This window comes from Sorangium sp. So ce1335, from assembly GCF_051521615.1.
In the GTDB taxonomy this organism is placed as follows: domain Bacteria; phylum Myxococcota_A; class Polyangia; order Polyangiales; family Polyangiaceae; genus Sorangium.
In genome coordinates this window covers 2706272-2821614 of sequence record NZ_CP150363.1, presented here as the reverse complement: position 1 = coordinate 2821614, position 115343 = coordinate 2706272, and the positions used below count along the sequence as shown (strand labels likewise).

Genomic DNA, 115343 nt, shown 5'->3' with positions numbered 1-115343 from the left:
GGCAGGTCGAGCTCCCGCAGCCGCGCCACGAGCTCGGCGACGAGCTGCAGCGCGGGCTCGCTCGCGAGGTGCACGCGCGCCTCTCGCCTCAGCGTCTCGTCGTCTTTGCTGTCAGGATCCCGGTGCTGCAGCGATCGCTCCGCCATCGTTCCTCCGTGTCCCCTTGGCCGCTCTGCTGAATACCAGAACCGGATCCGCGACGGACATCCCGCGCGGCCGTGCAGCGCGCTCCCACGCAGCGCGACGTGGGCGCTTCGACGCGACACAGCGAACCGTCAGCGTGTCGTTGTGCAACCACGCGCGAACGCCTCCCCGCGCCTTCCGCGGAGCGCGCCCCGCGACCGAGGGCGCCGATCCGCAAGGGCGCCCCCTTCGCGTGGCCGAGGCCAGCGTCAGGGCTCACCCGGCCGCTGCGCACGCTCCCTTCGCGCTCGGCGCCAGGCCGATCCGGGCTAGGATCTCGCGGCCATGAAGGACGCGGGAGAGGGGGCGCGAGGGCGCGCCGCGCTCGAGCTCGATCGGCGGGACCGCCCCGGGCGAGGGCTCGCGCCGTGGACGCGCCGCGTCGCGCAGGCCGCGGCCGAGGCGATGCTGTGCGACGAGGACGAGCGCGGGGAGCTCGTCCCACCCGGCGCCGGCGTCTGCGAGCGCGCGGTCGCGGCGCTGGATCTCTCGCTCGGGCAGGCGAGCCCCGAGACGCGGCGCGGGTTCGCGCTGCTGGCCGTCTGCCTCGAGGTCCTGCCGCTCTTCGTGATCGGCGCCTTCAGCAGGATGAGCCGGCTCCCGCTCGCGAGGCGGCTCGCCTACCTCGAGGCGCTGGAGTCGAGCCGCTCGGGGCTGCTCGCGATGCTGCTCCTCGCCTTCAAGGTGCCGCTGTGCATCCCGGCCTTCGAGGAGGGCGCGGAGCTCGCGCTCACCGGCCTCGATCGCGAGAGCACCGCCGCGCGGCGCAGGCTGCCCGCGCTCCGCCCGGCCGCGGGCGCGCCTCCCTCGGCCCCCGTCGAGGCACGCGACGGCGCGCCCGCGCCGCCCGCCGCCGCGCCCCGCGCGCCGGGCGCGGAGGGGGCGGCGTGAGCGGCGGCATCGCGTCGGGCGAGCCGATCGTCAGCGGGCGCGACCTGCCGGCGGGGTTCGACGAGGCGTGCGACGTCGTCGTGGTCGGCTCCGGCGCCGGCGGCGCGGTCGTCGCGGCGCTGCTCGCCGAGGCCGGGCGCCGCGTGATCGTGCTGGAGGAGGGCCCCCACTACCGCCCCGACGACTACCAGCGCTGGAAGCCCAGCGAGTCGCTGCGGCGGCTGTTCCGCGACGGCGGCATGCTCACCGCGCTCGGCGTGGGGCAGACGCCGATCATCTCCCTCACCCTGGGGCGCGCCGTCGGCGGATCGTCGGTGGTGACCGGCGGCGTCTGCTTCCGCATCCCGGGCAGCGTCCACGCGCGGTGGGTGCGCGAGCTCGGCCTCGACGAGCTGTCGGAGCGCGCGCTCGAGGCGGCGTACGAGAGCGTCGAGGAGCGGCTGCACGTGCGCGAGGTCCCCGAGGCGCTGCGCTCGGCGTCGACGGCGCGGTTCGTCGAGGGGGCGGCGCGGCTCGGCATCCCGATGCGCCCGCTCCGCCGCAACACAGGCGACGCGTGCGAGGGCAACGGCCGGTGCAACTTCACCTGCCCCGCGGGGGCGAAGCGATCGGTCGACGTCGCTTACCTGCCGTCGGCCACCGCGCGCGGCGCGCGCGTCGTCGCCGACGCGCTGGTCGAGCGGATCACCGTGACGCGCGGGCGCGCCGCCGGCGTCGAGGGGCGGCTACTCGGCGGCGATCCGGGCGCGCCGCCGCGCCGGTTCCGGGTGCGCGCGAAGGTCGTCGTCGCCGCGTGCGGCACGCTGCACACGCCGCTGCTGCTCGGCGCGACGGGCGCGTTCCGGTCGAGCGGCGCGCTCGGCGACGGCGTGACGCTGCACCCCGCGGTGCGCGTCGTCGCGCGGTTCGACGACGCGCTGAACGGCTGGGACGGCGCGCTCCAGAGCGTGTACTCCGACCACTTCGACGCCGAGGGGATCAAGCTCGTCGGCGTGTACTCGGCGGTGAACGTGCTCGCGGCGGGCCTGCCCGGCGTCGGGCCCGCGCTGCGGCGGCGCGTCCGCGCGCTCCCGCGCTGCGCCGTCTTCGGCGCGATGATCCACGACGAGGGCGGCGGCCGCGTCCGCCGCGGCCTCGGCCGGGAGCCGATCGTCACGTACGCGATGGCGCCGCGGGACCTCGCGCGGCTCCGCCGCGCCATCACCATCCTCAGCGAGATGGCGATCGCCGCCGGCGCGCGCGAGGTCTACACGGCGCAGCTCGGCGACCCGCCGGTCACGTCCATGGACGCCGCGCGCGCGGCCGAGCGCGCCCCCGTGGACGCGCGCCGCATCGAGTGCATGGCGTTCCACCCGCTCGGGAGCGCGCGCGTGGCGAACGACCCGCGGCGCGGGATCGTCGACCAGAGCGGCGAGTGCTTCGCGCTGCCGGGGCTGTTCGTGGCGGACGGCTCCATCCTGCCGACGAGCATCGGCGTGAACTCGCAGGTGCCGATCATGGCGATGGCGACGCGCATCGCGTGGCGGATGGCCGAGCGCTTCCCGGCGCTCGCGGCGGCGAGCCCCGCGTAGGGGCGCGGGGCGCGGTGCTAACGTGTCGGCCAGGCCGACAGCCGAGGATCCAGCATGCAAGCGATGATCGATCTCCGCTCCGACACCGTGACCCGGCCGACCGCGGCCATGCGCGCCGCCATGGCGGCGGCCGAGGTCGGCGACGACGTCTACCGGGAGGACCCGACCGTGCGCCGGCTCGAGGAGCGCGCCGCGGAGCTCACGGGCAAGGAGGCCGCGCTGTTCGTGCCGAGCGGCACGATGGGCAACCAGATCGCGCTCCTCTGCCACACGCAGCGCGGCGACGAGGTCATCGCGGGCGAGGGCGCGCACTGCGCCTTTTATGAGAGCGGCGCCGCGGCCGCTTGGAGCGGCGTGCAGTTCATGTTCGCCGGGCGCGGCGGCCTGTTCACGGCGGCGGACGTGGAGGACGCGATCAAGCCGCCGCATTATTACCTCCCGCGCACGCGCGTCGTCGCGATCGAGAACACGCACAACCGCGCCGGCGGCCGGGTCTTCCCGCAGGGCGACGTGCTCGCGATCGCGTCGGTCGCGCGCGCGCACGGGCTCGCGCTCCACCTCGACGGGGCGCGCATCTGGAACGCGGCGGTCGCCTCGGGTCGCTCCGTCGCCGAGCTCGCGGCGCCGTTCGACACGGTGAGCGTCTGCTTCTCGAAGGGGCTCGGCGCCCCGGTCGGCTCCGCGCTGTGCGGCAGCGCCGACGCGGTGCGCGCCGCGCTCCGCTTCCGGAAGATGCTCGGCGGCGGGATGCGGCAGGCCGGCGTGCTCGCGGCCGCCGCGCTGTACGCGCTCGCGCACCACCAGGGCCGCATCGCCGAGGACCACGAGGCCGCGCGCGTCATCGCGCGGGCCCTGCGCGCGGTCGCGCACGGCGGGCAGGCGGGGCCCACGGCCGCGCCGGGCGCGATCGTCGAGGAGCCCGAGACGAACATCCTCTACATCGACACGCCCGGCGTCCCGGCCGAGCGGCTCGTCGAGGCCGCGCGGCGCCGCGGCGTGCTCGTCGGCGCGGCGGGCCGGAGCGCCGTGCGCGCCGTGACCCACCTCGACGTCGCGCCCGAGCAGGTCGCGCCCGCGGCGAGCGCGCTCGCCGCGGCGCTCGCCGAGGTCCTCTCGCAGCCGCGCGACGGCGCGGGCGTGCGCGCGTGAGCCGCCGCGCCGCCCGCGCCTCCGCCGCGGCGCTCGCCCTCGCGATCGCCGCGCTGCTCGGCCCCGCGTGCGCGCCGGCGCGCGGCGACGCCTACCTCGCCGCGATGGCCGCGGGCCAGCGCGCCTACCACGCGGGGCGCTACCGCGAGGCGGCCCGCTCGTTCGACGGCGCCGCGGCGCGCGCCCTGCTCGTCAAGGACCGCGACGAGGCGCGGCTCCTGCAAGCGCGCGCCTTCGAGCGGGCCGAGGCCTGGCCCGAGGCGCGCGCGGCGTACGAGCGGCTGCTCGCCGACTCGCCGGACGGGCCGCGCTCGGCGCGAGCGGAGTTCGAGCTCGCCGATCTCGAGATCGCGCACGGGGACGCGGACACGGGCCACGCGAAGCTGCTCGCCGCGACGCGGCGCCACCCATCGCACGGGCTCGCGCGCAACGCGCTGAAGCGGCTCATCCGCCGCGAGGAGGAGCGCGCCGGCGCGGGCGGCGCGCTCGCGTGGCTGCGGCGGTACGGCCCCGCGTTCCGCGGGACGGCGCTCGATCAGGACGTCGCGTACCACACCGCGCTCCTCCTCGAGCGGAGCGGCGATCGCGAGGGCGCGCTGCGCGCGCTCGTCGCCGCCGCGCGCGCGCACCCGTACCCCGCCGGCAACCTGACGGACGACGCGCTCTTCCGCGCGGCGGAGCTCGCGGCCGCGCTCGGGCGCCCCACGGAGGCCATCGGCTACCTGCGGGAGATGCTCGCCGCGCGCGAGTCCGCCGTGACCGGCAGCTACGACCGCGGGAGGTTCGACGACGCGCAGCTCATGATCGCGCGCCTCTACCGCGACGCGCTGGGCGATCGCGCGGCCGCGCGCCGCGAGCTGCGCAAGCTCTACACGGACCACCCCGCGTCCATCCTGCGCGACGACGCGCTCTGGGCCGAGGCGAAGCTGTGGCGCGAGGACGGGCGGACCGAGGAGGCGTGCGCCACCGCGGCCCTGATCACCCGGGAGCTCCCGGACTCGCGCTACGCGCGCTGCGCGCGCGCCATCTGCCCGTCGCTCCCGGAGCCGCCGTCAGCCGAGAAGCCCGGGGAGGAGCAGCGCCCGTGCGCAGACTACATCCTCCGCGAGCTCGACGGCGGGAAGGACCCTTGACACGGGCGCGCCACGCTGCGCGGCGCGTCGCCGGGGCGGCGCGTCGCGGCGGCGCGCCGCCCGCTCAGTCGTCCTCGTCGTCCGCGGGCTCCAGATCCGCGTCGTCGTCGTCGTCGCCCTCGTCGTCGTCGTCGCCGAGGTCGTCGTCATCGGCCTCGTCGAGGTCGTCGTCGTCCTCGCGCGGCTCGTACTTGAGGTCGATGCCGATGTCGCCGAGCTGCGTCTCGAGGAGCTCGAAGAGCTCGTCCACGTCGTCGCCCCCCCACTCGTCGAGCACATCGGTCAAGAACTCAAAAAAATCACCGCTGTCCAGACGACGCTCGATCTCTTCGACCTGCTCTTCCGAGAACGCCTCGAGGACGTCCTCGCGCAGCGCTTCGGTGTCGCCTTCCTCAACGGCATCCGCCGCAGAGAGGCGGATCTGCTTTACGGCACGCTTGTCGAGGTGAATCTCCATGAAGGTGGCTTCGTTTAGGCGACCCTCGCATCTGACGTCAAGCGGCGTATGGGGTCGAGCTTCAAGAGATCGCTCGGCCCCCCTCCCCGTCCCCCCTCCCTGCCCCACCTTTTCCGGGGGCCTCCCCGATGGCGCCGAGAGCCCCGGACGGCCGCCCCCGTCCCGCGCCGCGGAGGAGCGTTGCCCGCGGCAGATCTCTCGCGTATCTCAAGCAACTCGTGCGTTTACGACCTCCGCCCGGCGCGCTCCCGGCCGCGGTCCTCGCGGCCGGCGCCCTGCTGTCCTCGGCAGCGGCGGCCGCGCCGCCCGACGGCGACGCCAGGATCGAGCGCGCCCTCCGCTCCTCCGCGCCGGAGGCGCCCGCCGGCGCGGCGACGGAAGGCGCCGCAGACGGGCCGGCCGATGGCGACCCCGCCTCGCCCGCTGCAGACGTCGCGCCGGATGCGCAAGGCGATGAGGCCGCCTCCGCCGAGCCGCTGCCCCCGGTCAAGCCGCGCGTCCGGTTCGCCACGCGGCCGCCTCCGCTGCACGTCGAGTACGCGCAGTACGGCGTCGCGCTCGCGGCGGAGATCAGCCTCGACGCCGGCGCCGCCTGCCCGCGATCGGGGCCGCTGTACGCGTGCATCCTGGGCAGCGGCGGCGGGCTCGCGATCCGCAGCGGCTACCGATCGCCGGGGCCCTGGTACTTCGGCGGGGCGTACCAGTTCACGAAGATGGACTCGAGCAACCTCTACCGGCTTGGAATCTTCCAGCAGCTCCGCGCCGAGATGAGGTACCTGCCGGACATCGGCTACCGAGCGGCCCCGTACTTTTCCGCCGGGATCGGCGGCGTCATCTACGGCAACGAGTGGGGCGCCGAGACGGGGGGCGCGCTCATCTTCGGCGGCGTCGGCGTCGAGCTCGAGGTGTCGCGCCGCGCGGTGCTCGGCGTGAGCTGCGTGTACAGGCCGGTGCTGCTCGCGGGCTGGAAGGACACGGCCGGCTACCAGCGCGCCACCGCCATCGCGCAGTTCGTCGGGTTCGAGCTCTTGCTCGAGGTGCGGACCGAGCTCGGTCGGCGCTGAGCGGCTCCCCGGTCGGCGCTGAGCGGCTCCCCGATCGGCGCTGAGCGGCTCCCCGATCGGCGCTGCGCTCCCCGGTCGGCGCTGCGCGGCTCCCCCCGCCTGCTCGAGAGAACGCACCGGCTACTTGACTCGACCGTCGCTCCGCGGTCCCCTCGGCAGCGTGATCTGCGATGTGTGCGGTCGCGACAACGCTGGCGATCTGACGTTCTGTCAGGATTGCGGCCGGAGGCTCAAGGCTCGGGAGGCGCGCGTCGCCCCGCCGACGCCGCCGAGCGGCTTGCCTCAGGTGTCGCTCCCGGCCGTGTCGTCGCCAACGCAGACCGACGAGCCGCCGGCGAACGACGCCCGCGCGGCCGGCAGGGCGCCGGGGGCGCGCCCCGGGCCGGGGCGGCTCCGCCCGGAGGCGCCGGTGTTCTCGTTCAGCCCCATCAGCTCGGCCAGGACGGAGCCCGCGTTGCCGGCGGTGCACGGCCGCGCGGAGGGGACGTCCCGTTCGGCGCGCGAGGGCGCGGCCGTGGGCGCCCTGGGCAGCGCCATCCAGATGGCGCCGGCGCTGCAAGATCCGCGGAGCGCCACCGACCGAGGCAGCGCGCGCGTGCCGCCCGCGACGCCAGCGATCACCGACGCGCTGCTGGGGAGCCCCTGCGCGGCCTGCGACGCGGCGAACCCGCCGGGCTACCGCTTCTGCGTGACATGCGGCGCGCCGCTCCACCACAAGAAGGACGGCGCCGCTCCGACGGGCACCCCGCCGTCGACGGACCCGGCGCCCAGGAAGGCGAGGGGCAGCGAGCCGGACGCCGCGCTCTCCCCCGGTGCGCCGTACGTGGCGCACCCGCCCTTCGAGCAGCCCGGGACGACCGCGCGAGGGCTCCAGGAGACCGCGCCCAGGCAAGCGCCCCTGCAGGACACCGCGCCCAGGCAAGCGCCCCTGCAGGACACCGCGCCCGGGCAAGCGTCCCTGCAGGACACCGCGCCCAGGCAAGCGCCCCTGCAGGACACCGCGCCCAGGCAAGCGCCCCTGCAGGACACCGCGCCGCGCGACGATCGTCCGGGTGGAGCGGACGCGCTGCCGCAGGGCACCGTCAGCGCGCCGGCGGGCAAACCGGCCCCTCCGCCGCTGCCGCCCGTCGCGCTGCCGCCTCCGCGGCTCCCCCCGTTCCCGACCGGCGGGGGCACCCCCGACAAGATCATCGGCTCGCCGGTTGTCGACATCGCATCGACGCGCCAGGTGCCCGCGCCGCCCGTCGAGTGCGCGCGCTGCCACGGCCAGTGCCTGGCGGGCACGCGCTTCTGCAAGTACTGCGGGGCGCCGCTCGACGCCGAGCGGGCCGCCTCCGAGCGCCCCGGCAAGGCCCTCGCCGACCGCCCGCCCGCGCCGTCGAGCACCCCGGAGGTCGGGCGCGAGCCGCCGCGGCCGCCCCAGGGCGACGCCAGGCCGGGCTCGACCGAGACGGGCAGCACGCCGCCGCCCTCGCCGGTACCGCTCGCTCCGCTGCGGGCGTCCTACTCGGTTCGACCGCCCGCGTGGGTCCCGGCCGAAACCCGGCCGACCCGGGCGCCCGACGGCAAGCTCATCGTCATCGTCGAAGATGGGACCGAGGGGAAGAGCTTCCCGCTCACGGGCCCGCAGATCGACATCGGCCGGAGCGAGGGGGACATCCTCCTCGAGGACGACCTGTACGTCTCGCCACGGCACGCGCGGATCATTCCGCAGAGCGGTTCCTGGGTTCTCCGTGACCTGGGCAGCGTCAACCGCATCTACCTCCGCATCCGGAAGACGCACGCCCTCCGAGATGGCGACTTGCTTCTCCTGGGGCTCGAGGTGTTACAGTTTCAGACCGTGAGCGACGGGGAGCGAGGCCTCGGCCATGCGATCCAGCATGGAACGTTGCTGTTTGGCTCGCCCGCCATCCACCGGCGGGCGCGGCTCTGCCAGAGGACGGTGGAGGGCGTGACGCGGGACGTGTACCACCTCTACCGGGACGAAACTGTGATCGGACGGGAGACGGGCGACATCGTGTTCACGGCCGATCCGTTCCTCTCGCGACGCCACGCAGCCATCCGAAGGAACCCGGCCACGGGCGAGTTCACGCTCACCGACCTGGAGTCGTCGAACGGGACCTACGTCGCGATCCGCGAGGAGGTCAGCCTCGCGGATCGCGACTTCGTGCGCATCGGGCAGCACCTGTTCCGCGTGGATCTCCCCCGATGAGCGACCACACCGTCCGCGAGACGCGCGAAACGCCGACCGAGGCGCTGGAAGTCGATGGGCTCCCGAGCGCGGCGTCGGTGGGGGCCGACTCGAGCGGCAACGCGGGCAAGGCCCTTGGTGACTCCCCGCTCAGCGCCGCGTCGCTCGAGTCCGGCAAGGCGGGGTCCGTGGAAGCAGGCAAGCCCGTGAACTGGAAGCCGCCCCCGCCGCCCAAAACGCGTCCGGCCACGAGCGCCGCGCGCGAGCAGAAGGCTGGCATCGCCGTGAAGCCCATGAAGGGGCCCAGCGCCCCGAGCCCCGACAAGGTCGGGAGGAAGCTCCCCCCACCGCCGCGGGTGCGGCTCACCGCGGGTGGACCGCGCGACGAGGACGCGGACGGGATCGCGACGCGGTCGGACGACCTCGCGGACGCGGTGACCCCCGACGCCCCGGCGGCCTTCGCGCCGGCGCGGGGCGCCCGCGCGCCGTCGTCGAGCGCGGCATCGCGCGACGACGGCGCGCTCGACGCGACGCCGGCCGCGGAGGCCGTCCGCAGCGGCGGCCCGGCAGGGGCCGCGCTCGCGGGCGACGCGCCGGCGGAGGGCGCGCCGGCGGAGGGCGCACAGCGCCCCGAAGACATGGACAGCGAGGCAGCAGCGCAGGACGAGCCGCGTCGCCCCGAGGTCGTGCTGCGGCTGTTCGGCCGGACCGACGTGGGCCAGGTCCGCGAGCACAACGAGGACAACTTCATCGTCGCGGACCTCACGAACGCGAGCCGCGGCCTGATGGAGATGGACCGCTACCAGGTCGTCGGCGAGCGGGGGGCGCTGCTCGGCGTGTGCGATGGCATGGGCGGCGCCGCGGCCGGCGAGGTCGCGAGCCAGCTCGCGGTCGACATCATCTACCAGCGCATGAGCGCCGGCGGCCCCCCGCAGGACCACGACGAGCTCGCGGCGCGGCTGGTGCAGGCGATCGAGGCCGCCGGGCTCCGCATCTTCAGCGAGGCGAAGCTCGATCGGACGCGGCGGGGCATGGGGACCACGTCGACGATCGCCGCGCTCATGGACGACCACCTCTTCCTCGGTCAGGTCGGCGACAGCCGCGCGTACATCCTGCGCGGCGATCGGCTCGTGCAGGTGACGCGCGACCAGTCGCTCGTGAACCAGCTCATCGAGGCCGGCCAGCTCACGGAGGAGGAGGCCGAGACGTTCGAGCACAACAACATCATCCTCCAGGCGCTCGGCACGGCGGACTCGGTGCAGGTCGACCTCACCTACGTCCAGCTCAGGCGCGGCGACACGCTGATGCTCTGCTCCGACGGGCTCTCGGGCATGGTGCGGAACGACGAGATCCGCGAGGTGCTGCGGACCGTCGACGATCCGATCGAGGCCTGCAAGGTGCTGACGGATCGGGCCAACCAGGCCGGCGGCCACGACAACATCACGGTGGTCGTCGCGAAGTTCGACGGCGACGGGCTCGCTGCGCCGGAGCTCGAGGACATCGAGGAGCTCCGCTACCAGAAGTACACGCTCCCCGAGCACCTCCTGGCCCAGAACGCCGCCGCGTCCGAGCCGGCGCGCAAGGTGAAGGAGCTCGACGAGAAGAAGATCTCGCAGCGCCCGCCGTCGCCGAAGACGTGGATGAGCAACGCGGACAGCGACATGGGCGAGGAGGGCGACGAGTACGACCGCGCCTTCTCGACCATGGCGACGGACGACGGCCTGGACGAGCGGAGCGCCCGCGCGCCCGTCCAGGGCGACGAGCCGATCATGATCCCGACCGACGGCGCGCCGCAGTGGCTCGTGATCTTGATGATCGTGAGCGCCGTCGCGTGCGTTACCATCGCCGGCTACTACCTGCTCCGCTAGGGGCGCGCCGGCGCACGCGCGCGCCTTTTCTCGCCATGCTGCGCAGCAACGACAAGCGTGCCCGGCAGACCCCGGCCGTCGAGCCGCAAGGGCCGCCGCGCCGCCCCGACGCGGACGGCCGCGTCGATGTCGAGACCGCGCAGCGCATCGTCCGGGACGCGGTGCTGCAGGCGGTGCAGCGCGAGGACAAGGCGGTCGCGCTCGTGCGCGCCAAGGCGGACGAGGCGCGCCGCAGGGTGGCGCGCCACAACCTGCTCCTCGGGCTCGGCGTCGCCGCGGCGCTCGTCGCCGTCGCGGTGGCGGGCGTCGTCGCGTACCGGTCGCGCCGCGCGGCGGACGCGCTGGCGGCCGAGGTCGGCCTCGGGCGCGCCCCCGCGGCGCGCCCGACCGGCGCGATCCCGGAGCGGGTGCTCTCGGGCCGCGAGATCTTCGAGCAGAACCGGCTCGCGCTCTACGTGATGGGCTACATGGTCGACAACCGCATCGGCGGCTGCTGCTCGGCGTTCGCCGTCGCGGCCGACCTGCTCGCCACGAACGCCCACTGCGTCCGCGACTGCCGCGCGCGCGGCGGCACCCCGATCGCCACGCAGAACGACTCGATGGGGAAGACGCGCTTCCGCATCGTCGCGATGTCGGCCCACCCGGCGTACAGGTCCGGCCAGGGCGGCGCCGGCTCGCCGGACGTCGCCCTGCTGCGCATCGACGGCAAGGCGCCGCGCACGGTGACGCTCGCGAACGACGCTGAGCTGCGCGCCATCGGGCCGGGCGACGACGCCTACGTCCTCGGCTTCCCCGGCCGCCTGATGGATCCGCTGAGCCCCTCGGCGACGTTCCTGGAGGGCCGCATCGGGCGGGTGACGGGCCTCGACGGGGAGGCGACGACGCCGGACCGCGCGGTGCTCATCCAGCACGACGCGGTGACGCGCGGGGGCAACAGCGGCAGCCCCATCTTCAACCAGTACGGGCACGTGATCGGCATCCACGCGGCGCACATCGACGACGAGAACGACGTGACGATCGACGGGCGCAAGACGAAGGTGACGCAGAGCTCGCCGTTCCGGATCGGCATGCGCGTCGATCTGCTGCAGGGGGTGCCCGCGCCGTGATGCTGCGCGTCGTGCACACGTTCGGGCGCAACGCCGGGTCCGTCGAGCTCCATGACAGGCGCGTCGTGCGCTTCGGTCGCGCTCCGGACAACGACGTCGTGTTCGATCCGAACCACGATCGCGACGCGAGCAGCCACCACGCCGAGGCGCGCCTCGAGGCGGCGGGCTGGGTGCTCTACGACCTCGACAGCCGCAACGGGACCTACGCCGGCGGGCAGCGGATCAAGCGGCACCCGATCGCCTCGGGCGACGAGATCACGTTCGGCGCGAAGGGGCCGCGGGTGCGGATCGAGCTGGCCCCGCGACGCGCGCCGGGCCCAGCCCAGGCGCAGGCTGCGCCGGCGCCCCCCGCGCCCGCCCCGGCCTATCCTGCGCCGCCCGCGGCATACCCGACGCCGGCAGGCTACCCCGCTCCCGCGGCATACCCGGCGCCTGCGGGCTACCCCGCGCCAGCGGGCCCCCCCACGCCCGCGGCGTACCCGGCGCCTGCGGGCCACCCCGCGCACGCGGCGTACCCGGCGCCCACGGGCCACCCCGCGCACGCCGCGCACAGCGCCGTCCACCCCGGGCACGTGCCGGCCGCGCCGCCGGCCGGCGCGCGGCGGGTCGGCGAGCGGACGATCGCCATGATGATCTCCTCGGCCGTCTCGGCGGCCACGGGGCGCTCGAAGCCCCGCGGCACGGTCGAGATCAACGCCATGCTCCACAAGGAGGTGCACGCCGCGACGGCGGGCCAGCGCCGCACGACGTACATCCTCGCCCTGCTCCTCGTCGTCGCGCTCGCGAGCCTCGCGGGGCTCATCGTCTACAACCGCTCCTCCCACGACGAGATCGCCCAGCTCCGCGCCGAGCTCGCGCGCCTCGCGCCGGAGGACCCGCGGCGCAAGGAGATCGAGCGGCGCCTCGGGACGCTCCACCCCTCGAACGCCAACTTCGGGCGCAACCTCCACGACCGTTCCCGCAAGGGCATCTTCATGCTCGCCGCCGGGCGCGAGGGGTTCTGCACGGCGTTCGCGGTGCGGCCCTCGGTCCTCGCGACGAACGCGCACTGCATCGCAGCGGCGAAGCGCCGCGGCGGCTCGATCGTGGCGCTCGAGAACGAGGGCCGGGGCCAGGTAAGCTTCGCCGTGACCAGCATGCGGACGCACCCTCAGTACCGCGACAGCGCGGACCAGCTCACCCCGGACATCGGCGTCGTGTCGATCTCCGGGCGCGCCGCCGCCGTGCTGGAGCTCGCGACGCGCGAGGAGCTCGCCGCCGCCGGCGCGGGCGACGACGTCTACCTGATCGGCTTCCCCGAGCGCCTCACCGACGCCGCGAACCCCGTCGCCACCTTCCTGGCCGCCAACATCGGCCGGATCACCGGCGCCAACGGCCGGCCCGCGCCCTTCGCCGACGCCTGGCTGATCCAGCACGACGCCCGCAGCACGAGCGGCATGAACGGCAGCCCCATCTTCAACGGCCAGGGCAAGGTCATCGGCATCAACGCCGGCGGGTACCTCGAGGGCAACGACGAGACGATCTCCGGCCAGAAGACGGAGGTGGTGAAGGCCTCCCCCTACAAGTTCGGGATGCGCATCGACCTGCTCGACGCCATCCTGCGCTGACCCCGCGCGAGTCTAGAGATGCTCCGCCACGCGCTCCGCCGGCTCCTCTGGACGCTGCCCACCCTCGTCGGCGTCTCGCTGCTCACCTTCTTCGTCCTCTCGTTCGTGCCCGATCCCACGGACGACCCGCTCCTCGCGAGCTCGCTCTCCAGCGCGGAGCTCGCGCGGCTCCGCCGCGAGCGCTTCCTCGACCTGCCGCGCTTCATCAACCTGGCGCCGCGCGACGTGCGCCTGCGCGCCCTCGAGGCCACGCAGGTCATCGCGGCGGGCGGCGAGGGCGCCGCCGCCGCGGCCGACGAGCTGCGGCGCCTCGGCGGCGCCGCGCTGCCGCACATCCTGCCGCTCGACGCGCTCGCGCCCGAGCCGCGCACGCGCGTCGCGCTCGCGCTCGCGCCCGTCGCCGCGCGGATGGGCCTGCCGCGGGCCGAGGAGGCCGCGGACCCGGCGCACGCGGTCGCCTTCTGGACGCGCTTCTGGGACGACCGCGGCGTCGAGTTCCGGCCCGCGTCGGTCCGGAGCGCGGTGCGGCGCCTCGTCCGCTACGGCTCCGCGTCGCGCGCCGCCGAGCTGCTCGAGCTCGACACGTTCGCCCTGCAGCCGGTCATCGCCGCGCTCCAGCCGCCGCGCGACGCGGCGACGCTCGAGCAGGCGCGCGCCCTCGTCGACGTCGCCGCCCACATCACCGAGATCGACGACCGCATCGCCCCGGGCGAGGACCTCGCGGAGGCCCGCGCGTGCGTCACGCGGTGGAAGTCGTTCTGGAACGTGTACCGAAGCGACTTCGAGGTGTTCTCCGGCCCGACGCGGCTCGCCGCGACGGTGCTCGAGACCCGCTACGGCAAGTGGGCGCTCGGCGCGGTCACCCACCGCCTCGGCGTCGCGGCGACGGGCGAGCCGGTGCTCGACGAGCTCGCGCGGCGCGCGCCTGTCACGCTCGCGCTCGTGTTCGGCGCGATCGCGCTCGCCTACGCGGTGGCCGTCCCGCTCGGCGCGCTGAGCGCCGCCTCGCGCGGCCGGCGAAGCGACTCGGCGATCGCGGCCGCCGTGCTCACGCTCGCCGTCCTGCCGACCGCCGTCGTCGCCGTGGCCGCCGCGCTCCTCTCGGGCGGCGCGCGGTCGCTGCTCCTGCCGACGTGCCTCATCGCGCTGTCGCTCATCGCCGCGCCGACGCGCCAGCAGCGCGCCGCGCTCGTCGCGGTCCTCACGCAGGACTTCATCCGGGCCGCGCGGGCGCGCGGCGCCGGCACCGCGCGCGCCATCGCCGTCCACGGGCTGCGCAACGCCGTGCTCCCGGTCGTGACGCTCGCCGTCCTGGAGCCGCCGATGGCGCTCGGCGGCGCGTTCGTCGTGGAGCGCGTCTTCGAGCTGCACGGGCTCGGCGAGCTCACCCTGCTCGCCGTGCAGGCGCGCGACGTGAGCTGGCTCATGGCGATCTCGATCGGCGCCGCCGGCATCGCCGCGCTCGGCGTGATCGCGACCGATCTCGCCTACGTGCTCATCGACCCGCGGCTCGGCCCGGCGGTGCTGTCCCGGAGGGGCGAGGCGTGACGCACGCCGCGGCGTTCCTCCGCCGGATGGTCGGCAGCAAGCGCGTCGCGGCCGGCACCGTCCTGCTCGGCGTGCTCGCGCTGCTCGCGATCTTCGCCGAGCTGATCGCCGCCCCCGCGCCGATCGCCCGCTTCGGGCCGGACGGCGTCGAGATCCTCCCGGCGATCACCGAGGCCGGGACGCTCGATTCGCTCACCGAGGCCGAGCTGCGGGCGCGCTTCGACGGCGGCTTCGCGATCTGGCCGCCCATCCGCTACGGCCCGGAGCAGCGCACCGACGCCGGCCCGAACGCGTCGCCCACGGCGGAGCACCCGCTCGGCACGGACTTCGAGAGCCGCGACCTCGCCGCGCGGCTGATCTACGGCGCGCGCACCGCGCTCGGCCTGTCGCTGAGCGCGGTGCTCGTCGGCATGTTCCTCGGCGTCGTGCTCGGCGGGCTCGCGGGCACGCTGCGCGGCTTCTGGAACGACGGCCTCGTCCGCCTCGTCGAGACGGTCGACACCTTCCCGGCGATCCTCGTCGTGGCGATCGTGCGCGCGATCGAGCGCGAGCCGTCGGCGCTGTCGCTCGTGCTCGCGGTCGCCTTCGTCCGCTGGGCGGAGATCGCGCGCCTCGTGCGCGCCGAGGTGCTGCGCGCGTCCAGCGAGGAGTACGTGATGGCCGCGCGCGCGCTCGGCAGCACCCGGCTGCGCGTCTTCTACCGCCACATCCTCCCGAACGCGCTCGGCCCGGCGACCGTGAGCTCTGTCCTCGGCGTGGCGTCCGTGGTCCTGCTCGAGGCGGCGATCTCGTTCCTCGGGATGGGCGCGCCCACGCGCGTGGCGTCGTGGGGCGAGACGCTGGGGCAGGCGGCGCGGCACCCGAGCGAGATCCGGCTGCTCGTGTTCCCCGGGCTCCTGCTCCTGGCGACGGTCGGCGGCTCGTACCTCATCGCCGACGCGCTTCGCGACGCCGTCGACGCGCGCACGGTGCGCGCACGGACGCCGCGCTGACGCCGCGCTGACGCCGCGCGGGACGAGGCGCCCTGGCCGGCCGCGGGACGCGCCGCCGGCGCCGGCGGGCCGGGTGGCGCGGGTGCCGGGTGGCGCGGGTGGCGCGGGTGGCGCGGGTGGCGCGGGTGGCGCGGTCTGCTTTGGACCCATCCCCCCGGAATTGCCCCAGATTGCCCGGAAAGGTGCCGGAATCGCGCCGGAACCGGCCTTGTCGCGGCGATCTGGACGGCGGGGGCCTCGCGCCACTCGATCTCGATGGGAAGGCCCGCTATGAATTCGGCCGCCATGGCCGTTCCCGAGATCAGCGAGCAGGAGTTCGAGCGCGAGGTGCTCCGCAGCGAGTTGCCCGTGCTCATCGATTTCACCGCCGCCTGGTGCGGGCCGTGCAAAACGGTCGCGCCCGAGGTCGAAGCCATCGCGCGCGAGCTCGAAGGCAAGGCCAAGGTGGTCAAGGTCGACATCGACCGGTCGAAGCGCATCGCCACCACCCTGCGCATCCAGGCGGTCCCGACGTTCATGGTCTTTCACCGGGGCCGCCCGGTGGCCGCCGAGCAGGGCGTCCTCAACCGCAAGCAGTTCCGCGAGATGCTCGAGCCGTTCCTCCCCCGCGCCGAGGGTGCGATCCGGGCGGTCGAGCTGGCGCAGCTCATCCAGCAGGGCCAGGTGGTCCCCGTCGACACGCGCGAAGCCAACGCATACGGCCGCGCCCACATCCCCAGCGCCGTGCACATCCCGCTGGAGGAGATCGAGGGTCGGCTCGCCGAGCTCCACATGCTCCCGGGCGCGCCGGTCGTCTACTGCCGCTCCGGCGACAGGTCGAAGGAGATGGCCACGAAGCTCGCGGAGGAGGGCGTCCCGGTCGCGTTCCTCGAGGGCGGCTTCCTCTCGTGGGAGGCCGAGGCGCTGCCGATCGAGCGCCCGGACTGAGCGTCGCGCGCGTCCGGCGCAGCGCGCGCCGGGCGCGGCGCCGAGCCTCCGGCGCGCTCAGCGCCGCGCGGTTGCGCGGGCGGCGCGTGCGATCGGGCGTCAGCCCTTCGCGGCCGCGAGCGCCGCCGAGACGACCTCGCGCACCGGCACGCCGTGCGTCCTCGCCGCCGCGGCGCAGTCGTCGAACTCCGGCTTGATCTGCGGCGGCCCGAACGGCCCCTCGCTGATCTTCACGCGGATGGCGCCGTACGCGGTCTTCACCGTCGCCATGCGCCGCGGGCGCTCGGTGCGCGCCACCGGGATCTTCCGGAGCCCGATGCTCGTCGTCTCGCGGAGCAGCGCCGTCGCCACCGCGTCGGCCTGCGGGGCCGCGGCGAGCGCCGCGATCGTCAGCGCGGGGCGGCCTTTCTTCATCGTGATCGGCACCGCCCACGCGTCGAGCGCGCCCGCCGCGAGCAGCGCCTCGATCGCGTGCCCTGCGACCTCGCCCGTGAGATCGTCGACGTTCGCCTCCACGAGGATGTGCGACGCGCTGCCGAGGCTCTCCTCCCCGCCCGAGCGCGTCCCGAGCACGACCCGCAGCAGGTTGGGGCGGTCGGGCAGCTCTCGCGTGCCGGCGCCGAAGCCGATCCGGTCGGGCGCGAACGTCGGCCAGCGCTCGAACCGGCTCGCCAGGGTCGCGATGATCGCCGCGCCCGTGGGCGTGACCAGCTCGGCGTCGATGTCGACGCCGTACGTCGGGACGCCGCGGAGGCACGCGACCGCGGCCGGCGGCGGCAGCGGGAGGATCCCGTGCCGCGCCTTCACGAACCCGCGCCCCATCGGCAGCGGCGACCCGACGACCTCCGCCCCGATGTGCACGATCGCCGCGGCGGTGCCCACGATGTCGACGATCGCGTCGACGGCGCCGACCTCGTGGAAGTGCACGTCTTCCAGGCGGATCCGGTGCACGGCGGCCTCCGCCTCGCCGAGGCGGCGGAAGATCCGGCGCGCCAGCGCGGCGACGGGCGGATCGAGCGGCGCCGCGGCGAGCATGGCGTCGATGGATCCGTAGGTGCGCTCCGGCTGGGGCGCCTCGACGTGCACGTCGAACGACGTCGCCACGATGCCGCTCCGGTGGGCGTGCCCGCGGTGAAGGTGGAAGCCGTCGAGGGGCAACGCGGCGACGGCGCGCTCGATGACGAGGAGGGGCACCCCGAGATCGAGCAGCGCGGCGATCGTCATGTCGCCCGCGATGCCGCTGAACGCATCGAAGAACAGGACCATGCCGGCGCCCGCGCCTTCCTCGAGGAGCTGCGCCCGCGGATGCTCGTGCGCGTGCTCGTGGTGGTGCCCGTGCTCGTGCTCGTGCGCGTGCTCGTGGTGGTGCCCGTGCGCGTGCTCGTGCGCGTGCTCGTGGTGGTGCCCGTGCGCGTGCTCGTGCGCGTCCCCGTGCCCGTGATCGTGCCCGTGTCCCATGTCTCGCCTGCTCCGTTCCACGGGCATCGCCCCGTCGCGGCGCCGCCGCTCGTCCTGCGCTCACTCCTTCGGCAGCATGCGATGGACCACCATCGCCGCGCCGAAGCCGCTGTCGATGTTGACCACGGCGACGCCGGAGGCGCACGACGTGAGCATCGAGAAGAGCGCGGTGAAGCCGCCCAGCGCCGCGCCGTAGCCGACCGCGGTCGGCACCGCGACGACCGGCGCCGCCACGAGCCCGCCGACGACGCTCGGCAGCGCGCCCTCCATACCGGCGACGACGATCACCGCCGACGCCTTGCGCAGCTCCTCGACGCGATGGAGAAAGCGGTGCAGCCCCGCGACCCCGACGTCGTACAGCCGCGTCGACTCGAGCCCCACGGCCCGCAGCGTCTCGATCGCCTCCTCGGCGACCGGGAGATCGCTCGTGCCCGCCGTCACGATCGCGACCGGCGCCGCGGCGCGCTTCCTCGTCGGCGCGACCTCGACGCTCCCGGTCCGCGCGAGGGGAACGTAGCGAAACGCGGGCACGAGCGACGCGACCGCCGCGCCCTTCGCCGCGTCGACGCGGGTCACGAGCACGTTCTGCCCGGCCCCCGAGATCTCCTGGGCGATCAGGGCGATCTGCTCGGGCGTCTTCCCTTCGCCGAAGATCACCTCGGGCACGCCCTGCCGGAGCGCGCGGTGATGGTCGACGGTCGCGACGCCCAGGTCCCGGAAAGGCAGCCCGCGGAGCGCATCGAGCGCCTCCTCGATCGCTGTCTCTCCGTTGCGAACGCGCTCCAGCAGCTCTCGGACGAGGCGCGGCTCCATGTGCGCAGCCGCTTAGCGCGGCAGCGCCGCCACCGCAAACCTTCCGCCTCGCCGCCTGCGCCAGCGCCGAGGCCGTCAGGAACCGGCCCAGGCTCTTTGCGCAGGAGGGGGCAGCGGGGCTACTTTCCGCGCCGCGTGCCCGCCTTCGTCGCTCCCCTCGTCGGCTTTGCTCTCGGCGCGCTGCTCGCCTGGTTCAGCGCCGCAGCCCCTCACCGCCCCGGCGCGCCGCGCGCGGCGGAGCCCCGGCTCGCGCCGGGCTCGCGCGATCGGCCGCTCGCCCTCGTCTCCCTGTTCGCCGTCCTCGTCTTCGCGCCGGTCTGCGCCTACTTCCTGGTGTTCGCGCCCGACTGGAGCTTCGCGTACCTCGTCGACACGCGCCGGATCCCCTCCGCCGTCGACCTCGTCCTGCTCCTCCTCGACGCCGCCTCCGTGCCCGCCGGGTTCGCCGCCGCGCACCGGTTCGCCTCGCGCGCCGGCGGCCGGCCCACGGCGCAGGGCGCCGTCCGCGCGCTGGCCGTCTTCGGCGGCGGGCCGATCGCTGTCGCGCTCGTCGCCGTCCTCGCCCTCTCGCGGCGCCTCGCGCTGGACGGCACCTACCGGCAGGTCGAGGGCGACTTCGGCGTCCACCCGGTCGCCGGCGGCCCGCTCGGCTACGCGCTCCTCTGGATGTACACGATGCTCGCCGCCGGCTTCGCGGTGACCGTGAGCGCGCTCCTCCGGCGCGAGCGCTCGGATCGCGGCGGGGAGAAGGCCGAGGCCCCCCGCGCCCCGCGGGCCCGCGCCGTCCCGAGCGAGCCGGCGCGGGCGGCCGATCCGCCCCGGCCCGCCTCGGCGCGCCCCGAGCGCCGGCTCGGCCTCGGCAAGGGCGGCCGGTCCAACCGGCCGGGCTGAGACGCGCCCGGCCGGGGAGCCGCGGGTCGCCCGCCGCGTTGCGGGTCGCCCGCCGCGTTGCGGGTCGCCCGCCGCGTTGACGGAGCCACGGCGCTCCACCACCCTGTCGCCCCATGTCCGAACGAGCCCGCGTGGATCAGCAGATCGAAGAACTGATGGAGCTGGCCGACCAGGTCGTCACGCGCGCCCGGAAGGGCGGCGCCGACGTCGCCGAGGCGATCGCCCGCTCCGGGTCCGAGCTCTCCACGAAGGTGCGCCTCGGCGAGCCAGAGCTCGTCGAGGAGGCCGTCCACAAGAGCCTCGGCATGCGGATCATCAAGAAGCAGCGCGTCGCGCTGACCTCGACCTCCGACCTCACGCCGCGCGGCATCGATCGGTTCGTGGCGGACGCGCTCGAGCTCGCCGACATCTCCCAGGAGGACGAGTTCGCCGGCCCCGCCGATCCCGAGCTCATCGGGAAGGGCCCCTTCCCCTCGCTCGAGCTCTACGATCCCTCCGGCGGGGAGATCACGGCCGCGCAGGCCATCGACATCGCGCGCCGCGGCGAGCAGGCCGCGCGCGACGCCGACCCCCGCATCACGAACAGCGACGGCGCGACGTTCTCGCGGACCGCGAGCGCCTTCGCCCTTGTCCTGTCCGGCGGCTTCCGCGGCGGCTACGCCGGCTCATACGCGTCGCTCGTCGTCTCCCCGGTCGCCGACGACACAGGCGACAAGAAGCGCCGCGGCTTTCACTTCAGCGCCCGGCGCCACCTCGCCGACCTCGACGCCCCGGACGCTGTCGGCCGCGAGGCAGCCCGCCGGACGCTCCGCAAGCTCGGCGCGCGCAAGGTGGCGACCTGCGAGGCGCCCGTCGTCTTCGACCCGGACGCCGCGCGCTCGATGCTGGGCCTGCTCGGCTCCTGCATCATGGGCAGCGCGATCTGGCGCAAGTCGAGCTACCTCGTCGGCCGCGAGGGGACGCGCATCGCCAGCGATCTCATCACGGTGGTCGACGATCCGCTGATCCCGCGCGCGCCCGGCTCGCGCCCGTTCGACGGCGAGGGCCTCCCGGCGCGGCGCAACGTCGTCGTCGAGCAGGGCATCCTGAAGACCTACCTCTGCGACAGCTACAGCGGCCGCAAGCTCAAGCGCCCGCCGACCGGCAGCGCGGCGCGCGGCGGGGGCGGCGGTGTGGGCCCGTCGACATCGAACTTCATCCTGCAGCCCACCTCGACGCCGGCGGAGGAGATCGTCCGCTCCACGCCGCGCGGCCTGTACGTCACCGAGATGATGGGCTTCGGCTTCAACGCCGTGACCGGCGACTTCTCCCGGGGCGCATCCGGCTTCTGGATCGAGAACGGCGAGCTCACGCACCCCGTGAGCGAGGTCACGATCTCCCTGAACCTCGACGAGCTCTTGCAGCGGATCGACGCCGTCGGCGCCGACCTGGATCTCCGGACGGCGACGGCGTCTCCGACCTTCCGGGTCTCTGCCATGACCATCGCCGGGAGCTGAGTCGCTTCCGTCCGGGGAGCCCCACGCTCCTCGATGTCGCCGGGAGCTGGCTCGCTTCCGTCCGAGGAGCCCCACGCTCCTCGAGCTCGCATCGTTCAGAAATCGAGGGACGTGCTCAGCAGCGAGGCTGCGAGCGACCTGCCAACCGGCCCCTGGTTGCGCTGCGGGAGGGGGGGTCTCCGTCCGCAGCGGGTCGCTCGCAGTGCTGCGGCGCGTGGCGGAGCGCCTGTCGGCTGCCCGCGGCCGCCCTCGCCGGGCCTGTCTGCCGGGCGTGGACGGCCGCGGACCTCGCTCAGCGCGAGGACCCGCCAGCGGCCAGGCTGCGCGGGGGCTCTTCGGAGCCCGCGCCGGCTGCCGCCTGGAGGGGCGCCCCTGCCTGCGCGGCAGCCTCAGGCATCAGGGACGCCTTGAGCTGCTGCGCATCGTTGCGCCCGATCCTGCCCACGAACGTGGGCAGGCTGATGGGCTCGTCCGACAGCGCCACGAACGTCCCCTGCGAGTTCGCCCGGTGGAGCGCCTCGAAGAGGGAGGTGACGTCCACGTCGCCGGACACCGCCCGCGCGTCGACGATGTACACGTCCGCGGGGTCGGCCCCCGCGTAGATCAGCGCGTCATACGGGTGGCTGGCGTGCCGGATGGGCACGCCTTCCCCGAGGGAACGCGCCACGTGGGTCATCGTGTCCTTGGTGCCGATGACCATCATCGACTTGGAGGTCGCCTTCGCGAGCTCCCGGGGCACCGAATAGCCCCATGCACGGAGGAACTCGGCCACGTCCGCCGCCTTGAAGCGCAAGTGTCTCCCCGGCGTACGGAAATGGGCAATCCTCCCCCGATCTACCCAGTTGTGGATTGTCTTCAAGTCGACCTCGCACAGGGCTGCGAGGTCCGACGCCGTCAACAGCTTCTCACGAACACCAGCCATCGCCGAACTCCACGCGAAAGGCACCTGCCGCACAGCTCGCGTTCACAGCGCGGCAGCGTCTCCTCAGGTGGCGGCCCCCCCCACCCGTCTGTCTACTCGATTGAAACCTAGCTCTCACGGACGGGTCCGTCACCCGCTTTGCTCGAATTTTCTCGGCCCCTTAGAGAGAACGCCCCGCGCGGAGGCAGACTCCCCATTCTTCAGGGGATCTCCTGGTTCATTATGTTCACGCGACCGGGTGTCGGCCAGCCGGTCACGAAAGAGCCTGCCGCACCGTCCGGTGCGCGCGGCCGCATGCGAGCCAGGCTCATCCCCGCTTTCGGCTCAGGCAAAGCGGGCGACCTGGACACCACTGCACCTCCTCCATCCTTCAATTTGAGCGGTTCTCCCGAGTTCGACAGCCCATGGTTGCCAAGTTTTGGCACGCGGAGCAGCAGCGCCTCGGGAGGAGCCGGAGGGTCGAGCTCATCTTCAGCGATGTAGTCCTCGTTGACGACCAGCGCGTAAGTGCCGGGGTTCAAGGAAATGGAGGGCAATTCAGTCTCTCCGCCCACATCGGCGAGCACATACCCCGTGAGGTCGGCCGGGACGTCTCCATCGTTGTAGAGCTCGACCCACTCCTGGGACGGCTCGGCGCCCCTGGGATTCGCCAGCACCTCATTGATGACCACATGGGGCATGGGCGCGCGCGTCATGGCTGAGAACGTCCGTCTCTCCACCACACCGGCGTTGTCGATGGTGGCCAAGTCGAGCTCGATCGCCGTGAGGGGCGGCAGCGGCGCGAGGACGAACGGCTCGCCCGGCGCCGCCGCGAGCACCTCGTCGAGCCCCTCGCCCGCGACCGCCCAGAGCAGCGGTGCGTCCGCCGAACGGACGAGGATCCTGTCGTCGGCGACCTGAGCGCAGCCCGGGCCCATGGGCACTTCGTCCGGCGCGCACACGATCGGCACGGCGGGGAAGGGTTCCGATTCCATCGTAAACGGACGCGGGTCGAGGCCCACGACAGCCGGATCGCCCGCGAAGGCGCTCGGCGGGCCGACGAGGAGCACCCCGTCCGCCTGGCCCGTCGCCGCGGGCGCCGGCTCCCCTTCGAAGCGCACGCAGCGCGCGCCAATGCCGTCGACGGCGCCTCGGCGCAGCTCGCCCGCCGGTCCGCCGGGCGCGAGCGCTGCCGCGGCGGCCGTATCGGGGAGCGGCGCATCGCCGCACCACACGCCGAGCGTGAGGCTCGCTCCGGCGTCGGGCGGCGGCCACAGCCGCGGGAGCACGGGGGACGAGCCCTCCGTGGCGACCTGGATGTGGTGCGAGAAGGCGGGGCTGCCGCTGGCCACGGCGTACGTCTCGCCGGGCGCGAGCGGGGCGAGCGGCGCCACGGTGAGCCAGAGGTCTCCCGAGGGCGCCTCGTTCAGCCAGGCGATCGAGGGGACCACGCGCTCCGCGAGCGCGTTCGACAGCTCGCCTTGCTCTATCTGGCGCAGGTGCGCCGCGCCGACCTTCCCGCGAAGGACCAGCGCGCGGCCGGGATCGACGTGCCCGGCAGCGGTGCCCGGGAGGCGCACCCGCAGCCGCAGCACCGGGGGCGCCGCGTCCAGCGGCGCAGCGGGATCGATCTGGAGCTCGGGGACCGCGTCCGCGTCGCCGGCGGTCGCGGTGACCGCGTCGTCGTCGAGGCGAGGGGGAACCGCGAGCTCCGGCGCGCAGGACAGGGGGGAGGCCACGAGCGGCGCGAGCGCGAGCGGCAGGACGTGGGCGGCGCGCGGCGCGCGCAACGGGCGAGTCGGGGGACGATGGTTCATGACGCGGAGTTCGGCGGGAGCTCGCCGCCGGTTGCCTCGACGTCGCTTTTTTTTCGGAGGCCGCTACCCTCGCCTCGCATGGCCCCCGAGGACATCAAGAAGCTCCGGCAGGAGCTTGGCTGCACGGCCCGCGAGCTCGCCGGAGCGCTGGGCATCGAGCAAGAGACGGTGCTCGCGTGGGAGCACGGCGACCTCTTTCCGACGAAGCGCTTCGTCGGGATGATGGAGGAGCTGCGGCGCAAGGGTCCGGAGGCGATCCCTCGCAAGAAGAAGAAACAGGCGAACGCCTCGCCGATCCAGCTGCTCGCCGATCCCGAGCTCTGGCGGCTGCTCCGCAAGCTCCTCTCCCACCCGGAGCTCAGGAGCGCGGCGCTGAAGCTGGCGGATGCTTATCCGGATCCGACGGACGCCCCACCTGCGTGAACGGCGGGCCGACGCGCTTGAAGGGCCGAGGGCGGTGACGGCTCAGTCGTCGTCTTCGTCTTCGTCGTCCTCGTCGTCTTCGTCGTCCTCGTCTTCGTCGTCCTCGTCTTCGTCGTCCTCGTCTTCGTCGTCCTCGTCTTCGTCGTCCTCGTCGCCCTCTTCGTCCTCGTCCTCGTCGCCGCCCTCTTCGTCCTCGTCCTCGTCCTCGTCGCCCTCTTCGTCCTCGTCCTCGTCGCCGCCCTCTTCGTCCTCGTCCTCGTCGCCGCCCTCTTCGTCCTCGTCGCTGTCTTCGTCGTCCTCGTCTTCGTCGTCCTCTTCGTCCTCGTCGTCGGCGCGCCGCACGTCGTTCGCCTCGAGCTCATTCGAGGGTCCGACGACCTCCTGCGTGCCGTGCTCGGCATCCACTTCAGGGACCGGGATCTCCACACGCACCTCGTCTTCCATCGCTTCCATCGCAACCTCTCCCTCCCGCGGCGCTGCAGGCGACACGCCGACGTCTTCCGGTGGCTTCTCCCCTGCGCTGGCGACGCTCGTCCGGATCGTTCCCTCCGCCCCGGCGAAGCTCTGCTGCTCCGATGTTGCCACCGCCGTGTCCGGCGGCTCTTCGCCGAGCTCGCGCTCGTAGGCGCGGCGTGATTCCTCGGTCAGCTCGGTGAACTCGCGCAAGGTGGGCAGCTCGCCGAGCGCCTTCAGACCGAAGAACTCGAGGAACTGCGCCGTCGTGCCGTACAGCATCGGCCGACCGGGCTCGTCCTTCTTGCCCAGGATCCGCACGAGATCGCGCTCCAGCAGCGACTTGAGCGCGGCGCCGGAGTCGACGCCGCGGATCTCGTCGATCTCGGGCCGCGTGATCGGCTGCCGGTAGGCCACGATCGCGAGCGTCTCCGTCTGGGCGCGGGACATCTTGACCGGCTTCTGCTCGGTCACCTCGCGCACGAACGGCGCGAACGCGGGGCTCGTCCGGAAGACGTACCCGCCCGCGACCTCGTCCAGGCGGAACCCACGCCCGTCGTACTCCGCGACCAGCTCTGCGAGCAGCTCTCGCACGATGCGGTGCTCCGCGTTCGCCGAGCGCGCGAGCTCGCGGGCCGGCACCGGTCGCTCCGCCACGAAGATGAGCGCCTCCAGGACGCCCTTCAGGTGCTTGCGCGCGACCGCGGAGAGCCCCGGGACCTGCGCGGGCGCGGCGGACGCGCCCCGGGAAGGCGTCGCGGCGCGCCGCGCCGGGTCGCCGAGCTGGGCCCACGCGACGGCGCGGAAGCGGACGACCGGATCTTGCCGCGCGCCCCGCGGCGCGCGCGGCTCCCTCTTCGCCGCCTGCGGCCGCTTCGCCCCGCCCAGTCGCGCGTGCGCCGCCGCCCTCAGCCGCGCCGGCGTGCCGCGTCCGCTCGCCCTCGACGGAGCGCCCTGCCCTGTTGTCTTCGGGGCGCGCGGCTCCTTCTTCGCCGCCTGCGGCCGCTTCGCCCCGCCCAGCCACGCGTGCGCCGCCGCCCTCAGCCGCGCCGGCGTGCCGCGTCCGCTCGCCCTCGACGGCGCGCCCTGCCCTGGTGTCTTCGGGGCGCGCGGCTCCTTCTTCGCCGCCTGCGGCCGCTTCGCCCCGCCCAGCCACGCGTGCGCCGCCGCCCTCAGCCGCGCCGATGCGCTCTGCCCTGTCGTCTTCGAAACGCGCCGCCGCTTCGCCGCGGCATCAGCCACCGTCACGGCCACTCCCTGCGTCTACCTCGTCCACCGCTGCCGACGGCGCCGCGACGTCCTCCGGGATCGACAGGTCGCTCCTCACCGCGACCGCATCGCGGCTCGGCTCCTCCAGCGCGGCGCCTGCATCCGCTTCCCTCGCGGGCTCGCGGTCCGCGAGGTCGTGCGCGCTGCCCGTCTCCTCCGCCGCCTCGACGAGCTCCGGGCGCGACGGTTCGCCGCTCGGCTCCTCGGCTGGCCCGGCCAGCTCGGGCACCGCCGGCTCGCTGCTCTCTGCTGCGGCTTCTGCGTCCCTGGTCGCGGCCGCTTCGGGCTCCGCCGGCTCGCCGTGCGCTCCTTCCGCGGTTCCCTCAGCTTCCCAGGGCTCAAGCTCGGCTGGCTCGCTGCTCGCTGCTTCTGCAGTCTGGGTAACCTCTGGAGCTGCCAGCTCGTCGCTCTCCGCTACCGCGGCTTCCGCAGCCCCCGTAGCCTCGGCCTCCGCCGCCTCGCCGCTCTCCTCTGCCGCGCCTTCCGCAGCCTCGGCCTCCGCAGCCTCGGGCTCCGCCGCCTCGCCGCTCTCCTCTGCCGCGCCTTCCGCAGCCTCGGCCTCCGCAGCCTCGGGCTCCGCCGCCTCGCCGCTCTCCTCTGCCGCGCCTTCCGCAGCCTCGGCCTCCGCAGCCTCGGGCTCCGCCGCCTCGCCGCTCTCCTCTGCCGCGCCTTCCGCAGCCTCGGCCTCCGCAGCCTCGGGCTCCGCCGCCTCGCCGCTCTCCTCTGCCGCGCCTTCCGCAGCCTCGGCCTCCGCAGCCTCGGGCTCCGCCGCCTCGCCGCTCTCCTCTGCCGCGCCTTCCGCAGCCTCGGCCTCCGCAGCCTCTTCGCGCCCCTCGTCGCCGGCCTCCGCGGCCCCCGCCACCTCAGGCCGCGCCGGTTCGCCCGCAGGCGGCGCTCCCGCCTCGTCGCTCCCGGCCGGCTCGCTCCGCTCCGCCGCCGGCGCGCCGTCGTCCGGCTCGAAATCCGGCACAGGCGCGCCGTCGGCCACCGCGAGCTGGATGTGGATCGGCGCCAGCGGGTCCGTCTGGTGGACCCGGATGAGCCTCAGCTTGCACATCTCGAGCACGGCCAGGAACGTGATCACGACCTCGAAACGGGGGATCACGCCCCCCTTCGAGACGCTGTCGAGCAGCAGATCCTCGAAGCGCATCGCGCGCCGCGCCGAGAGCTTCTCCGTGAGCTCCACGATGCGATCCGTGATGCTGATGCGATCGAAGACGACCTCGTGATCGATCTGGACGTTCGTCCGCTTCAGCACCCGCTCGAAGGCGTCCAGCAGGCCGAAGATCGACGTCGACGCGAACGGCGCCGGGCCCTTCGGCACCTCGCTCTCGCTCATGCCGCGCGTGAACACGTCGCGGCCCAGCGTTCCGCGCTCGGCCAGATCGGCCGCGGCGACCTTGTACTTCTGGTACTCCAGCAGCCGCCGGACGAGCTCCGCGCGCGGATCCTCCTCCTCGCCGGGCATCCCGTCGTCGTCCTGCCCCGCGGGCACGCTCGGCAGCAGCATCTTCGACTTGATGTGCGCCAGCGTCGCCGCCATCACGAGGTACTCGCTCGCGAGGTCGATCGACAGCGAGCGCATGATCTTCAGGTACTCGAGGTACTTCTCCGTGACGAAGCTCACGGGGATGTCGAGGATGTCGAGCTCGTGCTGCTGGATGAGGTGCAGCAGCAGATCGAGCGGCCCCTCGAACGTGGGGAGCGAGACGACGTACTCGCCCTCGCGCGGCCCCGCGTCCGCCGCCTGCGCGGCCGCGTCCCGGGCCGTCGCGGCCGCGTCCCGGGCCGTCGCGGCCGCCGCGGCCGCCTCGCGGGCCGTCGCGGCCGCCTCGCGGGACCGGGAGGCCGCCCCGCGGGCGGCGGGCGCAGGAGCGGCGCCCGCGCTGCCTCGCCCTTTGCCGCCGCGCGCCCTTGCCGCGCCCGCCTTGGAACCGCTCACGCGGCGACCGTAATCGCAAGGCGCCGGTCGGTCCATTCCGGAGCGTGCCCCGGCGCCGCGACGCGCCGAAACGCCGCTCCGTCCGACAATTTATGGCGGGAGCGGTGCTAGCATCAGCGCTGTCGATGAAGCCGTCCCCCGCGAAGAGCTGCCCCTCGTGCGGTGAGCGCTACGACGCGGGCGTGCTCTATTGCCCCCGCGACGGCACCCCGCTCGCGAGCTCGCGCAAGAGCCCCGCCTTCGGCGCCGCCGAGGGCGACCCCTACGTTGGCATCACGCTCGGCGGGCAGATCCAGGTCCGCCACCTCATCGGCATCGGCTCGATGGGCCGCGTCTACCGCGCCTTCCAGGCGGGGATCGAGCGCGACGTGGCCGTCAAGATCCTCCACCGCGAGCTGAGCACCAACGCCGAGCTCGTGAGCCGCTTCCACCGCGAGGCCAAGATCGCGAGCCGCCTCGTCCACCCGAACGTCGTCCAGGTGCTCATGACCGGGAGCGTCCCGGCCACCGCCGACCCCCGGATCGGCGGCGAGCTCTACCTCGTCATGGAGCACCTCGACGGCATCTCGCTCCTCTCCGCGCTCGCCGCCGCGGGCGCGGGGGGCGAGAGCGAGGCGCTGCCGCTCCCGAGGGCGCTCCACATCATCCTCCAGGTCTGCGACGCCGTCGGCGAGGCGCACGCGCAGGGCATCGTCCACCGGGATCTCAAGCCCGAGAACATCATGCTCGTCCGCCGCGGCGAGGACCCGGACTACGTGAAGGTGCTCGACTTCGGCATCGCTCGCCTCGACTGGGCCGACAAGGCGATGACCACGCAGGCCGGGCTCATCTTCGGCACGGCCAAGTACATCTCGCCCGAGGGCGCCGAGGGGCAGCGCGTCGGCCCGCCGGCGGACGTCTACTCCATCGCGACGATGCTCTACCAGTGCCTCGCGGGGCGCGCGCCGTTCGAGGGCGACTCGCCCGTCGCGCTGCTCGTCCAGCACACGCACGCCCCGCCGACGGACCTGCGCAGCATCGCGCGCTCGAGCTACGTGCCCGCGCCCATCGCGCAGGTCGTCATGCAGAACCTCGCCAAGAAGCCGTCGGAGCGGGCCCCCGACGCGCGCGCCCTCGGCCGCGACCTCGCGCTCGCCGTGCGCGCGAGCGGCCTCGACCCCGACGAGATCGCCGCCCAGCCCGGGCTGCTGCGCGCCAGCGCGGTGATGAAGCTCGCCTCGAAGTCGCGCACAAAGTCGCTCGACCTCTCCCCGGCGCTCGCCGCCCAGATCGGCGGCATGCCAGCGCCCACGCTGGAGAGCGCGCACATCGGCGATCTCGGGCCGCTCCCCCCGCACGCCGAGGTCGATCGCTACGGAAACCTGACGGCGCGCCGGCCCGAGGAGGAGCGCGCCTCCTCCGGCGGCGCGGAGCGCGCCTGGTCGCCGAGATCCAGCGGCGCGGAGCGCTCGTCGAGCCCCAGCGACCCGCACCACGCCGCCTTCGGCAGCGGAGAGCGCGCCGCCTTCGGCAGCGGGGAGCACGCCGCCTTCGGCAGCGGAGAGCACGCCGCCTTCGGCAGCGGAGAGCGCGTCTCCGGCGGCGGCGCGGAGCGCTCCTCCTCGCCGAGATCCAGCAGCGTGGAGCGCTCCGCGCTGGGCGGCGTGGAGCGCTCCTCGTTCGGCGGCGCCGCGCCCGGCAGCGCCGCCGCCCCCTTCAGCGGCGCCGGGCCCGGCGGCGCGGCCCCTTCCTGGACCACCCCCTTCCCGGGCGATCCCGCGCGGACGGCGATCGGCCTCGGCATCGAGCCCGCGCGCGACTCGGCGCCCGCGCCGTCGACCATGCAGGGCGTCGCGTCCGCCGCGCGGCCGCTCCCGCGCCGCGCCGTGATCGCCCGCGCCGCCGCCCTCCTCGCGTGCGCCGGCGCGGTGGGGATCGTCGTGTTCCTCGGCGGGCGGCACCTCGGCGCCTTCGGCGGACCGGGCGCGCGCGACTCGCTGGAGGCGCACATCGAGCGCGCGCGTGACTGCATGGGCAGGCACGCGTGGGACGCTCCCCCCGGCGAGAACGTGAAGGACATCATCGCGCAGGCGCTCGCGCGGTGGCCGAGGGACCCGCGGCTCGCCGATCTCCGGCGCGAGTCGTCCGAGCGCATCGTCACCGACGCCCTCGGGCGCAAGTACGCCGGCGACAGGGCCGGCGCGATCCGGCTGGCGAAGCTCGCCGTCGAGCTGCACCCGGAGCTCACCACCGCCCAGCACCTCGTCCTCGAGCTCTCGAGCGGCCCCCCCGGCGCCGCCCCGGAGCCGCCCCCGCAGGTCTCCCCCGAGAGCTCGGCGCCCCCGGACGCAGCCCCCGACCGCGCCTCGCCGCGCGGGCCCGCGCCGCCCGAGGTCCGCGGCGCGACCGCCGGCCCCCCGCCGACCGCCGGCCAGCCGCCGGCGCCGACCCCCAGGGGCGCGACGCCTGCTCCCCGAGGCGCGCCGGCGACGCCTGCTCCCCGGGGCGCGGCGGCGCCACCGACGCCTGCTCCCACGCGCGCGGGGGCGCCTCCCGCGGGCGCTGCCCCGCCCGGGAACGACGCTGCGCCGCCGGCCAGCGCCGCCGCGCCCGCGCCGGCCTTGCCCCCGTCGCCGCCCCCGCTGCCCGCGGAGCCGCTGTCGCCGCTCCCCTCGTCGACCGGTCCGTGGCTATAATCCATCGAAGGTGAACCCAGGCGGCCGGTACCCGACGTCGCGAGCGCCCACCAACGTCCGCGCTGGGGAGGGCGACCGAGCGTCAGCGCCGCGCCGGCAGAGAGCCCGACCGGCGCGCGGCGCCGCGTGCGGCGCGGCGGTCGCCGCGCTCCTGCTCGCGGCCCCCGGCCGCGCCGACGAGAGCAGGGCCGCCCGCCGGGCCGCCGCCGCGCGCGAGCAAGGCCTCCCCTACACCATGGTCGAGGTGAGCGGCGGCGTGATGACGCTCCCCGGCGCCGACGTCTGCCCCGTGTCGCTGTCCCCGGACACCTGCGAGCAGGGCGAGACGAGCGTCTCCTTCGGCATCCACAACCTCTACCGCTGGGGCGACATCGGCTTCGGCGCGGGCATCTTCTGGGCCGCGACGCTGAGCACCGAGGCCGCGCGCGGCGCGCCCGAGCTCGAGCGCGATCACTCGCGCCGCTACTTCATGCTCGACGGGGCGTTTCGCTACTACGGCATCCGCACGAAGACCTGGGAGTGGTGGGCGGGCGCGACGCTCGGCGGCGTCGTCGTCAACGACTCCTGGTCGGTCAACGCCGACCGCGAGCCCTACTCGGACACGGCCTACGTCGGGCCCAGGTCCGTGACGATCGGCACCGAGGGCGTCGCCGCGGGGCTCGCGATCGGCGGCGAGTGGACCTTCGCCGACAACTGGAGCCTCGGGAGCCACCTCCGCTACTCGAGCTGGTTCCTCCCGGAGCAACGCAAGGTCTCGCCGACCGGCGACCGCGCCTCCCTCTCCGAGCGCGTCGACATGTTCAACATCGGCATCCTGATCGCCTACCGCGTCGCGCTCTGACGCCGCGCGCGCCGCAACCGACGCGGACCACGCAGGCGGCGCGGACCACGGGACGGCGCGGCGCACGCGGACCACGCCGACGGCGACCGGCCGCCGCGCGCGCTCGGCGCAGCAGTTGACGCGACATCGCCAGGTCGGTACGCCTCGTCGGCCGTTCCCACCCAGCGAGGAGCTCCCGATGCCGCTGAATCTCTCGAAGGTCGGCCACACGACCCAGCCCAGCGCCTTCACCTTCACCTGGAAGACCCTGGCCACCTACGCGCTCGGCATCGGCGCCCGGCGCGACGAGCTCGAGTACCTCTACGAGGGCGTGCCCGGGGGCATGAAGGTCTACCCGACCTTCGGCGTCATCCCGACCCAGAACACGGTGTTCGAGGCGCTGGAGCTGGCCGGGGCCGAGCTGCCGCTCATCGTGCACGGCGGGCAGACGCTGCGCGTGCACCGCCCGCTCCCGACGAGCGGGACGCTGCTCACGACCGCCACCCTGTCGGGCATCTACGATCTCAAGAAGTTCGCGCAGGTGATCGTCGAGACGAAGACGACGCTCGAGGGCGAGCCGCTCTTCGACACGGTGTGGTCGATCATCGTGCGCGGCGTCGGCGGCTTCGGCGGGCCGCGCCCGCCGCAGAGCGAGTCGGAGGCCCCGGTGCCGAAGAACCGCGAGCCCGACTGGGTCGTCGAGCAGGCGACCTCGCCCGAGCAGGCGCTGCTGTACCGGCTCTCGGGCGACGAGAACCCGCTCCACGCCGACCCGGAGGTCGCGGCGAAGGCGGGCTTCGCCCAGGGGCCCATCCTGCACGGGCTCTGCACGTACGGCTTCGCCGCGCGCGCGGTCATCCAGAAGGCGGCCGGCGGCGACGCGAGCAGGCTGCGGGCCTTCGGCGCGCAGTTCCGCAAGCCGGTGTGGCCCGGCGACACGCTCATCACGCGCGGCTACGCGCTGGACGGCGGAAAGATCGCGATCGTCACGTCGGTCAAGGAGCGGCCCGACCCGGTGCTCACGAGCGCCTGGGCGGAGATCGGCTGACGGCCGGCGCGGCCGCGTGCTAAGGCCCGAGACCCGGATCAGGGAAGCGTTATGAGCAAGAAGACCGAGAAGGACAGGGCCAGGGACGACGAGGACCTCGACGACGAGGACCTCGACGGCGAGGACAACGACGACGGGGAGGAGGACGAGGCGAAGGCCACCGCGGTCCACGGCCGCGACGACGACGACGAGGACGACGGCACCGAGCCGGAAGATCCGTACTGGTGGGCGCCGCACGCGGTGCTCAGCGCGCTCGTGCTGATCGGGCTCCTCGGCTTCTTCGGCATGTTCAACAAGACGCCGCTCGCCCGGATCGCGGCGCCTGTCGCGCCGGAGCCCGACGACCACGCGCACGCCGTCGCCGCGTCCCCCGCGCCCGCGCCCACCCCGACGCCCCGCCCGGCGCAGTCAGCTCGAGCGCCCCGGGAGATGTTCGGCGCGAAGCACCTGCTCGTCATGCACAAGGGGAGCCGGCGGGCGCCCCCGACCATCGAGCGCACGAAGGAAGAGGCCCAGGCCCGCGCGACCGAGGCCATGAAGAAGGCCAAGGCCGACCCGAGCAAGTTCACGGAGATCGTGAAGGAGTACTCGGACGAGCCGGGAGCGGACAGGCGGGGCGGCGATCTCGGCAAGTTCCCGAAGGGCGCGATGGTCCCGGAGTTCCAGGCGGGCCTCGAGAAGATCAAGGTCGGCGAGGTGAGCGACCTCGTCGAGACGCCGTTCGGCTACCACGTCATCCTCCGCACGCAGTGATCGAAGGGCGCCTCGCGGCGCCCTCGCGACCCAAGGGCGCCTCGCGGCGCCTTCGCGACCGGAGGGCGCCTCGCGGCGCCTTCGCGACCGGAGGGCGCCTCGCGGCGCCTTCGCGACCGGAGGGCGCCTCGCGACGTCGCCAGCCCGCGGCGCCGAGGGCGCCCGCGCGGCGGCAGGCGTCTTCGGCCGCGCCGCCCTCGCTTCCTTGTTCCGCGACCGCGGCGCTCAGGGCGACGGCGGGGAGACGAGCTTCTTCAGCCGCGACGCCTTGTCTTCCTTCGTCAGCGTCACCTTGGCGTGCTCGTCGGCCGTCATGCCGCTGCGGAGCACGCGGGCCTCGTCGCCGACGCCGTACACCGTCTTGTCGGCGCGGGCGAACATCCACTCGGTGGCGGGGCTGTCGCCCTCCTTGTGCATCAGGCGCACCGCGCCGTCGCCGATGCCCTTCTCCCGGGACGCGCCCGGGAGCTTCGCCAGCGTCGACAGCACGTCCTTCGCCTGGTCGACGTCGCCGCGCGCGATCGAGAGCACCCGGTAACGCTTGTCGCCCTCCTTGTAGTAGCCGAACGCGCCGGGCCCAGCGCCGTCGATGCCGAGCACGTCCTTCGTCTCGTAGCGGATGCCGAGCTGGATCATGTTGTCCTTCGGCAGCGCCGCCGCGGCCGGGGGGAGCGCCGGCTCGCCGGGCAGCTTCGAGCCCATCTCCTTCACGAGGGCGGGCAGCACCTGCTCGCTCGCCGACTTGAGCGCCGCCTCGGCCAGCGCCTCGTCGTTGTACGTGATCTCGGCGAGGTACTGCCCGCGCCAGAGGTACGCGTTGCCGACCCCCATCGCGGCCGCGCCGCCGCCCTCGATCTGGCGCGGCGTCGCCTCGTCGGCGGGGTCGCCCTCCCCCACGGTGCGCTTCGTGAACATCCCGTACGCGCCCTCGGTGGACCCGAACTTCGAGAGGTACACGTTGACGGTCGCGGTGCCGCCGGCGCCGTTCACGTACCGCGCCTCGACCACCCGGCGCACGCCGAATCCCTTGTAGATCTCGCACTCCCCGTCGAACATGTCGCAGATGCTGTCGAGCGGCAGAGGCGCCGATTCGCCGAACGTCTTCTCGGGGCCGTTCGGATCGAGGCAGAACCCGCCGATGGTGCGCGGGAAGAACGGCGCGCTGGCCGCGTCGCCGATCGTCCCGCCTCCGCCCGCGCAGGCCGCCGGCTTTGCGGCGGGCGTCGGCGGCGGCGGCGCGCCCATGCGCTCCTCCTCCTTCTTGCTGCAGCCCACGGCCAGCGCAGCCGCGAGCGCCCCGGCGAGGAGCACGCCGCGCGCGCTGCGCGCGGCAGGCGCGCTGTGGGCAAACAGGACTCTCGATGAACACCTTTCCGGCGGGAATCGCATGGCCCGTTCGCCTTGCACCTTTTTTCATAGCGCCGCAATCGTTAGCGCCCGACGCGCGGTTCTTTGAAAGATTCCCCATGAAATTCCACAACTTGGCGCGAATCAGGCAGGGCATGCGACTTGCCTTTGCCCGGCATTCGGTGCGTTCTTCCTCCTGTTCGCGACCTGCTCTTCGTGGTCCCGACGGCCCGGGGCCCTCGTCTCTGACGTGGCGCGCGGCGCCGCGGAGAGGGCGGCGCCGCGCGCGCGGCTTCACCCTCCCGGAGCTGCTCGCGGTGGTCGTCCTCATCGGCATCCTCGCGGCCGCGGCGTCGCCGAGCTTCGTCAACGGCATGCGCGATCGCCGCGTGAACCGCACCGCCATGGAGATCAGCGGCATCTACCGCCTCGCGCGGCACCAGGCGATGGGCCGCGGGACGGCGGTCCTCGTGCGGTGGTCGGCGTCGGCGCGCGAGTTCGAGGTGAGGCAGGCGCGCATCGAGGGCATCGCGGCGGGCTCGATGCTCTCGAAGAGCTGCCTCAGCGTGGCCGACTGGATGAACCCGGCCGAGACCGAGCTCGTCACGCGGTTCAACGTCACGGACCTCGAGCTCGCCTCGGTGGAGCTCCGCGATCCCACCCCGCCCGACGGGGTCGTGAGCGACGACGCCGACGTCTGCTTCACGGCGCGCGGGCGGACCTTCGTCCGCTACAACTTCGCCGCCGGCTTCACCCCGCTGCTCGGCGCGATCCGCGTCAACGTGACGAACACCCGGACCGGCCTCCTGCGCTCGGTCTTCGTCCCGCCGAACGGCGTCGCGAGGCTCGGCCTGTGAGCGCGGCGCGCGCGAGGCGGCCGGCGAGCCGCGGCTACACGCTCATCGAGGTCATGGCGGCGCTCGGCGTGCTCGCGATCGGCGCGACCGGGGTGCTCGCGCTGCAGAAGGCGACGCTCATCAGCAACACGAACGCGCGCAACATCGCGATCGCCAACAACATCGCCATGACCTGGGCGGAGCGGCTGCGCGTCGACGCGCTGCAGTGGAACGACCCCGGCGGCGTCCCGGACCGCGACAGCGACACCGACTGGCTCCACCTCATGACGACCGCCCCGTACCCGGCGAAGGTGACGCCCACGTTGATCGACAGGCTCGGGGCGCCGAGCGCCGACGTGTTCGGGACCGACATCTACGCGGGCGACTCGGGGCCCAACCCGCCGCAACCCGCGTTCTGCACGCACGTCCGCTTCAGCCAGTTCACCGACGCCGCGACGGGCGTGCGGCGCTGGCCAACCCTCATCCGGGCGGAGATCCGCGTCGTCTGGGAGCGGAGCGGCAACCCGATCGACTGCTCGGTCGCCCCCGTCGACGTCGACACGCAGCCGGAGCGCTTCGGCGCGGTCTACGTCACGACCGCCGTCCGCCGGAACACGAGCGAGGAGTGACCGCGATGCGAGACCGACGCATCTCCCCCCCTGCGCGCGCGCGCGCCTCTGGACAGCGAGGCTTCACGCTCGTGGAGCTGCTCATCGCCATGGCCGCCGGCCTCGTCGTGTCGATGGCGGCCTTCCTGCTCTCGAAGAACGCGACCCGCTTCTTCCAGAACGAGGCGCGGGCCTCCGCCTCGCACCTCGCCGCGACGATCGGGCTGAACCGGCTCGCCACGGATCTGCAGCGCGCCGCCTACCTCTCGACCGGCAACATCCAGGTGCCGGACGACCCCCAACGCTGCGGCGCCCCTCCGGTCGCGCCGACCGGCCTCCGGCTCCTCGCGGGCGTCGCGATCCAGCGTCAGGGGTCGGTGTTCCTTCACCCCTCGGAGCTCGGCCAGAGCATCGTCAACGGCATGTGGCCGGACTCGATCGTCATCGGCGGCAGCTTGAACACGACCGAGGTGTTCGAGTCGCGCGTCGTCAACGACGCCGGCACCTGGTACGTCCAGCTCCTCGACAGCGCCGCCCTGCGGCGCACGAACGAGCGCGCGCTGGGCGGCGGAGAGGGCCTCGGCGAGCTCTTCCAGCCCGGTCGCTTCCTGCGGATCAGCCGCCCGAACCAGCGGCACATCTACGCCGTCATCGACAGCATGGCGCCCGGGAACATCGTTTTCCTCAAGTCCCCTCCGGGGGTGACGACGCGGGCGGTCGAGCCCGATTGCGGCCTGCCCCTCAGCGGCGCGCACGCGTGGGTGAGCGTCATCTCCCGCGTCCGCTACGACATCCGGAGCCTCGTCGGAAAGTCCACGTCCTACCGCTCGCTCGTGGAGCCCATCACGCCGGCGCTCACCGGCGACAACGGGCGCACCGAGCTCGTGCGGGTCGAGCTCGACGACGAGGACCAGGAGAGGCCCGGCACGCTCGAGCTCATCGCGGAGTACGCCGTCGACCTCAAGTTCGGGATCTCCGCCCTGCAGGAGGAGAAGGCCCAGCAGAGGACGAGCCCGCAGATCACGCGGTATCCGATCGCCGCGACCGACAACGCGGAGGTGTACAAGATCGCCGCCCCGAACGATCTGCCCGAAGCCAGACCGGAGGACGTGAGATCGGTCCAGATCCGGCTCTCGACCCGCACCCGGGCGCCGGACCGCGACGTCGGCTTCCCCGTGGGGCCCGACGGCCGAAGGCTCAGGTTCCTCATCCCCGGCATCGTCACCGGCGTCAACACGCCGGCGGACATCGTGCCGGCTGGCGCGCCCCCGGTGTTCGCCCGGATGCGCACGCTCTACGCCGACGTCTCGCTCCCGAACCTGGCAGAACCGAGATGAAGAACGCAAGCATCGCCCGGTCCCGCCGGCGCTCCCGCGAGCGGGGCGCCGCCGTATTCATCGTCGTGCTGGTCATCACGATGCTCACCGCCATCGGCCTGTTCGCGGCCCACGCCGCCACGCTGTCGACGATCGCCAGCGGCCATGGACGTCGCATGACGCAGACGCACTACCTCGCGGAGTACGCGATGCAGCTCGCGCTCGCCGAGGTGGAGCAGCGGGGCGGCCTGAACGGCGGGCTCGCCTTGGGGGAGAACTGCCTGGGCACCCCCGCCAACTGCTGGACGATCAACTCGCGCGAGCTCCAGCAGAGCGCGGCGGAAGATCTGCTGGATCTCGACGCGCCCGGCGTGCCGGGGAGCCTCGGCCGCAAGGACGTCCGGTGGACCTTCGAGGTGGAGGTCAGCGACAGGATCCAGCCGGCGCTCGGGAACCACGAAGGCGCCTCCAGGACGGACCAGAGCCAGGTGGATATCGACTATTGCACGGTCGCGATGAACGGGCGGCTCATCGCCTGGCCCGATCCGGGCAACCCGGTCGGTGAAGACGAAGTCGTCGCCACGGCGGGCAGCCAGGAATCCCTGTCCCTCGTGGCCCATGTCCTCTGCAGGTAGAAGCGACGAACCGGAGCGCACGATGCGAAACCTGACGAAGGTGCTTGTCACGATGGGCTCCGCGGCGACGGTCGGCCTCCTCGCCCCGCGCGCGCGCGGGCAGGCCATGGACGTCGAGCCGCCGCTCCCCAACGTCCTCCTGCTCGTCGACACGTCGGGCTCGATGGAGAGGACGGTGGCGGGCGGCGAGCCGGACTGCAACCCGCTCCACGCCCCGGCCAGCGAGGCCCTGAAGAGCCGCTGGGCGAAGCTCGTCGAGTCGCTCACCGGCCCGATCACGGACTTCTCGTGCTACGCGCAGCCCCGAACGAGCTCGGAGTTCGTCGACGAGTTCAGCCTCGGGACCGAGCCGCCCTACGACCGGAACTACTACATCCCGTTCCACCGCCTGCTCTCCCGCGGCTGCACGAAGGGCCCCGGGGCGGACTACAACTCGCTGCGAGAGCACCCGTTCGACGACGCGACCCAGCCCTGCCCGGCTGGGCTGGGCTGGGATCAGGCCGCGTCCGGCCTGCTCGACGTCTACGGCGATCGCATCCGGTTCTCGCTCATGACGTTCGACACGCTCCCCGACGCGCGCACCGGGCTGAGCGGCGGCATGCCCGATCCGGTGGGCGGCATGGCGGGGATGTGGAGCTACTTCCTCGAGTTCCAGAGCGGCGCAGGGTACCCGGCGCGGGGCAACCCGCCCGACTGCGCCGTCGAGGACGTGGAGGTGGGCGCCAGGAACCCGGCCGCGCCGCTCTGGGAAGGGCCGCTCGTCCCCTTCCCGTCCTTCACGGCGGACATCACCGAGGTGCGCGCGGTGAACCAGCGCATCCAGGACGCGCTGATCGCGACGCGCCCCTACGGCGCGACGCCGCTCGCCGGGATGCTGACCGACGCGCGCGACTACATCCTCAACGACGGCTCGGACTGGGGAGGCCGGCCGCTCGGGCCGCGCGACGATCCGTACATCGCCGGCGGCTGCCGCAAGACATCGATCGTGCTCATCTCCGACGGCGAGCCGAACCTCGATCTGCGCCCGACCTGCGCGCAGGGCCCCGGCCCCGGCCCGGAAGGGACGGGCTGCCCGTACGAGGAGCCGCACGTCATCGCCCACGCGCTGAACACCCACGTGAACCCGAACCGCCGCGTGCAGACCTATACCGTCGGGTTCGGCCTCACCACGCAGGCGCGGCAGGAGCTCAACGATCCGACCTTCAACTGCGCGACGATCTCCAGCACCGATTTCCTGCCGGGCGGGCGCTGCGACAACGCCGCGAACGCGCTCAAGGCGTGCTGCACGCTGTCGCGCATCGCGATCGAGGGCGGGACCGACCGCGGCTACTTCCCGGACGACGCCAACGAGCTCTCCGCGGTGATGTCGCAGATCTTCGCGCGCATCGCCGCGAACTCGACGAGCCGCACCCTCCCCGTCTTCGCCAACGCGGCCACGACCGTGGACACCGGCAGCGAGGCCGCTGGCGTCGCCTACCAGTTCGGCTCGTCGTTCAGCCCGCCGCCGGACGGCTCGATGTGGAGCGGCAACCTCGAGCGCAAGCGCTTCGTCTGCGAGTCGGTGAACGGCGTGATGACGACGCAGCTCGAGGACGTCGACCCCGGCCGGGGCGACGACTTCGCGGCCAACGTCAACTCGAACGACCTCTCGCGGCCGCGGCGGTTCTTCACCGCGATCGCCCAGGCCGACGCCGCGCAGAACATCCCGTCGCAGCAGAGCATCCGCCCCGCGGCCGCGAACGCGGACGGCCTCGGCAGCACCACGGGCGCGGTGACCGGCGGCGGCGCGCCGGCGACGGCGTCCCTGTTCGCGAACGAGCTCGCGCAGTCGCCGCGCGCGCTCGACCTCAATCCCGACGCGGGCACCGTCCCCCCGCAGTGCTCGGGCGGGCTGCGGGCGAACACCGCCGCGCAGTGCGCCGAGCGCCTCGTCGCGTGGGAGATCGGCGAGCCGATGCCCGCGGGCGTCCCGTCGCGCGACGGCAACGAGTTCGGCAGCATCTACCACTCCACCCCGGTCGTCGTGGGGCCGCCGCGCGACACCATCCCGGACGAGTCCTACCGGCTCTTCGCGGAGGACCCGGAGCAGGCGAACCGGCCGCTCATGCTCTACACCGCCACGACCGACGGGCAGCTCCACGCCCTCCAGGTGACGGCGGCGACCGCGGCCGACCCGCTCAAGGTCGATCGCGTCCAGAACAACGAGCTCTGGTCGTTCCTGCCGCCGCACGTGCTCCCGCGGCTCCTCCAGACGTTCAACCAGCAATCCATCCTGCTCGACGGCGCGCCCGTCGTGAAGAACGTCGTCTTCGAGCGCACGGGCGCGCAGGCGGCCGCCGGCAGCTCGACCTGGAACACGGTGCTCGTCGCCGGCGGCGGCGCAGGCGGCGGCTTCTACTACGCGCTCGACGTCACCGACCCGCGGGAGCCGCGGTTCCTCTGGCAGCTCTCCACGGACGACAGCGGCAACGACCTGTTCGGCGAGGCGACGCCGACGCCGGCGATCGCGACCGTGACGATCGAGAGCGGCGGCCACTTCCGCGAGATCGCGGTCGCCATCCTGCCCGGCGGCTCGGCGACGATCGACCCGAACGGGAGCGTGTGCCCCCGGAAGAGCACGACGCACCCGTACTTCGATCCGGACGGCAACCTGTCGGTCCGCAGCTCGGTCCGGTGCTGGGGCACCGCGAGCGCGAACGGCCGGGTCGGCCCCGCGCGCTCGCTGACGATCGTCCGGCTCGACACCGGCGAGGTGATCCGCACGTTCCGCGGCCTCGCCGCCGAGGGGCCGGCCGGGCTCGCGTCGCGCACCACGGAGGTCGACTTCGACTCGCCGATCACCGGCGTGCCCGTGCCGTTCCCGTCGGGGGTCGGCGAGGTCGCCGAGCGCATCTACGTCGGCGACGCCGATGGGACGCTCTGGCACGTCCGCCTGGCGAGCCCCAACCCGTCCGAGTGGACGGTGAACCTCGCCTGGGACGCGTACTCGCTCGAGGGCGACTCCGCGGCGAGCAGCCAGCCGATCCAGACGACGCCGGTCGTGAGCACCGATCCGCTCGGCAACACGGTCGTCCTGTTCTCCACCGGCGACCAGGAGGCGTTCACGGCGGGCACCGTCGAGACGCGGGCCTGGTCGATCACCGAGCGGCCGGTCACGAACGGCGTCCGCTTCACCGAGAACTGGGTCGTCCCCTTCACGGACGGCAAGCGCGTGACCGGGCCGATCTCCCTCTTCGACGGCTGCGCGTACTTCGCGACGTTCACGCCCGCCGCGCCCGGGACCTACGCGTGCGCGGACGGGTTCGGCTCGATCTGGGGCGTCGACTACCTGCGCGGCGCGGCGGCGACCCCGGCCGCGTACCCGAACGCCTGCCTCGTGCTCGATCCGCTGTCGCCCCCGCAGCACCACGAGGATCAGGCGCCGGGCACGGTCGTCTTCGGCGTGGCCGTGACCCAGAAGCCGACGTGCACCGAGACGGAGACCTTCTCCGATCCGTACTTCGGCTCGCAGACCATCGTTCGTCAGTCGAGCCCGCCCGAGTACCAGCTCGTGTTCCACACCGGCGCCGCGGGCCAGCCGGACGCCCAGGGGGCCCAGACGCGCACGAGCACGAGGTCGCTGCAGGCGCCGCGCAGGATCGTTAAGATCGACTCGTGGGCGACGATCATCGAATGAGGCGCGGCGCGGCAGCGCGCGGCGCGGCGGCGCGCGGCGCGGCGGCGCGCGGCGCGGCGCTCGCCGCGTGCGCGTGCGCCGCGCTCGCCTGCCGCGGCGACGCGGGCGCGCCGGCGCCGGCGCCGCCGCCGAGCGAGGCCTCGGCCCCGAGGCCGCCGGTCGACCAGGCGCTGCCGGGCGAGCTCGCCGAGGGCGTCGAGCAGGCGTTCGGCCTGCCCATCCCGCGGCGCATGAAGGTGCGCGCGCGCTTCCCCGACGCGGTCTTCGCTGTCGGGGAAATCCCGGCCGAGCGGGTGGCGAACTACGTGCGCACGCGCGTGCTCGCGGGCAGCGTCGAGACGGGGCCGGCGAAGACGATCTTCTCGCGCGCGACCGTGAAGAGCGCGCCGCAGCGGATGATCCGGATCGAGGTGGTCTCTCGCGCACACGTCTCGGAGCTCGTCATTCGCGACGAGACGCGGCCGCCCCCGGAGCGGGGTCTGTCCGTCGAGGAGCGCTGGCGGCGCAATGGACTCACGCCGGACGGTAAGGTGCTCGATCCCACCCGCCTCGAGTGAGCGCGGCCCCGACGGCGCGGACACGGGCGGCGGCCTCGACATCGCGCGTCTCGAGACGGCGCCGCGCCAGTCGACATCCCCGACCTTTCGAAGTAGATCGCGCCCGTGTCGACAAAGCCGCTCCCCACCGCTCCGCTCCGCAGGACCCCGCTCTACGACGAGCACATCAAGCTCGGCGGCCGCATGGTCCCGTTCGCCGGCTGGGAAATGCCGGTGCAGTACAAAGGGGTGACCGAGGAGCACCGCGCCGTGCGCACCGCCGCCGGGCTCTTCGACGTCTCGCACATGGGCGAGATGATCCTGAGCGGCGAGCACGCCGGGCAGGTCGTCGACTACCTCGTCACGAACGACGTCAAGAAGCTGGAGGACGGCCACGCGCTCTACACGTGCGCGTGCAACGACGCCGGCACGATCCTCGACGATCTCATCGTGTACCGGATCGACGCGCGCCAGTGGCTCATCGTCTGCAACGCGTCGAACCGCGACAAGATCTCTGCCCACTTCCGCAGCGCGGCGCAGGGCCATTGCAGCTTCGAGGACGCCTCGGACCGCACCGCGATGATGGCGCTCCAGGGGCCGAAGGCGCTCGACATCGCCGCGCTCGCGGGCGGTGACGGCGCGGCGCTGCGCGAGCTGCCGTCGTTCCACTTCCGCGACGCGACGCTCGCGGGCGTCCGCTGCACCGTGGCGCGCACGGGCTACACCGGCGAGGACGGCATCGAGATCTTCTGCTCTCCGTCCGACGCGCAGCGGCTCTGGCGCGCGCTCGTCGATCTCGGCAGCCCGCTCGGCCTCGAGGCGACGGGCCTCGGCGCGCGCGACACGCTCCGCCTGGAGGCGCGCCTGTCGCTCTACGGCAACGACATCGACGAGACGACGAACCCGATCGAGGCGGGCCTCGGCTGGGTGGTGAAGCTCGACAAGGGCGATTTCGTCGGGCGCGCCGCGCTCCAGCGCGTCAAGGACGAGGGGCCGTCGCGCAAGCTGATCGGCTTCGAGATGGTGGGGCGCGGCATCGCGCGCCACGGCTACCCGCTGCTCGACGCCGGCGGCGCGAAGGTCGGCGTCTGCACGAGCGGCAGCCCGGGGCCGACCGTCGGCAAGAGCATCGGGCTCGGCTATCTGCCGGTGTCGATGGCCGCCGTCGGGACCACGTTCCAGGTCGACTGCCGCGGGCGCTCGGTCGAGGCGGTCGTGGTCAAGACCCCATTCTACAAGCGAGCCTGATCCGCAGAGAGGCTCGGCGGGCGCGCGCTCGGGCGGCGCCGGCGGCCGAACAACGCGACCGACACCCACGTCGGCAAAGGGAGAAGAAGTCACATGGCGAGCGATGATGTCCGAACGGACCGGCGGTACACGAAGGACCACGAGTGGGCCAAGCAGGAGAACGACCAGGTCGTGATCGGGATCACGGCCTTCGCGGTCGATCAGCTCGGCGACATCACGCTGGTCAACCTCGACGTGAAGCCTGGCGACACGATCACCGCGGGCAAGGCCTTCGGCACGATCGAGAGCGTCAAGACGCTGAGCGACCTGTTCGCGCCGGTGAGCGGCAAGGTCGCGCGCGTGAACGCGGACCTCGAGAGCCGCCCGGAGCTCGTGAACGAGGACTGCTACGGCAAGGCCTGGATGATCGAGGTCACGGTCTCGGACCAGGGCGAGCTCGGCGCGCTCCTGGAGCCCGCCGCGTACGCTGAGCTCCTGAAGACCGCGGCGCACTGAGCGCCGCGCGCCTCCGCGTCACTCTTCGACGTCACTCTTCCGCATCACCCTTCCCGCTGCACAAGACCATGCGTTACCTGCCCCACACGCCCGAGGAAATCAGCGAGATGCTGCAGGCCGTCGGCCTGTCGTCGCTCGAGGAGCTCTACAGCGCGATCCCGAAGGAGGCGCGCCTCGCGCGCCCGCTCTCGATGGATCCGCCCCTCGACGAGGCCTCGCTGATGCGGCACCTCGAGGAGCTCGCGCAGAAGAACCGCGCCGGGCGGATGCTCTCGTTCCTGGGAGCCGGCGCCTACGAGCACCACTTCCCGCCGGCGGCCGATCAGCTCCTGCTCCGCAGCGAGTTCTACACCGCCTACACGCCGTACCAGCCCGAGGTCTCCCAGGGCACGCTCCAGGTGATCTTCGAGTTCCAGACGATCGTGAGCGAGATCCTGGGGCTGCCGGTCGCCAACGCGTCGATGTACGACGGCGCGAGCGCGCTCGCGGAGGCGGTGCTGATGGCGCGCCGGCTCACGGGGCGCGAGCGCACGGTGCTGTCCGGGGGCGTGCACCCGGACTACGTCGGCACGGTCGAGACGTACGTGCACGGCATCGGGACGGGCAAGGCGTCGCTGGTCCGCGCCGACGTCGGGCGCGACGGGACGGCGGACGTCGACGCGCTGACGCAGGCGATCGACGAGACGACGGCGTGCGTGGTGGTCGGCTACCCGAATTTCTTCGGGGTCGTCGGCGACATCCGGAAGGTGGCCGAGGTGTGCCACCAGAAGGGCGCGCTGCTGATCACGGTCACGCTGGATCCGTACGCGCTCGCGCTCCTCGAGTCGCCCGGGGCGCTCGGCGCGGACATCGCGGTGGCGGAGGGGCAGCCGCTCGGGCTGCCGCCGCAGTACGGCGGGCCGAACGTCGGGCTGTTCGCGTGCAGGAACGACCGCAAGTACCTGCAGCAGGTGCCCGGCAGGCTCGTGGGCGAGACGGTCGACAAGCACGGGACGCGCGGGTACGTGCTGACCTTGGCGACGCGCGAGCAGCACATCCGCCGCGAGCGCGCGACGAGCAACATCTGCACGAACAGCGGGCTGTGCGCGACGGCGGTCACGATGCGCATGTGCATGCTGGGCAAGCGCGGGTTCGTCGAGGCGGCGAGGCAGTGCCTGGCGAAGGCGGAGCACCTGAAGAAGGAGATCGCGCGGCTCGACGGGTACTCGCTGCCGATGGCGGCGCCGACGTTCCACGAGTTCGTCGTCAAGGTCCGCGGCGGGGATGCCGGGAAGCTCACGCGGGCGCTGGCCGAGCAGGGGATCATCCCGGGGCTCGATCTCGGGCGGATCGACCGGCGGCGGAGCGACGAGCTCCTCGTGGCCGTGACCGAGCGGCACAGCCGCGCGGACCTCGATCAGCTCGTGAAGGCGCTCGCGGGGTTCTCGGGCTGAAGCGGAGGGGTCCCGAGGCGAGCGCGGGCGGCGGCGGGGCCCGGTAAGCCGGGAGCGTGTGCCGAGCTGCCCGGCCCCCGGGGAGTGTGTTCGTCGCGCGGCGCGGGGCCCCGTCGGTCGAGCGGCGTCTTCACGGACACGACGGCGGCAGGGCCCACCTGCGCGGTGAGGTCGCCGAACACGAATTTCTCCTGAGCCGGTCGGCGCCGCTGGAGCGCCGCGCGGATGAGCCGCAAGCGCGGCTCGTCCCACGGGTCCAGCTCGGCGATCGCCTTCCCGACCTCGGCGTCCTCGACGCGCGTCGGGCTCGCCGATGCCGACCCTGGAGGCGCGGTGGAGAAGGTCCCTCCCTCCCTGTGATCCTCGCCGGTGTAGCCGCGCTCCCGGAGGAGCGCGCGGCTCTGCTGGTTCTTGCCTGCCGCCGACAGGAGCTTGAGCGCGCGGCCCGGCTCCTCCGCCAGGACCTGCCGACTCGAGGCTTCGCCGTCGATCTCGATCTCTGAGATTGACTCGACCTCACGGACGGGAGGCGAGCACGGAGCGCGCACAGGCCTGGTATTGCTCGCAGCAGAAGAACTTGGCGCAGGCGACGCGCCTATCGTCCGCCGCCGCCAGAGCGCACGACGTGACCCCCTGGGGTCTTTACTTGGGCGGCTTGGAGTTCAGCGGAGCCATCGAGTCGCCGCCATTCGCGCACGTCGTATCGACGATATTCTGGTCTTGAGGTGTCAGCCTCAGGTTCGCATCTTTGTTCGGCCGCTGTCTCATGAGAGGTCGAGAGAAACGCGAGAGCGATCGCCTGCCTGGAGCGCGCCGTCGCCAGGGTTCTGGCGAGGAACCCCGATGCCCGGAGCCCGGCCCTGGGGGAGATCCGTGGCTCGATCAAACAGATCGAGGATTGATCTCCGACATGCCCACAAGCACGTCGAGCCTCGTGAGCACGATTCCGTCGAGGCGGTCCACACGCGCCGCGTAGCGCAGCGCCAGCAGGTCCAGCCGCCCGTGGATACGGCATCGAGACAACTGGATTCGCTTCGCATGACGAATCGCGGAGCTCACTTTTTTGTTGAATGCAGAACACCCCGAGCGTTATGTAAGGTGCCCTTCCTAACACGGTCGGCCTGCTACGGGCGTCCGCGAAAAACTCAGTGACGAGGCACAGGGGGGACGACGCCTCGTTGGGGCGTTGCGGTGGAATGCGTCCATTTTCCTCCGCGACGCTCTGCCGCGCTCTCTTTCATAAGGAGTTCTTGGGTGAGACATCAGGATCCATCATTCCTTCGCGAGCTTGGACTCTCCAGGCTCTCACGCGCGCCTTGGCGGAAATACTACCTGCTGATGGGAGGCGTCCTCTTCAGCGCTATCGCGACCGGCGCCTCCTGCAGCTCGAACGCTCCGGACGAGGAGCTGAACGGCCAGGCGAAGCTCGCCCTGGAGGCCGACCCGACCTGCGTCACCATCCAGCGCGGGACAGCCGGCGCGGTCGAGGACGTGACGATCTGGGAGAATTTACCGACCTGGAATGACAACACGGTGTCCCTCCGGACGGGCACCCTGGGCGCGTTCGGCCTGCGGCACGCCGTCCTCAAGTTCGATCTCTCGCCGGTGCCCGCTGGAGCAACGGTCGTCTCTGCGACCCTGCGCATGCGCCAGATCTACCGGGATGACGTCAGCACCAGCACCATCAACATTCACCGGGTCACCGCGGCGTGGTCCGAGTCGACGGCCACCTGGTCGAGCCTGGGGAACGGCAGCGTCTTCGACCCGGCCATCGCGTCGTCCTTCCAGTCGCTCCCCGGCGCGGGGATGCGATCGGCGGACTTGACCTCGCTCACCGCGGCATGGCTCGCGGAGTCTGTCCCGAACCACGGCATCCTGCTGGAGGAAGCGCCGGTCCTCACGACCGAGTTCCGCAGCAGCGAGGAGCCGCAGATTGCCGAGCGACCGAGCCTGGAGGTCTGTTACACGGAGTCGTCGAGCTGCACCGGCACGCTCGACGATGGCGACGCGTGCACGACCGATACCTGCGATCCGGTGCTGGGTATTCTGCATACGCCCGTCTCGACCGATGACGGCGAGCCGAGCACGATCGACACCTGCGACCCGGCGACCGGCACGGTGACGCACGTGGCCTGTCCGGCGCTGGACCCGACCGTGGCCACGCGGGTCATCGACGCCGTGGGCTGCATCTATCAGGGGCCGAACGCGCCGCAGACGGGCGTGACCGCGACGTTCGCCCCTGCCTCGGTCGCGGTCGTCAAGGGCAAGGTCGCGACACGGGCGGGCGCTCCGATCTCGGGCGTGAAGGTGAGCGTGCTGCACCACGACGCCGGCGACGCGGAGAGCTACGGGCAGGTCCTGACGCGCGCGGACGGAGCGTTCGAGCTGGTCGTGCGGGGAGGCCAGCCGCTCACGATGAAATACGAGAAGGCCGGCTATCTGCCGGTGCAGCGGCAGGTGGGCACCCAGTGGCAGCGCTGGTCCACGGCGCCCGATGTGGTGCTGATCGAGAGCGATCCGGTGGTGACGCCCGTCGCGCTCGGCAGCACCGCCGTGGCGCAGGTCGCGCGCGGGAGCGTCCAGACAGATGACAGCGGCACGCGCCAGGCGACGTTGCTCTTCCCTTCGGGCACGACGGGGACGATGACCGTGCCGGATCCGAACGGCCCGCCAGGAGCGACGACGACCGTGGCGCTGCCGGCGGAGGTGCACGTGCGCGCGACCGAATACACGGTCGGTCCAAACGGCCCCGAGGCGATGCCGGGAACGCTGCCGCCGACCACCGGGTACACCTACGCGGTGGAGCTCGGGCTGGACGAGGCGGTCGCCGCGGGGGCGACGAAGGTCGAGTTCAACCAGCCCATTCCGTTCTATGTCGAGAACTTCCTCGATTTCCCGGTCGGGATGAACGTGCCGCTCGGCTATTACGACGCCGAGAAAGGGGCGTGGGTGCCGGCGGACGACGGGCGCGTCATCGAGATCCTCGCCGTGAGCGGCGGGGTAGCGTCGGTAGACATCGACGGTGACGGCGTGGCTGACGACACGAGCGAGCTCGACGCGCTCGGGATCAGCGCTGAGGAGCTCGGACAGCTCGGCGCGCACTACGCTGCGGGGACGAGTCTCTGGCGGTCTCTTGTGACGCACTTCACCCCGTGGGACTGCAACTGGCCGTTCGGCCCCGGCCCTGGCGCCGGACCGCCCCCGATCGGCCCTGGCGGCGGCTCCGGCAGCGGCAGCGGCAGCGGCAGCGGCTCCGGCAGCGGCAGCGGCTCCGGCAGCGGCTCCGGCAGCGGCAGCGGCTCCGGCAGCGGCGGCTCCGGCGGCAGCGGCGGCTCCGGCGGCAGCGGCGGCTCCGGCGGCAGCGGCGGCTCCGGCGGCAGCGGCGGCTCCGGCGGCAGCGGCGGCTCCGGCGGCTCGGAGCCGGACGACCCGAGCGTCGAGTGTGGCTCCATCATCGAATGCGAGACGCAGACGCTCGGAGAGCGGTTGCCCATCACCGGGACGCCGTTCAGCCTTCATTACAAGAGCGATCGGAGCGCGGGACTCAACCAGCAGCTCTATCGCCTCGCGATCCCGCTGACGACATCGTCCGTGCCTCCCAGCCTCGAGCGCATCGAACTGAAGGTCACCGTGGCGGGGAGGACGTTCGATCTGAGCGTCGATTGTCCCTGCTCGCCGGACCAGGAGTACACGTTCGCGTGGGACGGCAAAGATGCGCTCGGGCGCGAGGTCCCCGGAGCGCAACCGGTCACGGTGGACATCAAGTACGTTTACCCTGCCTTCTACTATGTGCCCGTCTCGCAGGGCACCAACTCGACCGGATCAGGCGGCGGTGGCTCGGGCGGCGGCAGCCGTCCCCGGTCCTTCGCGGTTCCTTCCAACGTGATGATCACGGGGAGCCTCGCGCGGGAGGAGGTCTCCCTGGGCCGACGCTGGGAGAGCACGCTCGGAGCCTGGCTCAACGGCACGCCTGCGCTCGGTGGCTTCAGTCTGAGCTCTCACCACGTCTTCGATCCGAACACGTCCACGGTCTACCTCGGCGACGGCTCGCGCCGAACCGGCCGGAACATGGCCACCATGCTCCGGCGCGTCGCCGGCGCTCCGGTTCCTCCAGCAAGCAGCTCCAGCGCAGAGGGAGTCCGCGCCGAATCGGTGCCTATTAGCTCCCCTCCAGGACTTGTGGTCGGGCCGGACGGAAGCATCTATTATTCCGAGACGAGTCCCAGCCGCATCCGGAAGATCACGCCTGACGGGCTCGTGTTCACGATCGCAGGCGTCAACGGCCAATTCGGATACAACGGCGATAACCAGCCCGCCACACAGGCGCGCTTGTTCTTCCCTGAAGAGCTCGCGATCGGGCCCGACGGCAGCATCTACCTGATGGACTGGGGCAACCTCCGCATCCGGAAGATCAGTCCCGACGGAATGATCACCACCGTTGCGGGCAATGGTGCCACGGGTAGCACGAGCACGCTGGTGCCCGACGGCGCGCTCGCCACCTCCGGTCCGCTCGATAGCGCCGTCGGCATCTCTGGCATGGCCGTATCCAACGACGGCAGCCTGTACGTGGCTTTCTATACGAAAATCCGCAAGGTGGCACCTGACGGGATCATCACGACGGTCGCAGGTACATGGGACAGCTCGCCTGTCAGCAATAACGGCGACGGTGGGCCCGCCCTCCAGGCTAGATTCGCTGGGATCCAAAGCATCGCCCTCGGGCCGGATGGGTCCATCTACATCTCGGATGGATCTGGAGCATCGGTGCCGGGCAGGCGGATCCGGCGGATCGATCGCAGCGGAATCATCAGCACGATCGCGGGCAACGGCGGGACGAACATATCGAACGACGGCGTGAACGCGATCTCCGCCCCGATCGGTGATCCCGGCGCCTTGGCGGTTGGACCGGACGGCAGTGTGTATTTCGCCCCGTCCGTTAGCTCGTCAGCCCCGCCCAAGCTCATCCGCCAGATCACGCCTGCCGGGATCCTCACCACCGTCGTTGGCAACCGAGCTCCTCTTCCTGCAGGATGCTTCGCCTCGCCTTGCGGTCTCGATGGGCCATCGACCGCGGCCTGGCTCCGGACTCCAATAGGCTTGGCCGTTGCACCGGATGGCAGCCTGGTGTTCGCCGACAGCGGCGGCGCTAATGACTTCATCGGCCGCATCGACATGGCGCTTCCGGGCATCAAGGCGGCCTACTTCGCCATCGCGAGCGACGATGGGACCGAGGTGTACGTTTTCGACCAGCAGGGAAGGCATCTCGCTACCCGTGACGCGCTCCTCGGCACCGTACGCTATGAATTCGGCTATGACGCCGCGGGGCGGTTGAGCACGATCACCGATGTCGACCAGCAGGTCACGACGATCCAGCGCGACGGATACGGCTACCCGACGGCCATCCTCGCGCCGACTGAGCAGAGCACCTCGCTCACCCTCGACGCCGAGGACTACCTCTGGAAGGTCACGAATCCGGCGAACGAGACGACGACGCTCTTGTATTACCCGAACAGCGGTCTGCTCCAGTCCCTCGAGGACCCACTCGGCCGGCTGCACGAGTTCGAGTTCAACGCACAAGGACGCCTCATCAAGGACGAGGATCCAGCGGGCGGCTACAAGCAACTCACCCGGACCGAGACCCCCAACGGCCACCGTGTGACGATCACGACGGCGATGGGGTTGACGCGTCGGTATGAGGTTGCGACGCTGCCGGACGGAACCAAGCAACGCATCCGCACCGGATCGGACGGGCTCTCCACCGTGGAGCAGATCAGCACGAGCGGAGCCAGGACGGTCACGGTACCGGACGGCACCGTGGTCTCCGTCGAGGTGGTGGGAGACCCGCGCTTCGGTATGCAGGCGCCCTACCAGAACCGGCAGACGCTCACCACGCCTCTCGGGAGGATGAGGCAGGTCACCAGGGAGCGCTCGGTTACGCTGTCGGACCCGAGCGATGCGCTGAGTGTGTCCATGCTCACCGACACGACCACGATCAACGGGCGTCAGTTCACGCGGGCCTTCAACAAGACCACGAACACGATCGTGTCCACGTCGCCGTTGGGGCGACGCGAGACGACGACCTTGAACGCCCAGGGACGGGTCAGCCGCATCGAGCTGCCCGGGATCTTGCCGGTCAACCTGACGTATCATCCCGATGGGCGGCCCCACACTTGGTCCCAGGGGACCAGGACTTGGACGTTGACGCACGACGACGACGGCTGGCTGGCGAGCGTGACGGATCCGCTGCTCCACACCGAATCGTTCATCCGCGATCCTGCGGGACGGGCGACACAGACGACAAGGGCCGACGATGAGATCGTCGGGGTGAGCTACCACGCGGACGGCCGTGTCCACACGATCACGCCCCCGGGCAGGCCGGCGCACACGTTCAACTATACCCCTGCCGCTCTGCTGGAAGAGTACCTGCCCCCCGCCGCCGGAAGTGCTTCCGGGGCGACATCCTGGTCGTACGACCTGGATGGTCAGATGACGGGCTCGACCCGGGCGGGCGAAGCCTCCGCCATCTACACGCGGGATCCTGTCACGGGACGGCGCAGCCAGGTGACGATGCCCCTCGGCCTGGGGACGATCGGTTATGGCTACCATCCGACGACCGGCAATCTGGAGACCATCACGGGGCCGTCCGGCCTCACGCTGGGCCTCAGCTACGATGGCGCGCTCCTGACCACCCGGACGTGGACCGGCCCTGCCTTCGGGAGCGGCTCCGGCACGGTGCACTGGACTTACAACCATGAGCTCCGCGTCAACAGCGAGACGGTCAACGGCGGCGCCGCCGTGAGCTTTGTTTACGACAACGATGGCTTCCTCAGCCAGGCCGGCGGCCTCACGGTGCGCCGGCACCCGCAGAACGGCCTGTACACCGGGAGCACCGCAGGCGTCATCATCGACACCGTGACGCCGGACGCCTACGGCGCCGTCCAGGCGTACGTGGCGCAGGCGGGCGGCTCAGCCATCTACGAGGTGAGCTATACGCCGGACGCTCTCGGGCGCATCGATCTGCGGACGGAGACGATCCTCGGGGAGACCCACTCGTACGACTACGAGTACGACCAGGTTGGCCGGCTGACCGACGTGATTCGAGACGGCGTGCTCGTCGCGCACTACGACTACGATGTGAACGGCAACCGGCTCGCGCGCACGTCGCCAGCAGGGACAGAGGGCGGCACCTACGACGACCAGGACCGGCTCCTGACGTACGGGACCAAGACGTACGGGACGAGCCCCGCGGGCGATCGGACCAGCGTCACCGACACGGTGACGGGAGCAACGACGACCCTCACGTACGATGCCGGCGGCAGCCTGCGGTTCGCCGAGCTGCCGGACGGCACCGAGATCACCTACCTCGTCGACGGCGAGGGCCATCGCATCTGGAAGCAGAGGGACGGCGTCGCCGTCCAGGGCTTCCTCTACCGGAACGACCTCCAGCCGGCAGCGGAGCTCGACGGCAGCGGCAACGTCGTGGCGCGCTTCGTCTACGGCAGAGACAGCAACGTGCCGGATCTCATGATCAAGGGAGGCTCGACCTACCGCATCCTGACCGATCACCTCGGCAGCCCGCGGCTGGTCGTGAGCACCGCGACGGGCGCCGTGGTGCAGCGGATGGATTTCGACGAGTTCGGCCGCGTGCTCCTCGACACCAATCCGGGCTTCACGCCGTTCGGGTTCGCCGGTGGGCTCTACGACCGCGACACGGGGCTCGTGCGCCTCGGGTCCAGGGATTACGATGCGGAGACGGGGAGGTGGACCGGGAAGGACCCGATCCGGTTCGGCGGCAGGGACAACAACCTCTATGCCTACGCGAGCAACGATCCGGTCAACTGGACCGACGCCACCGGTCGCTCGAAGTTCGACAAGCTGTACGGGCTACCGAAGAAGTTCTGGAACTGGTACCACAGGCAGGTCAAACGCGGTGGCGACGCGGATCTCAGCAAGGAGGAGGCGGAAGATCTCTACAGGGAATGGAAGGAGCTCGGCGAGCCTGGTCCGGACAGGAAGAAGTCCGGCGGCAGGGGTGACGGCGACGGCGGTCTCGGCGATCTCGGCGACCTCTTCGACTGGCTGATCCCGTTCCCGCCCGTGCCGATCTGCCTGCTCAATCCTGCATCGTGCGGATGCCCGCTGGAAGCCTAGGTGCCATCATGACCACGGTCGTGCTCAGGATTCAGGATGAACATCTCGATGTGGATCAGTGCCTGACGTGGATTCCAGAGACCGCGCTCGAGAAGGTCTGGCGCGCGGGCGAAAGGCGACACGGCGGCAAGATCAGCACGACATCCGGATGCAACATCCTCCTGTCCGAGAACGAGGACACGTCGCTCGCCGTCGAAGAGGCGATGCGGGTGTTTCTCTCGCTTGCGCCACGGATTGCCGCCCTGGTGCAGTCCGGGGCGACGGCAGTGGTCGACTTCGCGCTGTTCGTCGACGAGATGGGCGCCAGAACCATCCAGCTCGATCCGGGCGTGCTGCGCTCGGTAGGACAGCACGGCGTGAGCATCGTGGTCAGCGCGTATCCCTGCGACGACCCATGAAGACCCTCCGACGCGCCTTGCCTGGGCGCGCGCCCGCCAGCCCGGCGCCGTGATGCGCCGGCCGCTGCCATCCAGTTCACACCGCTGAGCCCCCAGGGAATCGACCCGTCTGCCGCCGCGCCCGTGACGTGACGCGGCGGCGGTCGTCGCTCCTCCTAGTACAGCGTTCCCGAAGTTCGTAGCTGGATCGACGACGTGCCGGCCCGTCCACGATCCCGGTCGGCCGGGCTCGTGAACGGATCATGTCGCAGCCGAGCTCGCGATGGATCTGCGCGTTGCTCCAGCCCTCGCCAGCCAGGAGCGCGATCCTGACGCGCCGCGCATCGCGCCGGGACGCCTTCGGCGAGCGCGCGGTGCGCTGCGGTTTCTGACGCAGCGCCGCCGGCAGAATGACGGATTTTGCGCGAGCTCGGGGCACCTACGCGCGTGGGACTTGCCCCGCTCGGAGGGCGCGGATGTCTGACCGGATGAAGATGGGAAGATGAAGGTGAAGGTCGAGCCAGTTTGAGCGTGCCATGTCGCACGAGCGAGGTCGCAGTTGCGCGCCGGCCACGCACCCGTGTGGCGGCGCGCGCGCCCTTCAGCGCGACGCGACGTCCCGGCGATCCTGCGCGGGGGACGGGTTCGGCCACACCGGCAGGAGCGACTGGCGGTACACGGTGAGGCGCAGCAGGTCGATGCCCGCGATGGCGCCGAACGACACGGCGTCGTCGGTGCCGTAGCTGCCCTGGAGCGACAGGCTGATGCCGAGCGGCCCCCCCAGCGTGAGCGCGCCGGCCACGCCGGTGGAGCCCGGGCCCCAGAACCGATGGTAACCGCCCACGTCAACGGCCAGCCCCAGCGGGCCGGCCTGGAAGCCGCGCGTGGCGACCCGCGCGAGCAGCGCTAGATCGATGCCGCTGTCGAGGAGCGGGGTCGCGCGCACGAGGCCGCCGACGATGACCGGCGCGTCGGGCGTGGTGCCGACGCCGACGTCGAGCGACAGCGCGCCGTCGACGACGAGGTCGCTGTCGCCCTGCTTCCAGCCGACAGCGCCGGCGCCGACGAAGGACCAGGCGGAGGCGTCCGCGCGCGAAGGCGATGACCAGGCAAGCGGGGCGAGCAAACCCCCGAGGGCGACGAGAAGGGCGATCGGCGAGCGCACGCGGAGCGAGCTACCACGAAGCGCCGAGCGGCGATAGGCCAGCGGGCGGTCAGCGAGCGGCCAGCGCGCGTCAGAGCGCGGTGACCGCGCCGTCAGCGCGCCGTCAGCGCGCCCGTCACCGCACGGTGCCCCGCCGCTCGACGATCCGCCGCGCCACGAGGGTCGCCACCTCCGGGTCGAAGAGGAGCGTGTTGTGCCCGCGCGCCTCCATCACGCGGACCTCGCCGCCAGGCAGCGCGTGCGCGATGGGCGAGCGGACCAGCGTGTCGGCGCCGGCGATGATCGACAGGTGCGGGATGCTCGACCGCGCCGTCCCGAGGAGGACGCGCCGGAGCACCGGGCTCGACGCGTCGAGATCGCGCGCGCCGCCGAAGCCGAGCAGCGCCGCGCGCGGGATGCCGCCGAACGGGCTCGCCATCGAGATGGTCTGCACGATCCGCGGATCGCCGACCTCCTGCGCATAGAAGCGGCACACGATGCCGCCCATGCTGTGGCCGACGAGGTGCAGGCGCACGCCGTCCGGGAGCGCCGAGACGAGGGCCGCGAGGCGCGCCGACAGCACCTCGACGCCAGGCCCGGGCGCATACGACATCGTCGCGGTGTGGACCGACGACGCCGGAGGCTCGGCCCGCGCCGAGCCCGGCCGGCCAGGCGATCGCGGCGCGCGCGACGCGGCGGCATGACGCTCGATCGCCGTCCGCAGCGGCCGGAGGACGCCGGCCGACGCGAAGAGCCCGTGCAGGATGATCACGACGTCATCGCCGTCGCGCGCCCCGGCAGGGACCACCGGCGCGAGGGTGTCGTACGGCAAGAGGACCGCCTGCCTCGCAAACGAGGCGACCTCCCTGCTCGTCGCCGCGAAGGCCGCCGTACGCAACCACTTCACCACGTGGTGGGTCTTACCATGGTTCCGTCGCGCAGCGCCCCGACGCGCTCCCGACGCGGTGTGTCGCGGGCAGCCCGGTGCGCGCAGGGCGCGACGCGGACGTGGGCCCCGCGGCGCCGGCCGCCGCCGGGCGCCACGCCCGCCGGCCGATCACGGGCGCAGCAGCCAGACGTGGAAGCTGCGGAACGTCCCCTGAAGCGCGCGGATCCGGACGAGATCCCCCGGCGCGACGTCGCGCAGCGGCACCCGGATCTCGGACCAGCGGTCCGCCGGGCGCTCGGGCACCTCGACGCGCGCCTCGTCTCCGGCCGGCCGCCCGACGGCCACGCCGATCGCGACCGGACCGCCGCCGTCGGTGCGCAGCGCGAGCACGGCAGGGCCGCGGGCGACCGCGCCGATCGCGAACGACTGCTCGCGCCCCTCCGGGATGAGCCTGCCCGCGTCGAACCGCGGCGCGCCGCCGGCGCCGTCGTCCCGCAGCACGGCGCCGACGACCCAGCCGCCGCGCGGCGACGGGAAGACGTAGCGGTGCGCCCGCTCGTCGACGAGGTCGGCGATGTCCACCTCGTCGATGGCACCGCCGCGGCGCTCCCCGGGCGGGGCGAGCGCCGACCAGTCCGCCTCGTAGATCACCTTCTCGTCCGCGGCGCACATCACGTTGTCCTCGATCTTCACCGCGTCGACGCGCCGGCCGAAGACGTCCGCGAGGCCGCCCCACCACGACGGGTACAGGGCGAAGACGTCGGGGCGCTCGGCGGCGTCGAGCCGCTCGATGAGCTCGACGACGGCAGGCACGCCGTGCACCGAGGCCCGCGCGAAGGGCATCCCCCGGTAGCCGCCGAGCCCGAGCCCGTCGATGGCCGGGATGCCCGACAGGTACGGGATCGCGCCCGCGTCGCCGAGGAGCACCCGCCGCGGCGCCCCGCGTTGGCGCGCGCGCGCGCCGAGCCGCCGCGCGACCTCGACGTGCTGCCCGGCGATGTTCGCCGAGGCGCGGGCGAAATGGTCGATCTGCCGCCCGAACCACGCGGACGGCGCGGCGAGCGCCGCGAGCGCGAGCGCCGCGGCGACGCCCGCCGCGAGCCGGCCACGCCGCGCCAGCGCCTCGGTCCCGAGGGCCGCGGCGACGAGCAGCATCGCGAGCGCCGGGGCGGCGTAGCGGAGGTTCTGGTAGCGCGCCGTCGTGTTGAGCGCGACGAGCAGCAGCGAGCCGTAGGCGCCGATGAGGAGCGGCACGGCGAGCCGCCGCGAGCGCCGGTCGAGCGCCGCGACGAGGCCGAGCAGCGGCAGGAGGAACGCGAAGGACGGGCCGCCGAGCGCGCTCTCCAGCGCCTGCACCCGCAGCGCGGCGAGGTTCTTGACGACCTCCACCGCCTTCTCGAGCGGCGTGGGGTACGGGTTCGCGAGGATGAGCTTGCGCACGGCCCCCGCGGCGCCCCACTCGCCCGTGTACGCCCGGTTCGCGGCGGCGTGCGCGCCGAGCAGCAGCGCCGTCGGCAGCGACGCGCGCGCGAGCGCCGCGGCCGCGCCGAGCGACCCCGCGGCGTGGGCCACCGCGACGGCGAGCGGCGCCGCGAGCGCGACGGCCTCGGGGCGCGTCGCGACGAGCAGCGCGGCGAAGAGCCCCGCGCGGCGCTGCTCGGCCGGGCGCCGCGACGGCGGGGCGAGCTCCGCGCGCCGCACCGCGACGAGCGCGCGGCCCAGCACGGCGCCGAGCAGCGCGACCTCCATGCCGGAGAACCAGCTCCAGTCGAGCAGCGGCACCGCGACGACGAAGAGCGGCGCGACCCACGCCACCCAGCGCGAGGACGCGGCGCCGGGGCCGCGCGGCTCGAGGAGCCGCCGGAGCGAGCGGCAGAGGTCGAGGAGCGCGGCGCACGCGAGCAGCGCGGCGAAGAGGCCGAGCCAGGCGCCGCGGAAGCCGAGCAGGTACCCGGGCGCGAGGACGAGCGGGTACGTCAGGCTGGTGCCGCCCGACGAGTAGCCGTTGCCCGGGATCCACGAGAGCGGGTGGCCCAGGGCCGCGGCGCGGGCGAACCCGAAGTGGATGTAGACGTCGTCGAGCGGCGCCGGCCAGACGCCGCCCGTCCTGGCCAGCGCGGGGCCGTAGAAGGCCGCGGCGGCGCCGAGGACCGGGAGCGCGGCGGTCGCGTGCCACAAGAGCAGCCTGGTCCGCGGCGGGCGCCTCACGGCCCGGGCGGTACCACGAAGGGGGCCGGGACGGCGCGCGGATTCTGGTTAGACTGCGGGCCATGGTGCTCAGAGCTGTGGTGGACGAATCGGTGGACGCCGCCCAATGGGAGGCCGTCGAGGAGGCGGCCGAGCTCCTCCAGGAGGAGCAGTTCCAGGCGGCGCTCGTCGCGCTGCGGGACGTGATCAAGACCTCGCCGTCGAACCCGTACGCGTACAACCTGCTCGGCCACGCGCTCTACGAGCTCGGCCAGCTCGAGCCGGCGCGCGACGCCTACCGCGCCGCCGTGCGGATCGCGCCGAGCTTCCTCGGGGCGCGGGTCGCGCTGTCGCACGCGCTCCGGCGGCTCGGCGATCACGACGGGGCGATCGCGCAGGCGAAGGAGGCGCTCCGCCGCTTCCCGAAGGACGGCGAGGCGATGCACGCGATGGGCCTCGCCCACGCGGCGCGCGGCAATCGAGCGATGGCCCGGAAGCACCTCCAGGGCTTCCTCGACTCGGGCCCGGAGGTCGAGGCAGCGATGGAGGTGCGCCAGATCCTCGAGATGCTCGGCGTCGGCGACGACGACGAGCCGCTCCAGTTCGAGTAGCCTCGCTGCCGGCGTGAGCGGCGCGCGCGGCGCGCGGCGTTCGTTGGACGTTCGCTGGAGGAGAGACACGCGATGGCGACCACCCCGCACTTCGATCTCATCATCATCGGAACGGGGCCGGGCGGCGAAGGCGCCGCCATGACGGCCGCGAAGAACGGCAAATCGGTCGCGGCGATCGAGCGCTACACGCGGGTCGGCGGGGGCTGCACCCACTGGGGGACGATCCCGAGCAAGGCGCTCCGCCGCGCGATCTACCACATGAACCTGGTCAACCAGAGCCCCGTCTACAAGCGGATGGATGTGGTCCCGGAGTACCCGTTCGCCGAGCTGCTCGCGACCGCGAACCACGTGATCGACGAGCAGGTCGATCTGCGCGAGGGCTTCTACGATCACAACAGGGTCCGGCTCATCCCGGGGCAGGCCAGGTTCGTCGACGCGCACACGATCGAGGTGGAGACCGACGGGACCCAGCGCCGCCGCTTCACGGCCGACAGCTTCGTCATCGCGACAGGCTCTCGCCCGTACCGGCCGGACGACGTGGACTTCAGCCACCCGCGCATCTTCGACAGCGACACGCTGCTGCGCATGGATCGCACCCCCCGGAGCATCACGATCTACGGCGCGGGCGTCATCGGCTGTGAGTACGCGTCGATGCTGCGCAACATGCAGGTCGCCGTGAACCTCGTGAACACGCGCGCCAGGCTGCTGGAGTTCCTCGACGACGAGATCACCGACGCGCTCGGCTATCACTTCTGCGACACCGGCATCCGCGTGCTGAACGGCGAGGAGCACGAGCGGGTCGAGGCCACGAAGGAGGGGGTCGTGGTGTCCCTGAAGAGCGGGAAGAAGCTCAAGAGCGACGTCTTCCTCTGGGCGAACGGCAGGACGGGCAACACGGCCGACCTCGGCCTGGAGAGCGTCGGCATCACGGCGAACAAACGCGGCCAGCTCGAGGTGAACGAGAGCTTCCAGACGAGCCAGCCGCACATCTACGCGGTCGGCGACGTCGTCGGCTTCCCGGCGCTCGCCAGCGCGAGCTACGACCAGGGCCGCTTCGCGGCGAGCCACATCTGCGGTCAGGCCGACTACAAGCTGGTCCGGGACATCCCGACGGGCATCTACACGACGCCGGAGATCTCGTCGCTGGGGAAGACCGAGCGGGAGCTCACGGCGGAGAAGGTGCCCTATGAAGTGGGCAAGTCGACGTTCAAGACGCTCGCCCGCGCGCAGATCACGGGCCAGCAGGTCGGGATGCTCAAGCTGATCTTCCACCGCGAGACGCTCGCGTTGCTCGGCATCCACTGCTTCGGCGAGAACGCGGCGGAGATAATCCACATCGGACAGGCGATCATGTCGCAGCCGCCGCCGAACAACACGATTCGCTATTTCGTGAACACGACCTTCAATTACCCCACCATGGCCGAGGCGTACCGCGTCGCGGCGCTCGACGGGCTGGGGCGCGTGTTCTGAGGGCCCGCGGCCGGACGGCCGAGGATGCCCGCCTGGTCCGCGGTTGCAGCCACGCGATGCTGCGGCGATACTCCCGGAGGAGCACGCTGCCATGGCCGCCGCTACACCCTTCCCCCTCCTGGGCCCGCCTGCCGAACGCACCGGCGAGGACGCGGCAGAGGGATCGGAGGACCAGCTCTTCGTCGTCCATGACGTCTCGTGGGAGGAGTACGAGGCCCTCCTGGCCGTCCTCGGCGACCGGGCCGGCGTGCGGGTGACGTACTGCGACGGAGTGCTGGAGCTCATGAGCCCAGGCGGACCCCACGAGGGGCAAAAGAAGATCCTGGCCCGCCTCGTCGAGGCCTACGCCGAGGAGGCGGAGCTGCCGCTCAGCGGGTACGGCAGCATGACCGTCCGCAGCCGGCTCGCGAAGCGGGGCGTGGAGCCGGATGAGTGCTACGTGCTCGGGACGGTCGAGGACGGGGGGATCCCCGAGCTCGCGATCGAGGTCATCGAGAAGAGCGGGACGATCGACAAGCTGTCCGTCTATGCGGGGCTCGGCGTGCCCGAGGTGTGGTTCCTGAAGAAGGGGAAGCTCTCGATCCACCTCCTCGGCCCGGACGGCCACGTCGAGTCGGGGCGGAGCCGGCTCCTGCCGGGGCTCGACGTCGCGGAGCTCATGCAATTCGTCCAGCGCGAGGGCGATCAGACCTCGGTGGTGCGCGCATGGCGAGCGGTGCTCCGGAAGCGAAGCGCCAGGTGATCCAGGTCCGCTGACCGCAGAGCCCGCGCGCCCTCGCTTTCCCTGGCGATCCCGGTCCGCTGACCGCAGCGCCCGCGCCCCTCGCCTACCCCCCGACCCGCGCTCGCGCCGCGCACGCCGCCGCGATCGCCTCGGCGCCCGCCTGCCGCGCCGCGATCTCGCACGCGCGCCACGCCGCGAGGCGCTCCGTCGCGGCCGCACCCCTGGGCGCGGCCGCGACCCGCGCCTCGACCGAGCGCGCGAACGCCTCGACGGCCGCCTCGTCCCCGCGCTCCGACAGCAGCGCGCCCAGCGTGAGCGCCGCGTGCGCCGTCTGCCGCTCCGCGCCCGGGTACATCGCCTCCGCCAGCGCCTCGGCGAGCGCCGGCAGGTCGCGGCGCGCCGCCGCCTCGCGCGCCCGCACCTCGGGCGACGCGGCCTCGGCCCCCGGGACGCCGACACGCCGCTCCAGGTAACCGACCACCGTGCGGGCGACGCGCTGGAACGAGGCGAGCCCGTCGGTCGGCACCTCCAGCACGCCGCCCCCGGCGCGCGCGCCCGCGACGTCGAGATCGAGCACGATCACGAGATCCTCCCGCTCGCCGACGACCAGGAGGTCGCGCTCCCAGTCGAGCGAGCGATCCTCCACGAGCCACTCCGTCGCCCGCGCGACCTCGCCGCGCGGCAGGATCAGCGTGCCGTCCGCGAGCGCGAGGCCGTCCGCCGCCGCGTAGAGCGCCGCGACGTCCGGCGGCTCGGCGAGCCCGGCCGGCCACGCGCCCGCGCCCGTCGACGCGGGCCGCGCCTCCACGCCGGCGCACGCGAGCAGCGCCGCGACGCGCGACGCGAGATCGTGCACCTCGGTGCCGCGAGGCGGCGCGCAGGTGTCGCCGCTGCCGCCCGGATTGATGCCCTCGGTCATGTGGGTGCCCTTCGGCGCGAAGCCGTCGCGGGGCGCGACGAACCGCCGCGCAGCCTAGTGGATCGGATCGACGACGTCGACGATCGACTGCGCGAGCGAGATCGCCGGGTGGAACCCGTACGAGGCAGCGCGAAGCGGCGCGCGGCGCCGCGCGCCGCTCCGCGCCGGACGGCCGAGCGCGCTCGCTCAGCGGACGGACGCCGCCGCCGGCGGCGTCGAGGGTGACGACGCCGCGGCGACGGCAGGCCGCGTCGAGGGTGACTTCGGCCTGTGCTTCATATATATATGATTTAGGTAATCCACATGTCGCTGGAAGGCAGGACCGCGCTCGTCACGGGCGGAGGCCGCGGCATCGGCCGCGCGATCGCCGAGCGGCTCGCGCGCGACGGCGCGCGCGTCGTCGTCGCCGGACGTACGCAGGCCGAGATCGACGAGACGGCGGCGGCCGTCGGCGGCGTCGCCGTCCGGCTCGACGTGGGCGATCGCGAGGGCGCGCTCCCGGCGCTCGCCGCGCTCGAGGGCCAGGTCGGGCCCATCGACGTGCTCGTCAACAACGCGGGCGCGGCCGAGAGCGCGCCGTTCGACAGGACCACGGACGCGATGTGGGACCGCATGTTCGCGGTCAACGCGACCGGCGCCTTCGTGATGTGCCGCGCCCTCATCCCGAAGATGATCGCGCGCGGGTTCGGGCGCGTCGTCAACGTCGCCTCCACAGCGGGGCTCACGGGGTTCGCCTACTCGGTCGCGTACTCCGCGTCGAAGCACGCCATGGTCGGGATGACCCGGACAATCGCGCTGGAGATCGCCCGGACGCCGGTGACCATCAACTGCGTCTGCCCCGGGTGGGTGAACACGCGCATGGCCGACGAGGCGATCGCGCGCATCGCCGAGAAGACCGGGCGGGGCGAGGACGCGGCGCGGCGCTCGCTCGAGACGATGTCGCCCCAGGGCCGCATGGTCGAGCCCGAGGAGGTCGCGCTCGTCGTGTCGATGCTCTGCAGCGACGAGGCGCGCGGCATCCACGGCCAGGCCATCTCGGTCGACGGCGGGGCGGTGATGCGGTGAGCGGCCGCCTCGAGATCGTGGAGCCCCCCGGGTGGCCGGCGCCGCGCGGCTACGCGAACGGCGTCGTGACGCGCGGCCGGACGCTGCACGTCGCGGGGCAGATCGGGTGGGACGCCGCGTCGGGGCAGCTCCGGAGCGACGATCTGGCCGAGCAGTTCGCGCAGGCGCTCGACAACGTGCTCGCGGTCGTCGCGGCCGCGGGCGGCGCGCCGGGCGACGTCGCGCGGATGACGGTCTACGTGACCGACCTCGAGGCGTACCGGAGCGCGCGCCGCGCCATCGGCGCCGCGTGGCGCGCGCGGTTCGGCGAGCACTTCCCGGCGATGGCGCTCGTCGGCGTCGCGGGGCTCGTCGAGCCGCGCGCGCTCGTCGAGATCGAGGCCGTCGCGGCGCTGGACGCGCCCGCGCTGGACGCGCCCGCGCCGGGCGCGCCGCCCGGCGACGCCGCGGCGGCGGGCGCGGCCCCCCCGCCCGGCGCTGGCGAGGGCGGCCGGTGAGGCGCGGGGCGCCGGCGCGGCGGCCGCTCGCCGCGGCCCCCCCGCCCGAGAGCGCGCGCGGCGATCAGGCGGCCGTCCGCGCCTGGGTGCGCATCCTCGCGGTCCACAAGCGCGCGCTCGCGGCGATCCGCGAGGACCTGGAGCACGAGATGACCCTCCCGCGCTTCGACCTCCTCGCGAACCTCGTGCGCAGCGACGGGCAGACGCTCGCGTCGCTCTCCCGCAGCATGCTCGTCACGGCGGGCAACCTCACCGGGCTCGTCGACCGCGCGGCGCGCGACGGCATGGTCGAGCGGCGGGCCGACCCGAGCGACCGCCGCGCGTGGCGCGTCCACCTGACCGCCAAGGGCCAGCGCGCGTTCCGCGACGCCGAGCGGCGCCACGCCGCGCGCGTCGCCAAGGTGTTCTCCGGGCTGACCCCGGCCGAGCTCTCGACCCTGACGCGGCTCCTCGACAAGCTGCGCATCACGCTCCGCGCGCCGGACATGCCCGCCCCGTCCCGCCCCGGCAGCGCCCGCGCGCACGCCGAGCGCGGCGCGCGCAGCCCGCCGCGGCGCACGCGGACGAAGACCTGACCGCGCGCGCCACCCCCCGAGGCGCATCGAACCCGAAGCGCACCGAACGCGCACAGAACAGGAGAGGCCCATGACCCTCACTCCCCGCTCCTTCCAGCTCGAGATACGCCGCGGCGTCGCGGAGATCACGCTGAGCCGCCCCGACCGCCTGAACGCCCTCACCTTCGAGGTCTACGGCGAGCTCACGGCCACCTTCCGCTCGCTCGAGCGCTCGGCCGCGCGCGCGGTCGTGCTCACCGGCGAGGGGCGCGGCTTCTGCTCGGGGGGCGACGTCGAGGGGATCATCGCCGAGCTGTTCGCGCGCGACGCGCGCGGGCTGCTCGAGTTCACGCGCGTCACCGGCGCGCTGATCCAGAGCATCTGCGAGCTCCGGCGCCCGGTCGTCGCCGCGGTGAACGGCGTCGCCGTGGGCGCCGGCGCGGTGATCGCCGCCGCCTGCGACCTGCGCATCGCCGCGGCGAGCGCCCGCTTCGGGTTCGTCTTCCCGAAGGTCGGCCTGTCCGGCGCGGACATGGGGGCCTCGTACCTCCTGCCGCGCCTCGTCGGCCACGGGCGCGCCGCCGAGCTGCTCTTCCTCGGCGATCTCGTCGACGCCGGCGAGGCGCTCCGCATCGGCCTCGTGAACCGCGTCGTCCCCGACGGCCAGGCGCTCGAGGTCGCGCTCGGGTGGGCCGAGCGCCTCGCGCGCGGGCCGGCGTTCGCGCACGCGATCACGAAGCAGATGCTCGAGAGCGAGCGCACGATGCCCCTCGCCGCCGCGATCGAGGCCGAGGCGCAGGCGCAGGCGCTCTGCATGGCGCACCCCGACTTCCGCGAGGCCTACGAGGCGACCAAGGCGAAGCGCCCGCCGCGCTTCGAGGGCGCCGATCCGGGCGACGCCCCGGCGCCGCCCGCCGCGGACGCGCCCCCCACCCCGAGGACCACCGGCCCGTCGACGCCGCGGTCATGACGACGCTCGCGCTCTCCTCGGCCGATCTCCCGGTCTTCTTCGAGGAGCGCCACGCGGCGCTCGCCGCGCGGCTGACCCCCGAGGCGCTCGCGCCGCTCGCTGAGGCGCGCGACGCCGCCGCCGTGGCGCGCTGCCTGGGCGAGCCGCTCGGGCTCTACGCGCACCTCGTCCCCGCGGCGTTCGGCGGCGCGCCCGCGGGCCACGGCCGCGCCGCGGATCCGACCGCGATCGACGTGCGGGCGCTGGTGCTCGTCCGCGAGGCGCTCGGCCAGGTCTCCCCGCTCGCCGACGCGATCTTCGCCGTGCAGGGGCTCGGCTCGTACCCGGTCGTGCTCGCGGGCACCGACGCGCAGCGGCGCGCGATCCTCCCCGACGTGCTGTCGGGCCGGCGCGTCGGGGCGTTCGCGCTGACAGAGCCCGAGGCGGGCAGCGACGTCGCCTCGCTGCGGACCGATGCCCGCCGCGTGGGCGACGGGTGGGTGCTCGACGGCGAGAAGGTGCTGATCTCGAACGTGCCGCTCGCGCATCACCTCGTGGTCTTCGCGCGCGCGGTCGCGTCCCCGGCCGAGGGCGGCGGCGCGGGCGGCGCGGGCGGCGCGCGCGCGGCGAAGGGCGCGGCGCGCGCCGCGATCACCGCGTTCCTCGTCGACAGCGGCGCGCCTGGCGTCTCGTCGGAGCCGTTGCCGATGTCGGTCCCGCACCCGATCGGCCGGGTCCGCTTCGCGGGCTGCCGCGTGCCCGACAGCGCCCGCCTCGGCGAGGTGGGCGGCGGCTTCAAGCTCGCGATGCAGACGCTCGACGCCTTCCGGATCTCGGTCGGCGCGGCGGCGAACGGCATGGCGGCGCGCGCGCTGCGCGAGGCGATCGCGCACGTCACGCGGCGCAGGCAGTTCGGCGCGCCGCTCTCCGAGCAGCAGATGGTGCGCGCGTACCTCGCCGAGATGGCGACCGAGCTCGACGCCGCCCGCCTCCTCGTCGCCCGCGCGGCCCACAAGCGCGACACCGCGGCCGGCGGCGCGGCGGCGCGCGTCTCGACCGAGGCGGCGATGGCGAAGATGTTCGCCACCGAGGCGGCGCAGCGGATCATCGACCGCGCCGTGCAGCTCCACGGGGGCATGGGCGTCATCGAGGGGACCGAGGTGGAGCGGCTCTACCGCGAGATCCGGCCGCTGCGCATCTACGAGGGGACGACGGAGATCCAGAAGCTCATCATCGCGAAGGGCATCCTGGAGCGCGCGGCCGCGGAGCCCGCGGCCGACGGGCGCGCGCGGGGTGAGGCCCCGTAGCGATGTGGAAGCCCCCGGAGCGAATCCGCCACCCGCTGCCCCCCGACGCCCCCCCGACCGCGGACGAGGCGGCGCGCGCGCGCCTCTTCTCGCCGCTCCGCCTCGCCTCCGGCCTCGAGCTCGCCGAGCGCTCGTGGGTGCCGGCGATGGTCCCGTGGCGGGCGACCGAGGAGGGGCTGGTCACGCAGGACGTCCTCGACTGGTACGGCCGCTTCGCCGACGGCCAGCCCGGCGCGCTCGTCGTCGAGGCGACCGGCATCCGCGACGTGCCGAGCGGGCCGCTGCTCCGCGCCGGCCACGACCGGTTCATCCCGGGGCTCTCCGAGCTCGTCCGGACGGTCCGCGCCCGGAGCGGCGGCAGGACGCGCGTGTTCCTCCAGCTCATCGACTTCCTGCGTATCCGCAGGCGCCCGCCGAGGGACCGGTTCCTCCGGGAGTTCCTCGCGGTCACCGATGCGCACCGGCGCGCGCTCGCCGACGCGCTCGGCGAGCCGGCGCTCCGCGACGCGCCGGAGCGCGAGGTGCGCGAGCGGCTCGTCGCGCTCGACGACGAGCGCCTCTCGGCCGTGCTCGCGCCGCGCGAGCTCGAGGCGCTGCGCTCCGGCGAGCGCGAGCGCGTCACCGACGTCGCGCTCCCCCACATCCGCGACCTGCCGGCCGCGCTGCCCGGCCTCTTCGCCGCCGCCGCCGGGCGGGCGCGCGAGGCGGGCTTCGACGGCGTCGAGCTCCACTACGCGCACGCCTACACGATGGCGTCGTTCCTCTCCGCGCTGAACACCCGGCCGGACGGCTACGGCGGCGACCGCGAGCGCCGCGCGCGCCTGCCGCTCGAGGTCCACGCCGCCGTGCGCGCCGCCGTCTCGTCCCGCTTCACGGTGGGCTGCCGCTTCCTCTGCGACGACGTCATCGCGGGGGGCAACCGCGTCGACGACGCGATCTTCTTCGCGCTCGCCTTCGCGCGCGCCGGCATGGACTTCCTCTCGCTCTCGACCGGCGGCAAGTTCGAGGACGCGAAGCAGCCGAAGGTCGGCGAGGCGGCGTACCCCTACACGGGCCCGAGCGGGTACGAGTGCATGCCCACCGCGCTCTCCGACGCGGCGGGCCCGTTCGGCCGGCAGGTCCCGAAGCAGGCGCAGATCCGGCGCGCCGTGCGCGACGCCGGCCTCGACACGCCGGTCGTCGTGGCGGGCGGCATCTGCACGTTCGCGCAGGCCGAGGCGATCCTCGCGCGCGGCGAGGCCGACCTCATCGGCGCCGCGCGGCAGACCCTGGCCGACCCCGACTGGTTCCTGAAGCTGCGCCTCGGCCGCGGCGGCGAGGTCCGCCGGTGCATCTACTCCAACTACTGCGAGGCGCTCGATCAGCGCCACCGGCCCGTGACGTGCCAGCTCTGGGATCGCGAGGGCCTCGACGCGCCGGGCGTCGCGACGACCGACGGAGGCAGGCGGCGGCTCACGGCGCCGCCGTGGAGGCGAGAGGAAGCGTGATCATGAACCCACCGACATTCCCCGAGGACTTCAACCTCGCCGACTACTACCTGTTCGACCGGCTGCGCGAGGGGCTCGGCGACAAGGTCGCCCTGCTCTTCGGCGACCAGCGGCACACCTACGCTGACATCGCCGAGCGGGTCCGCAGGCTGCGCGCCCACCTCGCCCTCGAGGACGTCGCGCCCGAGCAGCGGGTGCTCATCGTCCTGCACGACTCGCCCGCGTTCGTGTGGGCGTTCTTCGCGGCGCTGAGCCATGGCGCCGTCGTCGCGATGGGCAACCCCGAGGCGCCCGCGGCCGACCTCGCGTACCTCGTCGAGTACACGCGCGCCGCGGCGGTCGTCACCATCCCGCGCGTGGCCGAGTCGATCGCTGGCGCGCTCGCCGCCGCGGACCTCCGGACGCTCGTGCTCGTCCCCGAGGTCCCGACCGGCGGCGACCTCGAGGCCGAGCTCCCCGTCCCGCCGGCCCTCGATCCGATGCGGGGCATCTCGCTCCGCGACGCGCTCGGGCAGGGGCGGACCGCGCTGGCGCCGAGGAGCGCGCTGGAGGGCCCTCGCCCCACGCGGCGCGACGACGTCGCCATCTGGCTGTTCACGTCCGGCTCGACCGGCAGGAGCAAGGCGGCCATGCACACGCACCGCGATTTCGCCTTCAACACCGAGTGCTACGCCAAGGCGACCGTGGGCTACCGCCGCGACGACATCACCGTCTCGGTGCCGCGCCTCTTCTTCGGCTACGCCACCGGCACCAACCTGATGTTCCCGTTCGCCGTCGGCGCGACGGCCGGCCTCTTCGTCGAGCGGCCGACGCCGGAGACGCTCGCGGAGTACATCGAGCGCTACCGCCCCACGGTCATCACGAACGTCCCGACCATGATGGGCAAGCTGCTCGACCACGACGACGCGCGGGCCGCGCGCGGCGAGCCGCGCCTCGACCTCTCCAGCGTCCGCTTCCACCTCTCCGCCGGCGAGGCGCTCCCGTCGGCGCTCCTCGATCGCTTCCGCGCGCGGTTCCACGCCGACGTCTACGACGGCATCGGCTCCGCCGAGATGTTCCACATCTACTGCACGAACCGCCCCGGCGACGTGCGTCCCGGGTCGCTCGGCCGCGCCGTGGAGGGGTACACGCTCAAGATCCTCCCGTCGGACGCGACGGGCGCCGGCGCGCCCGAGCTCGCCCCCGGCGAGACGGGCGTGCTCTGGGTGAAGGGCGACTCGGTGGCGATCGGTTACTTCCAGGATCGCGAGAAGAGCTGGAGCACGTTCCACGGCCACTGGTGCCGCACCGGCGACCTCTTCCGCATGGACGCCGAGGGCTACCTCTGGTTCAGCGGGCGCGCCGACGAGCTGCTCAAGGTGGGCGGCGTCTGGGTCGCGCCGGTCGAGGTCGAGGAGTGCCTAGCCCGGCACCCGGCGGTCAGCCTCGCCGCGGTGATCGGCGCCGAGGAGGCGGGCCTCGTGAAGCCGAAGGCGTTCATCGTCGTGCGCGACGACGCGCGCGCCCGCGTCGCCACCGAGGAGGGGCGGGCCGCGCTCGCCGGGGAGCTCAAGGCGTTCGTGAAGGACCGGCTCAGCAAGCACAAGTACCCGCGGTGGATCGTCTTCGTCGAGGACGTCCCCCGGAACGACCGCGGCAAGGTCGACCGCAAGGTCCTCCGGCAGCGCGAGGCCGCCGGCGACAACCCGGCGGGCGAGTAGCGCGTGCAGGACCGCGTGCAGGCCGCGCCCCGCCTCGCCGAGCTCACGACGGCAGAGCTCGCCGCGCTCCTGTCGGCCGGCGCGCCCTGCGTCGCGCTCGTGCCGGTCGGGTCCGTGGAGCCGCACGGCCCGCACCTGCCGCTCGGAACGGACACGCTCCTCGGCGAGGCTGCGGCCGAGCTCGCCGGCCGCCGGCTCTGGGAGCGGGGCGTCGCCGCGCTCCTCGCGCCGCCCGTCGGTTACGGTGTCACCGATTTCGCGGCGGGCTTTGCCGGCGCGATCTCGATCCCGGCGCCCGCGCTCACCGCCTTCCTTCGCGCCGTCGCGGAGGCGTACCTGTCGGCTGGCCTGTCGCACGTCTGCTTCATCAACAACCACCTCGAGCCGGAGCACGACCGCGCCGTGCGCGCCGCCACCGGCGACCTGCCCCCGGGCCGCGCCTCCGTGGCCTGCCCGCTCGCGCGGCGCTGGGCGCGGACGCTCTCGGCCGAGTTCCGGAGCGGCGCCTGCCACGCGGGCCGTTACGAGACATCGCTCGTCCTCGCCGCGGCCCCCGCGCTCGTCCGGAAGGACATCGCCCGGGCCCTGCCCGACGTCGGCGTGAGCCTGTCGGAGGGCATCAAGGCAGGGGTGAAGAGCTTCCGCGCCCTGGGCATGGACGCCGCCTACACAGGCGCTCCGCGCGAGGCCACCGAGGACGAGGGCCGCGCGCTGCTCGATCTCCTCGCGACGATGATCGTCACGGAGGTCGCAGAGGGCCTCTCCCGGGCCGCAGCTCCGGACTCCCGTCCTGGACAGGGCAGTGGCAGGTAGCTCAGCGCGCTGAGCGGGCCCAGAAAACTGCGCTGGCCGAGAGAGCTGCGCAGGCTGCGCTGCGCCGAGACGATCCGAGCAACCGCGCAACCGCGCAACCGGGTAACCGGGTAACCGAGTGGTCGGACAGGCAGCCAGGTAGGCGGAAGCAAGCAAGCCTGCTCCATCGCCCCCGCTCACACGCATCCAGTCGGTAAAAATCCAACAGCGCGCCGCCCCGTGAGGCGAAGCGAGGGCGCGCTCGTGAGCGAAACCACAAAATCAGCAAACAGGGGCTCGACAAGCGCGAGCGATGAGCGCGACAATGTCTCTTTTTGTCTCAATACAACTCACGACTTCACAAGGTTTCTCATGACAAACATCGATTCGCGATTGACGTATTCCGTTTGAAGACGTACAACGGTATCGTTTTCCTCGCGCGCTGATCGAAGCCAGAGCGATCCGACCGTTGGCCTGAGATAGGCGATCATTCACGGCGCGCAGGCAGAGGATGAGCTGGCGGGGGCGCTCTCTGGCGCTCCAGCGCGACGGCGTCACAGTTTGCCTCGCTGGCGGGCAGCGCCCGGCGATGCGGATCGGAGAGCGTCATGAGGAATCGCACGTTCGTCAGAGGGTATCAGCATCTTCTCCTGGCCTACCTCGCCGCGGCGTCCGGCGCGGCGGCCGCCGGGTGCGTCAGCGCACCGGGCGCGGACGACGAGCTCGTCGACGAAGCGCAGCAGGCGGCGACGGTGTGTGTTCAGATCCAGGGGACCGCCGCCTTCAAGGATGCATTCCTGCATCAAGGGATGCCCACCACCAACTATGGCTGGGGACCGGACATGTACGCCGGCATCCACGCGTCGTCAGGCAGCGTGCAGTACGGGGTGCTGGAGGCCGACCTGTCGCAGGTCCCCGCCAACGCCACGATCGTCTCGGCGGATCTCTCCGTATCCGTCAAATCATGGACTCCCGATACGGTCCGCGTGCGCCGGATCACGGCGCCCTGGAATCAGTATACGATCACCTGGGACTCGCATGCAGCGGCGAAGGGCGCTGCGGTCGAGGGCAGCTTCACGGTTGGAAGCTCCACCCGGTACACGGTCAGCCTCACGGCGCTCGTGCAGGGCTGGGTGAACGGCACCATCCAGAACTACGGCATCCTGTTCGAGCAGGACACGAATCGCACCCAGATCAGGACAAGCGAGATCGACGCAGCACAGCAGCCGATTCTCCGCGTCTGCTATGACGACGCAACGGGCTCCAGCTCCTCCACCAGCAGCACCACGGCGACGTCCAGCGTCAGCTCCTCGACGAGCAGCACCACGGCGACGTCCAGCGTCAGCTCCTCGACGAGCAGCACCACGGCGACGTCCAGCGTCAGCTCCTCGACGAGCAGCACCACGGCGACGTCCAGCGCCACCACCTCCACGACCAGCGCCTCCACGTCGGGCTCCGGCGGCGCTGGCGGCGCTGGCGGCGCTGGCGGCGCTGGCGGCGCTGGCGGCGCTGGCGGCGCTGGCGGCGAAGGCGGCGCGGGCGGAGGCGGCGGCGGCGGCGTGCCTGGCCTGCCGATCAGCTGCGCCAGCGAAACGCCGGGCGCGGGCGCCAACTGCGGCGTGGACGGGAGCGACGACTGCTGCTCGACGCTCCCGGTCCCCGGGGGCACGTTCAACCGGCTCAACGACCCGGACCTGCCGGCCACGGTCAGCGACTTCTATCTCGACAAGTACATGATCACGGTGGGGCGCTTCCGGCAGTACATCGAGCGGACCGGCGGCCCGACGCAGGCCAACCCGCCGCCCGCCGGCGCGGGCGCCCACCCCAAGATCCCGAACAGCGGCTGGGACCCGGCGTGGAACTCGAAGCTCACGGGCGACACGAACGCGCTCCGGTCAGCGCTCATCTGCGAGCAGTGGGACTGGCCGTCGTGGAGCCCCACCCCGGGAGCCGAGGAGAAGAAGCCGATCGTCTGCGCGACGTGGTACGAGCTGTTCGCGTTCTGCGCGTGGGACGGCGGCCGGCTGCCGACCCAGGCCGAGATCAACTACGTCTCTGCCGGCGGCAACGAGCAGCGCATCTACCCCTGGGGCGGCACGAGCGTCGAGGACATCGAGATCGACGACGCCTCGTGGTGCTGCCAGGGCGACGGCACCGTCGCGGGCTCCTGCAAGATAGAGTATCCCTCGCTCTACCCGTGCAGCCCGTCGGACCTCACCGACGTCGGCAAGTTCCCGAACGGCGCCGGGCGCTGGGGCCACATGGACCTGGCCGGCAACGCGTACAAGGCCACCCGCGACGGCTCGGACATCTATCAGCTGCTGATGCCCTGCAACGACTGCTCGCGGCTCGACAACAGCTCCGCCACGCGCTTCATGCACGGCGGCAGCTTCCTGGCGGCCGGGTTCAAGCAGAAGACGGACTATCAGGTCTCCTACCGGAACGTCGATCGCCGCTACTACGTCACCGCCATGTGCGCGCGCGATCTGTGAGCTGAAGCGGAAGCGGAGAAAGCGCGCCGGACCGAGCTCTTCAGCTCGCGTCCGGCGCCGCCGGCCACGGTGCTCGCCGGGCTGCACGCGCGCAGACGATCATGTAGGCAAAAGCGCGCGCCTCTGCCCGGGCGCCATCCATCCCTCCCTGCATGATCGGATTGAGTGACAAAATGCACCACCGATCCGCACGCTCCGCGCAAGCGGTGGACACGGACACGGACACGGACACGGACGCGGGCGCGGAAACCTGGGCGACACCGCCAGACATGCCCCCGCCGCGCTCGACAATCACGAGCGGCTCGCGCGGCAAGGTTCATTTTTCACCGATACCACAAACAACGTCAGCAGATTTTTTGCCGGCGAACATCGGTTCACAATTGACGCACTCCGATCCGGGCCGTAAAACGATATCGTTTGACTCGCGCGGTCGCGCGACGCCGACGACAGGACGATCCTACGGCTGACCTGATGAAGAGGATGCTTCACGGCGCGCAGGCGGATGTGGCTCTTTGCGGAGGCGCATTCTGGCGCTCCTGCGCGACGGCATCACCGGCGGCCTCGCGGGCGAGCTCGGCCGACGGCGCGGATCGGAGAGCACCATGAGGAATCGGACGTTCGTGAGAGGGTGCCGGCATCTGCTCCTCGCCTCGCTCGCCGCCTCCGGCGCGGCGCTCGCCGGGTGCGTCGACGCGCAGGACGCGGGCGGCGAGCTCATCCATGAGGCGGAGCAGGCGGCGACGGTCTGCGTGACGCTCAAGCGCACCGGGGACACGGGCGTGGTCAGGGATGCGCTCATCCATTCCCGCCATGCCGACACCCCGCTCACCGGAGGCGACATGTACGCCGGCGAGAGCAACAGCGCGCACATGCACGCGCTGATCGCGTTCGATCTCTCGTCCATCCCCAGCGACGCCATCGTCGTCTCCGCCGACCTCTCCCTTCACATGGGCGCCGCGTTCCCCGAAGCGATGCGCGCACACCGGGTCACGGCGGCGTGGGACGAAGACAAGGTGACGTGGAGCTCGCACGCAGCGGCGTGGGATCCCGAGGTCCTGGGGACCCTCGAGGCGAGCGCGGGGTACATCTATGGTGAGCACACGCTCAGCCTCACGGCGCTCGTGCAGCGCTGGGTGAGCGGCGCCGTACCGAACCACGGGGTGCTCTTCGAGCAGACCGCGAATCGCACGCACATCAGGACGAGCGAGAGCTCGCAGGACAAGCGTCCGTCTCTCCACGTTTGTTATGACGGCGCCACGGCGACCGGCTCGACCAGCACGACGAGCAGCTCCACCGCGGTCTCCAGCACCGGCGCCACGTCGGCATCGAGCACCAGCTCCACCGCGACCTCCAGCACCAGCGCCACGACCACCACGACGTCGAGCTCCGGCGGAGAGGGGGGCGAGGGCGGCGCGGGCGGCGCCGGGGGCACGGGCGGCGCCGGGGGCGAGGGCGGCGCGGGCGGCGCCGGGGGCGCGGGCGGCGCCGGGGGCGCGGGCGGCGCCGGGGGCGCGGGCGGAGGCGGCGGGGTGCCTGGACTGCCGATCAGCTGCAGCAGCAACACGCCGGGCGCAGGCGTCAACTGTGGCGTCGAAGGCAACGACGACTGCTGCTCGACCCTCCCGGTGCCGGGCGGCACGTTCAACCGGCTCAACAACCCGAGCCTCCCGGCGACCGTCAGCGATTTCTACCTCGACAAGTACATGATCACGGTCGGGCGCTTCCGGCAGTACATCGAGCGGACCGGCGGCCCGACGCGGGCCAACCCGCCGCCGGCCGGGGCGGGCGCACACCCGAAGATCCCGAACAGCGGCTGGGACCCGAGCTGGAACCAGCACCTCGCGGGCGACACGAGCGCGCTCCGATCGGCGCTCGTCTGCGATCCGTACGGATGGCCGTCCTGGAGCGACACCCCGGGCGCCAAGGAGCACAAGCCGATCGTCTGCGCGACGTGGTACGAGCTGTTCGCGTTCTGCGCGTGGGACGGCGGCCGGCTGCCGACCCAGGCCGAGATCAACTACGTCTCTGCCGGCGGCGACGAGCAGCGCTTCTATCCGTGGGAGAGCGAGAGGGTCACCGACATCAGCCTCGACGACGCGTCCTGGTGCTGCCAGGGCGACGGCTCGGTCGCCGGCGATTGCATCACGTCGTATCCGTCGCTCTATCCCTGCTCGCAGACGGATCTCACGGACGTCGGCAGGTTCCCCGCGGGCGCTGGCCGGTGGGGCCACATGGACCTGGCCGGCAACGCGTACAAGGCGACCCGCGACGGCGCGGACATCTATCAGCTGCTGACGCCCTGCAACGACTGCTCGCGGCTCGACAACGGATCTCGCACGCGCTTCATGCACGGCGGCAGCTTCCTGGCCGCCGCGTACAAGCAGGCGACGAGCTATCAAGTCGCCTACGCGAACGACTCGCGGCGCTACTACGTCACCGCCATGTGCGCGCGCGACCTCCCCATGCCGTGAGGCCGGCCCAGGTGGTGGACCGCCGCGGCGGCCGCGCACCGCGGCGGTGAAGGCGACCAGCGCGGGTCCGCCGCCGCGTCCGCCCCCCTCGCGCCGGGGGCGCCGTGGCAGGCTGCCCCGGGCCTTCAGGCAGGCGCCTCCGCTGCGCCGGCGAGGCGCCCGCTCCCGAGCTCTGGCGCCTCGTCTTCGCGCTCTGCTGGATGCTCTCCTGGATACCCTCCCTCGAACTTGGCCCTCACCCGCGCCACCTGGTACGCGCGTCCGTATGCGCGTGCGAGGCGTTCTCCTGGTGCCGACGATTGCGCTCTCCGCGCTCAGCGTGAGCTGCCCGCGCCCTGCTCCCGAGCCGGCCGCGACGTCCCCGGCCCCCGCCCCTGCGTCGGCGGTCAGCGTGGCGGTGCCCTCCCTCCCGGCGCCGACTCCCTCTCTCGTCGACCCGGCGGACTCCGCAGATCGCGGCGCGCTTGCGGCGCCCCCCGGCGCGAGCGCCGGCGCGGAATCGGCCGCGAGCGCCACGACGGATCCGGCTGCGGACCTCGCGGCGCCGGGCGTCGACCCGCTCGCCTTGCCGGTGCTGCCGCCGCAGCTCGTGGACGACGGCTCGGACGAGCTCCCCCGGCTCGATCCGCCCCCGGCCGCTCCGGAGACGCCGAGGGAGGAGGTCCACGAGCTCGCGAGCATCGCCAGGGAGACATGGATCTTCGCGGAGCCGCGCTGGACGGGCCGGCGCATCGGCTACCTGCGCGCCGGCGCCATTGTCGCGCGCCGGCCGGAGCCGTCCGGCAGGGAGTCGTGCGCCGGGGGCTGGTACCGCATCGAGCCGAGCGGCTATGTCTGCATCGGCGCCAGCGCGACGCTCGACATCCACGATATCGCTGTCGAGGCCTCGTCCCGCCGCCCGATCCGTCGGTTCTTCGCCCAGGCCGCCTCGCCCGCCGTGCCTGACACCCGTACTGCCGCGCGGAACGCGGACCTCGGGGCCACGATACCGGCCTCCCTCGGCGGGGCCGTCCTCGCCGCGGCCGCCGTCGCAGGCGAGGCCACCCCCGCCGCGCCTGCCACCCCCGCCGCGCCTGCCGCCCCCGCCGCGCCCGCCGCGCCCGCCGCCCCCACCGTTCAGGATGCAGCACCGGGCTCCCTCGATGCCGCCGCTCCCGCCGCGGCGGACGCCGTCCCCACCACGGCGGACGCCGTGCCCACCACGGCGTCCGCCGTCCCCACCACGGCGTCCGCCGTGCCCACCACGGCGTCCGCCGTCCCCACCACGGCGTCCGCCGTCCCCGCCGCCCGCCCCGCCGGGCCGGACGCGGAGCTCGCCGCCTGGCTCAACGGCCTGCCCTACACCTACGTGATGTCGGGCTCCCCCACCCCGCCTCTCTACGCGCGCCTTCCGACCGAGGACGAGCAGCGCAGCGCCGAGCCCGACCTCGGCGCGCACCTGCGCCGCGCCGCGGCGGCCGCGCGCGCGTCCGACTTCGTCGCGCCGCCGCTCCTCGACGCGACGCCCTCGGTCCTGCTCTACGGCCGCCCTGCGCCCGGCCTCGCCGGCGATCGCCGCGCGCCCGACGCGCTCGTCCTCGGCCGCGCCCGCACGCGCTCCGGCTTCGCGCTCCTCTCGACCTTCGATCACGACGGCCGCCGCTTCGGCCTCACCACCGACCTCGCCGTCCTGCCGCTCGACCGCACCCGCGTCATCCGGCCGAGCGCGTTCTCGGGGCTCCGGCTCACCGAGGACGCCGCGCTCCCCGTTGCCTTCGCGAAGCGCCGCCGCGCCGCGCGCCTCGTCCTGGGCGAGCGCGGCGGCTTCACCAGCGCCCCGCTCCGCTTCCGCGAGGCGATCCCGCTGACCGGCGCCACCCGCCGCGTCGGCGGCGTCGACCACCTCGAGGCACGCGACGGCTCGCTCGTCCGCGCCGACGACGTCGTGCGCATCGACCCGCTCCCCCGGGCGCCCGCGTGGGCGGTGCGCGGGCGCAAGTGGATCGACGTCTCGATCAACCAGCAGAGCCTCGTCGCCTACGAGGGCACGCGCCCTGTCTACGTCACCCTCGTCTCGACGGGCGCGGACGGGCTCGGCGACTGGAAGACGACGCGCTCGACGATCCAGGGGCTGTTCCGCATCCACACGAAGCACGTCACGGTCACGATGGATGGCGACGAGGAGGACGAGGATCCGTTCGATTTCCGCGACGTGCCCTTCGTCCAGTACTTCACCGAGGGGTTCGCGTTCCACGCAGCGTACTGGCACGACGACTTCGGCACCCCGCGCAGCCACGGCTGCGTGAACCTCGCGCCGCTCGACGCCGCCTGGCTGTTCGAGTGGACGACGCCCGAGGTGCCGGCCGCCTGGCACGGCGCGCTCTCGCTGCGGAAGGGCACGCTCGTCTCGATCCGCCCGTGAGCCGGCCGTGATTCGCCCCTGATCCGCCCGTGTTCCGGCCGCCCGCGATCCGGCCGCCCGTGTTCCGGCCGCCCATGATTCGCCCGTGATCCGGCCGCGCCCGCCGGCGCTGCCCCTTCCGCGCCGTCCGAAGGCACGCTAGAGGCACTGCCATGGCCGCTGCGCAGGAGCCCGTCTCGCTCGATCAGCTCATGGCGATCGATCCGCTGCTCTCCGACGAGGAGCGCATGGTCCGCGACTCCGTCCGTCGCTTCGTGCGCGAGCGGTACCTGCCGCGCGCGGCGGACCTGTTCGCGCGCGAGGAGTTCGCGACCGACCTGATCCCCGAGATCGCCGCGCTCGGCCTGCTCGGTGGCTCGCTGACCGGGTATGGCTGCGCCGGGATGAACTCGGTCGCTTACGGCCTCGCGCTGCAGGAGCTCGAGTACGGCGACAGCGGCCTGCGCAGCTTCGTGAGCGTGCAGGGGTCGCTCGCGATGTTCCCGATCTGGAAGTACGGCTCCGAGGCGCAGAAGCAGCGCTGGCTGCCGCGGATGGCCGCGGCCGAGCTGATCGGCTGCTTCGGGCTGACGGAGCCCGACAGCGGCTCGGACCCGAGCTCGATGAAGACGCGCGCCCGGAAGGACGGGAGCTCGTACGTGCTCACGGGCACGAAGATGTGGATCACGAGCGCGCCGATCGCGCACCTCTGCGTCGTGTGGGCCAAGGTGGATGACGGAGGGCCCGAGTCGATCCGCGGCTTCGTCGTGGAGCGGGGGATGAAGGGGCTCGAGACGCCGCTCATCCACGGCAAGATGAGCCTTCGCGCGAGCCCGACAGGCGAGATCGTCCTCAACGAGGTGCGCGTCCCGGAGGAGAACGTGCTGCCCGGCGTCGTCGGCCTGAAGGGCCCGCTGAGCTGTCTGACGCAGGCCCGCTTCGGCATCGCGTGGGGCGCGCTGGGCGCCGCGCGCGCCTGCTACGAGACGGCCGTGTCGTATGCGCGCGAGCGCGTCCAGTTCGGCCAGCCGATCGCGTCGCGGCAGCTCATCCAGGCGGAGCTCGTGGAGATGGCGACCGAGATCGCGAAGGGGCAGATCATGGCGCTGCACTTCGCGCGGCAGAAGGACGCGGGCGGCATCAGCCCGGTGCAGGTCTCGCTGTGCAAGCGGAACAACGTCGGCTGGGCGCTCAAGATCGCGAGGACCGCGCGCGGCGTGCTCGGCGCGAACGGGATCCTCCTCGATTACCCGGTCGTCCGGCACATGCTCAACCTGGAGAGCGTGTACACGTACGAGGGCACCGACGAGGTGCATTGCCTGATCCTCGGCAACGCGATCACGGGGCACAACGCGTTCTGAGGGGGAGTCGCCGGGGTCGGAGAGGAATCCTCGCGAACGCGATCACGGGCACAACACGTTCCGAAGCCGTGTTGCTGAGGGTCGGAGAGAGCGTGGCCGCCAGTGACGACAGGAACGCGAAGACCGCGCCCCTACCCCGCCTTCGCCGGCGCCTTCCTTCGCAGCCCCACGAGGAACAGCTCCACGCTGTTCGCGCGCGTCCCCTCGGGCCGGATGCTCCGGACCTCCTCGCAGAGGTTCCGCAGCGCGTCGCGGGCCTTCACGAAGTCCTCGCTCATGAAGATCTTGCCGACGAACGCGCCGCCCGGCGCGAGCAGCGCCTCGGCCACGGCCACGGCGCGCATGAACAGCTCGTAGCTCCGCGCCTGGTCGGCGATCTTGCTGCCGCTCGTCGCGGGCGCCATGTCCGACAGCACGACGTCGTACGGCGCGAACTGCGCGAGCGCCTCGTTCGTCAGCGACAGCGCGTCGCCCTGCACCACCGTCGCCTGCGGGCCGAACGCCGCCGTGATGGGCGACAGATCGACAGCGAGCAGCTTGCCCGCCGCGCCGATCCGCTGCGCGGCGTACATCGACCACGAGCCGGGCGCCGCGCCCAGATCGAGCACGCGCTGACCGGGGCGGAGCAGCCGCACCCGGCGATCGATCTCCTCGAGCTTGAAGACGCTGCGCGCAGGATAGCCCTGCGCCTTCGCCGCCTTCGTGAAGGCGTCCGGGCGCTTGTAGGGGTTCTTGGGCTTCTGCGGCACGGATTACCGGAGGGCATCGCCGGCAGGGCGCGCGGGCTCGCTCAAGGGCGCGCGCGCTCCGCCGGGCGGGCGGATCTCAGCCGCCCTTCTTCTTGGTCGGCTGCACCGGCGTGGGCAGCCCCTTGCCGCCGCGCTTCTTCACGGCGCCGCGGATCGTGACGACCTGGTTCTTCGGGCCGGGGACCGGGCCCTCGATGAGGATGAGGTTGTCCTCGGGGAGGAGCTTCGCGATCTTCAGGTTGAGCGCGCTCACCGTCTCGTCGCCGTAGTGGCCGGGCATCTTCAGGCCGGGCAGCGTGCGACCGGGGGTCATGTTCGTACCGATCGAGCCGCCGTGGCGGAAGTACTCGTGGGTGCCGTGCGAGTTGACCGCGCCGGCGAAGCTCCACCGGCGGATGACGCCGCTGAAGCCGCGGCCGCGCGAGCGGCCCTGCGCGTCCACGCGCTGGCCGACCTCGAAGATCTCGTCGACCTTGAGCGTCTGCCCGACCTCGTACTTCGCCGCGTGCTCGGGGCTGCAGCGCAGCTCGCGCACGACGCGCTTCGGCGTCTGCCCCGCCTTCTTGAACGCGCCCGCGAGCGGCTTGGTCGTGTGCTTCTCCGCCCGCTCGCCGAGGCCGAGGATGAGGGCGCTGTAGCCGTCCTTCTCGAGCGTCCGCTTGCCGATGACGACGCAGCCCGCCTGCACGACCGTGCAACGCAGGACCTCGCCCGTCTCGCTGAAGATCTGCGTCATGCCGATCTTCTTGCCGATGATGCCGGGATGCTGATTCATGATGCGACTGCCTTCTCCGCTCCGTCTGGGGTGGCTCGAACCGGCTCCGCGCGGCGCGCCGCGGGAGCGATCCCCTCGGCGCGCCTCGATGAGAGCCGGTTCGGAGCGAGGAACCGGGGCGGGATTCCGCCGGGCGCGTTGGGGGGCGCAGAGCTTACTCACGGAGCCCCCAAAGGGAAGCGAAACTTACCGCTTCTAGCGTGATCTACCTCACATAACGGCGGCGTTCGGGCGTCCTCGGGCCCCGCTCGGACGCCCTCCCGGACCCGCTCGGGCGCCCTCCCGGACCCGCTCGGGCGCCCTCCCGGACCTCCCCGGGACCTCGCCGCGCCGCGGCAGAGGCCGCCCGGACATTGTCCGTCTGCGCGGACATTTCCTGACTCTCCCCGGCGTCGCCGATCCAGGGACCAGGTCTCACATTGAGACGTCGGAGGTCATGGATGACAGACATCATCGCTCACGGTGAGCCGCGCGACGTCGAGCGCCTCATGGATCGCTACTGGTTTCTGCTGAGGGGCGCGGCGGCCGGCGCCAGCGAGGACAGCGCTGGCGCGGCGGCGACGCAGGTGGTCCGTGACGGCGAGTTCGTCGTCGTGAGCATCGAGGCGACGGCGCTCGGGTGGCCCGAGGGGACGCTGCTCTTCCGGCTCAGGTCCGAGACCGCGCCGTGCGTCGCGTGCGTCGAGCGCGCGGCCGCCATCGCGCGCCACCGCACGAACGGCATGCTGACCGCGGGCGACGTGCGCGACATGCTCCGGTTCGCCGTGGCCCGCTGCGCCGCCTCGGGCATCGACGCGCCGCACGCCGGCGCGACCACGACGACGGCGCGGCCGCCCGCCGAGCCGTCCTGCGCCGAGGTGCCCGCCTCGGGGACGCGCCGCGCGGCGCGCGACGCGGGGAGCGGCGCGAAGCGCTACGACGCCGAGCTCTGGCTCATCCTCTGACGACCAGCGCGACGGCCAGCGTCGCGCGCCGGGCGAGGGCGCGGCGGCGCGACGACGTCAGGAGCCGACCACGTTGATGGTCGCCTTGATCATCGCCATCCAGCACTGAAGCACCATCTTCCCCTCCTTCTCCGGGGTGACGGCCACCTCGACCTGCGTGTTCATCGGCAGATCCTTCTCGATCTTCAGATCGGGAATCGCGATCGCCTTCAGACACTCGCTCTTCGTCGTCCGCGTGAACCGGAGCACGACCGGCTCTCCCTTCTTCAGCTCGATCGTCGACGGGGAGAAGCCGCTGTCGGTGACGGCGATGTCCACCCGCTTGACGTTCGCCGGCGCGGCGAGCTCGACGGGCGGCGACACGGCCGCGGGCGCCCCCTCGGCCTCGGCGGGCTTGCTGCAAGCGGCGCTGACGAGCGGGAAGGCAAGGGCAAGCGCGACGACGGCGAGCGGGCGAGTCATGGTCAGCCCGTTCTTACCCACCGGAAAAGGGGCGTCAAGCGGTCCTGCGGCGTCCGCCCCGGGCGAGAGACGGGCGCGGCGGCGGTCGGGCGCGCGAGCGCGCGCCGCGAGGGCGGCCGTTCAGAAGTGGCGGCCGGAGAGGATGTGAAGGATCGACGTGAAGAGGTTGATGAAGTTGAGGTAGAGGTCGAGCGCGCCGCCCACCGGGTCCTCCTCGTCCGAATGGAGGAGGCGCGATGTGTTGTAGAGGACGTACCCCCCGAACACGAGCACGGCGACGCTGGAGATGGCGAGTCCCAGCAGCGAGCTCCCGAGCAGGACGTTGAGCAGCATGGCGCCGAGGACGACCATGGCGCCCATCACGAGGCCGCTGGCAAGGAACGACAGGTCCTCCTTCGTGAGGAGGACGCCCAGCGTGAGGCTGCCGAACGTGAGCACCGTGAGGATGAAGGTGTCCCGGACCGGCGCCGACGACAGGGTGCTGCCGAGGCCCGCCGCGACCTCGGCCATGTAGAGCGCCGGCGCCGTGGTGAGGCCGAGGATGGCCGCCATCCCGAACAGCGCGAGGACGTTGACGCCGGGGATGCGGCGCACCGCGCGGGCGCCGAACATCACGCCGAACACGACGCCCATCGCGAGGATCGGGTGATCGGCGAAGAGCTCGACGACCGGCGGCATCGCGCGGCCCGGGGCCGCCTCCTCCGCGTCCGGGGCCCCGATGTAGAGCGCGCACATCGCGCCGATGGAGGACACGACAAGGCTCGCCGTGAAGAGGCCATAGACCTTCTTGAGGTAATGGATCCGCAGGGCCGCCTTCGGGTTGGCCGGCGCGGCCGCCACGTACGAACTCGGCTGGCGTGAACTCATCTGCTGCGCTCCTCCTTCAGGAAAACTCGTCGCGGCCGCACGATCGACTAGTCGTGCACCATCCACCGGGGCCGCGCAACAGCGGCGCGGAGACGCCCGCGGGCGTCTGCTGCCCGCGCAAATTCACAGCGACACAGCACATCACAGGGCGCGCCCGGCGGTGCGCGACCGGCGCGCCGCGCGCGGGGCGCCGCCGACCCGACGCGACCCGCCCCGGAAAGGATGTGAAAAATTACCAGAGCTCATGTCAGAGGTGCGCGAGGACGACCGAACACGCCGCATCCGCCCATGGTTGCCTTGAAAAGCGGACGTTGCCAAGCCCCCGCGCTCACGCCCGCATCGATGGCCGGGGCGCGCCGTCGCCGGAGCCCCGTCGTTCCACACAGCGCCTCCGGGGTAGGGAGCCCGACGCGCCAGGTTGTCGCGCGCGGCACGCTCGTGTACGAAGGACGGCGCCCTGTCACGAAGGGCGCCGCGCCGGGCCAGGAGGACGAGGGTTTCATGAACGTTACGACGATCGCCGTGGCCGATGTCGAGCCTGCGACGGCGCCGTTGCCAGGGTTCGAGAGCGAGGCCGCGATACAGAGCCTGCTCGTCTCGCCGATCGAGGCCACCTACCACCACCGCCTGCCGCTCGTCGGCCGAACCGACCTGCACCCGCTCGTGCAGGCCGCCTATATCGCCTTCACCCAGCGCTATCCGCTCGTGCTCTCGCCCGACGTGGTCTGGTTCTGCCTCGCGCGCGGCTTCACGCTCCACCTCGCCGCGAGCCCCGAGCACCGGCGCCGGTTCCTCACCGACGACAGCGAGTTCGCGCTGCTCGTCGAGCAGCCGGACTTCACCCTCGGCGACGTGAACCCGTGGCCCGCATTGTTTCCGGATTTCTCCAGGCAGGTTTCCGAAAGGGTCGGCGCGCTGCGGGATCTCGTGACATCCAACTTCTCCACCACAGGCCCTGTCGAGCGGGTGTCGTCGGAGCTCACGGTGGCGACCCCGCTCGCGCCGCACCACGACTGGGAGCCGCCGTTCCCGGGCGACATGGTGTACCCCCACCGCGGGATCCCGCGCGTCTACCTGCTCGGCACGCCCGACGACTGGCGCTGGATGCGCCAGCGCGTGGCGATGCTCGGCTCCGTCGGGCAGGACCGCTGGCTGCGCCCTCTCCTGCCCGTGCTCGACCAGATCGCCGCCTCGTCCGAGGGGCGCGCCGACCCGAAGTTCTGGCGCGCCTTCTTCCGGTACGAGAATCCGTCCGACGAGCTCACCGGGTGGATCCACGTGCTATTTCCCTACCTGCGCGCCTGGCCCAACGACTACTTCGTCCCGAACCCTTATATCGAGAGCTGGCACGAGCGCTACCTGGCCGCCGAGGCCCGGAGCGACGCGCTCGGAGGGCTCGGAAACCCCCAGGGGCCGGGCCTCTCCGAGATCCCGCCGGGGCTGACGAGCGCCCAGCTCCGCTTCGTCGACGGCGGCGGCCGCGAGCACCCGATGGACTTCATCAGCGGCCTGATCGGGGTCACGCAGGACCCGCACTCCCTCGCGCTCATCCCGGAGTTCGTGTGGGCCGTCGTGCACCAAGAGCCCGAGTCGGCCACCCAGCTCCCGGCCGAGGCCTCCTGAGCCGCGCGCTCCCGCGGCAGCGCACGCCGCCGGGTCGAGAAGGACGCGCGGTTTTCTGCTTGGACGGCTGCCTCCCGGTGACCTAGGATAGCGGCGGCGGGCGACGCCATGCGTCGCTTTCCACGCTCGATTTCGCCCTCGATTTCACCCTCGATTCCGCGCTCGATACGGAGGCCGTGTGTCCGGAGGCAAGTTCGCGCTCCTCGAAGTACCGGATCTGAACGGTGGGCAACCGTCCTACCTGCGCCTCGGGGCCGCAGCGCCGCTCGGCGAGAGCGCGGGCGACGACCTCGCCGAGCGGATTCAGACCTTCACCGACGACGACCGCAAGCGGGACGGCTCGCCCGGCTTCGTGCCCGTGGGCGAGCGCAAGGCCGAGACCGCGAAGCTGCACACGAAGGGCGGCTGGCGCGATCACACCGACGGCAACCGGATCTCGACCACGAAGGGCGACAAGGTCGAGGTGATCGGGGGCAACTACCGCCTGCTCATCCTCGGGCGCGGCGAGCACCAGGCGGGCTGGGACGTGTCCGGAGGGCACGTCACCGAGGTCAGCGAGACCTTCGGCGGCGGCACCACGATCGAGTGGGTGCAGAACTACGGCGGGACGTGGAAGGTCGTCGAGACGACCATCAAGGGCGAGGTCCACACCCTCTATCACGGGGACGTCTACGACTACTATTTCGGGAAGATCAAGGAGAGCCAGACCGGCACGGACACCTTCCCCACGATCGACATCACCGACGATTACCTCGACGCAAAGAACCCGCCCTCGCCGCAGTCGATCCCGACGGAGAACCCCACGATCGTCGACAGGACGTGGGCCAAGAGCATCTCGTCCTATACCGGCTCGGAGAAGCTGCCGGTGCCGTCGATCACGGACGAGACCTGGGCGGAAGTGATGGTGTCGAAGACGAACGCCACCTCGATGACCGACGAGACGACGGTCAAGGGGGAGTCGAAGTCCACCATGAAGGCCGCGTCGATCACGTCCTCCACGAAGGTCGACGGGACGATGGAGGACACGACCGAGGCCGACATCATCAAGAGCAAGACGACGGCGAGCAAGATCATCTCCGAGACCCGCGCCGACACGAAGGACGAGATGTACGGGGACGCGGACTCGTACACGAAGGGCGACAGCAAGACCGTCGTCGACGGGATCGAGACGACGATCAACCTCGGCATGGTCAACGAGGTCGTCCTCGGGGCGATGATCGAGACGACGCTCGGCGCGGAGGTGACCTTCACCGGCGGCGGATCGGTCGACGTCACCGTCGGGGCCAAGGTGGATCTCAGCATGACAGCGAGCATCGACGTCTCCGTCGGCCCCAAGCTCGAGATAAGCCCCGCTGGTGTCGAGCTCCACGTGAGCAAGACGGAGATCGCGCTCGCGAACAAGATCATCTCGGCGTTCAACCTCTTCGTTTGAGGGCGCGAGCACCACGCTCCACGCGCCACCGGATACGGAGCTCCCATGGCCGGCGATGGCAAGTACGGTATCCTCCATGTGCCTGATTTCGGCGAAGGCATGTCGTCGTTCCTGCGCATCGGCGCGGCCGAGGGCGACGACTACACCTGGCGAGATCACACCGACGGCAACCGGATCACGACCACGCGCGGCGACAAGATCGAGGTCATCGGGGGCACCTACAAGATGACCGTCCTCGGACACCGCGAGTTCGAGGCCGGGTGGAAGGCGGAGGACGGGCAGATCAACGAGAAGAGCATCACCTTCCAGGGGTCGGGCGAGTTCGACTTCATCCAGGGCCCCCGCGGCGAGAAGCGCCTGCGCGAGAAGACCGTGAAGGGCGAGGTGCACACGACCTACCACGGCGATGCCTTCGAGTTCCATTACGGCAGCAAGCTGGAGAGCGTCACCGGACACGACAGCCCGCCGCGCAACCTGGACGAGATCACGGACCCCTGGGGGCTGCCTTCGTCGGGCGTCCTCGGCGAGAACCCCACGATCGTCGACAGGACGTGGGCCAAGAGCATCTCGTCCTATACCGGGTCGGCGAAGCTGCCGGTGCCCTCGATCTCCAACGAGACCTGGGCGGACACGATGGTGTCGAAGACCCACGCCGCGTCGATGACCGACGAGACGACCGTCAAAGGGGAGTCGAAGTCCACCATGAAGGCGGGGTCGATCACGACCTCGACGAAGGTCGACGGGGCGATGGAGGACACGACCGAGGCCGACATCATCAAGAACAAGACGACGGCGACGAAGATCATCTCCGAGACCCGCGCCGACACGGAGAGCGAGATGTACGGGGACGCGGACTCGTACACGAAGGGCGACAGCAAGACCGTCGTCGAGGGGATCGAGACGACGATCAACCTCGGCATGGTCAACGAGGTCGTCCTCGGGGCGATGCTCGAGACGACGCTCGGCGCGGAGGTGACCTGCACGGTCGGCGGCACGGTCAGCGCCACGGTCGGCCTGGAGGCGTCCGTCACCGTCGCCGCGACGCTCGAGGCCAGCATCGGCCCCACGCTCTCGATGGGGCCGGAGAAGCTGCGAATCACCCTGGACCGGAGCAAGGTCGTGCCCGTCCGCACGAACATCGCGGCCGTCCACCTCATGGTGTGACGCGCAAGCGCGGCGAGCCCCACGGATGGCGAACAAGAACCTCACCCCGTTTCTCTTCGGCAGCAAGGTCACCTCGCGGAGGCCGCCCCAGCCGGAGATGACCCTGATCGTCCGCGCGAAGTTCATCCTCCGGCCCGGAGCGCCGCTCTCGCTGCCCGAGGGGCACCCGGTGCTCGCGCAGGAGACGCTGCGCGGCGACGTGTTCCACGACGACGATCACGACCAGACGGGCGAGTGCCTGTATCCGAGCGATCTCGTGGACTTCAAGCCGCACGCCGACGTGATGCTGCTGGGCACGTGCCACACGCCGGGCAAGGCGCGCATGACCGAGTGTCCGGTGCGGTTCGGCGTCGGGTCCTGGTCGAAGATCCTGCGCGTCGTCGGCGACCGCGTGTGGATGGATGGCCTGCTCGGGCCTGCCATGAGCGATCCCGTGCCGTTCGACCGGATGCCGCTCGGCGATCGGCACAGCTTCGGAGGGCCCGGGCACCCGCTGAACCCGGTGGGCAAGGGCCACGGGACGCGCGAGCTCCCCAACGTCGAGGGCGCGGACGATCTGCTGCTGTCGCGCTCGGATCGGCCTGCGCCCGCGGGGTTCGGGCCCCTGTCGCCGAACCGGCCCGATCGGCGCGCGAAGGTGGGGAAGAACTACGGCAAGGCGTACCGCGAGAAGCGAGCGCCGTACTACGCCGACGACTTCGACTGGACGTTCTTCAACGCGGCCCGGCCTGACCAGTGGCTCCCGTACCTGCGCGGCGACGAGGATCTCCTGTTCCAGAACCTCCACCCCGACGCGGAGGTCTTCCGGTCGAAGCTGCCGGGCCTCCGGATCCGCGTGTTCGCGAACGACGCGGAGCGCGGGTTCCGGGAGGTGCCGATGCACCTCGACACGCTGCTCGCCGACCTCGACAAGGGGGCCCTGTTCCTCACGTGGCGCGGCCTCACGGAGGTGACCGACGACGACCTCTCGCGCGTCACGACGCTCGTCGCCTCCGAGCCGCTCGACGGGCCGGCGCTGCCCGAGGCGCGCTACCGGGAGATCCTCGCGCGGTTCGAGGCCGATCCGCTCGAGATCGAGGAGCAGCTCACGCCGGAGCTCAAGGAGGAATGGCGGGCGCTGCAGGCGTTGCAGAAGAAGGGCGACGACGCGGCGCCGCCGGCAGATGCGGAGGGGCTCGACCCGCTGTCCGCGCTGCTCAAGGCGCGGCTCGGCGACGTCGCCAAGCCGCAGCAGGAGAGGATCCGCCGGGCGATGGCGGCGCTCGCGGGCGTCGCGGTGCCCGGGGGGAAGGCCCTCGGCGGCGTCATCGCGGAGGCGCTGCGCAACCTGCCGAGGGCGTCGCAGGCCATGCCGCCGCTGAGCGCCGACGCGCCGCCCATGCTGACGGACGCGGCGCTCCGGACGGCCTTCCGCCGCGTCGCGCGGGCCATCGAGGAGGCGAAGTCGCTCGCTGTCGCGCGCGGGGCGCAGGTCCCGGGGCTCGCCGCGTGGGACAAGCTCGCCGGGGATCCGAAGCTCGCGTCGCTGGGCCTCTCCACGGCGCCGCCGCGGCCGCCCGGGCAGATCGGGCCTGGGAGCGACCTCCGCGACCAGGATCTGAGCGAGCAGGACCTGAGCGGCCGCGACCTGACCGGCGCGGACCTCACGGGCGCCATCCTCACGGGCGCCAACCTCCGGGGCGCCAGGCTCACGCGCGCGATCCTGAAGCAGGCCGTGCTGTTCGACGCCGACGTGCGGGACGCGGACTTCACGGACGCGGACCTGAGCCTCGCCACCCTGCAGAGCGCGTGGGCAGAGCGCGCCGTCTTCCGCGGCGCCACGCTGGAGAGCACCTCCTTCGACGGCGCGCGGCTCATGGAGGCCGACCTCTCGGGCACGCAGGGGTCGCAGCTCGTCTTCTCGAGGGCGGACATGACGGGGGCCGTCGCGCGCGGGGCGGCGTGGTCGGTGGCCTTCCTGGAGGGCGCGGTGCTCGAGCGCGCGGACATGTCGCAGGCCTCGCTCACGCGGTGCTTCGTGTCGAAGGTGAGGGCGACCTCCGCCACGTTCGCGGGCGCCACCCTCGACGGCACGAGCTTCGCGGGCTCCGACCTGACCGGGGCGGTGTTCGCGCGCGCGCGGGGCGAAGGGAGCGTGTGGCTGGGCGCGACCCTCACCGGCGCGGATCTCAGCCTCGCCGTGCTGACGGGCGCCCACTTCACGGAGGCCACGGCCGAGGGCGCGAGCTTCTTCGGGGCCAACCTGCGGGGCGCCCGGTTCGATCGGGCCGACCTCACGCGCGCCGACTTCACGCGGGCGAACCTCTTCGACGCGGACCTGCTCAGGGCGCAGGTCCCGGAGGCGAAGTTCGTCGACGCGAACCTCTACGATGCAAAATTCTACCAGACCTCGGGATCCGGCTGTGATTTCCGGGGGGCGAACCTGAAGAAGTCGACCCTGGAGCGGGATCGATGACCCCGGATGAGTTGAAGGCGCTTGTCGAGGCGGGGGAGCCGCTCGACGGCAGGACGATCGGCGAGATGGACCTGCGGGGCGCCGGCCTGCGCAAGGCCCGGCTGCGCGGCGCGAAGCTGGGCCGGCTGCTGCTGGACGGCGCGGACCTGTCGGGCGCCGATCTCCGCGGCGCGGAGCTCGCCTGGTGCGCGCTCGGCGGCGCGGATCTGTCGGGCGCCGACCTGGAGGGGGCCGTCGTCGTCGAGAGCGATCTCTCGGGCGCGAACCTGTCCGGCGCGAACCTCGCTGGCGCCAGCCTGGTGCGGGGCCGGCTCGCCGGCGCGAACCTGACCGGCGCGCAGATCAAGGGGGCGAACCTCGCCGAGTCGCGGCTGGCCGGCGCGGAGCTCTCCGGGGCGGTCGTCGCCAGCGCGCGGCTCGACCTCGCCGACCTGTCGGGCGCGTCGCTCGACGGCGCGACCGTGGCGCAGAGCTCGTTCACGCGGGCGAGCCTCGAGGGCGCGTCGCTCGCGGGGGCGCGGATCGAGGGGTCGTCGTTCGCCGAGGCGGACCTCCGGCGGGCCGACCTCTCGGGCGCCGCGCTCGACACGGTGGTGTTCCTGAAGGCCGATCTCCGGGACGCCGTGCTCCCGAAGAAGCTGACGAAGACGGTGTTCGACGGCGCGCGGCTCGGGAGGCTCGACCTCTCCGGGGCGGACCTCGCGGGCGCGGCGCTGGAGGAGATGGACTTCGCGGGGGTGAGCTTCGAGAACGCGAACCTCACGCTGTCGTCGCTCCAGGGCGCGAACCTCCGGGGCGCGAGCTTCCGGGGCGCGACGCTGGACCAGACGACGCTCGCGAACTGCGATCTCACCGGCGCGGACTTCCGGGGCGCGACGCTGAGGTCGTGCATGCTGTACAGGGCGCGGCTGCCGGGCGCGGATCTGTCGGGCAAGGACCTCGAGATGATGGTCTTCACCGAGGCCGATCTCTCCGGCGCGAACCTGTCCGGGTCGAGGATCGTGCGCTCCGTGCTGGAGGGGGCGAACCTGGCGGGCGCCGACCTGACGCGCGCGCTCGTCTCGCAGACGACGCTCAGGTCCGCGCGCACGGAGGGCATCCGCTTCGACAAGGCGATCTTCGATTGCGTGGACTTCTCCGGCGTGGACCTGACCCGCACGTCGCTCGCCGGACTGACCATCTCGCGGTGCTTCTTCGCGCTCGGGGACCTCTCGGGGATGGACCTGTCGGGGTGCAACCTGTCGAACTGCGACTTCACCGAGTGCAACCTGGAGCGGACGCGGCTCGACGGCGCCATCCTGACGAACTCGAACTTCCGGCGCGCGAACCTGCGGCAGGCCTCGCTGTCGGGCGCGATGGCGAAGACCGCCTTCTTCGGCGAGGCCGTGCTCGCCGGCGCCGGGCTGACGAAGGCGATGCTCCGCAACGCGCTCTTCATGAAGGCCGATCTCACCGGAACGAACCTCGCGGGGGCCGACCTCCGGGAGACGGTGATGCACGAGATCCGCGCGGCCGGGGCGCTGTTCGTTGGCGTGAAGGCGCACTACGCCGATCTGTCGCACGCGGACATCTCGGGCGCCGACTTCAGCGGCGCGGATCTCACCTGGGCGAACCTGCACCACGTCCGCGACGAGAAGACACGATATCTCGACGCCAACCTCGCCACGGCGAGGCGCACGGACGTCGATCGGCTGGAGGCCGAGGCCTGGATGCCGCCCGAGCGGCGCTCGTAGAGGAGGAGCCATGTCGATGGGAGCCAAGAAGGAGAGCGATCGCGGGGCCGCCGTGCGGGTGGACGCGCCGGGCGACGAGGATCTCGACAGGCGAGCGCGCGGCGCGGACGTGCCCCGGATCGGCCTGGCGAGGGCCGGTGCGCCGGGCGGCGCGGGCCAGGCCGGCGACGTCGCGGCGCTGCCGGGGGAGTACCTGGGCCCGGCCCGCGTCACCGCGCTGGAAGCGGGCGCTGTCGCCGTGGAGCTGCCGGGCGGCCAGCCGGTCGCCGTCGCGATGGCGCTCGCGCTGCCGTACGAGCCGGCGCTCGGCGACACGCTGCTCGTGATCGGCCGGGGGGAGAGCTACTACGCCATTGGCGTGCTCCACGGGCGCGGGCGGACGGTCCTGTCGCTCCAGGGCGACGTGGCGGTGCACGCCAGGGAGGGCGCGCTCTCGCTGTCCGGAGACCGGGGGGTCGAGATCCGGGGGCCGGAGCTCGAGGTGCAGGCGGGCAAGATCCGGATGGTGGCCGACGCCGTGGTCCAGAAGTTCACGTCGGTGTACCAGCGGGTGAGCGCGCTCCTGAGCGTGCAGGCGAGCGAGTCGCACACGGTCGTGGAGAAGAGCGCGTTCACGAAGGCGAAGAACGCCACGATCCTGACCGAGGAGACGGTCACGGTGAACGGCAAGCAGATCCTCTTGGGCTAGGAGGCCAGCGCGATGCTCCCTGCGAACAACAAGGGTGCCGGCTTGAGCGCCGGTTTTCCGGACGTGTGCCTGTCTCCTGTGTTCGGGCTGTTCCCCTTCCCGAACATGCACCCGAACGGGATGAACTTCCCTTTCTCGTTCAACGTCTGGTTCTCGATGATGGCCGCGCTGTTCGTGGCGTCGTTCTCGTTCCTGACGACGGGCGATCAGGCGGGCACGCTGCACCCGACGTTCATGGGGCAAGGGCGGTACATCTTCGGCAACGTGCGGGTCTTCATCAACTTCTTCGCCGCGGTATCGCTCCTCTGTCCGAGGGTCGGCAACAACTTCAACTGCTTCATCGGCATCCAGGTGCTGCCGAGCGTCACGAACGTCTTCATCATGTACAACGCGGGGAGCGCGGCCGCCGCCCGGTCCGCCGGCGCCCCGCCGCTGGCCGACGTCGACGCGCTGCTCGCGTCGCTCCACCCCTGCGGGGGCACGTCACCCGTCGAGAGCGCCTTGCTCGCCCCGGGTGTCGGGTACGTGCGCATCCAGAGGTTCTCGCTGGACGTGCCGTCGCGGGTCCACACGGCGCTGCGCGCGCTCGAGGCGGAAGGGCTGGAGACGCTCGTCCTGGATCTGCGCGGCAACCCCGGCGGGGAGCTCACCGCGTGCCTCGAGCTCGCGGGCGACTTCCTGGAGCCGGGGAGCGTCCTCGCGCGGGCGATCGACGCGGACGGCGACGAGACCGTGTACCGGTCGAACCACCGGGATCCGTGCCGCGCGCCGCTGTGGGTCCTTGTGGATCGCGGGACGGCCTCGGCGGCGGAGCTGTTCGCCGGCTGCCTGCAATGGCACGGGCGCGCGGTGATCGCCGGCGAGCGCACGTACGGCAAGGGGACGGCGCTGAAGGTCGTGGCGGATCCGGACGACGGGCGCGCGGTGCTCGCGGCGGCGGCCGTGGTGAACCTGCCGGGCGGAGAGGCGATCCAGGCGACGGGCGTGCGGCCGGATGTCGCGCTGGGAGACGGCGAGGACCTCGAGAACGGCGGCGAGCAACCGTCGCTGGCGCAGCTCCTCGCCACGAAGGTCGCCGAGCGATACGGCGCCTCGACGTGGGCGTCTCGTGGGAAGGCTTGAAGGCCGTCGCTTCAACCGAACCAGGCGACAGAAGCGTTTCGGCGCGGCCCTGGCCCCCACGGCGCGCGTACCGCCCGGGAGCCCACCGCGGGCCAGGGAGCGGGCGAGCTCGTCGCGTCGAGATCACGCGCTCACCGACAGCGTGCGCACTTGTCCCACGCAGCGCGGAAGACGCAATTGCGCTACGAATGCGGGATGTTCGGTCCAGGGCATCCTCAGTATCGTCCCCCGCCGCCGCCTCACCACCCTCACTACCCTCCCCAGCCGCCGCCTCATTACTACCCGCCGCCGCCCCCGCCGCAGCGTCCGAAGCCGGGCGTGTCGCCGCTCGTCATCGTGCTCGCCGTGGTGGGCGGGATGTTCGCGCTCGGCGTGGGCGCCCTCGTCGTGCTCGGCGGCGTGGCGTACGTGATGGCGAGCGCGACGCCGGAGCACGCCGTCGGCGAGCCGGTGCCCTCCGAGGTGTCGACCCTGGGCGCCTCGCCGGTGCCGCCCCTCCAGACGAACACCTCGCCGGTGCCGCCCGTCCAGACGAACACCCCGATTCGCCCCGACCTCGACCCGGACGAGAGGGCAGCCGCTGACCCGTCCAGCGGCGACCGCGCTGCGGACAACGCCCCCTCGCCCGCCGGCGACGACAGCGACGCACCGGCGGCCCCGGCGGCCGCCGGCCGCGCGAACGAGGGCGCCAGCAGCGGAACGGCGACGGGCGGCACGTCTTGGTGGTGTACGGCGAGCGCGTCCGTGCGCGTCTGCGGCTTCGCGGGTGCCTGCAACTACCAGATGGTGTTCGGCAACGGCGGGGGCAAAGACCGCTTCATGGCATCGCAGCAAGCGAAGCGCGCGTGCGAATCGAGCGCGCGCGCCAAGGGCGCCACGGCCTTCTGCGTCGTGCAGTGCAGCCCTCGCTGACGAGGGATCGGCGGCTGGCCATGGTGCCAGAACCCTCGTTGCCCTATCGCCCTGAGAAGCGATCTCGCCTGATGGCTGAGTCCAGGACGAGAAGCCCCGGATCCTCGTGCCCGCCGCGTGCGCCGCCGTCTCCTCGCGCCGCTGGAGCAGCCTCCAGGGGCCGGCGAGCCCGTCGATGGCCGCCCGGCCCGCGCCCCCGGCGGCCCCGCGCGGCGGTGGACCCCGCCCGCGGGGCGGTGGTAGGAGGAGATATGGCGAAGAGGCACGCGGCATGGATGTGCGCGGCGTGGACGCTCACTGCCGGCGGGTGCACCGCGCTCGCGGGGCTGGACGAGAGCTACCACCTGGTGGACGGAGCGGGCGGCGCGGGCGGCGCGGGTGGCGGTCCGTCGTCGGCCTCGGCCTCGGCCGCGGGCGGCGCGGGGGTGGGCGGGGACGATGGGGGCGTCCCCGCGGACATCGAGCTGATCGACGACATGGAAGACGGCGACAGCGCCATCGATGAGGCGGGCGGCAGGGTCGGCTACTGGTACAGCTACAATGACGGGACCGGCACGCAGACTCCCCCGGTCTATTCCGAGGAGATGCCCGTCGGGTTCCACCCCGAGGAGCTCACGCCGCCGCGCGGCGAGAGCACGAGGGCGGTGCACACGTTCGGGTCCGGCTTCACCGAGTGGGGCGCCGGCGTCGGCTTCGCGCTGAACGGCCCCGACATGGGCCTGTTCGCCTACGACGCGTCGGCGTATACCGGTATCGTGTTCTGGGCCAAGCTCGGCGATCCGGGCGCGGTGACGACCGTGAAGGTCAACATCTCGGACAAGCTCTCGGAGCCGGCGGGCGGGATCTGCGATGAGACGGCGGGAGAGGGCGACGCCAATCGGTGCTTCGACCACTGGTCCATCATGGCGCCCCTCGGCACGGAGTGGGCCCCGATCGTGATCCCCTTCGAGGAGCTCACGCGTGCCGGCCTGGGCGCCGAGCCCACCGCCCAGGCCATCGACCTCGAAGGCATCTACACGATCGAGCTCCGCTTCGGGCAGGACGAGGTCTTCGACGTCTACATCGACGACATCGGCTTCTACAGATGATCGCCTGAGCGGCGCGTGCCGCGCGGCACGCGGCGAGGCGCGGCTCGACGCCCCCCTGTCGCAGCTTGCCCGCCGCGCTCACGGGCCTGAGCGGCGCGCCACCGGGTGCCACGCGGAAGAGGTCAGCGCGTGGCCCGGAGCGGTCTCAGGGTGGCCTCGACTCGCAGCCATGCCTCGGGCGATGTAAGCTGGGACGATGCGCAGGCCGATCACCGGTTACCACAAGGACGACGCGGACGACTGGGTGGCCGAGCTGAGCTGCGGTCACGGTCAGCACGTCCGGCACAGGCCACCCTTCCTCTCGCGCCCCTGGTCGCTCACCTCCGAGGGCCGGGACTCGATGCTTGGCACCGAGCTCGACTGCGTGCGCTGCGATCGGCTCGAGATGCCCGACGGGCTGTCCGCGTACAAGCGCACGGCGGAGTTCGACGAGGGAACGATCCCCGCTGGCCTCCGGAAGAACCACGCGACAAAGGCCGGTGTGTGGGGCGTGATCCACGTGATCTCGGGGCAGCTCCGCTACCGTGTGGATGGCCTCGACGGGCGAGAGCTCCGGCTGACCCCGGAGACCCCAGGGTTCGTCGCGCCGGAGGTGCTGCACCACGTCGAGCCCGACGGTCCGGTGAGGTTCTTCGTGGAGTTTCACGCCAGGGGCGCGTGACCCCGCCCAGGTCGCGCGACCCGGGGCGTGGCCACTACCCCTGGCTCGCGGACATGGGCGATCCCATCGAGCTCCTGCCCGCGGCGCGCGCCCTCACGCCCGCTCGAAGTCGCTGATCAGCGCTTCGTAGAGCGCGTCGCTCATCAGGTAGTCTGCCCACCACTGCTCGACCGGCGTCGCGCCCCGGCGCTGCTGGAAGAGGACGAGATCGTCCAGCTCGCCGTCGTACCAGCCCCACAGGAAGCGGGCCCGCAGCACGTCCACGTTCCGCCTGCGGAGCTCGGCCACCGCGTCCTCCAGCTCCTCCTCGTCGAACTCCTCGATCAGCGCCTCCGCCTCGTCGATGATCTCGGAGAGGTACGCCATCCCCTTCTTCGTGATCTCGAACCGCGCCTTGCGGCGGTTGACCTCGACGAGGCCCGCGTTCACGAGCTCCTGGAGCACATCCTCCAGCGGGGTCAGCTCGGAGGGCAGCACGAGGGGCATCTCCATGCCTCCCTCCGCAGGCTTCAGGTCCATCTTCTTCAGCACGTAGATGCCGGCGTAGACCAGCTTCTGCTCGCGCGACACGACCGCATCTCTTCGTCCAAAGCCCATCGACTCACTCCGCTATGTGCCAGGCCTCCGCCTCGAGGCGGATGTGCCGGCGACCGTCTACATCGGTGTCGAGCCACGAGTCCACGTCGCCGTCGGCGTAGTAGACGGGCGTGCGCCCTGCCGCCTTCGGCTGCCGGACGCGCGCTGCGTGGGGGTTGCACATGGCGAGCACGATGGCCCGCTCGCCGCCGGAGACGACGGGCAGCCAGCGCTCCAGGAACGTCGACAGGAGCACGGTCACCGAGTAGTCCTTCGCGACCTCCTCGACGAAGAACTCGAGCTCCACGTCGTCCGACAGCGCCTCCGGCTCCTCCGCGGCGTGCACCGCGAGGACGAGCGCGTCCGTCACCCGCAGCGGCTCGCCATCCGCGCGGCCGTCGAGCCAGATCTCGGCCACCTGGCACCAGCCGAACTGCGTGGACTCCAGGTCCGGCGCGTCGCGGTGCTGCTCCAGGTTGAGGAGCTCCAGCGCGGGACGGCCTCGGAAAGGGAGCTCCGAGATGCTCCGCAGGGGCTGCATCGCGGCGGGAGGCGCGCGGCTAGGCGAGGAGGCGCTCGGGCCTGCGGCTGCGCTCGCTGCGGCGGACGCCGAACCGCGAGCCGCCAGACCGGCCGCCCCCGATGCTGTTGCTGCCGACGTTGTTGTAGCGCCGACCGGTCTGCGACGCCTTGCTCCTGTCGACGGACGGGTTGGCGGCGCGGTACGCGTCGCGCTGGGCCTGCAGGCTCGACGCGCGGCTGGGCGGCGTGCTGTACGGCTGCGTGTACACCGGCACGTAGTTCGGGCGGAACGCCGACGACAGCATCGAGCCGAGGATCATGCCAGACGCCAGGCTCATGAGCGGCGAATGATAATAGCTGTAGGCGCCGAACCCGGACGTCTGGACCTGCGCGGTGCCCTCCGGCGTGATGTCACGACGGATCGTGAACACCTTCTCCGGATCCTGCACGGCGCCGTCGGTGTTCTTGTCGAAGAACCCGGTGACGACCTGCGTCTTGGCGTCGAGATCCTGGACGGCGACGCTGATGACCTCGCTCCCCTGGTAGATCTCGTTGACGCGCCGCTCGAAGTCCTCGGGCCCCTCGGCCGCCTTGTAGGCCTCGTTGATCTTGTCGAAGTCGAGGTCGACGGTGGTGTTCTCGGTGGTCGCCCACCGCTCGTTGGACCGCTGGCCAGCGCTGTCCTTGCCGCAACCGGGGGTCGCGAGGGCGAGGGTCGTCAACACCACGACAGGCAGGATGGTCTTCGTATGCATCTGGAAGGATCTTTCTGGAGCCGTAGGGGGATTCCGTCAAGCCGGGGCCGGCAGCCGCCGGGCACCGGAGATCCCGCGTTGCGGCACCGGAGACTCCGCGCGCGGGGCCCAGACGGCCGACGAGCCCGAAGAGACCGCCCGTCGGGCGGAACCAGCGATCGCACCGGCAGGACACAGATGCGGCGCCCGGGAATCAAGAAATTTCTTCCTCGCCCACCGTGGCGTACGCCCCAGGTCCCCGACGTTCCTGCTCACCTCGATAAAAGTACCACAATTTCAGCACCTTGCAACCACATACATTTGAACACCTGAACACAATCGCACCTCCGCAACTCGGCGAGCCATGGTGGTGGGGCATACAGGTGGTGCTCCACATGGTGCGCGAGCGCCTCGTGCGGCGAGGCGTACACGACGTGGCCGCGCTCGCACTGCCCACGTGGACGCGCACGCACGTGGCCGCGCTCGCACTCACGTGGCCGCGCTCGCACTGCCCACGTGGCCGCGCTCGCACTGCCCACGTGGGCCGCGCTCGCACTCCTGCGATGAGCTCTTCCCCGTGGCCGCCCATCGGTAGTAGCCTCGCGGTTCGGGGTGAAGTGCCGAGTCGGCACCATCTGAATTCACCGAGGGGAAGTCCATGGACTCTCATGATCCGGAACACCGTGCCCTGGAGCACGAGCTTGCCGCGCTCCGCGCTCGCGTGTCCGAGCTCGAGCGGATCGAGCGCGATCTGCGGGCCCAGCTGCGCCGCGCGCACCGCATGCACGAGGCGGCGCCCTACCTGATCTCTGTCCACGATCCGGTCGAGCAGCGCACGCTGTACGAGAATCGCTCCCTCGCTGCAGAGCTCGGCCATGCGACAGACGACGCGGATGTCTCTGGCCCGGATGCGTTCGTGAAGCTCTCTCACCCGGACGACCAGCCCCGCGCTCGCGCGCAGCAGAGCCACGTCCAGGAGGGCCTCGCGGGCGACACCGCCGAGCTCGCTTGCCGCCTGCGCAGGGCCGACGGCTCGTGGGGCCGGTTCACGAGGCGTTACATCCGCCTCGATGACGACGCCGGCAGGCCGCAGGTCATGAGCGTGATCCAGGACATCACGGCCCAGGCGGAGAGAGAGGCCGAGCTGCGCCGTCGGGCCGAGGACGCCGATGTCTCGAGGAGGCTGATCGACAATGCGCTCGACGGCATCACGATGACGACCCTGACCGGCGAGGTCACGTATGCAAACCTCGCCTTCAAGACGATGAGCGGCTTCGGCGACGCGGCGGTCGGCCGCCCGCTCGTGGACTTCTATGCACCGGAGGACTTCGCTCAGCTCTCCAACGAGGTCATGCCCGCCCTCAAGAAGGACGGCGCCTGGCGCGGCGTCCTCAAGATCCTGCGCCCGGACGGGAGCGCGTGGATGGGGCAGCTCAGCGCCTTCGCGATCATGGGCCCGACAGGCGAGCCGACGGGCCTGTCGGCTTTCTTCAGGGACATCACGGAGCAGCTCCGCTACGAGCAGGAGACGCTCGCGCAGGTGCAGCTGATCCAGGCGCAGCAGGCGGCGCTCCGGGAGCTCGGCACGCCGCTCATCCCGATCGCCGACGGGGTGATCGCGATGCCGCTCATCGGGACGCTCGACCGGGAGCGCGCGCAGCAGATCCTCGAGACCCTCCTGAACGCGCTCGGCGAGAGGCAAGCGGTGGTCGCGATCCTCGACATCACCGGCGTGAAGCACGTCGACGGGGAGGTCGCCGCGGCGCTGATCCGCATCGCGCAGGCCGCGAGGCTGCTCGGCGCCGAGGTGGTGTTGACGGGCATCCGCCCCGTCGTCGCGCAGGCGCTGGTCGACCTGGGGACCGAGCTGCGAGGGCTCGTCACCTGCGGCACCCTGCAGACCGGCATCGCCTACGCGCTGGCGCACAAGGCGCGCACGATCTCCGCCTGAGCCTCTCCCCGTCGCGTCACCGGTCTCACGGCGAGCGCCTCACCATCGGCCCGGAGCGCAGAGGCTCCCCCCGAGGTCGCGCAGCGGCCGGCGCCGCGCCGTGGGTCGATGCGAATCGGCGGGTCAGAAAGCGTCGGTCTCGACCGTCAGCACGGCTTCGTCGAAGATCTCGGGGCTCGAGAAGAACGGGAAGGTCAGCGTCGTGCTGCCGAGGATCGCCTCGAGATCGTCGCCCGCGGCCGTGAGCGTCACGCCGCTCCCCTCGCCCAGGCGGATGCCGGTGACGGCGTTCTCCTGGAGGATGTTGCCGTACCACGCGGATTGATGCCAGTAGTTGAACGTGGTGAGCGGGCGCGGCGGCGCCGATGGATCCGGCAGGGTGACCGGGCCGTTCAGCTCGAAGGCGAGGCCCGCGGGGCGAGGAACGGAGACGGCCAGCTCGGCCTCGGGGCCCGAGGTGCTCGTGATCTCGTACGACATGAAAGGAGCGTAGCGCGCGTTCACGCCGAGGAGGCGGAGGCGGGCCGCGAGGATCGGGTGGGTGGTCGCAAACGCGATCTGGTAGAAGTTCTGATCTCCCGTGCCCGTCGGGGGGACGACGCCGACCCCGAGCTGCGCGAAGACGCCCGGCCGGGCGACATGGTCATTCACGCTGATCTCGGCGCAGTCCCCCGCCTGCGCGACCACGACAGCCATGCCGGGGACAGCCTCGATCACGGTGTAGTCGTCCGGCACGAGCGGCGCCACGGTGGCCAAGGGGGCGAGCCCCACACCGGCGAACTCGTCGCAGTCGAGGTACCGAGCGCCGAAGTCGGGCGAGACGGAGACCGCCTCCTGCGAGGCGGCGATCTCCGGGGCGGCCTCCGGGTCGTCCGGCCCCCCCGTCGCCCCGCAGGCTGTCACGAACGTCAGCGGAAAGATCATCACGAGCGCGCTCTTCTTCATCGGTCCTGTCGACTCCAGTCCGGGACTTTCACCCGGGCCGACATTTCCACCGCTTTGCCGGCGCGTCGATGGCCATCGGCGGGGGAAAGCACAGATACGTCATGGATCTCCGAGCCCTGCGCTTCGAGTCATGGCGGCGCCGGCACCGGCGCGCCCGCCCCACCGCAACCATGGCAGCGAACGAATGCAGCGCAGCTGCACGACGGGACAACCGCTGCCAGGAGCTTGATTTTTCAAACCTCGTTTCATTTCCTGGCCTCTCTCGACCTCGCAGCGCGCGCGAGCTGCTCTCGAGCTTTGATAGGACGCGAGCGTTCATCGACGTTTTCGCCACAGAGCGCCTCCGAGATCGCTCTGGACGTCTTATCGATTGTCACCGACCGAACTCGTGCTATGATGTTCCGCTCAGCGACGATATCTTTTCATGCCCGCTTCCTTGTTGTCGGACAAGATCCCACCATGGGAGACTGGTAACATATCGTGGGCTTCGCTTGACTCGCGGTGAAAATGCTTATTCGCGGTGAATGAGGGGACCGGTCAGGTCGCAGGGTGGAGACGAGGGAGTTCCTTCGAGACGAGCTTTCTCCCGCGCTCTCGAGCGCGCTCCGCGACGCCACGATCCCTTCAAGAAGCCGCTTTTATGGTCCGGCGCGCCGAACGACGTTCCCGGAGCCCGGACCTGAGAGAGGTGAGCATGTCTCGAAAGTTTCGTCCGTTCATCACATGGTCGCTCGTCGCGGTGTTTTCCCTGTCGGCGGGCTGCATCGCTGCCGATGAAGAGCCCTCCGCCGTCGGGGATGTCTCGATCGACGGCGAAGCAAACGCCGCGAGCGGCGCGGCAGAGGTGACCGACCGGACAGCCCTCGTCCCTGGGACCTACCTTCCAGGGCCGACCACGACGGGACCGATCTGGACCGGCGCGTTCCAGCAGATGGAGGCGAACTCAGGAACGACCATCCGGCTGACCACCCCGAACATCACCTACAAGCGCGTCGAGTTCTGGGGGACGGTCGTGCCGAAGGCCAGGGGCATCAAGTTCGACGAGTGCATCTTCCGCGGACCCGATCCGTCGAAGTTGCCCGAGCCGCGGGCCCTCCTCACGAACTATGGAGACAACCCGCCGCACGCCGTCATAGAAAACTCGCTGTTCGATCCCGAGGCGTGGATCACGAAGCGTGGAAAGTCCGCTCCGGCGCACAACGGCAACCCCGCCGGCCGGCTCCTGCAGTCGCAGCCCGCCCTTCACGGTGGCAACTTCACCCTGCGCTGGAGCGAGATCCGGAACGTCGAGGACGGCATCAATTACGTCGGGCGCACGGCGGATTGGACGAACCAGCAGACCACCGTCGAGATGAACTGGATCCATGCGGGCGAGTACAAGAACGGGACGGACACGCCGTCCGACGGGCGTACCCACAACGACGCCTTCCAGTTCAACGCCGGGCGCAACGTGGTGCTCCGCGGCAACCTGCTCGGGGGCCCCCGGGACATGGTCGGCTATCGCATCTGGCCGAACGGGTACAACTCGGGCGACGACTACTCGAACGCGAGCATCATGTTCAAGCAAGAGGTCGACGACTCCGACATGCGCAAGCTCACCAACATCCTCATCGAAGACAACTTCTTCTGGGGGGCGGTCGCGGGGCTCAACCACCACTACGTTGCGAGCAGGAAGAACGATTTCGCGACCACCACGATCCGTGACAACTTCTTTGTCGAGCGGCAGATGGGCTGGGGCAACCCGCTCACCGCTTCGGAGGACGATCACAAGGTGGGCGTGGAAGCCCAGGCGAGGCCGTCGGCCGGTTGGTACATCGTTCGCTCTCCGGAGATCAAGTCGACCTACCAGAACAACCGGATCATCACCGTGAACGAGGACGGCTCCTTCGTCGTCCGCGGCGAGGTCCCGATCTCGAGGGGATCGAGCAGCTGAGCCGCAGACCGCCGGGCGCGCTTCGTTGTGCGCCTCGACGCTCGCGGATCGTCGCGCGAGGCAGCACGGCGAGCGCTCCGGCGCTCGCGGCCCGGCGCGCGGGGCGACGCGACGTGCGCCCCGCCGCTTGCGGCGATGCGACCGGGCTCGAAAGAGACGGACGGCTCAGGTCGAGCCGGGACGCGCGTTTCGTCCTTCGGGATCGGCGGTCCCGCCGGTGTGGAGCTCAGATGTCGAAGCGACCCGACGCCTCGGGCTGGTAGACGATGCGCTCGATCCGGAGGCGCCGCGTCCGGCTCGGCGTTGGCCACTCCACCTCGTCGGCCTCGCGACAACCGAGCAGCGCGAGCCCCATCGGCGCCAGCACCGAGATGCGGCCGCTCTTCACGTCGGCGATCCCGGGGAACACCACGGTCACGCAGAGCCGCTCCTGGGTGTCGAGGTCGAGGAGCTCGGCCCGGGAGTTCATGGTGATCACGTTCGGCGGGATGTCCCCCGGCTTCACGACGTCCGCGCGCTCGAGCTCGGTCTCGAGCGCCTCCAGGTTCGGGGAATCGCCCCCGGGGCGCGCGCGCATCGCTTCGAGCAGCCGCGCGAGCCGATCGCGGTCAAATTCGGTGAGGACGATGGGGTTCGAGTGGGGTGCCATGAGCTGGGATCTCCTTGTTTCGTTGACGCGTGCCGGGCTCGGCCGAGGAGGTCCACGCCAGGCGAGCTGGCCGGCGCGAGTGCTCATCCAGGTCGCCCGCGCAGGGCGCCCTCGCCCCGAGCCCGCTTCATCCCGGGAGCGGCTGGCGAAAAGCGCCGGAAGACCGCTCCCCTACGAGCGTGCGGGCGACCTCGGGCAGAACAGCCGGGTTCGCAGGGAAATGAGCGCGCTGCGCGCGCCGTGGCAAGGCCACGGCCGCGATGCGGCGGGGTGCAGGCAGGCGCTCATTCCATGGAGACCGTACCACGAGGATCCCCCGCGGGCCACGGCAAGGGGCGGCGCGCCGGCCAGCTGTCCTCGTTTTCGTCCCCGTCCGTCCCTCGAGCTCCGGCCCCGAGCCGGCTCATCCGCCGCGACGCGGGCGAGAGCCCCGCGGCAGCGACCGCCGCGACCGGAAGGCGAGCGCGAGCACCGCCATGGACAGCAGCGAGGCCGCGCCGATGTCTCGGGTCCGGCCTGCCTGGCCCACGCTGCATCCCTCGGCCGCGCCAGGCTCCGCGGGCGGATCCGTGTCGTCGGGCTGAGCCGGGTCGGTGGGTTGGGCCGGGTCGGTGGGTTGGGCCGGGCTGTCCTCCGCGGGGACACACACGGGCTGCACGAGCAGCGCATTGCCGGCGGCATCGAGCATCCGGGGCGCGAGGCAGAAGGAGCCGCTCCGCACCGTGATCTCGACCTCCGAGCGCCCTCCGGGCACAGGGACCGGCGCCGTCTGCGGCGGCGCGGGGTCGAAGAGCACCGGCTCATCCACCGAGAAGGACAACCGCACCTTCGTCCAGGGGCCACCGCCGTTGCAGTTGTTGGGTTCGCTGGTCCCACGCTCCAGCACGCTCACCGAGAGATCGGTGGAGAGCGGCGTCCGCTCGTCGTGCGCCGTGCCCGTCGTGAACTGGTGCCAGACCGGCTCGCCGGCGTCCGCGCCCGGCTCCTCGACCATGGCAGCCGTCCACTCGTACGTCGTGTTCTCCGCGAGCGGCCCCGCGTGCGCGGCGCAGAGATTGCCGTCGTAAAAGCCGTCGCACGACACGGAGACCGGCACGACCTCGCCGCTCTGCGCTTCGCGCAGCGTGAAGGCGAGCCGACCCAGGTTCGAGCCGGCGAACAGCGCCGCGTTCAGCGGCACATCGACGGCGCCGTCGCGCGGCGAGTGCGCGGTGACCTCGGGCAACGTTGCGCCGCACGCGGACGGCTCCGTGGTCCATGTCAGGGTGGACAGCGCCGCCGCCCCGGCCACGAGGCCGGGTACACAGCGACGAAGAAGGATGAGGTGCATGCCAGGCGTCATGCGAGGCGCTGTTGGCAAGCCGGATGCCAGCCCGTGGCGGCGCTGAATCCGCGGGGATTGTACAGATGTGCCGTGTTGTGCCGCGCCGGGGCCGCTCACCGCGGCTCCGCCTCAAAAGGTGCCGACCTCGCCGAGCAGCGTCCCGTTCTCGATCAGATATACATGGCCACGAGGGGTCGCCTCCCCCGCCGCCCAGCGCGATTCGACGGAGAGCTCGAAGGCCCCGAGGCACCCCGCGCAGCCGTCCCCCGACCCGCTGCCGGCGTGCACGTCCGGGAACGGGTTCTCGTCGTAGAAGAAGGACAGGCGAAGGTTGGCGACGCCGTCGTCGCCCCGATAGAGCGCCCCGCGCTGCTCGTGGTGGAGGACGCCGTCGGCGCTCGATAGCTGACCGAGCACGAGGATCTTCAGATACGCGTCGGCGCACTGGCCGCTGCGGTCGATGTACGCCACGACCGGCGAGCTCTCCGTGTCGGCGACGAGCGACCAGCTCACGGCGCTCTGCGTCCCGTTGGCCCATGCCACGTCGAAGCTCCCGGAGCCGCCCGTCGCGTCGATGGCTTCCTGGCCACTCACGCCGAGGGGCGTCGGATCGGTGAGGGCATGCTCCACGAACTGCCCCGCCGTCTCGGGGAGGAAATCGCAGGGATCGGCCGCGACCTCCCCGGTCTGTCCCCCGGCGCACCCCGCGAGCAACCCCACCCAGAGCAAGCAAGCAAGTCGCACGTTCATCGAAGCCTCCTTCACCCTCCACTTGCAGCAGCGCAGGGGGCAGCGCAAGCGCGGTGTAGCGCTGATATGCATTATCTATCGCGCCGATATGCTATGATCGATGCATATATGCGATACAAGAGGGCGCAGTACGATGAGATCGCAAAGGATTTCTGCCGAGCGCTCCGCGGCCAGCGCTCGCAGCGGCAGCTGAGCGTCCGGCTCGGGTACGGAACGAACGTCGCCTTCGGCTGGGAGTCCGGGAGGCGCTTTCCGACGCTCCCGACCCTGCTGCGCGTCGCGGCGTACAACGGCGTCGACGTCCGTCGCGCGCTCTCGGATTTCGTGCGCCAGGAATCGGTCTTCGGCGCGGGTGTCGCCGTCTCCGACCCGGCCCTCACGGCCACCCTCTTCCAGGTGATCAAGGGGGGCCTGAGCAACGCCGAGATCGGCTCCCGGATCGGGCGCAGCGCGTCCCAGGTGTCGCGCTTCATGGCGGGCACGTCCCAGCCCCGGCTCCCCGACGCGCTGGCCATCGTCGACGCGACGACCGACAGGCTCATCGACTTCCTCGCCCTCTTCGTCCACCCGGGCCAGCTGCCCTCGGTGGCGCGCGACTTCGGTGTGCTCGAGGAGCGCCGCCGGATAGCGACGGAGCTACCGTGGTCCCACGCCGTCCTGCGCGTCCTCGAGCTCGCGAGCTACGCGGCCCTCCCCCGCCACGACGATGCGTGGGTCGCCGCTCGCCTCCGGCTCCCCGAGGACGAGGTGCGCGCGTGCCTCGGCGCCCTGTCGCGGGCGGGCCTGGTCCGGTGGCGCGGAGGGCGGTACGCCGCCACGGCCGAGACGGTCGACATGACCCGAGGCGCCGCCGAGCCACGGCAACGGTTGAAGGCGCACTGGCTCGACGTGGCGGCGTGCCGGCAGCGCCGCGGCGATCCAGGCCTGTACTCGTACAACCTGGTCAGCGTCGCGCGCCGTGACCTCGAGCGGCTGCGCGCCTTGCACGTGCGCTATTTCCACGAGCTCCGCCAGATCGTGTCGGACTCGCGCGAGCCCGATTGCGTCGCGCTGGTGGCGATGCAGCTCTTCGAGCTGGGCGCGTGAGGGCATGTCGGTGTTCCCCATGAACACGGTGAACCCGACGCCAGGATATCGTCACGGCGCTCGGCTCGTTGTCCCTCGATGTCCGCTGCTCAGGGACAGCTCGGCCGCCACGCGTCGTCGGCGAAGTACCTGGCGATGAGATCGTGGAGCGGGCGATCGTACTCGCGCAGCTCCGCGCGGGTGTTGATCTCGTTGTGGATCCCGTTCCCCGGGATCGACTCGATGTTCGTGTCGAACCAGTCCTGGACCCCCTCGGCCCAGTATTCGTCCTTGTTCGTCGCGGCGTAGGTGTTCGCCCACTTTCCGGCCTGGAGCGCGCCCTCGAACGCCGCTGCGAGCTCCTGGTTGAAGGTCGGCTCGGCGAAGGCGATGCCCATGATGGCGATGGCGTGCGAGAACTCGTGCACGAGGATGTCCTCGCCCCTGTACCGGTCGCTCGGATAACACAGGACGTTCTCCTCGGCGCAGGAGCTCGCCGGGCGCGCGGGGGTCGCGCCGAGGCCGCGGGCGCGTGTGTCCCAGTCCGTTCCCGGGAACGCCTCGTAAAGGTCGCTGTGCTCCGGGATGTCGGTCGTCACCTCCGTCTCCGCCATCACGGCGACGCGCGTGTGGTTCGCGATCATCGCCTGACGCACGTCATCGCGCAGGCCGAGCATGCGGACGACGACCGAGCACGCGCGCAAGAGCGCCGCGTCCGGCGGCTTCTCGGAGCTGACGATGGGGATCCCCGAGGCGTCGACGTACTTCTTGTAGAAAGGGTCAAGCCCCAGCTCGGGCGGCACCTCCGAGACACCCGCGCACGCGCCCTCGGGCGCGCCTCCGCCTCCACCCGTCCCCGCGCCCGTCGCGGCGCTGGAGGCCGTGCCCTCCGCCGCGCTCGAGCTGGTGTCCGCGGCGCCGCCAGCGCCGCCGGCGCCGCCGCTGCCGGCGGGGCCTGCGCCGCCGCCGCTGTCGGCGGGGCCTGCGCCGCCGCCGCTGCCGGCGGAGCCTGCGCCGCCGCCGCCCGCGCCGACGTCGGGCGGCGACTCGGAACAGGCCACCAGGGCACACGCGAGAACCGCGACGAGCGCGCATCTTCCACGCATGCGCGCGAGCTTACAGGAGCCGACGCCAGCGTCCAGGCTGCTCGCACGCCTCCTCAGGATCGCCGCTTCCGGGGCGCCGCGGCGCGCGCTTGCTTCGCGGGCGCGGCGACGGGCGGGCTTTTGAACCAGCCGAAGCGATCGAGGGAGACGTTGCCGCGATCGTCGAACGCGACGCCCTCGGCCTCGAGCAGCTTGCGCTGGAGCGCGCCGCCCACGGGATCCTTGATGGTGACGGCCGCCCGATGGCGCGGGCGGCTCCCGAGGACGCGGTGCCAGGGCACGCCCGCGCCCTCGCCCGTCTCCTTGAGGGCGGCGAGGGCATAACCGACGTGGCGCGCCGCGCGGGGGTGTCCAGCCATCACGGCGACGGCGCCGTACGTGCACACCCGCCCCACGGGGATGCGGCGAATGACCCGGTAGAACGCGGCCCACCAGGAGATCGTGTCGGGGAGCGCGGCAGGCTCTCGACGCCCCCGGCGCGGCGCCGGGGTGACCGCGAGGCGGCGGCCGCCCTCCGGAGCTTGCTTGCGCGCGAGGCGGTCGCTCGTGGCCACGCGGCCGGACTACCACGGATGGGCCGCGCCCGGGAATACGGGCGCGGCCGCAGCCGCCACGGAAGCCCGCCGGCCGCCGCGCCCTCGTCGAGCAGGGCGCGCTCAGGGCTCCGGCGGGCGCGGGGGGCTCCGGATCAGTCGATGGTCAGCGACATCGCCTGGCTGGCGTGCGCTCCGTTCGACGCCGTCACCTGGTAGACGCCCGACGGATACATCGTCTCGATCAGGATCCTGCGCTTGTTGATGGCGGAGATCGGAGCCAGCTCGTCGACGCCGGGCCCGGTCATGCGCACGGTCGTCAAGCCCGGGACGAAGTTGTCGCCGATGACATAGATGGGATACCAGACGGGCATATCGGTCTTGTCCGACGCGAACCGCTGGATGGTCGGCGGCTGGTTCGGATCGGACGCGGGCTCGGGCGGGCAGGTGGTGACCCACGGCGGGCAGTCGCCGAGGGAACGGTAGGGATCGCGCCCGAGGAGCTCCTGAACCCGCCATTCGGTGATCAGCCGCCCGCGCAGGCCCTGGCTGTTCGTCATGTTGGGGAGGGACGGCGCCGCGGGCACCGCGTCGAAGCACCCTTGCTCGTCGGCGTGATCGCGGCACACCGCCATGTCGACGTCGCCGACGACGAACCGAGAGAGCCACGCCGCGATCGGGAGAGGCCCCCCCGGCTCGATGGCGGGGTCGAGGATCATGAGCTGCCCGCCGACCCGGACCACGGGCGCGACGTGGTGGCTCCACGACACCTCCCCGTCCGGCTCGTTCTCGGTCTGCAGGACCAACCCCGCGCCTGCCCTGGACTGGACCCGAGCGAACCAGGGCGTCGGATAGCCCCACTGGTGGAGGAAGTAGGTCGCCGCCGGGGCCCGCTCCTCGCAGCCGTTCTCGGGCTCGAGCCACGGAATCCTCCGCAAGAAACCGGGTTGCTCCGGCAAGGCGAGCTCCTGCACCCGTGTGTCGCGGATGGCCGCGAATCCATCGATCAGCTGCTCCTCGGTCCAGCTCGGGACGCAGGCGACAGGCAGGTTCTCGAGCGGGCCCTTGAGCTCGTTGAAGGAGAGCGGACCGCCGGGCAACTGGCAGCTCCCCTCGCCCGCCTGGAGCGGAGACGGCAAATCCGAGCGCTCGACCTCGACATCCGTCCCGGAACCGGCGCCCTCATCGCCGCCGCAGGCCGAGGAGGCGAGGGCCATTGCCGCGACACAGAACAATTTCGCCAGAGAAAGATACGACTGTCTCATAAGATTCCTTTGCCGGCGTACAGGAGATGTACCGCCTCGAGAAACCGGCCTGCACGGCGGGCCAGACGGTTGCCTCATGGATGGCGGCAACCTCGGTCGTCCTTCGGGCGAATCGCCCCCGACCGCATCGTTTGCACACGACGCGTGAGCACACGTCGTGACAGCGGACACGATCCCGCAGGATCCGCGCGCTCAGCGCGGCGAGATCCCCGCGATGCCGCAGGCGAGCTCCGAGAGCACCGTCACGGCCGCGCCGTATCCGCCGGCGTCCTCGGAGCTCGCGTTGCCCTGCAGGCTCCGCCTGTAGACGCCCTGCGCGATCGCGGCGAGGCGGAAGACGCCGAAGGCCATGAAGTACGGCCACGCCTCGATGCCGTCGCGGCCGGTGAGCCTGCAATACGAGGCGACCAGCTCGTCCTCTGTCGGGATCCCGAGCGAAGCGACATCGACCCCGGCGAGACCGCCCCGGCCAGGGAGGTTGAGGTGATAGCCCATGCAGGCATACGCGAGATCGCTGAGCGGGTGTCCGAGCGTCGAGAGCTCCCAGTCGAGCGTCGCTATCGCCTCGGCGGGGGAGCCGGACGAGAAGACGAGGTTGTCGATCCGGTAATCGCCGTGGACGAGCGTCGTCTCGTCCCGCGCCGGGACGTTCGCGGAGAGCCAGCGCATGAGCGCCTCCATCGCCGGCACCTCGCCCGTGCGCGAGGCCTCGTACTGCTTCGACCAGCGGTCGACCTGCCGCGCGACGAAGCCGCCGGCCTTGCCGTAGTCCGCGAGCCCCACGGCGGCATGGTCGACCCGGTGGAGCGCCGCGAGGACCCGGACGTACTCCGCGTAGATCGCGCGGCGCTCCTCGGAGCTCCCGAGCTCGGGCAACGTCGGATCCCAGAAGATCCGTCCGGCGGCATACCGCATGATGAAGAACGGCGTGCCGATCACCGCGGCGTCGTCGCAGAGGGCGAGCGCCTCCGGGACAGGCACCTCCGTGTCGCGGAGCGCGCGCAGGATGCGGTGCTCGCGCTCGACGGCGTGCGCGGACGGAAGGAGCTGACCGGGCGGCTTCTTCCGCAGGACGAGCTGGAGATGTCCGTCCGCCCCGCCCTCGACACCCACCCAGTACGTCGGGTTCGACTGGCCGCCCCTGAACTGAGCGACCGTGAGCGTGCCTCCCGCGCAGCCGTCGACGTGCTCGGCGAGCCAGCGGCCGAGGGCCGCCTCGTCGATCCGGTGCGCCTCGCGCGGCGCGCGTGTGTTCGTCGGCGGGGTGAGTGCCATCGCGCGTCCGACGCTATCACGCGGCCCTCTGGCCTCCTATACTCGCGCCGTGTCGATCTCCTTCGATCTGCCCCCCGATCTGGCCGATCTCCGCGGCCGCGTGCGCGCGTTCGTGGAGGCGCACGTCATCCCGAACGAGGCGTCGATCCTCGAGGAGGACCGCGGGCGACGGAAGGATACGCTGACGGCGCTGCGCGAGCGCGCGCGGGCCGAGGGGCTCTTCGTGCCGCACCTGCCCGTGGAGCACGGCGGCTCAGGGCTCGGCATCATGGGCATGTGCGCGCTCTTCCGCGAGATGGGCCGCTCCCCGGTCGGCGCGGCCTGCTTCAACTGCGACGCGCCGGATCAGGGCAACATGGATCTCTTGCTCAAGGCGGCCTCGCCCGCGATCCGCGCGCGGTACCTGGCGCCGCTCGCGCGCGCCGAGATCACGAGCGGCTTCTCGATGACCGAGCCCGCCCCCGGCGCCGGCGCCGATCCGTCGAACCTGCGCACGAAGGCGACCCGGGTCGACGGCGGGTGGGTGATCGACGGCCACAAGTGGTACACGACAGGCGGCGGCGACGCGGCGTTCCTCATCGTGATGGCGCGCACGTCGGACGATCCGCGCACCGGCGCGACGATGTTCGTCGTCGACCGCCACGCCGAGGGCGTCGAGCACGTGCGCGACATCCCGGTGATGAGCCCGCCGATCCTCGCGCACCGCGAGGCCGAGATCCGCTTCCACGCCGTGCGCGTCGGCGACGACGCGGTCCTCGGCGGCGTCGGCGAGGGCTTCCTCCTCGCGCAGCGGCGGCTCGTGCCGGCGCGCCTCACCCACTGCATGCGCTGGCTCGGCTGGGCCGACCGCGCGCTGGCGATGTGCCGCGACTACGTCCTCACGCGGGAGAGCTTCGGCAAGACGCTCGCGCACCACCAGATGATCCAGAAGAAGATCGCCGACGCGGCGTCCGGCATCCACGCCGGCAACCTGATGACGCTGCACTGCGCGGCGATGCTGGAGCAAGGCAAGGAGAAGGAGGCGCGCCCCTACTCCTCGATGGCGAAGAACCACGTCGCGCGGCTCCTCTGCCAGGTGCTCGACGACGCGATCCAGATGCACGGCGCGCTCGGGTACAGCGAGGACCTGCCGTTCTCGCTCTGGTACCGGTTCGCCAGGTCCGCGCGCATCGCCGACGGCCCGGACGAGGTCCACGACGTCGTCGTCGCGCGCGACTTCCTGCGGGGCGCGCTGACGACGCTGATCTGAGGGGGCGCGCTTCAACGCCGCGCGCCGCGCGCTCGCCTTCCGGCGGCGCGGCGCGCTCGCCCGCTCATCGACCGATCGCGCCGCTCACGGGCGCACGGCGAGGTACACCGTGCTCCAGAGCTGCACCGCGTTCGACTCGTCGTGGTGCGTCCTCGCCGCGCCGAACGGCACCAGCGTGTAGCGGCCGCCCTCGACGGCCCAGCTCCAGAGCTCCCGCGTGCTCGCCGCGCGCGTGGCCTGGATCACCTCCCAGAGCGCGCGCCGCGCCCGCTCCAGCGCGCCCCGGGCGCCGGCCGGCAGATCCCCGCGCGCGAGCTGCCGGTCGATGCCGGCGGCGAGCATCGCCTGCTGCCACGACCAGGTGACCGTGCCGTGGTAATGGCCGGCGGTGAACAGCCCCTGGATCGCCGGGTCGACAGCGAACGCCGGGTTCGCGACGAGGACGCCCACCGGCGTGCGCAGGCCGGCCGGGAACGGGCGGAGCAGGCGGCCCGCGATCTCCTCGAGGGCGCCCGGGGGCGGATCCGTGAACAGCAGGACGAAGCTGTCGTCGGAGTGCATGACCGGGATGGGCTTGCCCTCCCCGTCGAGCGCGAGCGCCGGAAACGCGAGCGTGCCCTGGATCGACGCGACCGCCGGCGCGGGATCGAGGCCCAGCGACGTCGCGTAGGCAGCGACGCGACGCCGGGCCTCGGCCTCCGGGAGCTCCACCCGGAAGAAGACGCCCGCGTCCCGCCACGCGCGCGCGAGCCGCTCGGCGCGGCGGGCGCCGTCCTCGTCGGCGCCGAGCAGCGGGCTCGCGAGGAGCCGCGCGGAGGCGCGAAGGGCGGCGGGCACGAGCGCGACGTTCACGCTGTACGGGATCCGGCCGAACGCGAGCCCCTCCGTGCTGTCGCGCCACTCGCCGACGGGTTCACCCGGCTTGAGCGCGATCAGCGCCCTCGGATCGCCCGTCTCGGCGAACGGGGCGGCGAGGCGGAGCACGAGCGCCACGTTCCGCGCGAGCGCCTGCGCGTAGGTCTCGCCGGCCGGCGTGCGGCGCGAGAGGAACGCCGCCGCGCGCTCCCGGCCGGACGCGCCGAGGAGGGCCTCGGCGGCGAGCGGCGCAAGGAGGAAGTCGTCGTCGATCATCTTGTAGTCGAGGACGGGCTCGCGCATCGACCCGCCGCCGCCCGCGGCCAGGCGAAGCAGCGCCGCGTACTCGCCGACGGCCTCCTCGTGCGCGACCTCCCCGGTCGGGCTCAGCCGATCGAGGACCGAGCCGATCGCCGCCTCGACGACGGCCGGCTCCAGGACGGGGAGGAGCATCCGGACAGCGAGCAGTGTGTCCCGGCCGAAGTACGTGAGAAAGCGCCACGATCCGGCCAGCAGCTTCTCCCGGTACGCGAGAAAGGCGAGCGCCTGCAGGTGGCGCGGCTCGTCGGCGGCGCGCTCGTTGACCAGCGCGTCGAGGGGCACCGGCGTGAGCGGCGCCTCGTCCGAGAGCGCCGTCACCCGGACGCGCAGGCCGCGCGGCCCCGCCGCGAGCTCGATGCGCCCGTCGGGCCCGACCGTGGCCGTCGTGCCGTCCTCGCCCTCGACGAGCAGCTCGAGGTGGTGCTCGCCGTCCACCGTGGTGCGCCGCGCGACGACGGCCCCGCCGCCCGGCCCGGCGCCGGCCTCGACGTCGTGGCGCAGCCAGCCCGGCAGCTCGGCGTCGCGGCCCACCTCGCGCAGCGTGCGGACGCTGCCGAGGACGAGCCGGTGCACGCGCAGCGCCGGCGCCGCGCTCACGAGCAGCGCCGAGACGCCGCGCATGCCGTCGGGCCGCTCGACGCCCGCGAGGCGCCCCTCGACCGCGAGCTCGACAGGCGCCGGGTGCGCGTCGAACCACACGGCGATACCCATGTTGCCGGCCGGAAAGGCGACGATGAGCCGCGGCGACGCGCCCGAGGTGGTCAGGAGATGGGCGGCGATATGGCCATGACGGAAGAAGTGGTTGCGAATGTCGCCCTCTTGCAGGTCGAAGGCCAGGTGCTCGGGGGCCCGCGGCGCGGGCGGCGGCTCGACGCGCGGCGCGGCGGAGGCGCAGGACGCGGCGAGGAGCGTCGACAAGGTGGTTCCCATGATGAATCGCCCGGTGTTCGTCAGCCTCGCGGGCACCGCAAGACCGTAGCGAGCCAGGGCGCCCCTGCCAAGGAGTAAGGTTCTCCCCGCGGCAGCCAGCTTACGTCGCCGACGTGAAGGTCGTTTATCGCGCGCTTTCGCTGGAAGTTCGCAGATTCAGCAGCACGCGGGGGCGCCGCCAAAGGACGCTCCCGACGAGGAGGCCGCTGAGGTGCGAACCGGAGATGGAGAAAGGCGCGTGAGCGCAAAAGAAAGAGTTCACGCGTTTGTTGCCCTGTGATAACCCATCCGAGACGTCGGTTGTTGTAGTGATTTCGCAGCAGGCGAGTCGCCTGCCAACAACGATGAAGGAAGGGGGTTCGAGATGGACGAGAGCATCTCCGGCCAGCGCGTGGTCGGCAGCAACGGTTCCGATCCCGGGCAGCTCGGCAATCCGCGAGAGGGCCTGATCTACACCTGGGTCGACGGCGGCCTCGGCGTCGTCGAGGAGGTCGTGCGCGCGAGCTTCGGCTTCCTCGAGGACGTGCGCACCGAGACGCAGGAGCGGCTCGGCGCCACGCTCGACCTGATCGAGGGCATCGATCGCAGCGTGTTCCGGGTCGCGCGCAAGGCGCTGAGCCGGATGGACAGCATCGGCGCGCGCGCCATGACGAGCAGCGAGCACGGCTGGATTGCGCTGCTCGGCACGCTCCGCCGCACGTCGCAGAGCGCGGCGGGGCTCGCCTCGGAGACGGCGGTTTCCATCATGGGCGAGCGCAGGGCCGCCGTGGGCGAGCGCAGGTCCACCCAGCAGCAGCTCATCATGCCGTCGTCGTGAGGCCCGCGCTCACGAACTGCCGCTCGACAAGCCGGCGATAAAGGCCGTCCTGGGCGATGAGCGCCGCGTGCGCGCCGCTCTGCACGATCGTACCCCCATCCATCACGAGCACGCGGTCGGCGCCCATCACCGTCGAGAGCCGGTGGGCGATGATCAAGGTCGTTCGCCCCTTCATCAGCGCCTCGAGCGCCCCCTTGACGAGGTGCTCGCTCTCGGCGTCGAGGGCGCTCGTCGCCTCGTCGAGCACGAGGAGCCGAGGGTCCTTGAGCATCGCGCGGGCGATCGCGACGCGCTGCTTCTGACCGCCGGAGAGCTGCACCCCGCGCTCGCCGACGAGCGTGCGATACCCGTCCGGAAATCTCGAGATGAACTCGTGCGCGTTGGCGGCGCGCGCGGCGGTCTCGACCTCCTCGTCAGAGGCGTTTTCCCGTCCATAACGGATGTTGTCGGCCACGCTCGCGGCGAAGAGGAGAGGCTCCTGCGCGACGATGCCTACCTGGCGGCGGAGCCAGGTCGGCGACAGATCGCGGAGGTCGCGGCCGTCGAGGAGGATGCGCCCGTCGTCCGGGTCGTAGAGCCGCAGGAGCAGCGCGGCGATCGTCGATTTGCCCGCCCCGGACGGGCCGACCAGCGCAATGACCTCTCCGGGGCGCACGGAGAGGTCGATTCCCTTGAGCACGGGCACGTCCCGGCGGGTCGGGTAGCTGAACCGCACGCGCTGGAGCTCGAGGCTCCCCTGGACGGCGTGAGGCTGGAGGCCGCCGGTGT

General features: G+C 72.4%; 91 protein-coding genes and 1 pseudogene (2 of these 92 running past the window's edge). 61 read left to right on the top strand and 31 right to left on the bottom strand.

Annotated features, from left to right (window positions below):
• Positions 1 to 146, bottom strand: the start of a protein-coding gene (locus tag WMF24_RS10505; protein WP_437736246.1) for a hypothetical protein. 1522 nt of this gene lie to the left of the window's left edge; the window shows 146 of its 1668 coding nt (coding positions 1–146); its start codon is at positions 144 to 146; the stop codon falls past the left edge of the window.
• Positions 147 to 468: 322 nt separating this feature from the next.
• Between WMF24_RS10505 and WMF24_RS10500 the strand changes: the two genes are divergently transcribed.
• From WMF24_RS10500 to WMF24_RS10485, 4 genes are read left to right on the top strand one after another with little or no spacing between them, the layout of a single operon-like run.
• The gene (locus WMF24_RS10500) at positions 469 to 1074 is read left to right on the top strand and encodes a hypothetical protein (protein WP_437736245.1); all 606 of its coding nucleotides are present in this window, start codon (positions 469 to 471) and stop codon (positions 1072 to 1074) included.
• On the top strand, positions 1071 to 2645 hold the full coding sequence (locus WMF24_RS10495) for a GMC family oxidoreductase N-terminal domain-containing protein (RefSeq protein ID WP_437736244.1): 1575 nt from the start codon (positions 1071 to 1073) through the stop codon (positions 2643 to 2645). Before WMF24_RS10500 ends, WMF24_RS10495 begins: the two co-directional genes overlap by 4 nt.
• 54 nt (positions 2646 to 2699) lie before the next feature.
• Positions 2700 to 3794: a low-specificity L-threonine aldolase gene (gene ltaE, locus WMF24_RS10490; protein WP_437736243.1), complete on the top strand. Its 1095-nt coding sequence runs from the start codon at positions 2700 to 2702 to the stop codon at positions 3792 to 3794.
• A complete protein-coding gene (locus WMF24_RS10485) occupies positions 3791 to 4927 on the top strand; it encodes a tetratricopeptide repeat protein (protein ID WP_437736242.1) in 1137 nt (378 codons plus the stop codon). Before ltaE ends, WMF24_RS10485 begins: the two co-directional genes overlap by 4 nt.
• A 64-nt stretch (positions 4928 to 4991) precedes the next feature.
• On the opposite strand, the gene WMF24_RS10480 is transcribed toward WMF24_RS10485, so the two are convergent.
• Complete coding sequence (locus WMF24_RS10480; protein WP_437736241.1) at positions 4992 to 5384, bottom strand: hypothetical protein; 393 nt, start codon at positions 5382 to 5384, stop codon at positions 4992 to 4994.
• A gap of 218 nt (positions 5385 to 5602) precedes the next feature.
• Here WMF24_RS10480 and WMF24_RS10475 point away from each other — a divergent pair, with 218 nt between their 5' ends.
• The 8 genes from WMF24_RS10475 (at position 5603) to trxA (ending at position 16687) form a co-directional block, all read left to right on the top strand.
• On the top strand, positions 5603 to 6448 hold the full coding sequence (locus WMF24_RS10475; RefSeq protein ID WP_437736240.1) for a hypothetical protein: 846 nt from the start codon (positions 5603 to 5605) through the stop codon (positions 6446 to 6448).
• Between the two features lie 301 nt (positions 6449 to 6749).
• A complete protein-coding gene (locus WMF24_RS10470; protein WP_437736239.1) occupies positions 6750 to 8660 on the top strand; it encodes an FHA domain-containing protein in 1911 nt (636 codons plus the stop codon).
• A complete protein-coding gene (locus tag WMF24_RS10465; protein WP_437736238.1) occupies positions 8657 to 10507 on the top strand; it encodes a Stp1/IreP family PP2C-type Ser/Thr phosphatase in 1851 nt (616 codons plus the stop codon). Before WMF24_RS10470 ends, WMF24_RS10465 begins: the two co-directional genes overlap by 4 nt.
• A 35-nt stretch (positions 10508 to 10542) precedes the next feature.
• Positions 10543 to 11613, top strand: coding sequence for a S1 family peptidase (locus tag WMF24_RS10460; RefSeq protein ID WP_437736237.1), 1071 nt, complete (start codon positions 10543 to 10545; stop codon positions 11611 to 11613).
• Positions 11613 to 13220 carry a trypsin-like peptidase domain-containing protein gene (locus tag WMF24_RS10455; RefSeq protein ID WP_437738789.1) on the top strand — a complete coding sequence of 536 codons (1608 nt, stop codon included), beginning with the start codon at positions 11613 to 11615 and terminating at the stop codon, positions 13218 to 13220. The genes WMF24_RS10460 and WMF24_RS10455 overlap by 1 nt, the downstream gene beginning before the upstream one ends.
• An 18-nt stretch (positions 13221 to 13238) precedes the next feature.
• Entirely contained in the window at positions 13239 to 14768 is a 1530-nt protein-coding gene (locus WMF24_RS10450; RefSeq protein ID WP_437736236.1) for an ABC transporter permease, read from the top strand.
• Entirely contained in the window at positions 14765 to 15760 is a 996-nt protein-coding gene (locus WMF24_RS10445; protein WP_437736235.1) for an ABC transporter permease, read from the top strand. Before WMF24_RS10450 ends, WMF24_RS10445 begins: the two co-directional genes overlap by 4 nt.
• 285 nt (positions 15761 to 16045) lie before the next feature.
• Complete coding sequence (gene trxA, locus WMF24_RS10440; protein WP_437736234.1) at positions 16046 to 16687, top strand: thioredoxin; 642 nt, start codon at positions 16046 to 16048, stop codon at positions 16685 to 16687.
• Between the two features lie 99 nt (positions 16688 to 16786).
• Here the strand turns inward: trxA and larC are convergent, their stop codons facing one another.
• Both larC and larB read right to left on the bottom strand, forming a co-directional pair.
• On the bottom strand, positions 16787 to 18145 hold the full coding sequence (larC, locus tag WMF24_RS10435; protein WP_437736233.1) for a nickel pincer cofactor biosynthesis protein LarC: 1359 nt from the start codon (positions 18143 to 18145) through the stop codon (positions 16787 to 16789).
• Between the two features lie 60 nt (positions 18146 to 18205).
• Positions 18206 to 18958 (bottom strand): nickel pincer cofactor biosynthesis protein LarB, encoded by a 753-nt coding sequence (gene larB / locus WMF24_RS10430; RefSeq protein ID WP_437736232.1) that lies wholly within the window; start codon positions 18956 to 18958, stop codon positions 18206 to 18208.
• A gap of 135 nt (positions 18959 to 19093) precedes the next feature.
• Between larB and WMF24_RS10425 the strand changes: the two genes are divergently transcribed.
• Complete coding sequence (locus tag WMF24_RS10425) at positions 19094 to 19849, top strand: hypothetical protein (protein ID WP_437736231.1); 756 nt, start codon at positions 19094 to 19096, stop codon at positions 19847 to 19849.
• 131 nt (positions 19850 to 19980) lie between these two features.
• The gene (locus WMF24_RS10420) at positions 19981 to 21345 is read left to right on the top strand and encodes a TldD/PmbA family protein (RefSeq protein ID WP_437736230.1); all 1365 of its coding nucleotides are present in this window, start codon (positions 19981 to 19983) and stop codon (positions 21343 to 21345) included.
• A 292-nt stretch (positions 21346 to 21637) separates the two neighbouring features.
• Here WMF24_RS10420 and WMF24_RS10415 read toward each other — a convergent pair whose 3' ends face one another.
• On the bottom strand, positions 21638 to 22267 hold the full coding sequence (locus WMF24_RS10415; protein WP_437736229.1) for a helix-turn-helix domain-containing protein: 630 nt from the start codon (positions 22265 to 22267) through the stop codon (positions 21638 to 21640).
• Between the two features lie 200 nt (positions 22268 to 22467).
• Positions 22468 to 24063 carry a lamin tail domain-containing protein gene (locus tag WMF24_RS10410; RefSeq protein ID WP_437736228.1) on the bottom strand — a complete coding sequence of 532 codons (1596 nt, stop codon included), beginning with the start codon at positions 24061 to 24063 and terminating at the stop codon, positions 22468 to 22470.
• A 78-nt stretch (positions 24064 to 24141) separates the two neighbouring features.
• Here WMF24_RS10410 and WMF24_RS10405 point away from each other — a divergent pair, with 78 nt between their 5' ends.
• Positions 24142 to 24486: a helix-turn-helix domain-containing protein gene (locus WMF24_RS10405; protein WP_437736227.1), complete on the top strand. Its 345-nt coding sequence runs from the start codon at positions 24142 to 24144 to the stop codon at positions 24484 to 24486.
• 42 nt (positions 24487 to 24528) lie between these two features.
• Here the strand turns inward: WMF24_RS10405 and scpB are convergent, their stop codons facing one another.
• Positions 24529 to 26187: an SMC-Scp complex subunit ScpB gene (gene scpB / locus WMF24_RS10400; RefSeq protein ID WP_437736226.1), complete on the bottom strand. Its 1659-nt coding sequence runs from the start codon at positions 26185 to 26187 to the stop codon at positions 24529 to 24531.
• Complete coding sequence (locus WMF24_RS10395; RefSeq protein WP_437736225.1) at positions 26174 to 28150, bottom strand: segregation/condensation protein A; 1977 nt, start codon at positions 28148 to 28150, stop codon at positions 26174 to 26176. Before WMF24_RS10395 ends, scpB begins: the two co-directional genes overlap by 14 nt.
• A 125-nt stretch (positions 28151 to 28275) precedes the next feature.
• On the opposite strand from WMF24_RS10395, the gene WMF24_RS10390 reads away from it, so the two are divergent.
• From WMF24_RS10390 to WMF24_RS10375, 4 genes are all read left to right on the top strand, one after another.
• Entirely contained in the window at positions 28276 to 30825 is a 2550-nt protein-coding gene (locus WMF24_RS10390) for a protein kinase domain-containing protein (protein WP_437736224.1), read from the top strand.
• Between the two features lie 10 nt (positions 30826 to 30835).
• Positions 30836 to 31666 carry a hypothetical protein gene (locus WMF24_RS10385; RefSeq protein ID WP_437736223.1) on the top strand — a complete coding sequence of 277 codons (831 nt, stop codon included), beginning with the start codon at positions 30836 to 30838 and terminating at the stop codon, positions 31664 to 31666.
• Between the two features lie 178 nt (positions 31667 to 31844).
• On the top strand, positions 31845 to 32693 hold the full coding sequence (locus tag WMF24_RS10380) for a MaoC/PaaZ C-terminal domain-containing protein (RefSeq protein WP_437736222.1): 849 nt from the start codon (positions 31845 to 31847) through the stop codon (positions 32691 to 32693).
• 51 nt (positions 32694 to 32744) lie between these two features.
• A complete protein-coding gene (locus WMF24_RS10375; RefSeq protein WP_437736221.1) occupies positions 32745 to 33446 on the top strand; it encodes a peptidylprolyl isomerase in 702 nt (233 codons plus the stop codon).
• Positions 33447 to 33671: 225 nt separating this feature from the next.
• Here the strand turns inward: WMF24_RS10375 and WMF24_RS10370 are convergent, their stop codons facing one another.
• The gene (locus WMF24_RS10370) at positions 33672 to 34757 is read right to left on the bottom strand and encodes a DUF6599 family protein (protein WP_437736220.1); all 1086 of its coding nucleotides are present in this window, start codon (positions 34755 to 34757) and stop codon (positions 33672 to 33674) included.
• Positions 34758 to 34807: 50 nt separating this feature from the next.
• Between WMF24_RS10370 and WMF24_RS10365 the strand changes: the two genes are divergently transcribed.
• The 9 genes from WMF24_RS10365 to gcvPA all read left to right on the top strand — a co-directional run bounded on the left by WMF24_RS10365 (position 34808) and on the right by gcvPA (position 45576).
• Entirely contained in the window at positions 34808 to 35650 is an 843-nt protein-coding gene (locus WMF24_RS10365) for a pilus assembly FimT family protein (protein ID WP_437736219.1), read from the top strand.
• Positions 35647 to 36258, top strand: coding sequence for a type IV pilus modification PilV family protein (locus tag WMF24_RS10360; RefSeq protein WP_437736218.1), 612 nt, complete (start codon positions 35647 to 35649; stop codon positions 36256 to 36258). Before WMF24_RS10365 ends, WMF24_RS10360 begins: the two co-directional genes overlap by 4 nt.
• A gap of 5 nt (positions 36259 to 36263) precedes the next feature.
• Positions 36264 to 37574: a PilW family protein gene (locus WMF24_RS10355; protein WP_437736217.1), complete on the top strand. Its 1311-nt coding sequence runs from the start codon at positions 36264 to 36266 to the stop codon at positions 37572 to 37574.
• A complete protein-coding gene (locus WMF24_RS10350; RefSeq protein WP_437736216.1) occupies positions 37571 to 38188 on the top strand; it encodes a hypothetical protein in 618 nt (205 codons plus the stop codon). Before WMF24_RS10355 ends, WMF24_RS10350 begins: the two co-directional genes overlap by 4 nt.
• Positions 38189 to 38210: 22 nt before the next feature.
• Positions 38211 to 41864 (top strand): hypothetical protein, encoded by a 3654-nt coding sequence (locus tag WMF24_RS10345; RefSeq protein ID WP_437736215.1) that lies wholly within the window; start codon positions 38211 to 38213, stop codon positions 41862 to 41864.
• Entirely contained in the window at positions 41861 to 42421 is a 561-nt protein-coding gene (locus WMF24_RS10340; RefSeq protein WP_437736214.1) for a hypothetical protein, read from the top strand. The genes WMF24_RS10345 and WMF24_RS10340 overlap by 4 nt, the downstream gene beginning before the upstream one ends.
• Before the next feature lie 105 nt (positions 42422 to 42526).
• Positions 42527 to 43648, top strand: coding sequence for a glycine cleavage system aminomethyltransferase GcvT (gene gcvT / locus WMF24_RS10335; protein WP_437736213.1), 1122 nt, complete (start codon positions 42527 to 42529; stop codon positions 43646 to 43648).
• 93 nt (positions 43649 to 43741) lie between these two features.
• Positions 43742 to 44143 (top strand): glycine cleavage system protein GcvH, encoded by a 402-nt coding sequence (gene gcvH, locus WMF24_RS10330; protein ID WP_437736212.1) that lies wholly within the window; start codon positions 43742 to 43744, stop codon positions 44141 to 44143.
• Between the two features lie 68 nt (positions 44144 to 44211).
• On the top strand, positions 44212 to 45576 hold the full coding sequence (gene gcvPA / locus WMF24_RS10325) for an aminomethyl-transferring glycine dehydrogenase subunit GcvPA (RefSeq protein ID WP_437736211.1): 1365 nt from the start codon (positions 44212 to 44214) through the stop codon (positions 45574 to 45576).
• 900 nt (positions 45577 to 46476) lie between these two features.
• On the opposite strand, the pseudogene WMF24_RS10320 reads toward gcvPA, so the two are convergent.
• Positions 46477 to 46593 (bottom strand): annotated as a pseudogene (locus WMF24_RS10320) (adenylosuccinate synthetase); the annotation flags it as partial.
• A gap of 237 nt (positions 46594 to 46830) precedes the next feature.
• Between WMF24_RS10320 and WMF24_RS10315 the strand changes: the two are divergent.
• Both WMF24_RS10315 and WMF24_RS10310 read left to right on the top strand, forming a co-directional pair.
• Entirely contained in the window at positions 46831 to 53724 is a 6894-nt protein-coding gene (locus WMF24_RS10315; protein WP_437736210.1) for a DNRLRE domain-containing protein, read from the top strand.
• Positions 53725 to 53732: 8 nt separating this feature from the next.
• Complete coding sequence (locus WMF24_RS10310) at positions 53733 to 54122, top strand: hypothetical protein (protein ID WP_437736209.1); 390 nt, start codon at positions 53733 to 53735, stop codon at positions 54120 to 54122.
• A 580-nt stretch (positions 54123 to 54702) separates the two neighbouring features.
• Here WMF24_RS10310 and WMF24_RS10305 read toward each other — a convergent pair.
• From WMF24_RS10305 to WMF24_RS10295, 3 genes are all read right to left on the bottom strand, one after another.
• The gene (locus WMF24_RS10305; protein ID WP_437736208.1) at positions 54703 to 55266 is read right to left on the bottom strand and encodes a hypothetical protein; all 564 of its coding nucleotides are present in this window, start codon (positions 55264 to 55266) and stop codon (positions 54703 to 54705) included.
• A 115-nt stretch (positions 55267 to 55381) separates the two neighbouring features.
• Positions 55382 to 56155 carry an esterase/lipase family protein gene (locus WMF24_RS10300; RefSeq protein ID WP_437736207.1) on the bottom strand — a complete coding sequence of 258 codons (774 nt, stop codon included), beginning with the start codon at positions 56153 to 56155 and terminating at the stop codon, positions 55382 to 55384.
• A 147-nt stretch (positions 56156 to 56302) separates the two neighbouring features.
• Positions 56303 to 58342, bottom strand: coding sequence for a hypothetical protein (locus tag WMF24_RS10295; protein ID WP_437736206.1), 2040 nt, complete (start codon positions 58340 to 58342; stop codon positions 56303 to 56305).
• A gap of 62 nt (positions 58343 to 58404) precedes the next feature.
• Here WMF24_RS10295 and WMF24_RS10290 point away from each other — a divergent pair, with 62 nt between their 5' ends.
• The 3 genes from WMF24_RS10290 (at position 58405) to WMF24_RS10280 (ending at position 61144) form a co-directional block, all read left to right on the top strand.
• Complete coding sequence (locus WMF24_RS10290; RefSeq protein ID WP_437736205.1) at positions 58405 to 58932, top strand: tetratricopeptide repeat protein; 528 nt, start codon at positions 58405 to 58407, stop codon at positions 58930 to 58932.
• A 72-nt stretch (positions 58933 to 59004) separates the two neighbouring features.
• Positions 59005 to 60402: a Si-specific NAD(P)(+) transhydrogenase gene (sthA, locus tag WMF24_RS10285; protein ID WP_437736204.1), complete on the top strand. Its 1398-nt coding sequence runs from the start codon at positions 59005 to 59007 to the stop codon at positions 60400 to 60402.
• 91 nt (positions 60403 to 60493) lie between these two features.
• On the top strand, positions 60494 to 61144 hold the full coding sequence (locus tag WMF24_RS10280) for a Uma2 family endonuclease (protein ID WP_437736203.1): 651 nt from the start codon (positions 60494 to 60496) through the stop codon (positions 61142 to 61144).
• Positions 61145 to 61229: 85 nt separating this feature from the next.
• Here WMF24_RS10280 and WMF24_RS10275 read toward each other — a convergent pair whose 3' ends face one another.
• A complete protein-coding gene (locus WMF24_RS10275; protein ID WP_437736202.1) occupies positions 61230 to 62045 on the bottom strand; it encodes a hypothetical protein in 816 nt (271 codons plus the stop codon).
• A gap of 303 nt (positions 62046 to 62348) precedes the next feature.
• On the opposite strand from WMF24_RS10275, the gene WMF24_RS10270 reads away from it, so the two are divergent.
• The 12 genes from WMF24_RS10270 to WMF24_RS10215 all read left to right on the top strand — a co-directional run bounded on the left by WMF24_RS10270 (position 62349) and on the right by WMF24_RS10215 (position 79100).
• Positions 62349 to 63110, top strand: coding sequence for an SDR family NAD(P)-dependent oxidoreductase (locus WMF24_RS10270; protein ID WP_437736201.1), 762 nt, complete (start codon positions 62349 to 62351; stop codon positions 63108 to 63110).
• Positions 63107 to 63607: a RidA family protein gene (locus WMF24_RS10265; protein WP_437736200.1), complete on the top strand. Its 501-nt coding sequence runs from the start codon at positions 63107 to 63109 to the stop codon at positions 63605 to 63607. Before WMF24_RS10270 ends, WMF24_RS10265 begins: the two co-directional genes overlap by 4 nt.
• Positions 63604 to 64182: a MarR family winged helix-turn-helix transcriptional regulator gene (locus WMF24_RS10260; protein WP_437736199.1), complete on the top strand. Its 579-nt coding sequence runs from the start codon at positions 63604 to 63606 to the stop codon at positions 64180 to 64182. The genes WMF24_RS10265 and WMF24_RS10260 overlap by 4 nt, the downstream gene beginning before the upstream one ends.
• 25 nt (positions 64183 to 64207) lie before the next feature.
• Positions 64208 to 65131, top strand: coding sequence for an enoyl-CoA hydratase family protein (locus WMF24_RS10255; protein ID WP_437738788.1), 924 nt, complete (start codon positions 64208 to 64210; stop codon positions 65129 to 65131).
• A complete protein-coding gene (locus tag WMF24_RS10250) occupies positions 65128 to 66417 on the top strand; it encodes an acyl-CoA dehydrogenase family protein (RefSeq protein ID WP_437736198.1) in 1290 nt (429 codons plus the stop codon). The genes WMF24_RS10255 and WMF24_RS10250 overlap by 4 nt, the downstream gene beginning before the upstream one ends.
• 2 nt (positions 66418 to 66419) lie before the next feature.
• On the top strand, positions 66420 to 67904 hold the full coding sequence (locus tag WMF24_RS10245) for an NADH:flavin oxidoreductase (protein ID WP_437736197.1): 1485 nt from the start codon (positions 66420 to 66422) through the stop codon (positions 67902 to 67904).
• A 2-nt stretch (positions 67905 to 67906) separates the two neighbouring features.
• On the top strand, positions 67907 to 69604 hold the full coding sequence (locus WMF24_RS10240) for an AMP-binding protein (RefSeq protein WP_437736196.1): 1698 nt from the start codon (positions 67907 to 67909) through the stop codon (positions 69602 to 69604).
• A 3-nt stretch (positions 69605 to 69607) separates the two neighbouring features.
• Positions 69608 to 70417, top strand: a complete 810-nt coding sequence (locus WMF24_RS10235) for a creatininase family protein (RefSeq protein ID WP_437736195.1) — start codon at positions 69608 to 69610, stop codon at positions 70415 to 70417.
• Between the two features lie 587 nt (positions 70418 to 71004).
• Positions 71005 to 72888 (top strand): DNRLRE domain-containing protein, encoded by a 1884-nt coding sequence (locus WMF24_RS10230; RefSeq protein WP_437736194.1) that lies wholly within the window; start codon positions 71005 to 71007, stop codon positions 72886 to 72888.
• Positions 72889 to 73490: 602 nt separating this feature from the next.
• Entirely contained in the window at positions 73491 to 75359 is a 1869-nt protein-coding gene (locus WMF24_RS10225) for an SUMF1/EgtB/PvdO family nonheme iron enzyme (protein WP_437736193.1), read from the top strand.
• A gap of 289 nt (positions 75360 to 75648) precedes the next feature.
• Positions 75649 to 77760, top strand: a complete 2112-nt coding sequence (locus WMF24_RS10220) for a L,D-transpeptidase (protein ID WP_437736192.1) — start codon at positions 75649 to 75651, stop codon at positions 77758 to 77760.
• 152 nt (positions 77761 to 77912) lie between these two features.
• Complete coding sequence (locus WMF24_RS10215) at positions 77913 to 79100, top strand: acyl-CoA dehydrogenase family protein (RefSeq protein ID WP_437736191.1); 1188 nt, start codon at positions 77913 to 77915, stop codon at positions 79098 to 79100.
• Between the two features lie 131 nt (positions 79101 to 79231).
• Here the strand turns inward: WMF24_RS10215 and WMF24_RS10210 are convergent, their stop codons facing one another.
• Complete coding sequence (locus WMF24_RS10210) at positions 79232 to 79849, bottom strand: SAM-dependent methyltransferase (RefSeq protein WP_436626737.1); 618 nt, start codon at positions 79847 to 79849, stop codon at positions 79232 to 79234.
• A gap of 76 nt (positions 79850 to 79925) precedes the next feature.
• On the bottom strand, positions 79926 to 80624 hold the full coding sequence (gene rplC, locus WMF24_RS10205) for a 50S ribosomal protein L3 (RefSeq protein ID WP_437736190.1): 699 nt from the start codon (positions 80622 to 80624) through the stop codon (positions 79926 to 79928).
• A 440-nt stretch (positions 80625 to 81064) separates the two neighbouring features.
• On the opposite strand from rplC, the gene WMF24_RS10200 reads away from it, so the two are divergent.
• Complete coding sequence (locus tag WMF24_RS10200; protein WP_437736189.1) at positions 81065 to 81568, top strand: hypothetical protein; 504 nt, start codon at positions 81065 to 81067, stop codon at positions 81566 to 81568.
• A gap of 57 nt (positions 81569 to 81625) precedes the next feature.
• On the opposite strand, the gene WMF24_RS10195 is transcribed toward WMF24_RS10200, so the two are convergent.
• Together WMF24_RS10195 and WMF24_RS10190 are read right to left on the bottom strand one after the other, a co-directional pair.
• Positions 81626 to 82030 carry a cupredoxin domain-containing protein gene (locus WMF24_RS10195; RefSeq protein ID WP_437736188.1) on the bottom strand — a complete coding sequence of 135 codons (405 nt, stop codon included), beginning with the start codon at positions 82028 to 82030 and terminating at the stop codon, positions 81626 to 81628.
• A gap of 120 nt (positions 82031 to 82150) precedes the next feature.
• Positions 82151 to 82897: a Bax inhibitor-1/YccA family protein gene (locus WMF24_RS10190; RefSeq protein ID WP_437736187.1), complete on the bottom strand. Its 747-nt coding sequence runs from the start codon at positions 82895 to 82897 to the stop codon at positions 82151 to 82153.
• Positions 82898 to 83398: 501 nt separating this feature from the next.
• Here WMF24_RS10190 and WMF24_RS10185 point away from each other — a divergent pair.
• The 10 genes from WMF24_RS10185 to WMF24_RS10140 all read left to right on the top strand — a co-directional run bounded on the left by WMF24_RS10185 (position 83399) and on the right by WMF24_RS10140 (position 95775).
• A complete protein-coding gene (locus WMF24_RS10185) occupies positions 83399 to 84520 on the top strand; it encodes a DUF4419 domain-containing protein (protein ID WP_437736186.1) in 1122 nt (373 codons plus the stop codon).
• A gap of 178 nt (positions 84521 to 84698) precedes the next feature.
• Positions 84699 to 85952 carry a hypothetical protein gene (locus WMF24_RS10180; RefSeq protein WP_437736185.1) on the top strand — a complete coding sequence of 418 codons (1254 nt, stop codon included), beginning with the start codon at positions 84699 to 84701 and terminating at the stop codon, positions 85950 to 85952.
• Between the two features lie 45 nt (positions 85953 to 85997).
• Positions 85998 to 87116 (top strand): hypothetical protein, encoded by a 1119-nt coding sequence (locus WMF24_RS10175; RefSeq protein ID WP_437736184.1) that lies wholly within the window; start codon positions 85998 to 86000, stop codon positions 87114 to 87116.
• Between the two features lie 25 nt (positions 87117 to 87141).
• Positions 87142 to 89571 (top strand): DUF2169 family type VI secretion system accessory protein, encoded by a 2430-nt coding sequence (locus WMF24_RS10170; protein ID WP_437736183.1) that lies wholly within the window; start codon positions 87142 to 87144, stop codon positions 89569 to 89571.
• A complete protein-coding gene (locus WMF24_RS10165; protein WP_437736182.1) occupies positions 89568 to 91304 on the top strand; it encodes a pentapeptide repeat-containing protein in 1737 nt (578 codons plus the stop codon). Before WMF24_RS10170 ends, WMF24_RS10165 begins: the two co-directional genes overlap by 4 nt.
• Before the next feature lie 10 nt (positions 91305 to 91314).
• Entirely contained in the window at positions 91315 to 91992 is a 678-nt protein-coding gene (locus tag WMF24_RS10160) for a DUF3540 domain-containing protein (RefSeq protein WP_437736181.1), read from the top strand.
• 12 nt (positions 91993 to 92004) lie between these two features.
• A complete protein-coding gene (locus WMF24_RS10155) occupies positions 92005 to 93114 on the top strand; it encodes a S41 family peptidase (protein WP_437736180.1) in 1110 nt (369 codons plus the stop codon).
• A gap of 195 nt (positions 93115 to 93309) precedes the next feature.
• Positions 93310 to 94026 carry a hypothetical protein gene (locus WMF24_RS10150; protein ID WP_437736179.1) on the top strand — a complete coding sequence of 239 codons (717 nt, stop codon included), beginning with the start codon at positions 93310 to 93312 and terminating at the stop codon, positions 94024 to 94026.
• A 251-nt stretch (positions 94027 to 94277) separates the two neighbouring features.
• The gene (locus WMF24_RS10145) at positions 94278 to 95114 is read left to right on the top strand and encodes a hypothetical protein (protein WP_437736178.1); all 837 of its coding nucleotides are present in this window, start codon (positions 94278 to 94280) and stop codon (positions 95112 to 95114) included.
• A 196-nt stretch (positions 95115 to 95310) separates the two neighbouring features.
• Positions 95311 to 95775: a DUF3565 domain-containing protein gene (locus tag WMF24_RS10140; protein WP_437736177.1), complete on the top strand. Its 465-nt coding sequence runs from the start codon at positions 95311 to 95313 to the stop codon at positions 95773 to 95775.
• Between the two features lie 93 nt (positions 95776 to 95868).
• Here the strand turns inward: WMF24_RS10140 and WMF24_RS10135 are convergent, their stop codons facing one another.
• From WMF24_RS10135 to WMF24_RS10125, 3 genes are read right to left on the bottom strand one after another with little or no spacing between them, the layout of a single operon-like run.
• Entirely contained in the window at positions 95869 to 96372 is a 504-nt protein-coding gene (locus tag WMF24_RS10135) for a hypothetical protein (protein ID WP_437736176.1), read from the bottom strand.
• Positions 96373 to 96376: 4 nt separating this feature from the next.
• Positions 96377 to 96892 (bottom strand): hypothetical protein, encoded by a 516-nt coding sequence (locus WMF24_RS10130; RefSeq protein WP_437736175.1) that lies wholly within the window; start codon positions 96890 to 96892, stop codon positions 96377 to 96379.
• 19 nt (positions 96893 to 96911) lie between these two features.
• Positions 96912 to 97628, bottom strand: a complete 717-nt coding sequence (locus WMF24_RS10125; protein ID WP_437736174.1) for a hypothetical protein — start codon at positions 97626 to 97628, stop codon at positions 96912 to 96914.
• Between the two features lie 637 nt (positions 97629 to 98265).
• Here WMF24_RS10125 and WMF24_RS10120 point away from each other — a divergent pair.
• The gene (locus tag WMF24_RS10120; protein ID WP_437736173.1) at positions 98266 to 99558 is read left to right on the top strand and encodes a PAS domain S-box protein; all 1293 of its coding nucleotides are present in this window, start codon (positions 98266 to 98268) and stop codon (positions 99556 to 99558) included.
• 123 nt (positions 99559 to 99681) lie between these two features.
• Here WMF24_RS10120 and WMF24_RS10115 read toward each other — a convergent pair whose 3' ends face one another.
• On the bottom strand, positions 99682 to 100503 hold the full coding sequence (locus tag WMF24_RS10115) for a hypothetical protein (RefSeq protein ID WP_437736172.1): 822 nt from the start codon (positions 100501 to 100503) through the stop codon (positions 99682 to 99684).
• Positions 100504 to 101197: 694 nt separating this feature from the next.
• Between WMF24_RS10115 and WMF24_RS10110 the strand changes: the two genes are divergently transcribed.
• The gene (locus tag WMF24_RS10110; RefSeq protein WP_437736171.1) at positions 101198 to 102436 is read left to right on the top strand and encodes a hypothetical protein; all 1239 of its coding nucleotides are present in this window, start codon (positions 101198 to 101200) and stop codon (positions 102434 to 102436) included.
• A 226-nt stretch (positions 102437 to 102662) separates the two neighbouring features.
• Here WMF24_RS10110 and rnk read toward each other — a convergent pair whose 3' ends face one another.
• The 3 genes from rnk to WMF24_RS10095 all read right to left on the bottom strand — a co-directional run bounded on the left by rnk (position 102663) and on the right by WMF24_RS10095 (position 105159).
• A complete protein-coding gene (gene rnk, locus WMF24_RS10105; RefSeq protein ID WP_437736170.1) occupies positions 102663 to 103085 on the bottom strand; it encodes a nucleoside diphosphate kinase regulator in 423 nt (140 codons plus the stop codon).
• Positions 103086 to 103488: 403 nt separating this feature from the next.
• A complete protein-coding gene (locus tag WMF24_RS10100; RefSeq protein ID WP_437736169.1) occupies positions 103489 to 104415 on the bottom strand; it encodes a hypothetical protein in 927 nt (308 codons plus the stop codon).
• 123 nt (positions 104416 to 104538) lie between these two features.
• Positions 104539 to 105159 carry a hypothetical protein gene (locus tag WMF24_RS10095; protein WP_437736168.1) on the bottom strand — a complete coding sequence of 207 codons (621 nt, stop codon included), beginning with the start codon at positions 105157 to 105159 and terminating at the stop codon, positions 104539 to 104541.
• 108 nt (positions 105160 to 105267) lie between these two features.
• On the opposite strand from WMF24_RS10095, the gene WMF24_RS10090 reads away from it, so the two are divergent.
• A complete protein-coding gene (locus WMF24_RS10090) occupies positions 105268 to 106245 on the top strand; it encodes a DUF4423 domain-containing protein (RefSeq protein ID WP_437736167.1) in 978 nt (325 codons plus the stop codon).
• 89 nt (positions 106246 to 106334) lie between these two features.
• Here the strand turns inward: WMF24_RS10090 and WMF24_RS10085 are convergent, their stop codons facing one another.
• The 4 genes from WMF24_RS10085 to WMF24_RS10070 form a co-directional block, all read right to left on the bottom strand.
• Positions 106335 to 107285: a hypothetical protein gene (locus WMF24_RS10085; RefSeq protein WP_437736166.1), complete on the bottom strand. Its 951-nt coding sequence runs from the start codon at positions 107283 to 107285 to the stop codon at positions 106335 to 106337.
• Positions 107286 to 107383: 98 nt separating this feature from the next.
• Positions 107384 to 107884, bottom strand: a complete 501-nt coding sequence (locus WMF24_RS10080) for an MGMT family protein (RefSeq protein ID WP_437736165.1) — start codon at positions 107882 to 107884, stop codon at positions 107384 to 107386.
• A 134-nt stretch (positions 107885 to 108018) separates the two neighbouring features.
• Positions 108019 to 109080: a protein-glutamine glutaminase family protein gene (locus tag WMF24_RS10075; RefSeq protein ID WP_437736164.1), complete on the bottom strand. Its 1062-nt coding sequence runs from the start codon at positions 109078 to 109080 to the stop codon at positions 108019 to 108021.
• Between the two features lie 240 nt (positions 109081 to 109320).
• The gene (locus tag WMF24_RS10070) at positions 109321 to 110403 is read right to left on the bottom strand and encodes a phosphotransferase (protein ID WP_437736163.1); all 1083 of its coding nucleotides are present in this window, start codon (positions 110401 to 110403) and stop codon (positions 109321 to 109323) included.
• Between the two features lie 49 nt (positions 110404 to 110452).
• Between WMF24_RS10070 and WMF24_RS10065 the strand changes: the two genes are divergently transcribed.
• A complete protein-coding gene (locus tag WMF24_RS10065) occupies positions 110453 to 111652 on the top strand; it encodes an acyl-CoA dehydrogenase family protein (protein WP_437736162.1) in 1200 nt (399 codons plus the stop codon).
• A gap of 84 nt (positions 111653 to 111736) precedes the next feature.
• Here the strand turns inward: WMF24_RS10065 and WMF24_RS10060 are convergent, their stop codons facing one another.
• A complete protein-coding gene (locus tag WMF24_RS10060; protein WP_437736161.1) occupies positions 111737 to 113758 on the bottom strand; it encodes a hypothetical protein in 2022 nt (673 codons plus the stop codon).
• Positions 113759 to 114122: 364 nt separating this feature from the next.
• Here WMF24_RS10060 and WMF24_RS10055 point away from each other — a divergent pair, with 364 nt between their 5' ends.
• A complete protein-coding gene (locus WMF24_RS10055) occupies positions 114123 to 114575 on the top strand; it encodes a hypothetical protein (RefSeq protein WP_437736160.1) in 453 nt (150 codons plus the stop codon).
• On the opposite strand, the gene WMF24_RS10050 is transcribed toward WMF24_RS10055, so the two are convergent.
• Positions 114559 to 115343, bottom strand: partial view of an ABC transporter ATP-binding protein gene (locus tag WMF24_RS10050; RefSeq protein WP_437736159.1) — the 3' portion only. 997 nt of this gene lie beyond the right edge of the window; the window shows 785 of its 1782 coding nt (coding positions 998–1782); its start codon lies off the right edge, out of view; its stop codon occupies positions 114559 to 114561. The genes WMF24_RS10055 and WMF24_RS10050 overlap by 17 nt on opposite strands.

Coding starts and splice junctions, on each gene's coding strand:
- WMF24_RS10280 (WP_437736203.1), top strand. CDS start 60,494: ATGGCCGCCGCTACACCCTTCCCCCTCCTGGGCCCGCCTGCCGAACGC.
- WMF24_RS10150 (WP_437736179.1), top strand. CDS start 93,310: ATGTTCGGTCCAGGGCATCCTCAGTATCGTCCCCCGCCGCCGCCTCAC.
- WMF24_RS10160 (WP_437736181.1), top strand. CDS start 91,315: ATGTCGATGGGAGCCAAGAAGGAGAGCGATCGCGGGGCCGCCGTGCGG.
- larB (WP_437736232.1), bottom strand. CDS start 18,958: ATGGAGCCGCGCCTCGTCCGAGAGCTGCTGGAGCGCGTTCGCAACGGA.
- WMF24_RS10405 (WP_437736227.1), top strand. CDS start 24,142: ATGGCCCCCGAGGACATCAAGAAGCTCCGGCAGGAGCTTGGCTGCACG.
- WMF24_RS10195 (WP_437736188.1), bottom strand. CDS start 82,030: ATGACTCGCCCGCTCGCCGTCGTCGCGCTTGCCCTTGCCTTCCCGCTC.
- WMF24_RS10240 (WP_437736196.1), top strand. CDS start 67,907: ATGAACCCACCGACATTCCCCGAGGACTTCAACCTCGCCGACTACTAC.
- WMF24_RS10185 (WP_437736186.1), top strand. CDS start 83,399: ATGAACGTTACGACGATCGCCGTGGCCGATGTCGAGCCTGCGACGGCG.
- WMF24_RS10390 (WP_437736224.1), top strand. CDS start 28,276: ATGAAGCCGTCCCCCGCGAAGAGCTGCCCCTCGTGCGGTGAGCGCTAC.
- WMF24_RS10270 (WP_437736201.1), top strand. CDS start 62,349: ATGTCGCTGGAAGGCAGGACCGCGCTCGTCACGGGCGGAGGCCGCGGC.
- WMF24_RS10135 (WP_437736176.1), bottom strand. CDS start 96,372: ATGGGCTTTGGACGAAGAGATGCGGTCGTGTCGCGCGAGCAGAAGCTG.
- WMF24_RS10070 (WP_437736163.1), bottom strand. CDS start 110,403: ATGGCACTCACCCCGCCGACGAACACACGCGCGCCGCGCGAGGCGCAC.
- sthA (WP_437736204.1), top strand. CDS start 59,005: ATGGCGACCACCCCGCACTTCGATCTCATCATCATCGGAACGGGGCCG.
- WMF24_RS10290 (WP_437736205.1), top strand. CDS start 58,405: ATGGTGCTCAGAGCTGTGGTGGACGAATCGGTGGACGCCGCCCAATGG.
- WMF24_RS10215 (WP_437736191.1), top strand. CDS start 77,913: ATGGCCGCTGCGCAGGAGCCCGTCTCGCTCGATCAGCTCATGGCGATC.
- WMF24_RS10275 (WP_437736202.1), bottom strand. CDS start 62,045: ATGACCGAGGGCATCAATCCGGGCGGCAGCGGCGACACCTGCGCGCCG.
- WMF24_RS10350 (WP_437736216.1), top strand. CDS start 37,571: ATGAAGAACGCAAGCATCGCCCGGTCCCGCCGGCGCTCCCGCGAGCGG.
- WMF24_RS10355 (WP_437736217.1), top strand. CDS start 36,264: ATGCGAGACCGACGCATCTCCCCCCCTGCGCGCGCGCGCGCCTCTGGA.
- WMF24_RS10130 (WP_437736175.1), bottom strand. CDS start 96,892: ATGCAGCCCCTGCGGAGCATCTCGGAGCTCCCTTTCCGAGGCCGTCCC.
- WMF24_RS10060 (WP_437736161.1), bottom strand. CDS start 113,758: ATGGGAACCACCTTGTCGACGCTCCTCGCCGCGTCCTGCGCCTCCGCC.
- rplC (WP_437736190.1), bottom strand. CDS start 80,624: ATGAATCAGCATCCCGGCATCATCGGCAAGAAGATCGGCATGACGCAG.
- WMF24_RS10480 (WP_437736241.1), bottom strand. CDS start 5,384: ATGGAGATTCACCTCGACAAGCGTGCCGTAAAGCAGATCCGCCTCTCT.
- WMF24_RS10465 (WP_437736238.1), top strand. CDS start 8,657: ATGAGCGACCACACCGTCCGCGAGACGCGCGAAACGCCGACCGAGGCG.
- WMF24_RS10455 (WP_437738789.1), top strand. CDS start 11,613: ATGCTGCGCGTCGTGCACACGTTCGGGCGCAACGCCGGGTCCGTCGAG.
- WMF24_RS10075 (WP_437736164.1), bottom strand. CDS start 109,080: ATGGCCCTCGCCTCCTCGGCCTGCGGCGGCGATGAGGGCGCCGGTTCC.
- WMF24_RS10460 (WP_437736237.1), top strand. CDS start 10,543: ATGCTGCGCAGCAACGACAAGCGTGCCCGGCAGACCCCGGCCGTCGAG.
- WMF24_RS10170 (WP_437736183.1), top strand. CDS start 87,142: ATGGCGAACAAGAACCTCACCCCGTTTCTCTTCGGCAGCAAGGTCACC.
- WMF24_RS10095 (WP_437736168.1), bottom strand. CDS start 105,159: ATGAACGTGCGACTTGCTTGCTTGCTCTGGGTGGGGTTGCTCGCGGGG.
- gcvPA (WP_437736211.1), top strand. CDS start 44,212: ATGCGTTACCTGCCCCACACGCCCGAGGAAATCAGCGAGATGCTGCAG.
- WMF24_RS10250 (WP_437736198.1), top strand. CDS start 65,128: ATGACGACGCTCGCGCTCTCCTCGGCCGATCTCCCGGTCTTCTTCGAG.
- WMF24_RS10230 (WP_437736194.1), top strand. CDS start 71,005: ATGAGGAATCGCACGTTCGTCAGAGGGTATCAGCATCTTCTCCTGGCC.
- WMF24_RS10175 (WP_437736184.1), top strand. CDS start 85,998: ATGGCCGGCGATGGCAAGTACGGTATCCTCCATGTGCCTGATTTCGGC.
- WMF24_RS10140 (WP_437736177.1), top strand. CDS start 95,311: ATGCGCAGGCCGATCACCGGTTACCACAAGGACGACGCGGACGACTGG.
- WMF24_RS10125 (WP_437736174.1), bottom strand. CDS start 97,628: ATGCATACGAAGACCATCCTGCCTGTCGTGGTGTTGACGACCCTCGCC.
- ltaE (WP_437736243.1), top strand. CDS start 2,700: ATGCAAGCGATGATCGATCTCCGCTCCGACACCGTGACCCGGCCGACC.
- WMF24_RS10120 (WP_437736173.1), top strand. CDS start 98,266: ATGGACTCTCATGATCCGGAACACCGTGCCCTGGAGCACGAGCTTGCC.
- WMF24_RS10200 (WP_437736189.1), top strand. CDS start 81,065: ATGACAGACATCATCGCTCACGGTGAGCCGCGCGACGTCGAGCGCCTC.
- WMF24_RS10155 (WP_437736180.1), top strand. CDS start 92,005: ATGCTCCCTGCGAACAACAAGGGTGCCGGCTTGAGCGCCGGTTTTCCG.
- rnk (WP_437736170.1), bottom strand. CDS start 103,085: ATGGCACCCCACTCGAACCCCATCGTCCTCACCGAATTTGACCGCGAT.
- WMF24_RS10225 (WP_437736193.1), top strand. CDS start 73,491: ATGAGGAATCGGACGTTCGTGAGAGGGTGCCGGCATCTGCTCCTCGCC.
- WMF24_RS10340 (WP_437736214.1), top strand. CDS start 41,861: ATGAGGCGCGGCGCGGCAGCGCGCGGCGCGGCGGCGCGCGGCGCGGCG.
- WMF24_RS10410 (WP_437736228.1), bottom strand. CDS start 24,063: ATGAACCATCGTCCCCCGACTCGCCCGTTGCGCGCGCCGCGCGCCGCC.
- WMF24_RS10165 (WP_437736182.1), top strand. CDS start 89,568: ATGACCCCGGATGAGTTGAAGGCGCTTGTCGAGGCGGGGGAGCCGCTC.
- WMF24_RS10090 (WP_437736167.1), top strand. CDS start 105,268: ATGCGATACAAGAGGGCGCAGTACGATGAGATCGCAAAGGATTTCTGC.
- WMF24_RS10100 (WP_437736169.1), bottom strand. CDS start 104,415: ATGCACCTCATCCTTCTTCGTCGCTGTGTACCCGGCCTCGTGGCCGGG.
- WMF24_RS10310 (WP_437736209.1), top strand. CDS start 53,733: ATGACCACGGTCGTGCTCAGGATTCAGGATGAACATCTCGATGTGGAT.
- WMF24_RS10500 (WP_437736245.1), top strand. CDS start 469: ATGAAGGACGCGGGAGAGGGGGCGCGAGGGCGCGCCGCGCTCGAGCTC.
- WMF24_RS10110 (WP_437736171.1), top strand. CDS start 101,198: ATGTCTCGAAAGTTTCGTCCGTTCATCACATGGTCGCTCGTCGCGGTG.
- WMF24_RS10145 (WP_437736178.1), top strand. CDS start 94,278: ATGGCGAAGAGGCACGCGGCATGGATGTGCGCGGCGTGGACGCTCACT.
- WMF24_RS10190 (WP_437736187.1), bottom strand. CDS start 82,897: ATGAGTTCACGCCAGCCGAGTTCGTACGTGGCGGCCGCGCCGGCCAAC.
- WMF24_RS10450 (WP_437736236.1), top strand. CDS start 13,239: ATGCTCCGCCACGCGCTCCGCCGGCTCCTCTGGACGCTGCCCACCCTC.
- WMF24_RS10380 (WP_437736222.1), top strand. CDS start 31,845: ATGCCGCTGAATCTCTCGAAGGTCGGCCACACGACCCAGCCCAGCGCC.
- WMF24_RS10115 (WP_437736172.1), bottom strand. CDS start 100,503: ATGAAGAAGAGCGCGCTCGTGATGATCTTTCCGCTGACGTTCGTGACA.
- gcvH (WP_437736212.1), top strand. CDS start 43,742: ATGGCGAGCGATGATGTCCGAACGGACCGGCGGTACACGAAGGACCAC.
- WMF24_RS10055 (WP_437736160.1), top strand. CDS start 114,123: ATGGACGAGAGCATCTCCGGCCAGCGCGTGGTCGGCAGCAACGGTTCC.
- WMF24_RS10345 (WP_437736215.1), top strand. CDS start 38,211: ATGCGAAACCTGACGAAGGTGCTTGTCACGATGGGCTCCGCGGCGACG.
- WMF24_RS10365 (WP_437736219.1), top strand. CDS start 34,808: ATGAACACCTTTCCGGCGGGAATCGCATGGCCCGTTCGCCTTGCACCT.
- WMF24_RS10415 (WP_437736229.1), bottom strand. CDS start 22,267: ATGGCTGGTGTTCGTGAGAAGCTGTTGACGGCGTCGGACCTCGCAGCC.
- trxA (WP_437736234.1), top strand. CDS start 16,046: ATGGCCGTTCCCGAGATCAGCGAGCAGGAGTTCGAGCGCGAGGTGCTC.
- WMF24_RS10375 (WP_437736221.1), top strand. CDS start 32,745: ATGAGCAAGAAGACCGAGAAGGACAGGGCCAGGGACGACGAGGACCTC.
- larC (WP_437736233.1), bottom strand. CDS start 18,145: ATGGGACACGGGCACGATCACGGGCACGGGGACGCGCACGAGCACGCG.
- WMF24_RS10245 (WP_437736197.1), top strand. CDS start 66,420: ATGTGGAAGCCCCCGGAGCGAATCCGCCACCCGCTGCCCCCCGACGCC.